Source organism: Maricaulis sp. CAU 1757 (genome assembly GCF_054482675.1).
The window spans coordinates 1,203,259-1,318,601 of record NZ_JBTLRI010000001.1 but is presented as its reverse complement, the minus strand read 5'-3'; the positions used below and the strand labels follow the sequence as shown (position 1 = coordinate 1,318,601).

The window sequence follows — 115,343 nt, the reverse complement described above, 5'->3', positions numbered from 1 at the left end:
CATCGAAATCATCAGGCGCCAGGCGGATGACGGCGTCGAACGCGTCCTCCGCGGCATCAAGCCCTCCCGTGGCGATCAGAGCGGTGGCGAGGCCGTAGTAATAGTCGGCGACATCCGGCTTGAGTGCCACGGCTGCCCTGGCCCACGACAGGGCGGAGTCATGATCGCCGACCTGGCCCGCCATCTCCGACAAGCGGGCCAGCCAGCTCGCATCGCCCTGCGCGTCCGGCACCATTTCGGACAAGGCCTGTCGCGCCAGACCTATGTGACCCAAATGGATGAGCGCCTCGCAGTCCATCAGTCGGGCCAGCGGCGAGCCGGGTGCCAGAGCCAGGGCTTCGGCGAGGCTCCGGCGCATGGCCAAGAGGTCATGCGATGCCTGTTCGGCACGGGCCCGGGCCAGCCACGCATCAACCATCTCGGGATGATCCTGGGTCAGTGTCCGGGCCGTCGCCAGCGCGCTCACGACCTGCCTCCGGCGCAGGGCCTGGTCGACAGTGAGTAAACGGTCAGCGGGCGCAATCGACAAGGTGGCAAGGCCTTCCAGATGAATGGCAGGCGGCCGGCACCGGGCCGGCCGCTCGCAACAGCGATTAGAAGCTGTACCGCAGGGTCGCGCCAAGGGTCCGGGGCAGAGCCAGCAACTGCTTGTTGCCGTTTCCGAAATAACCTTCGGATGGCGCCGTGCCCATATAGGCTTCGGTAAACACGCCGGTGACACCTTCCTCATTGGTGAGGTTCTTGACCCAGAAGGACACGGCCAGATCGTCCTGCGAGAAGGTCGTGGTCAGGTTCCAGATCGAGAACCCGTCCAACGGCACGTTGAAGCGCGGTGAATCCGTCACGGCGTTGCGCGTGTCCGACTGGTAGTAACCGTCCAGGCGCGTGAAGGAGGCCCAACCTCCCACCTGCGTCGTGTAATCGACTGACCAGTTGAGCTGATGCTCGGGCGTGCCGGGCAACATGGCGCCATCCAGGGCGATCGGAGCGCCCGGGGCCGGCCGGTCAGGGGCGTGGAAGTCCTCCGCGAGGCTCGCATTGATGTAGGCGTAGCCGAGCGAGTAGTGCCAGGCATTGCCAACATAGCCGTCCACCGTGGCCTCCAGGCCATAGCTGCGAGCGGCGCCGCCATTCTGGACCGCGAAGAAGCCCCAATTGGTGGTCGAGGTATTGAACTGGGGGTCTTCCCAGTCGACGTAGAACAGACTGACGTCATAGGTCAGCCCGCTGCTGCGGCTGCCCTTCAGGCCGACCTCGTAATTGACCACGCTGTCGGCGGTGTAGAACTGCCAGCGCGGGTCCTCTGCATAAAGCCCGGACAGCGGCACCGCATTGGAGCCACCGCGGCGATAGCCTTCCGAGATGGTGGCGTAGAACATGTCCTGGTCGGAGAAGCGCCAGGCCGCATTGAACTTGAACAGGACGTCGTCTTCCGATGACTGGAAGTCGGCATTCACGTCCGGGAACAGACCGGTCCAGAGCGGCAGCGCCATGAAAGTGTCGTTTTCCGACTCGTTGTCGAAATATCGGGCCCCGAACGTCAGATCGAGGTTGTCGGTCGCGTACCAGGTAAGCTCACCGAAGATGGCGGTCTCGGTGAAGTGCTCGGTCAGGCGGTAATCCCAGTCCTGGTCACCGGTGACCGCACCGGCCGCAACCGGGAGGTAGGCGTCCCACCAGTCCTTGAAGCCGACCAGGTAGCTCTGCTGGGTCGCCCCGCGCTGCTGCTGGCGATAGAAACCGCCGACGACATAGTCGAACTGACCGCCATCATCGGTGACCAGGCGGACTTCCTGGATCACCGCTTCGTCGGCATAGGTCCGGACCGCCTGCGCCATCGGCCGCGGATAGTTGTAGTACCAGCCCAGCCAGCCGGCCTGGGCGTAGAAGCCCGTGTTCTCCGAGACGCTGTCGCCTTCGTGGTCATAGTGCGAGGTCGACGAGGTCAGGGTGGCGAATCCGAGATCGAGTTCGGCTTCCAGCGACGTCATGTTGATGTCGCGGCTCGACGGTTCGCGCTGGACGGAGCCGTTCTCGTATTCCTCATAGGTGCGGCCGAAGCCGTCCTGCCCCACCGTCTGCTGGCGACGACCGCCGACATCGTCGGACTGGCGTGAATGCACGAGGCGCAGGCTGAGCGTGTCGGTCGGCTCAAACAGGAAAGTGGCCCGACCCATCCAGGTATCGACCGTGTCGGCGTCTTCCTCGACCGTGTAGGAGGCGGCCGGATCGAGAATTCCATTGGGTGCCACGGGCACGCCGCTGGCGTCGAGCTCGTACAGGTTCACATAATCGACCACGCCGGGATAATCGCCAAAACTGCCGACCAGACGCATGCCGGCCCGCTCTCCGAGCGGCACGTTGAGCACGGCGTCGCCGCCATAACCCAGGCTTTCCGAGCCGTTGACCGACGACACCGTCCCGCTCACCGAGCCGCCGAACTCACCGAAGACCGGGTCGCGGGTGATGTAGCGCACCGTGCCGCCGAGCGATCCGGAGCCGTACAGCGTGCCTTGCGGGCCTCGCAGGATTTCCACCCGCTCGACATCGCGCAGGGCGAAATTGGCGAAGATCGGCGTGTCGTTGACATAGGTCGAGACAGAGGCGACCGAGGACACGGCGTAGTCACCGATGGCATTGCTGTCGACGGCCAGACCCCGGATGCGGACGGCATTGACGGTGCCGGAATTGCGGGCACCCCGATCGATAATGGTGACGCCGGGCACCGAGCGTAGCAACTCGGCCTCGTCGAGGATGTTGGCGCGCTCGATCTCGGCGCCGGATACGGCCGAGATGTTGTAAGGCACGTCGGTGACGCTCTCGGCGCGGCGGGTTGCCGTCACCGTGATGGTGTCGCGCATGACCGGGTCGGCGGACGCCTCGGCATCCTGTGCCACGGCGATGCCGCCCCCCAGCCCGGTCAGCGCGGTTCCACCGAGCAATGCTGCGGCGATGGCGTGGCGCGTAAGACCATTCCTGATTTGCTTGCCCATAATTCTCTCCCCCTTGAACTTTGATATCTCGCCGGGTGACCGGCACATTGAATTGAAATCAGTGACCCGAACGGAATTTGGCGCGTGGGCGCCCGGTCTCCGCCGGCCGGCCGGCACGCGCCGGAAGTTCGAGCGGGCCGAGCGGTGCAAGCACGGCCCGGCGCTGTTTGGCATCGGCGTGCAGCGGATAGTCGACATCGGCGTCGCGGAAGCTCTTCATCACCTGGCCCAGACCCTGCCAGCCGCGCTCGCGGACACGCTGCACCTGGCCCAGATCGAGATCGAGGGCGATGATTTCGCGACCGGACCCGGCCTCGTGAATGAGCTCACCGCCGGGTCCGTAGACGACCGAGCGCCCGACGCCGAGACGGCCGCCGACATTGACGTCGACGAAGAAGCACTGGCTGACGGCGGCATTGGCTCGGGCAATGGCGAGCTCGACATCGCGGTCGACTGTATTGGTCAGGGTCGGCAGGAGGATCACCTCGGCGCCGTCCGCGGCGAGGGTGCGGACCAACTCCGGGAACCACATGTCGTAACAGATGGCGAGACCGATGCGGCCGCAGCCGGGGATGTCGAAAACCAACGGCTGACGACCGGCGGTGACGCCCTTCTCGTACGGCAGGAAGGGATAGATCTTGTCGTAGCGAGCCACTTCACTGCCGTCCGGTGCGTATACCGGGCTGGTATTGTAGACGGCGTCGCCCCGACGCTCGTAGAGCGATCCGGGCACCAACCAGAGGCCGGTTTCGCTGGCCAGGCTGGCCAGGCGCTGCTCGGTTTCACCGCCGGCCGGCTCGGCCCGATCGGTCGAGGCCCCGTGTACCGCCAGCTCCCCCAGCACCACCAGGTCGACCCAGGGGAAGCGCTGCGGGATGGCGCGGACTTCACGCTCGACAAGCTCAAGATTGCCTTGCGTTTCCGCGTCCAGCTGGATGGCGACTATCCCGATCGACGACATGCATTCTCCCCTCTTTGCCGCCTTTCCCGAAGTCGGGTGGCGGCATTTGCGGCGAGGATGGCAGCGCGTCGGCAGCGCCCTTAGTGCCAGTTGTTATCGCTCTATGGGGCCAGATCGTCGGCGCCGAGCAGGGCCGAATCCACGGACTGGCCGGCCTCGTCGAGCCAGTGGACCCGCCCCCCCTCGACGCCGACCCGGAAGTCGCGGATCTCGCCGAAGGCCCAGGTTCGCCATTGCCGGAACCAGCGATCGCCCTCGACCCACCAGCGCCCGGCATCACGGTCCTCACCGGCAAACCCGGCGCGTCCGAGCATGCGACCATCGGCATGCAGCTCGATGGTGCAGGGTTCGCCGTAAACGGTCTTGTAGAGCAGGCTGGCGCCGGACAGGTGTTGCCGGATAGCGTCGCCGTCGAGGGCGACCAGGCTGGGCCGTCCGGATGGCAGGGACAACTCGCGAACGAGGCGGGAGAGTTCCTCGATACCGTCACGGATGGCCTCGGCCGGCAGGCTGGTCACTCCGAGGCGGAACATGTTGCGCGGCCGGTCGGGCTGGGCGAACCAGCTGGTTGCCGGCTCGATCAGGATGCCGCGCCGCTCCGCCAGGGCGATCAGCCGGTCGGCATCCAGCCCGTCCGGGCCCCGCACCCAGTAGGACGTGCCGCCCTCGACCGGGGCCAGGGCCAGGAGCAGGGGGCGGTAGTGGTTGAGGGCGTCGCGCAGCAGCATGAGGCGCTGCTCGCAGACCCGGGTCAGGCGCCGCATCATGGCGTCGTAATGGCCAAGCGAGAGGAAAAGCGCCGCGGCACGCTGATTGTTGGGCGATGGCCGTCGCGTGGTCAGCTCGCGCAGCCTGCGGGCGCGCTCGATGATGTCCGGATTGGCGACCATGAAGCCGAGGCGCACGCCCGGTGCCAGCACCTTGGAGAGGCTGGCGACATAGACCACGCGCTCGCCGCCGGGCATGCCGCGCAGGGCCGGGACGGCGCTGGACAGGTAATTCATTTCGCACTCGAAATCATCCTCGATGACGAGGAAGTCGTCGCGCTCGGCGCGCTCGAGCAGGGCCCGGCGGCGCTCGGCCGAGAGGGTCACCCCGGTGGGTCGCTGGCGGCTTGGCGACACACACACAAGGTCGACCCCGGCCAGTCCGTCATCGATGACCATGCCCTCGTCATCGACGGGCTGGTAGGCCAAGCGCCCACCGCGCAGGGCGACCAGGTCGCGCAGTTCCGGCAGGCCGGGCTCCTCGACGACGACGCGGCGGTCGGCGCCGGCCAGGACGTGACTGGCCAGGAACAGGCCCTGCTGTTCGCCGACGGTGACCAGGAGTTCGCCCGGCCGCGCCCGGATACCCCGGCGCGGCAGCAGCTTGGTGCGGATTTCCTCGATCAGCATCGGGTCGTCGACCTCGCCATTATCGACCGACCATTCCTCGACATCCCTGACGGCCAGCGCCAGCCGGCTGGCCTCGCGCCATTCCGCGACCGGAAAGAGCGACTTGTCATACTGGCCCTCGACGAAGGGATAGCGGTATTTCTGCCAGTCCGGCGGACAGCGCCAGCGCGCCGCCGGGACCACATCGCTCTGCAGGAAGCGGGTCAGGTCGACCGCCGTTTCGCCGCTGCGGCGGCCGACCACCGGAGCGTCCGGCAGCACCTGGCGAACGGCTTGCTCGGCGACATAGATGCCGGAGCGCTCGCGCGCTTCCAGATGTCCCTCCGCAATCAGCTGCTGATAGGCGAGAAAGACGGTATTGCGCGACAGGCCCAGCGCGTCGGCCAGCTTGCGCGAGGATGGCAGCCGGCGCCCCGGTCGGAATACCGCATCGGCGATCGCCGCCATGACGCTGCGCCGGATCTGCTCCTGCAGGGACAGCGAGGCATTGCGGTCGATCTGGAACAGGGGCAGCAAACTGCTGTCGCGATCCGCCAAACAATCCTCCCCGATCAGTTCAGCCCCCTTTCGCCTACCCTGCCGCGCGGACAATCGCCAAGCCTTCTTGGCTGTGAGAGGGTGACGGCACGATTGATAGCGCCACGGCACCTCCGCCTGGCGGTATGATGAGGATGCGGGACGGTGCAGACGTCCTGCGAAACTAAACTGGACGTCGACACCGTCCCTCATGCGGAGATTTGACCGGGCCTCGAAGGACCCGAGTTGGCAAGGCAGGCTGGCCTGGAACGGTCCTCCAATAGTGCCGTTCCTCGCCGCCCGCAGCCCCGCCGGGGTCGCCGGCCGACATGACCGACCGACCCGGACGAGCTCCGCTCTCCCCGTCCCCCCGGTTGTCTAGGCCGGGCCTCGAGCTGGTGCGAGGACGGGGCAAGTGTCTCACGGGTGAAAGGGGGTGGGGATGAAACGGGGCGGAAAAGAGGGACGCCCGCTGATTTCATTGAGAAAACCGCCACGGACGGTCGCTGAGAGTGCGGAGAAAAAAATTCTATGACCGCGTGAGCCTCCCTCTCCCTGGGGAGAGGGATCGAGGGAGAGGGGGGAAGCAAGGTCTGTCCGGAGAGGTTTTTCTTGTGGCGGGGACTCTCCGGGAGGGGGCGGTGTCTCCCCCCTCATCCGCCCCTTCGGGGCACCTTCTCCCCGGGGAGAAGGGGGGTGTTGAGCCTGCCTCACGCAGGTCCTCCCCCTTGATGGGGGAGGTGGATCGCCGCGTCAGCGGCGAGACGAAGCGGGTGGGAGCCGGGTGTCAGACACGGCCAGCACCGGGATTCACCCCTTCCGCCCCTTCGGGGCACCTTCCCCATCAAGGGGAAGGACCTCGTCCGGTGCGTCCGCTCCCCCCGCGCGCGGGGGAGCTGGCGGTGCCAGCCCGCCTGAAGGGGGGAGTGTGCGGCGCTGACTCACCCCCTCCGCCGGCGTCGCACGCGGCCTTGCCGGGCCGCGACACGCCATGGTGCCAGCAAAGCTCTCCGCCAGCCCCGGCGAGTTCCTCCATCGTGTTGATGTTGCAGAACCGATCGACTTGCTCGTCCGTCCAGCAAACATCCACGCTTTGACACGCCGACAGTGCACCAGACAGGCTTGTGCGGCCGGTCCCGGCATAGGCGGCGACCGCGTGCGCCGAGACGACCGGCCAGACGGCGCAGACCGGGTGGCGTCGCCCTGCCGAGAACGCAACGGCAGGTGCGCCAGCCATGATGGACGCGCGCCGGAGCTTTGGCAGCACATTCTCCGGCAGGAAGGGGGTGTCGCATGGAAGGGTAAGAACATGGTCAAGCCCTGCACCCTGCGCCCATGAGAACGCCGACAGCAGGCCGGCCAGCGGCCCCTCCACGTCCTGCCGGTCGATGATCTGATCCAGCCCGGATCCGGCCACCTGGTCGCGTTCCCGGACACAGATCACGGCCGGAACAGACCATGCGGCGACGCGGTCTAGTACCGGATCGATCAGCCGTCGCCCGCGGAACGGCCGCTCCGGCTTGCCACCACCCATGCGACGCCCGCGACCGCCGGCGAGGATGACCACACCGGTCCCGGTCATGCCGTCGCCTCGAACGGGTCGGCCAGGCCGCGGCGGGCGGCGATATGCCGGCCGAGAGTGACTAGGTCACCTTCCGTCAGGCGGCGCCTGGCGATGGGCAGGACGACCGCATTCTCGACCGCGATGTGGCGGTGCTGCTGGCGGCAGAACGTGTCGATTCTGGCACCGGCGTCCGCGTAGCGCGCCAGCCCGCTCCTATCGGCAAGCGCCCGGACCAACAGTGCCTTCACGGCGTCGGCAGCCGACATGTCGTTGGCGTGCTCGGCCGACAGCATGTCGAGCACGCTCTCAATTCTGTCATCCGGCTTGCAACGCTCCAGCATCAGCGGGAACAGATCGTCCTCCTCGTCGAGCACGTGCAGGGGCAGGTCCCGGTCGAGGAAATCGTGCAGGTCCTGAAACACCGCATCGTCGAACAGGTCCGATTGCCGCAACTCCGTCAGCCGGAAGCAGGCGTCACGATGGCGATAGTGTTCGGCAAAGAACCAGACCAGGGGCTCCCGCAAGAGGTCGAGCGGAATGGGCTCGATCGGCTTGAACTCCGTCGCATTGCCCATGGCCTTGATCCTTTCCCTCAGGGGGTCGCTGGGGCCCCGGTCCTCGGTTGAATGAGCGTGTGCGTGGCGTGTACCGGAGGCAGCTGGTGTTTCACGATCAGTGCGAGACTGTCGGCCAGCGGGTTCTCGCTGTCCCGCAGGCAGGAGACGAGCTGGGTCCACGCCTCATCATCCGCCTTCGAGAGGAAGAGACGGATCGTCCTGGCGAGACATTCGGTTGGCGCGGCGTGTTCACTGGACGCGGCATGATCGAGGCGAGCCCTTGCCGCCGGAGCGAGTGCGTCATAGGCGAGGTTCACGTCAGACAGCGCCTGTCCCAACAAGCCGCCAGCCCGCACCACGGTGCCGCCCTCGCCGGTGAGGCGGCCATCCGGGCCCAGGCACAGACCCGGTTCGGCGGTCGAAGCTGCGAGCAATCGATCGACATACTTCGCTGCAGCCTTCGTCCACGCCCGTGCTTCGAGCTGCATGGCGATGTGCGGACGGACATAGTCGAAGGGGAGACGCTCGCCATCGGACCGGTGATCCAGACGCAGGACATGCCAGCCATGCTCGCTGGCCACCGGCTCCGGACGGATCGTGCCGGGCTCCATGTCGCTGAGCGCGGTCCAGATGTCCGGCAGTACGTCACCCGGGCGCAGCTGTCCCAGACTGCCGCCCTCGGCGGCGGACGGACAGGCGGACTGGTTGGCTGCCAGTTTGGCGAATCCTGCGGGCCGGGTCTGCAGATCGCTGATCAGGGCGACGGCCTTCAGACGTGCCTGTTCGAGTGCTGTCGCGCCCGGTTCGGCCGGCGCCACCAGAATGTGCGAGGCCTCCAGGAGCGGCGGTGACATGAAGCGGTCCGGACCGGAATCATAGACCGACCGGACAGCCTCTTCGGACACCGACGGAGCCTCGACTTCCTCGCTCAGCACGGTCCGGATGAGGGCCTCCTCCGGCGTCTCCTCCTGCCCCTGCGAATTGCGTTCCGGCGAGGCGTCGATGTCCAGTTCAGCGGCCCGGGCGAGCAGTACCGCCTTGGCGGCCAGCGCCCGTCCGGCCATGCTGCGAGCCTCGGCGAGCGTTGCCGCACGATGGTTCTGCAATTCGTCGGCGAGCAGGCTCTCGGGCACTTCCACGCCGTGGAAGATGGCGCTCGCGATTGTCATGACACACCCCGCTTGGCGGCAGTTGACGACTTCTTGTCTGCCGCCATGTCGCGGCGCGTGCGGACCAGCTGCCAGCCGCGGCGATTGAGGTACCAGACCGGTGCCGACAGCATGTGAACGAGGCGGGTGAAGGGGAAGACCAGGAAGATCGTCAGGCCGAGGACCAGGTGTGCCTTGAAGATCCAGTGCACATCGGCGACGTAGTCGGCAGCGCCGGGTCGGAAGGTGAAGATTCCCTGGGCCCAGCTCATGAACTTGACCATTTCCGAACCGTCGAGATGCTGCGCCGACAAGGCGATGGTGGACAGGCCGAGCGCCAGCTGCACGGTCAGAAGCGCCAGTATACCGGTATCGCCGAAACTCGAGGTGGCGCGGATGCGCGGATCGAACAGGCGGCGATGCAGCAGGATCAGCGCACCGAGGATGGCCAGCACGCCGGCCACTCCGCCGGCGACGATGGCGAGCACCTGTTTGGCACCGTGACTGATGCCCAGAGTGTCGAACACCACGATCGGGGTGAGCAGGCCGACCAGGTGGCCACCGAAAATGACCAGGACACCGACATGAAACAGGATCGAACCAAGGACCAGCTGCTTGCGCCGCAGGAGCTGCGACGACCCGGTCCGCCACGAATAGGGCTCGCGGTCGAAACGGAGCACCGAACCGATCACCAGCACCGCCAGGGCGATGTAGGGGTAGTAGCCGAACAGGGCTTGATCCAGCCAGCCGGCGCTGGCGAGTGTGACTGCGTGTTCCTGGGCCATGACTGGCATCCTTTCATCGAGGGCTAGAAGCTCGTTTCGAGCGCCAGCCAGAATTTCGTCCGGTCCGCCGGACCGTTCCGGTCACCATTGAAGAGCGCTGCCTTGGCCTCGACCGTGAGCCAGTCATTGACCGGCAGGCGGAACACCGCATCGAGCTCCGAGCCGTAAGACAGGCGGCCATTGTCGCTGTCGAAGTCGTGATAGATGACGGCCCAGCTGGCAGGTGCAGCGCCGTCGATCAGGTGAATGCCGCCGCCCTTGAGACCCAGGCTGGCGTCGCGAAGTCCGCTCGCCGGTGTGGACAGGAAAACGTCGGCCCAGCCCTGGAAGGCATGGAGGGTCGCAAGCGGTGTGGCAAAGCCGGTTCCGCCGGCGCCTTCGAGGATTTCCACGCCACCCACAAAGGTGAGATTGCCGCGCGCAAGACTGGCACCGAAAGCCTGGTAGCCCAGCTCCCGTGCGGGTCCGCGACCATTGTGTTCGCCCTGCAGGGCCAATCGGGCATTCAGGCGAAGCTCGCCGGCGTCCAACGCCCAGGTTTCAGACCAGCCCACGGCCAGGGTCCGACCCGAAAGAGCTGTCGACTCGGCGAAATCGAGGAACAGGCCGGTGGCCACGAAATCCCCGAACCCGGTGGCGAGGCCGAGCCGGACGATGTGGGAGTCGCTGTCGAACTCGCCGATCGCGCTGTCATCACCGAAAATGCGGTGCACCGTGTCGATATAGGCATAGTCGAGGGTGACATCGGAGAAGCCCGAATACCCGAACCGGACGGCATCATAGGTCTGCTCGTTCTGGCGGAAACCGACATTGCCGACAAAGCGGGCATCGTCGAGGATGATGCGCTGACGTCCCAGCGTGGCGTGCGCCGCCTCGCCCCGCCAGGACAGCTGCAGACGATTGAGCTCGAACACTTCCGGGTCGGCAATTACCGCCTTGCCGGGAATGGTCTCGACGGTATCGGAGAAGTCGTCATTGAGGTGTCCGACGGCCTCGGCCTCGACCAGGAAACTCCAGCTTGCGGCCAGCGCGACATCATAGCCGAAACGGCCCCGCACGGTCAGGGCGGTGGTATCGTCCAGCCCGTCCTGGGAGACCTGCTCGGCCCGGGCCCGCAGGTTGATTATGGGCGTTGCAGAAAGGCCCTGCCCGTCTGGCTCGCCGCCCGGCTGAGCCAGCACCGGGACGCTGCATGCAAGGCCGCCCAGAGCGGCCAGGATTGTCACACCGAGCCGGCTCATTGCGCCCCCCCCTGCATCGCATCGACCATGGACTGTGCCTTGGGGCATCCGTCCCGGGCGTCACCGGCGCCGAAGGTGACCGGTTCCTCGACCCACGCCTTGTCGAGCGCCTCGAGGTCGTTGGGGTCATCGTCCTCTATCGACAGCAGGCTCCTGACCGCATCGCGATCCGCCGGTGCATCCGACACCGCCAGAAGCGCCCCGAAGATCGACCGGTAGGGGCTCTGCCGCTTCTTCAGCCGTTCCGCGATGGCTTCGAACACATGCGCCGCCTCACCGATCAACGAGGCCGCTTCCTCGTCCTCAATGGTCGAGAGGAATTCGAGGAAGACCGGAAGGTAGTCCGGCAGGTCGCTGACCTCCATTTCCAGGCCGTGCGTACGATAGAGTTCGACCAGCCCGACCATCGCCGGTCCGCGTTCGCGGCTTTCGCCGTGCACGTGCTCGTAGAGGTGCAGCGAAACACTGCGCGTGCGATCGAAGAGATCGACATAGGCCGCCTGGGCGGCGAACAGGTCGCTGCCGGCGATGTGGTCGGCCAGCTTGCCGAGCGAGCCGACGATGCGCTCGGGCACGAGGCCCTCGCCGCGGATCACCTCGACGCAGAGGCCGGCTTCCGCCTGCAATTGCGCCTCGGGATAGGACAGCAGGCGCGAGAGTGCACGATAGGTCATGGCCATGGGTCAGCCCTCCGGAGGTGTCTGGGTCTTGGCACGCGGACGCTTGTCCTTGCCGAACAGGCCGAGCTCGGTGCGCCCGCCGGAACAGTCATTGCCGAAGGTGAAACCGCATCCGCCGCGCAGCCCGTAGGCGTCCTCGCTGGTCTCGCGGTGCGTGGTCGGAATGACGAACCGGTCCTCGTAATTGGCGATCGCCATGTAGCGGTACATTTCGTCGATCTGGGCCGCTGTGAGGCCGACACGCTCCGCCGTCGGATGGTCGATGACGCCTTCGACGGTCTTGGCGCGCATGTATTGGCGCATCGCCATCATCCGCTCCAGCGCCGCCACGACCGGCTCCTCCTTGCCCGCCGTCAGCAGGTTGGCGAGGTAGCGCACGGGAATGCGCATGGAGGAAACATCCGGCATTTCGGCGTCGGTCTCGAGGGCGCCGGCAGCGACGGCCGACTGGATCGGCGAGAGCGGCGGCACGTACCAGACCATGGGCAGGGTGCGGTATTCAGGGTGCAGCGGGAAGGCGACCTTCCACTCCATCGCCATCTTGTAGACCGGGCTGACCTGGGCCGCCTTCAGCCAGGCCTCGGGCACACCATCGGCACGGGCCTGCTCGATCACCTCCGGGTCGTTGGGGTCGAGGAAGACATCGAGCTGGGCCTGGTAGAGGTCCTGCTCGTCCGGCGTTCCCGCCGCTTCCTCGATCTTGTCTGCGTCATAGAGCAGGACGCCGAGATAGCGGATGCGGCCGACGCAGGTTTCCGAACACACCGTGGGCTGTCCGACTTCCATGCGCGGATAGCAGAAGGTGCACTTCTCCGACTTCCCGCTCTCCCAGTTGTAATAGACCTTCTTGTAGGGGCAGGCGGAGACGCACATGCGCCAGCCGCGGCACTTGTCCTGGTCGATGAGGACGATGCCGTCCTCTTCACGCTTGTAGATGGCGCCGGACGGGCAGGCCGCGACACAGGTCGGGTTGAGGCAGTGCTCGCACAGGCGCGGCAGGTACATCATGAAGGTTTCCTCGAAGGCGCCGTAGATCGCCTTCTCGACACCCTCGAAATTGTAGTCCTCGCTGCGTTTCTCGAACTCGCCGCCGAGGATTTCCTCCCAGTTCGGGCCCCACTCGATCTTCTCCATGCGCTCGCCGGTGATCTTCGATCGCGGACGGGCGGTCGGGAAGGCCTTCATCTCCGGGGCGGTCTGGAGATGGGCATAGTCGAAGTCGAACGGCTCGTAATAATCGTCGATCTCGGGCAGGTCGGGATTGGCGAAGATCTTCGACAGGATGCGCCACTTGGCACCCATCCGGGGCTCGATGCGGCCGTTTTTCCTGCGCCGCCAGCCGCCATTCCAGCGCTTCTGGTTCTCCCAGTCCTTGGGAAAGCCGATGCCCGGCTTGGTCTCGACATTGTTGAACCAGGCGTATTCAACGCCGTCGCGGCTGGTCCACACGTTCTTGCAAGTCACCGAGCAGGTGTGACACCCGATGCACTTGTCGAGGTTCAGAACCATGCCGATTTGAGCCCGGATTTTCATCGCGCACCCTCCATCTGGGACGCGGGCTCATCGAGCCAGTCGACCTTGTTCATCTTCCGCAGGATGATGAATTCGTCGCGGTTCGATCCGACCGTGCCGTAATAATTGAAGCCGTAGGACAGCTGCGCGTAACCGCCGATCATGTGCGTCGGCTTGAGGATCGCCCGCGTGACGGAATTGTGGATGCCGCCCCGCTTGCCGGTGATCTCGGATCCCGGCGTGTTCACGATCTTCTCCTGCGCGTGATACATGAAGACCGTGCCTTCACGGATCCGCTGGGACACCACCGCACGGGCCGTCAGCGCGCCATTGGCGTTGAACACTTCCACCCAGTCATTGTCGACGACCCCGGCCCTTTTGGCGTCGGCCTCCGAGACCCAGACCACGGGCCCGCCACGATTGAGCGTGAGCATCAGCAGGTTGTCCGAATAGGTCGAGTGGATGCCCCATTTCTGGTGCGGCGTGATGAAGTTGAGGGTGATCTCCGGATTGCCATTGGGCTTGTCGCCCATGACATGGAGGGTCTTGAGGTCGACCGGCGGCTTGTACACCACCAGGGTCTCGCCGAAGGCCCGCATCCAGTCATGATCCTGGTAGAGCTGCTGACGTCCGGTCAGGGTGCGCCACGGGATCAGCTCGTGCACATTGGTGTAGCCGGCATTGTAGCTGACATGCTCGCTCTCGATGCCCGACCAGATCGGCGAAGTGATGATCTTGCGCGGCTGGGCGACAATGTCGCGGAAGCGGATCTTCTCGTCTTCCTTGGGCCGGGCCAGGTGGGTGTGCTCGCGTCCGGTCTGTTTCTCCAGCGCTTCCCAGGCCTTGACCGCGACCTCTCCATTGGTCTCCGGCGCCAGCATGAGAATGGTCTCGCAGGCGTCGATGTCGCTGTCGATGCGGGGACGCCCCCGGGCCACCGTGTCCTCGAGGATCTCGCCATTCAGCGAGGCCAGCTTGTCGACTTCCGGCTGGGTATTCCAGCCGATGCCCTTGCCGCCATTGCCGAGCTTGTCCATGAGCGGGCCGAGCGCGGTGAACTTGGCGTAGATCTGCGAGTAGTCGCGTTCCACCGCGGCCACCGCCGGCATGGTCTTGCCGGGCACCGGGTCGCATTCGCCGAGATACCAGTCCTTGACGCCGCGCGCCTGGGCCATCTCGGCCGGACTGTCATGCTGGATCGGTGTCAGTACGACGTCGGTCTCGACACCGAGCACCTCGGGTGCCACCTCGGAAAACGTCCTGGCGATCCCCTTGAAAATGTCCCAGTCCGACCGGCTTTCCCAGGCCGGGTCCACCGCCGCTCCGAGCGGGTGGATAAAGGGGTGCATGTCGGACGTGTTGAGATCGTTCTTTTCGTACCAGGTCGCTGTCGGCAGCACGATGTCGGAATAGACCGCCGTGGTGGACATGCGGAAGTCGATGCAGACGAGCAGGTCGAGCTTTCCGCGCGGCGCCTCGTCATGCCATTTCACTTGGCGCGGCTTGTCATGCCCCATCTCGCCCAGGTCCTTGCCCTGGACTCCGTGATCGGTGCCGAGCAGGTGCTTGAGGAAGTATTCGTGCCCCTTGCCCGACGAACCGAGCAGGTTGGAGCGCCAGACGAACATGTTGCGCGGCCAGTTGTGCGGGTCGTCCGGGTCCATGCAGGACATTTCCAGTTCGCCGGACTTGAGCGCCTGCGCCACATACTCCCCGGGAGCCTGGCCGGCCGCCTTGGCCTTGGACGCGACCTCGATGGGGTTTGTTTTCAGCGCCGGGGCCGAGGGCAGCCAGCCCATGCGTTCCGCCTTGGCGTTGTAGTCGATGAAGCTGCCCGACCAGTCGCCCGCCTCGGCCGTCGGCGACAGGATCTCGCCCACCGGGACGGTCTCGTAGCGCCATTGGTCGGTATGGGCGTAGAAGAAGGATGTGGAGTTCTGCTGGCGCGGCGGACGCACCCAGTCGAGGCCGAAGGCTAGCGGTGCCCACCCGGTCTGCGGGCGCAGTTTCTCCTGGCCGACATAGTGGGACCAGCCGCCGCCGGACTGGCCGACACAGCCGCACAGGATGAGCATGTTCATCACCGCGCGGTAATTCATGTCCATGTGGTACCAGTGGTTCATGCCGGCACCGATGATCACCATCGACTTGCCATTGGTCTTTTCCGCATTGGTGGCGAAGCCGCGTGCCGTGGCGATGATGTTGGCCCGCGGGACCGAGGTGATCTTTTCGGCCCAGGCCGGGGTGTAGGGCTCCATGTCGTCATAGCTGCCGGCGAGATGCTCGCCGCCATAGCCCTGGTCGACGCCGTAATTGGCCATCAGCAGGTCGTAGACACAGGCGACCAGGGTCTCCGTACCATCGGCCAGCTTGATCTTCCTGACCGGAATGTTGCGGGTCAGGACATCGGGGTGATCGGTCGAAGCGAAACCGTTCGACGCCGTATTCGCGAAGTAGGGGAAGCGGACCTTGGCGACCTCGTCCTCGACGCCCTTGAGGCCGAGGCGAAGCCGGGTCTCTGCACCGCCGGTCTCGCGCTCCTCGAGATTCCACTTTCCGTCCTCGCCCCAGCGAAACCCGATCGAGCCATTGGGCACGACGACCTTCCCTGAGGTTTCGTCGAGGGCCACTGTCTTCCAGTCGGGATTGTTGCTCTCGCCGAGGGCGCCGTCGAAGTCTGCCGCCCGCAGGAGGCGCTCGGGCACGAAGCCGTCTTCCTGGGGAACGAGCCGGACCAAGAGGGGAAGATCGGTGTACTGGCGCACGTAGTCGCGGAAGTACGGCACTTCCCGGTCACGGTGATACTCGGTCAGGATGACATGGCCGAACGCCATGCCGAGGGCTGCATCGGTGCCCTGCTTGGCGGCGAGCCAGAGGTCGGAGAATTTCGAGGCTTCCGAATAGTCCGGACAGATGACCACCGACTTGATGCCCTTGTAGCGGGCCTCGGTGTAGAAATGAGCGTCCGGCGTGCGGGTCTGGGGAACGTTCGACCCCCACAGGATCAGGAAGTTGGAATTGTACCAGTCGGCGCTTTCGGCGACGTCGGTCTGCTCGCCCCAGGTCTGGGGGCTGGCTGGCGGCAGGTCGCAATACCAGTCGTAGAATGAGCCGGTTACGCCCCCGATCAGCTGGAGATAGCGCGCGCCAGCGGCATAGGAGACCATGGACATGGCCGGGATCGGAGAGAAGCCGAAGACCCGGTCGGGCCCCCATGTCTTCACGGTGTGCGCATTGGCTGCCGCGATGATCTCATTGACCTCGTCCCACTTGGCGCGGACGAAGCCGCCGAGCCCGCGACGGCTGGTGTAATCCTCGCGCTTGGCCGGATCGTCCTGGATCGATTTCCACGCCGCGACAGGCGGCATGGTCTTGCGGGCCTCGCGCCAGGCCTTGACCAGGCGCGCCCGGATCAAGGGGTATTTCACCCGGTTGGCCGAATAGAGATACCAGCTGTAGCTGGCGCCCCGGGCGCAGCCGCGCGGCTCGTGATTGGGCAGGTCGTCGCGGGTGCGCGGATAATCGGTCTGCTGGGTCTCCCAGGTCACGATCCCGCCCTTGACGTAGATCTTCCAGGAACACGAGCCGGTGCAGTTCACGCCATGGGTGGAGCGCACGATCTTGTCGTGGCGCCAGCGGTTCCGGTACGCCTCTTCCCAGGTGCGGTCCTCGTCGTTGAGAACCCCGTGCTTGCCGGAGAACAGCTCGGTCTGGCGCCGGAAGAAGGTCAGTCTGTCGAGTGTGTGGCTCATGGGAGCTTATCCTTTCTGGGCCGCGACCGCTGCTGAGCCGGGCGTTTCACGGCCGCGCTCGAGATCGAACAGCATCCCGCCGGGACGCGAATAGAGGAGGAAGGTCAGGGCCAGGCAGACGACGTAGAAACCGAGGAAGGTCCAGATCGCGCCGTGCGGCGCACCGGTCATGGCGATCGAGGTGCCGTAGGCCTTGGGGATGAAGAAGGCACCATAGGCCGCAATGGCGCTGGTGAAGGCGATGATCGCCGCGCTCTCCCGCTCCGACGCCCTGAGTTGCTCGGCGCTGGAAATGCCCGGCATCAGGCGTGCGGTTTCCTTGCGCATGATCGAGGGGATCATCTGGAAGGTCGAGGCGTTGCCGACCCCGGTCAGGAAAAACAGCGCCATGAAGCAGCCGAAGAAGCCCCAGAAACTGCCGGCATCATCGCCGGAGGGCAGGAATTGCAGGACCCCTAAGGCAGCGATGATCATCCCCAGGAAGGTCCAGAAGGTGACCCGTGCGCCGCCCCACCTGTCCGACACCCAGCCGGTACCGGCCCGTGACAGGGCGCCGACAAGTGGTCCCAGGAAAGCGAAGGACAGGGCGTTGATGTCGGGAAACTGGGTCTTGATCAGCAGCGGGAAGCCGGCGGCATAGCCGATGAAGCTGCCGAAGGTGCCAGTGTAGAGGACGCACATGATCCAGTTGTGGCTGCGCTTCAGGATCGACATCTGATCGCTGAGCGACGCCTTGGCCGCGGCGATGTCATTCATCCCGAACCATGCTGCCAGCGTGGCGGCGATGATGAAGGGGACCCAGACGAAGCCGGCATTCTGGAGCCAGAGCCGGGTGCCGTCGTCGAGGCTCTGCGGCTCGCCGCCGAGGGCCCCGAAAACGCCCAGGGTGATGACGATGGGAACCAGGAACTGCATTACGCTGACGCCGAGATTGCCGAGTCCGGCATTCAGGGCCAGCGCATTGCCCTTTTCCTTCTTCGGGAAGAAGTAGGCGATATTGGCCATCGAAGAGGCGAAATTGCCGCCGCCGAAACCGCACGCCAGGGCGAGCACGATGAACACGGTATAGGGCGTCTCCGGGTCCTGGACCGCCAGGCCTATGCCGATGGCCGGCACCAGTAGCGAAGCGGTGGACAGGGCGGTCCAGAGCCGGCCGCCGAATATCGGGATCATGAAACTGTAGACGATGCGGAATGTGGCACCGGACAGGCCGGGAAGCGCCGCCAGCCAGAAGCGCTGGTCGACGGTGAAATCGAAGCCTATGGCCGGCATCTTGGCGACCACCACCGACCACACCATCCAGACCGAGAAGGCCAAGAGCAGGGCCGGGATCGAGATCCACAGATTGCGACCGGCGATCTTCCGTCCATGCGTCTGCCAGAAGGCATCGTCCTCGGGGCGCCAGTCGGTCAGGACATGTCTCGGCGACGGGGTTTCCTGGGTCATTGTCTAGCTCTTTGGCCTTTGTGGTCAGGAGGTCGGAGCCGCCGCTGGGGGCCGCGCCGACGGGGCGGGATCAGGTGGCGGGACGCGGCATGGCGGCAGCGGGTTGCGGATCGGGATTCGGATCAGCTTGCGGGCGCGCCAAGGGGGCATCCGGGACGTCGGACAGCCATTTCTCGTCGCCCAGCGCCGGGTGCTTGCGGCGTTCCATGCGACGAATGGCGAGGTGCATCCACACCGTGGAGACGGCGACGAGCACGAACATCAGCATGAAGGGCGCCGTCCACACACCGGTGAAGTCCAGCAGAACACCGAAGGAGATGGGCAGGAAGAAGCCGCCCAGGCCGCCGATCATGCCGACCAGGCCGCCGACCGAACCGACATGGTGCGGGTAGTAGACCGGGATGTGCTTGAAGACCGCCGCCTTGCCGAGGCTCATGACAAAGCCGAGGATCACGGTCAGGGTGACAAAGACCCCGATGGACAGCCCGAAATCGAACTCGATCGGAGCCTCGATCCCCGAGACGATGTAGCGCGTCTGCGGATAGCTCATGAGGAAGAGCACGACGAGCGAGACGATGAAGGTCAGGTACATGACGGCGCGCGCGCCCCACTTGTCCGACATCCAGCCGCCGAAGGCTCGAAACACCGAACCGGGCAGCGAGTACAGTCCCGCAAGAACGCCGGCCGTGGTCAATTCGAGACCATAGGCGCCGACGTAGTAGCGCGGCAGGAAGCTGGCCAGGGCGATGAAGGCTCCGAATACGAAGAAATAGTAGGTAGCAAAGCGCCAGACCTGGATGTTCTTCAACGGCGCGAGCTGGGACCCGGCCGAAGCGCCTGTCCCGCCCGACTGCCGGCGTTCCGCCTGCACCGGGTCCGTACGCGCCAGAAGGTAGAACAGGACCGCCGTGACGGCGAGCACAACGGCATAGACGCGGGCGGTGCCTTCCCAGCCGATGGCCACGACCAGGAATGGCGCGGCAAAATTCGTCACCGCGGCCCCGACATTGCCGGCTCCGAAAATGCCCAGCGCCGTGCCCTGGTGGTCCTTGGCATACCAGCGCGAGACGTAGGACACGCCGATGATGAAGGAACCGCCGGCGAGGCCGAGACCCAGCGCCGCCACGAGGAACAGCGGATAGCTGTCCGCCGATGTCAGCAGCCAGACGCAGACCGCGGTGATCAGCATCTGGATCGGGAACAGCACCCGGCCGCCGATCTGTTCGGCCCACACGCCGAGGAAGATGCGGCTGATCGAACCGGTCAACACCGGCGTTGCGACCAGCAGGCCGAACTGGCTTTCGCTCAGGCCGAGCTCCTGCTTGATCTGCACGCCGATGATGGAAAAGATCGTCCACACGGCGAAGCAGACCGTGAAGGCAAATGTGCTCAGACCCAAGGCGGCCGTTGCACCGCTGGCATCTTGTGTCCGGTCCGTTGACATGGCTGCACCCCCAGGATCGATGAGACTTGTTGAGTGCAGGTGTGTCGGAGCTCCCGTCCGACGGCCTTGATTATTGTAAAGCACCAGCTTGCTGAATGTACTTTCGGCGGCGATTATTGAGATCGATCTTTCCCGGCATGACCGGGAGGTTCGGACGACATGATGTGCACACACCCGGCAACGGAAATAGAGGCGTCGACCGCTTGACATTCATCAAGTGAAGCTTGAGCCTTGCATTACTGGACGACCCGTCCCGGGTGAATTCGCATCCGAGAGGCGTTCGACTGCGCGGGGAGCAGGCATGCCCATTAGAGAAGGCGACGCCGAGCGCGTTCGAAACATTTCTTTCTTCCGGAGCGCCGACGAGGCCACGTTCGAAAAGGCGATGAACGGCGCTTTCCTGCAGCGGTTCCCGGCCAATACGACCTTGCTGATGGAGGGCGACCCGGTCGACTTCCTCTACATCCTGCTCGACGGCGCCGTGGAGCTGGGCGCCGGCTGGAAGTCCAAGGACACCACACTCGCCATTCTGCGGCCGGTCTCGACCTTCATACTGGCGGCATTGGTGCTGGAAGCCGACGCCCTGATGAGCGCGGTGACTCTGGAACGCTCGGAAATTCTCATGGTGCCCGGGGATTCCCTGCGCCGCTCCATGAAGGAGGATGCCGCTTTCGGATTTGCCGTGTCGGAGGAACTTGCCGGCTGTTATCGCGGCGTTGTCCGTTCGATGAAGAGCCACAAGCTGCGTGATTCAACGGAGCGCCTGGCCAATTATCTGCTGACCCAGAGGGCCCGACAGGGCGAAAGCGACGAGATCGTGCTGCCGCACGAAAAACGTGTGCTTGCGTCCCTGCTGGGCATGACCCCGGAGAACCTGTCGCGTGCGTTCTCGAAACTGTCTGCCCAGGGCGTCGGGGTCGAAGGCTCGCATGTGCGTTTCACCAAGGTGGGTGCGCTCGAGCGTCTCGCCCGCCCGACCCCGCTCATGGACAATCACTACAAGCAGAGCAATAGCGATCTCGGAAAGGCCTTCACCGAACGCCAGCGCGGCGTGCTGGACGAAGACCAGGCCTAGCCGCCTGTCTGGGCCAGGTTGCGGATGTCGCCCGGATTGGCGTTGTGGAGTCCGTGCGCGACCGGCTTGAAGGTCAAGGCGTCGACGATGCGGGCCGCCAGCGCTTCGGTGTCGCCATCGCGGGCCAGCAGGTCCCGCAAGTCGCACCCGCCCTGGCCGAACAGGCACAGGCGCAGCTGACCGCGAGCGGTTACGCGCAAGCGGTTGCAGCTGTCGCAGAAACCGGGAGCATAGGGCGCAATCACGCCGATCCGCCCGGCATGGTCCGGGTGGGAAAACTCAATGGCCGGACCGTCGTCGACGCCCCGTTCCATGGCTGTCCAGCCTCTGCCCTGCAGCCACGCGCGCAAGACTTCACCGCTCACATGCTGGTCGTCGAAGAACGCCTTGTTGTCCCCGGTGCGCATGAGCTCGATGAAGCGGACAGAAACCGGTCGCTCGCGGACGAAGTCGGTCCACTGCGAGAAATCATCGTCGAGGCCGTCTCGCAGCAGCACGGCGTTTACCTTCACCGCCTTTAGGGGCAGAACCAGCGCCCGCTCGACGCCGGCGAGCACGTCGTTCAGCCGGTCATGCCCGGTGATGCGCCTGAAGGCATCGCGATCGAGGGCGTCGATGCTGACATTGAGATGTGTCAGGCCGGCGGCGACCCAGTCATCGACATGACGGGCCAGGTTCCAGCCATTGGTGGTCAGGGCGAGTTTGTCGATGCCAGGCTGTCCGGAAATGCTGGCCATCACTTGCGTGAGGTCCTTGCGCACCGTCGGCTCGCCGCCGGTCAGACGCACCTTTCGGAAGCCGAGCCGGGCAAAGGCCCGGACCAGGCGGTCAATCTCATCGGCCGCGAGAAAGTCCATGGGGCCGGTCTTGCGAAAGCCGTCGGGCAGGCAGTAGGTGCAGCGGAAATTGCACACATCCGTCACCGACAGCCGCAAATAGCGGAACCGGCGCCCGAAGGCATCCGCCGCGATCGCGCCGGGGTAGTTCATACGCATGGCTCCTTTCCAAGCACGGGAGGCGACGCGGTTTCCCACCGTCACCCACGGCCGACCCACCCTGGCCTGTCGACGGTTCGGCAGACTTTAGGCAACACGGCTCGGAGCTGTCTGAGACGAAGATAGGGCGCCGTCTTCCCGCTGTCTTTGACCGTCTCGCCGGTTCGGATTGATTGCAATCAAGCAGCGGCTCAGAAGCACACATAACTCACCGCTGCCCCGGCCGCTTCCGCCCGGGCGCCGGGAGTGCGCCGAATGAGCGCATCGCTCGCCGCCAGCGACAACTGGCTGCTGGAATCCTGCGACCCCGCAAGCACCAGACCGACGTCCGTCCGGCGAGCGCGCAGGAAGGTCTCGCGATCACCGCAGGCCGGTAGCCCGTCGGCGCAGACACCGGTTTCGAACTTGACTGACCCGGCCGCATCGCCGCCGCCCAGTCCGGTGAGCAGAGGAGCCAGGAACATCCGCGCCGTAACCAGCGCCGATGTCGGATTGCCCGGCAGCCCCAAGACCAGCCGCTGTCCTGTCCGGGCCAGCCAGATCGGCTTGCCGGGCTTCATCGCGACCTTCGGGAACACGTAGTCCGGTTTCGACCCCAGCACCGACCGCGAGAAGTCCCGGTCGCCGACCGACGCTCCGCCGATCATGATCAGGATATCAGCGCCTTCGAGGGCTTGCGTCGCGGCTGTGGCATGGCGATCCGGATCGTCCGGCACCCGCTCGCAATGCGCGATAATCCCGCCATGAGCGGAAACCAAAGCCGCAATCCCCGGCGACACACTTTCCGGAATAGCGCCCGGCCGCAGGTGCGCCTCGCCGGGTGATGCAAGCTCATCGCCCGTGGCGATGATGGCGACCCTGGGCCGTCGATACACCACCAGCTCGGCGCGATCCGCCGCCGCAGCCGTGGTCAGGGCGCGCCAATCAAGTCGCACGCCGGCCTCGAGGAGACTGTCGCCTGCGGCAAAGTCCGACCCGGCGCGGCGAATATGCCGCCCCGCTCCGTGCGGTCGCACGAAACGTACGACATCACCGTGACGCTCGGCATTCTCCTGCACGATGACGCGATCAGCCCCCCCGGGCACGGGCGCCCCGGTGAAGATCCGGAACGCGGTGGCGGCTGGCAGGACCTGCCCCGGGACCGAGCCGGCCGCTGACTCTCCCGAGACCGGCAGTTCAAGCGGCAGATCACCGAGGTCGGCGTCACGCACCGCATACCCGTCCATGGCCGACACATCACTGCGCGGCATGGCAAAGCGGGCCGTAACCGGCGCCGCCAGCACCCGGCCGGCAGCCTCGGAGAAGGCAATCGTTTCCAGCCCCAGCGGCTTGGCCAGCGCGATCACGCGCGCCAGGGCGGTGTCGAAGTCGATCATGGAGCGTCGGCCCCGGCCGTCCAATCACCGGATGCCCCACCACTCTTGGCCTCCAGTCGCACGGCTTCGATGACCATGTCCCGATCGACCGCCTTGAGCATGTCATACAACGTCAGCGCCGCGACGCTGACCGCGGTCAGGGCTTCCATCTCGACCCCGGTCTGGCCGGTCAGACGCACATCCGCCTGCAGCCGGAACCCCGGCAGGGTGTCGTCGAGCCGGATCAAAACGGCGACCTTACTGAGCGCCAACGGATGACAGAGCGGGATCAGCTCATGCGTGCGCTTGGCGGCCATGATACCGGCCAGCTCCGCGGTCGTGATCACGGCCCCCTTGGGCGTCCGCCCCTCGCGCACCATGGCCAGCGTGTCGGGCAGACAACGGACCCGGCCACTGGCGACAGCCTGCCGCACGCTTGCCGGCTTGGTGCTGACATCGACCATGTGCACCCGCCCGTCGGCATCAAGATGGGTGAGCTCGCTCATGCGCACATCCCCCTGTAACGCTCGACCTGGCCGACCAGCGAACAGGGCCGGTACCGGCTGTCCAGCTCCAAGGCGAAAACATGGTCCCAGGCGTCACGGCAGGCACCCGTCGACCCCGGAACACAGAAGATGAACGTCTCGCCAGCCTGGCCGGCAAAAGCGCGGGACTGGAGGGTCGATACACCGACACTGGCCATGCTCGCCTGGTGGAAAACCACGGAAAACCCGTCCATCTCGCGGTCGAACAGCGGCCTGATGGCCTCTGGAGTGACGTCGCGTGGCGAAAACCCGGTACCGCCGGTGGTCAGGACAACGTCGATGCCGGGATCCGCCACCCACCGGCTGACGACAGTCCGGATCTCGGTAATCTCGTCGGTGACGATGACGCGCTCGACCACGGCATGGCCGGCCGCGCGGGCCCGTTCGATCAGCAGAGCCCCGGAGGTGTCGGTCGCCTCGTCCCGGGTGTCGGAGACCGTCAGGACCGCGAGGTTCAGCGGATAAAAGGGTAGGCTTTGGTCAATCCCCGGCATGAATTTCACTCCATCTTTCCCGGTCTTGCGTGTCGCGCGAGGTCGGCTCGATCCAACGTTCACCGAACGGTCCCTGTTCGCGTTTCCAGAACACGGCCTCGGTCTTGAGCCGGTCCATCACATAGTCGGCGCAGCGGAACGCCTCGCGGCGATGATCGCTGGTCACCGCGACCAGCACGATCAGCTCGCCGGGGGCCATGCTCCCGGCCCGATGCACGACCGAAACCGCGCTCACGTCGAAGCGCGCGGCGCCGTCCCCTGAAATCCGGGCCAAGGACGGCCCGGTCATGCGCGGATGATGGTCGAGCACCAGCCTGTGCAACGGCTCGCCCTGCTTGGTTTCGGGACGCACGACACCTTCGAACGATACCAGCGCTCCATGCCCGCCGTGCAACCGGCGGGTCCGCTCGCGCAACTCGTCCAGCCAGGCCGCAGCATCTATCGGCGCGAAGGCCAGTTCCGCGCGCACGGTTTCACAGCTGACCGATGCCGTCATTGCGCTTGCCCTCAACCGCCCGAGACCGGGCTGAGAAACTCCACCCGGTCACCCGGGAGAACCCGGTGGGCCTCAGGCACGATCTGGTCATTGACTGCAGCGCGTATGGTCGTCTCGAGGATGGCATTGGCGTCGCACTGCAGGGCCAGACGCCGCCGCAGGGCGGTGACAGTCTCGCCCTGTTCAGGCAGCGCGATCTCTGTCGGGCCGCCAAAGCAGCTTGCGATCTGCCCGTAGAATCCAATCTTCATCGCGCCCTCACACTAGCGGTTTGGCGGTTCATGCGTATTCGCCACGGTTCAGATCCCCATCGCCCAAGTCCATGGCGGCCTGCCTCCTCATGGTCTAGGACGCGCAGCCGTTGAAGGGCATGACATTCATCATGCTGACGGCAGTTATTTTCACCAGCCCAGTGCAATCAATGTGATGTGAGAGGCGGTCCAAGTGATCTAAGACTGGGTCCACCCGATCCCCGGAACCCCTGGCGTGTCCGATGCCCCTGCTGCTCATTGCCGCCTTTCTGATCACCGCCACCCTTTACGCCAGCGTCGGCTTCGGCGGCGGCTCGACCTACAATGCGCTGCTTGTCATGGGCGAGGCCGATTACCGGATCATCCCGGCGGTGGCGCTGCTCTGCAACCTGATTGTCGCGAGCGGCGGGGTGTGGCGTTTCGCTGGCACTGGCGACCTGTCCGTCAGGCGGCTCCTGCCGTTTCTGGTCGCATCGATACCGGCAGCCTGGATTGGCGGGCGCCTGCCGGTCAGTGAAACAGTGTTTGTCGGATTGCTGGGCTGCGCCCTGCTGGTTTCCGGAGTGCACCTCGCCGTGCAACGCGACACGGCGCAAACGGCGGCCGGTGAAACCCCGCGTCGCTCGCCACCACATCTCCTGGCGGCCGGAATCGGCGGGGCCATCGGCCTGCTTTCCGGCCTCGTGGGCATTGGTGGCGGTATTTTCCTGGCCCCGGTTCTCTATGTCCTGAAGTGGGGAACGCCACGCCAGATCGCGGCCGCCAGCAGCCTGTTCATCCTGATCAACTCGCTGTCCGGCCTCGCCGGGCAGCTGACCAAGCTGCAGGACATGGCCCTGCTCGCGCTTGCCGCCCCCTACTGGCCCCTGCCACTGGCCGTCCTGGTCGGCGGACAGGTCGGCTCCTGGCTGGCCGGCTATCGGCTCAGCCCGACCCTGATCCGGCGGCTGACCGCGATCCTGATCCTTTATGTCGCCGTGCGACTCATCTCTCGCTGGCTGGGAATGATCTAGGGCCAGACTGGAAAGCCCGCCTGCCCCAGCGACAAGCGTTTCGGACAGGCCGCGACCTGCCCGAACCATCACCCGGTCAGGCCACGAGATCGAAGCGGTCGGCGTTCATCACCTTTGTCCATGCGGCAACGAAGTCGCGCACGAACTTCGCCTCGTTGTCATCCTGTGCATAGACCTCGGCAAAGGCACGCAGGATCGAGTTCGACCCGAATACAAGGTCGACACGCGTCGCCGTGTACCGGACCTCACCGGTGGACCGGTCCTGCAGCTGGTATGCGCTGCCATCCCCGACCGCGACCCACTTGTAGTCCATGTCGGTGATCGCCTGAAAGAAGTCGGTGGTCAGCTGTCCTTCGCGCTCGGTAAAGACACCATGCCGCGAGCCACCATGGTTGGCACCAAGCACTCGAAGCCCGCCAACCAGCACGGTCATTTCTGCACCGGTCAGACCCAGAAGCTGTGCCCGGTCGAGCAGCATCTCTTCGGCCGGGACGCCGTAATCATCCTTCTGCCAGTTGCGGAAACCGTCAGCGACCGGCTCCAGGACCGAGAAGCTGTCACCATCGGTCATCTCGTCGGTGGCGTCGCCACGGCCCGGTGCGAAGGGAACGGCGATGTCATGACCGGCGGCCTTGATGGCCTGTTCCAGACCGACATTGCCCGCCAGCACGATGACGTCGGCCACAGACGCCCCCGCCTCGGCGGCAATCGGCTCGAGAATGCCAAGCACCTTGGCCAGGCGGGCCGGTTCATTGCCGTCCCAGTCCTTCTGCGGTGCCAGACGGATGCGTGCGCCATTGGCACCGCCCCGCATGTCCGAGCCGCGATAGGTTCGGGCGCTGTCCCAGGCGGTAGCGATCAGCTCGGCGACACTCAGCGCGCTGTCAGCGATCTTCGCCTTGACCGCGTCGACGTCATAGCCGGTGGTCCCCGCGGGCACAGGGTCCTGCCAGATCAGGTCTTCCTGAGGCACAAAGGGCCCATAATAATTGGCTTTCGGCCCCATATCGCGGTGGGTCAGCTTGAACCAAGCCCTGGCAAAGGTCTCCGACAGGTAATCCGGGTTGGCGTGGAACTTCTCGCAGATCGCGCGGTAGACCGGATCGACCTTCATCGCCATGTCGGCATCGGTCATGATCGGGTTGTGCTTGATTGAGGGGTCGGTCGCGTCCGGCACCTTGTCCTCCTCGGCAATGTCGATCGGCTCCCACTGCCATGCACCCGCTCGGGATTTGACCGGCTTCCACTCGTACTTGAAGAGCAGGTGGAGATAGCCATTGTCCCACTTGGTCGGATTTGACGTCCACGCGCCTTCCAGACCGGAGGTGTGCGCCGTATTGGCATTGCCGTCATAGCCGGGGTCGCTCCAGCCGAAGCCCGCATTGATGATGTCGGAGCCGGCCGGCGCCGGGCCCACATCCTCCGCTGCCAGCCCGCCATGACACTTGCCGACGGTATGGCCGCCGACGGTCAGGGCCGCGGTTTCCTCGTCATCCATGGCCATGCGACCGAAAGTCATGCGGACATACTTGGCCGTTTCAGCCGGATCCGGAGTGCCGTTCACGCCCTCGGGATTCACGTAGATGAGGCCCATGTGCGACGCGGCAAACGGGTTGTCCATCGAGGTCGCGTCCGAAATGTCCTCGACGCGCTCATTTGTAGGGGCGAGGATCTGGCTGTCATTGCCCCAGTTGATGTCGATCTCCGGGCCCCAGATATCCTTGCGGCCAAAGGCAAAGCCAAAGACCTTCAGGCCCATGTTCGAGTAGGCGACCGTCCCTGCCAGCACCAGAAGGTCGGCCCAGGACAGAGCGTTGCCGTACTTCTTCTTGACCGGCCATAGCAGGCGCCGCGCCTTGTCGAGGCTGGCATTGTCCGGCCAGGAGTTCAGCGGTTCGAAGCGGATATTGCCGGTGCCGGCCCCGCCACGACCGTCGCCGAGGCGATACGACCCGGCCGCGTGCCAGGACAGGCGAATGAACAGGCCGCCATAATGCCCCCAGTCCGCCGGCCACCAGACCTGGCTGTCTGTCAGGAGCTTTTCGACATCGTCCCAGACACCCTGAAAATCGAGCGCCTTCACAGCCTCCCGATGGTTGTAGTCAGGGTCCATGGGGTTGGAGCGGGCATCATGCTGATGCAGGATCTGAAGGTTGAGAGTCTTGGGCCACCAGCGCGTGGGACTGTTGCCAATATCGGTATTGCCGCCGTGCATGACGGGACAGCCGCCTTTCATCACGTTGTATCCGTCCATGGTCGGCTCCGTATCTGATGCGTTTTGGTGGTGTAACAAGGACCGCCCCTTACTACCCGGCCAGAGCCATAGAGCCCAATTGATTCTTCCAACCGGAGCGATCACTTGCCTTAATGGTGAGCCTCATGCCCAGGCAGCTTCGCTATTCCGGGACCCTCGCCGACCACAGCCAAGCCACCAGTTCAGATGTTGATGGCGGTTGGGGCCGTTGGGCACCAGGTCGCGGAAGGGGGCAGCATTCATGCCCGCCTCGGCCGCTCGCGCAACGCTTCCGGCAACCAGCCAGACAAATGTCGCAAGCTCCCCCTCGCGGCGTCCGGGGCGCTGCTTGCGGTCTTGAGCTTTCCTCGCGCCAACACTGCGCCAGGCCTCATAACCGGCCCGGGTCGATTGTCTGGTTCGGGGCCGGGAAAACCGCAGGGTGACAATGAAAAGCCACGGCCTGGATGGGCCGTGGCTTCGCTTTCAGAGGGGTGACGCAGGCTGCCTAGCGCAGGCTGGCCGCCACCCCGTTGAGCACATCGCGCAGGGCGGTTTCCCGCTCGGCAGTGGCGGAGCCGGCCTCGGCAGACGGCAGCTCGCGCGCCAGACGCTGCAGCTCGGATGCCAGCTCGCGATCGCGCGACCCGGCCTCGACAAGCTCCACCGCTCGACCGAGTGACCCGGACAAGGCCGCGGCCGTCTCGGGCGACAGGGCGTTCTGGCGCGCGAGCTGGTCGACATAGGCGAGGCCGACGACCGGGTGGTCGGGCCAGCTGACCGGGAATTGCTGCTGCGGGTTGAAGGCTTCGCCCTGGTCGGCGAGTGCGGCCGCGGCGATCTCGTTGGCCGACAGGTGCTCGCTCGGCACGAGTTCGAACACGTCGAGACCGCGGGCGATCTCGCTGCCGTAGATGCGGCCGTCATACCAGTAGGACGACCAGTAGCCGCCACTGATCATCTGCTCCTCGTCGATCGGACCGCGATCAAAGAAGGCGATCTCGAACGGGTTGGCGCTGTCGGTGAAATCGATCACCGAGATCCCGCCCTGGTACCAGGACTGGACGAATATGTCGCGCCCCGGGACCGGCACGACCGAGCCGTTGTGAGCGACACAATTTTCTTCTTCGGTCTGGGCCGAGGCGATCTTGAAATAGCCGGCGAACTCTAGCTGGCCGTTCTCGATGTCGAAGATCGCGTTGGCGCCCCAATCACTCGGGTCCTGAGCGCGGCAGCGCGGCCGGCCGCCGCCACCCCATTCGTCGGTGAACAGGACCTTGGTACCCGCATTGTTGAAGGTGGCCGAGTGCCAGTAGGCAAAGCCCTGGTCCACGACGGCATCGATCCGTCGCGGCGCGCGCGGATCTGTGATGTCGAGGATGATGCCATTGCCCGAACAGGCGCCCGCAGCCAGGTTGAGCGCCGGAAAGACGGTGATGTCATGGCACTGGTCGGTGCGCCGCGTCGACTGCGTCCCTTCGCCGTGGTCGCCGCCTTCCCAAAGCCCGGCGATGCGTCCGGTTTCGTCGTCGGCAAAGACCCGCGGGCTGTCGACGAGACGCGCTTGCGACGGATCGGCGACCGGGATCTCGATCACGTCGATACTGAACAGCGCGGTTTCTTCATCGCCGGGCAAACCCGCCACGCAGCCGGCGAGCTCTTCCTCGGACCGTATCGAACTGGTGCCGGAGTTGTAGACAATGATGAGCTCGTCATCGCTCGACACCACGGAGTGGGTGTGCGAGCCGCGGCAGGTTTGCACCTGCCCGACCTGTCGCGGCGCGACCGGATCGGAAATATCGAAGACGCGGATGCCGCGAAAGCGCTCCTCGCTGACCTCCTCGGTGACACCCTGGCGACCGCAATCGACTCGCCCGCGGGTGTCCTGGACCGACATGATCAGGAGGTCACCGATGATGGACACATCGCCCTGGCCCCCGGGGCACACGACCGAGCTGATGAGGCGCGGCTCGTCCGCGCCCAGGCGATAGAGGTTGAAGCCGTGGTAATTGCCGACGGCCATCAGGTCCCGGGCGAAGGCGATATCGGTGTTGGAGAAGCTCAGGAAAGGCGCACGATCACCGAAGCGGCGCTCGACCTCCTCGTCGGTGTCCTCGGGCTGGATCTCCGGTGGCTTGCCCGCCGGGTTCTCGGCGTCAAAGAATCCTGTGGGCTTCGGCAGGCTGGCGAGCAGGGCGAGATTGGAAATCGCCTCCTCGGCATCGCGAAACCCACCGGCCAGACCCGTGCGCGGATCCTGCGACAGGCCCGACAGGGTCGAGTTCATGCGGCGGATTTCGGCACGCTGCTCACCACGCACGTCATTGACGAAATCGAACAGGACGGGATCATAGGCCGAACCGCGCTGGTCGAGCAGGAAATCGACCATCTCCACCGCGCCTTCATGATGCGCGATCATCAATTCCAGGAAAAGTGCATCGAACTCGGTGCTGCTCGCTTCCGCGAGTGCCGCCATCTGCTCGGGCGTAGCCATACCGGCCATGTTATCGGGCCCGTCATGGTGCATGGCATGGGGATCATTCGCGGGATCCGGAACCTCCTCGCCGCGTTCGCGCAGCCAGCCTTGCATGAAGGCGATCTCGTCGGCCTGGGAGGCGTCGATCCGCCCGGCGATGTCGACCAGGTCCTGCGTGTTGGTGCGGTCGCCGACCAGCCCTGCCATCTGCACCGCCTGATAATGGTGCAGGATCATGCCCTGCATGAAGCGGACATCATCCTGCGAATAGCGGTTGGCGGCGATCTGAACGGCCTCCTCGGCGCTCAGCTGGCGCACCGCCTCGCCTGGCGCACCGGGCTGCACAATTGGTGCGTCCTGCGCGACGGCCGGGCCGGCGGAAGTCAGTCCCGTGCTGAGCGCGAGCACAGCCGTTCCGATGAAAAACTTAGCCTTCAAGGCCATGTGACTCCTCCCAAAATCAATTCGGAGAAAACTAAGGCCCGGTTCGGCAGGGGCAAGCGCTTGCAGCCGCTTTCGGCCGGAAAAAGACTCAATCGACCCGGTCGAGCTGCTGATTTCCGCCCGCAATTTCCGCCGGGGAGTTTCCGGCCCATCCTGTCGGGAGACGCCGCAGCTTGTGCCGGGGTGCAATTACGTCAGGGCGAACCCGGTCGGCGCCTCGCAACCCGGTGCAACGGAAGCGCACGCGAAACAGCTGGTTTGTCCTGCAACAAAAGGTCGGGTGAATGAGCGTGTGATAGCCCTGAGCCTGACCTGCGTTGAAGGGATGCTCCATGTCAGCACGCGACAGTGCCGTTGGCGCCAAAGCCTACTTCCCCGGGCCACAATCTGAGAATGAGGACTGGGTACGCGCCGGGTTTGAAGGCATTCTCGATGACTGGCTCGACTGGCGCAAAAGCGATCGCAGCGACGATCCTGCCGCCATCAGCCGGGAAGACCTGGCCTCGCCGGACTTCGTGGTCGAGCGCCAAGCGATGAGCCGCCAGCTTGATGCACTGAAAGCTCTGATGCGTGGCGAGACGGCGACCTATTCACCGCGGTACGCGGGCCACATGGTGTCCGAGCTGACCCTGCCGGCGCTGTTCGGCCACTTCACCGCACTACTGCACAATCCCAACAATACCTCCAAGGAAGTGTCACGCGTGGGCACGGTCATCGAGGCTGAAGCCATTTCCATGCTGGCCGAGATGGTCGGTTTCGCTCCAGACCAGGCGCGTGGTCATTTCACGTCCGGCGGCACGATTGCCAATTTCGAAGGCATCTGGCGCGCCCGCTACCGGCTCGATCACTGGCTCTCGCTGGCCCTCTGGATTGCCGAGACGGAAGGCAGCCCTCTCGACCTGTTCAGCGCGGCCCACATGGGCTGGGCGCACTATGGCAAACTGGTGAAACAACACGCGCCGGAAACGGAGGCGCTGCGCCGGTGCAGCGCCGTCGCCGGCAACCCGTCAGACGTCCACCGTCGTCTCTCGCTTGCCAGCGGCCGGGACTATCTGGGTCCGGTCGTTCTCGTGCCTGCCAGCAAGCATTATTCCTGGCGCAAGGCCGCGAATGTGTTCGGTCTCGGCGAAGAGGCGTTCTGGGAAATCGGCCTCGACGCGAACGGGCGCTTACATTTGGACGATCTGGAACGGCTGGTGGACCGTGCGAGAACGGATGGCCGGCCGGTTCTCGCTGTCGTCTCAGTGGCCGGGACGACCGAGACTGCCAAGATCGATCCCATCGACCGCATTGCCGACCGCCTCGACAATTGGCGACATGAACGGGGCTGGCGGATCTGGCACCATGTGGATGCGGCCTATGGCGGCTTCCTCTGCACCATTCCCGGCGGCCCGCACGAAACAGTTTTGCGTCCGGAGGCCGTCGCCGCCCTGAAGGCTGTTTCACGCGCCCATTCCGTCACCATCGATCCACACAAGCTGGGGTTTGTTCCCTATGCCTGCGGCGCTTTCCTCGCCCGCGACGCGGGTCATTACACGGTATCGGCCTTCGACGCGCCCTACCTGGAACGCAAGCAGATTTCCGACGATCCCTGGACCGCAACCCTGGAAGGCTCGCGCTCGGCGGCCGGGGCGACGGCGGTATGGCTGACCGGCCGGACCATCGGGTTCACGCCAACCCGGTTCGGCGCGATCCTGGCCGGCATGATCCGGTCAGGCGAAGCCTTCCGGACGTCTGCCTTGGCCAGCCAGCCGGAGCTTCACGTGCTGGAACCGGCGGATGCCAATATCGTCTGCTTCTCCGCCGGCAGACCCGGGGAAGCGCTCAGCTCGGCCAATCGCCGAACCGAGGCGCTTTACGCCGCCCTTTGCCAGGCCGGGGATTTTGTCGTCACGACCACCACCCTGGGCAGCGCCAGCCATCACAACCAGGTCGCCCGCCATGTGGCGCGCTTTGACGGAGAGGTGGACGAGTCGCGACTGGTACTGATCCGGTGCGTCTTCATGAACCCCTATTGGGCCAGCACATCCGTCCGCGATGCCCTGCTGCCACAATTTTCCGACACCATCCGGCATGCGCTTGCGGCGATCGACTGAACTGGAAGCTGGCGGAAGGGAGCGAGGGATCGAGCCGCCATTGCCCGGGCCCGCTGTCTCATCAAGCTAGTGAACAGCCCGGCCCACCACTCGACCGAGTTCGGCCACGAAAGCTTCCGTATCCAGCCCGTATTCGTGGGCCGCTTCGCGTACCGTAATGAACGGCGCCATGATACAGCCCGGGCAGGCCATGCGATGGCGAATGAAGACCGGTACCGTGTCCGGCCATCGGGTCATCAGTTCGCCGACAATCATGGCTTCAAGTCCCCCTGACATGGCGATCTCCTTCCAAGCCCGGCTGCAATATGGCCGACATGCCGCAAGACGACTTGTCCCACGGCAAACCAGGCTCACGCCTGCTCGGAAACCTGCACAAGGCGATGCGGTTGACAGATCACGAGACGGCTCGATCTCCGGCCCTCCAGGATGCCTTCATCGATCCAGCCAGACAGGGTGCGGCTGACGGTGTGCAGCGTCGTTCCCGTCATCTCCGCCAGGTCCTGGCGCGACAGAGAGAAGGGAATCTCCACACCGGTCTCGACCTTGCGACCCGACTGGTTGGCGATCCTCAGAATGGCCGCGGCGATGCGGCGTTCGACCTGCTGAGTGGCGACCTGTTGCAGGCGCTCCTGCAATTCCTCGATCCGCCCGCCAATCATGTTGATGGCGTTCATGGCGAGAGCCGCGTGAGCCTGCATCAATTCCAGCATGCGCGCCTCGCTCCAGACCAGGAGGCGGGTTTCGGTGACAGCCAGGGGCGTAGCCGGATAGGGAATTCTCCGCCACACCGCCACCGAGCCGACCAGATCACCCGGCCCCATGAAACGCAGCACGATATTCTTGCCGTCCGGCGTGGTCTGGTCGAGGCGCAGTCGGCCCCAGGCAACAATGTAGTGATGCGTGGCCTCATCGCCTTGGCGAAACACGACATCGCCCTTGTCGACCTGGCGCACCTGAGCGCCATCGGCAGCCGCCGCCACGGTCTCGTGAGGCAGTCCGGCAAACAGTTTGGCGCGTTCGATGACGGCAATCCTGGCACTCTTCTCCATCATGCAGTCCCATCGCGTTAAGACGGTTTGCGTTACCGCAAATCGCAGCCGGCGCCAAACGGCTATCCAGCGCGCATGAGAACCGCAACGATACTGAAATACGCCGACAGCCGGGTACCGCGCTATACCAGCTACCCGACGGCGCCCCATTTCACGCCTGACATCGATGCGACGATCCAGACCCGCTGGCTGGCCGAGCTGGACCCGGCCGAGCCGGTTTCGCTTTATCTGCATGTCCCGTTCTGCCGCAGCATGTGCTGGTATTGCGGTTGCCACACCAAGGCGACACGCCGGCTCGAACCGCTCGAGGCTTATGCCGAGGTGATGCTCGAGGAAATCGACCTGGTCGCCAACCTCACATCCGGGCGGCTCAAGGTCAGCCATGTCCACTGGGGCGGCGGCAGCCCGACCTATCTGCCGACGCAGAGTTTCGCGGCGTTGATGGAGCGGTTGCGCCACCGGTTCGAGGTGCTGGAGGCGGCCGAGATCGCGGTCGAGGTTGACCCACGCATCTTCTCACCGGACATGGCCGCGACCTTTGCCGACACCGGCGTCACTCGTGCCAGTGTGGGCGTCCAGACCTTTGACGAGACGGTCCAGCGTGCCGTCAACCGCGTTCAGGACCGCGATTGTGTGGCAATTTGCATCGACCTGCTGCGGGCCGCAGGCGTGGCCGGGATCAATTTCGATCTGCTCTACGGCCTGCCACTGCAGACGGTCGAGAATTGCGCCATGAGCGCGCAAACAGCGCTGGACTTCGCGCCAGACCGTTTATCCGTCTTCGGATACGCCCATGTCCCGCACATGAAGCCGCACCAGACGTTGATCCGGAACAGCGAGTTGCCCGACGCAGCGGAACGCCTCGCCCAGGCCGATGCGATGGCCGACGTCCTCACCCGGGGCGGGCACGTCCGGATCGGGCTCGATCATTTCGCCCTGCGCAATGATCCATTGGCCCTGGCCCTGGAAAGCGGCACGCTGCATCGCAATTTCCAGGGCTACACGACCGACGCGGCCGCTGCGATCATCGGACTGGGGACGTCGGCAATCAGCTGGATGCCGCAGGGTTACGTCCAGAACACACCTCACAATCACGACTGGGAAAGACGGGTCCAGGCCGGCCGTCTGCCCACGGCGCGTGGCTATCGCCTCACGCAGGATGACCGCGTGCGTCGCGATGTCATCGAGCAGTTGATGTGCCATCTGGCCGTTGATGCCCCGGCGCTTGCGGCCCGGTCCGGACATCATCTGGACCTGCCGGACCTGTCCGAGTTCGAGCGGGCCGGCATTCTGTCCCGGACCGGATCACGGGTGGCGATCAAGCCGGAGTTCCGGCCCCTTGTTCGCACCATCGCGGCCGCCTTCGACACCTATCTCCCCGACACCACGGCGCGCCACGCCGTCGCCGTCTGAGAGTGCGAGCCGCCGCGTTTGCGCTGACGCAAATCGGCGTGCCGCACACCGTGCTTGGTAGACCCATCCCCTCCCGGGCGGACAAGCCCGGTCGGGAAAAAGGCACTGACGAAGCCGCCGGCACGGTTGATCGCGGTGCCCCACTCCAAGGTTACGAGGACCGCCGTGCCCGCATTCGACACATCCCCCCACCGCCGCGTCGGAACCGAAGACCCGATCCGCAGCCGCCGCGGTCATGTCGGCTTGGCCCTGTTCAGCTTCGGCTTCCGGCCCTTCTTCCTGTTCGGCGCCATCTGGGGGGCATTGGCGACACCCTTATGGGTGTGGAGTTACCTGACCGGCCGGGCGATGATCGGCGGCGCACCGGCTCTCGACTGGCATGTCCACGAAATGCTGTTCGGATTCATCGGTGCCGTTATCGCCGGCTTCCTGCTGACCGCCGTGCCCAACTGGACGGGGCGCATGCCCGTGCGCGGGATGCCGCTCATGGGATTGTCCGGTCTCTGGCTGGCCGGCCGTGCGGCCATGCTGGCCTATACGACCCTGGGCCCGGCCGCTGCCGTGATCGACGCGGCCTTCCTGGTCGTTCTCGCCGCTGTGCTGATGCGCGAGGTGATCACGGGCAGGAACCTGCGCAACCTGCCTGTCTGCATCTTGTCGGGCCTGTTCGCCCTGGCCAATATCGGCTTCCATTTCGCCATGACGACGGGGGTGGGCTGGCGGCCGGCCCAGACCGGGGCCATCGCGGTGATCACTTTGCTGATAGCCCTGATCGGCGGCCGTATCGTGCCGAGTTTCACACGCAACTGGCTCGTTCAGAGCGGTCAGGGCGGGCCCCTCCCGGCCCCAATGGGCCGGTTCGACACGGCCACACTGGTTTGCGCAGGCAGCGCTCTGCTGGCCTGGGTGCTGGCGCCGCAGAGCTGGTCGTCCGGCATGCTGCTGATTGCCGCTGGCGGTCTGCAGATCATTCGGCTGGCCCGCTGGAAGGGCTGGAGAACCGGAGCCGAACCGCTCGTCCTCATCCTGCATGCCGGCTACGCCTGGCTAGCGCTCAGCCTTGTCCTGATGGGGCTGGCCGCCCTCGCACCCGGCCTTGTGCCTGCCACCGCCGCCCTGCATGCCCTGACGGCGGGCGCGATGGGCACGATGACGCTGGCGGTCATGACCCGCGCCAGTCTGGGCCACACCGGCCGTGAACGCACCGCCGACGTCTGGACACGGTTGATCTACGGCCTCGTCATTACCGGGGCCATCGGCCGTGTGCTCTCACCCCTGCTGGCCGGCGACTGGCAGTACCCGCTCGTCGGCGTCGCGGCTGTGCTGTGGAGCGGCGCATTCGGCCTGTTCGCCCTGCGCTACGGCCCGATGCTGGTCAGGGCCCGGCAATCAACTTGATGATCCCGGGCGAGACAGTGAAGCCCGACCGGTCGGCCCGGCTCGCGCCGGCGCCTCGACCGGTTTGGCACTGCCGGCCCCGGGCGCCCCCGTCTCCCTGACTTGTTCCAGTGCAAATCGGTGCACTGGCGACCGGTCAAGCTGGGTCTCCTGATTCGCACGTCGCGGTCCGCCTGTCCTCTGACGGCTGTCCGGACGCCTCACCGAACGGACCAAATGGGGGACATTCATGGTCGAGCTTCAGCCACTCTCATCCGACATCTGGGACAAGAAGTACCGCCTCAAGCACCCGGACGGCTCTCCGGTCGACGAAACACTGGAGGACACGTGGGACCGGGTGGCCCACACCCTGGCAAAAGTCGAACCAAAGAAGACGGCTTACTGGAAGAAGGAATTCCGGCGCGCGCTGGACGATTTCCGCTTTCTCCCCGCCGGGCGCATCCTGTCGGGCGCCGGCACCGGGCGCAACGTGACCCTGTTCAACTGCTTCGTCATGGGCACCATTCCCGACAGCCTCGAGGGCATTTTCGACATGGTCAAGGAAGCAGCCCTCACCATGCAGCAGGGCGGCGGGATCGGGTACGACTTCTCGACCATTCGGCCGAAGGGAACACCTGTCGCCGGCGTCGCCGCCGATGCCAGCGGCCCCCTGAGCTTCATGGATGTCTGGGACGCCATGTGCCGGACCATCATGAGTGCCGGAACCCGGCGCGGCGCCATGATGGGAGTGATGCGCGATGACCACCCGGACATCCTGTCCTTCATTGATGCCAAGAAGGATGGCAGCCGGCTGCGCATGTTCAACCTGTCAGTGCTGGTCAGCGACGCGTTGATCAAGGCCATCGACGCCGATGCCGAATGGCCGCTGCATTTCGCGGGCAAGGTGTACGACACCATTCAGGCGCGCGAGCTGTGGGACGCGATCATGCAAGCGACCTACCAGTACGCCGAGCCGGGCGTCATCTTCATCGACCGGGTCAACGAGACGAACAACCTGGCCTGGCTGGAGACCATCGCGGCGACCAATCCCTGCGGTGAACAGCCCCTGCCGCCCTACGGCGCCTGCCTGCTGGGCTCCATCAATCTGAGCCGTTTCGTGCAGAACCCTTTCAGTGACAGCGCGCGGCTCGACCTGGACGCGATGCGGGACTGCGTGGCGACCGCGGTCCGGATGATGGACAATGTCATCGATGCCAGCAACTTCCCCCTCGACAAGCAGAAGCAGGAGGCGTTGAGCAAGCGCCGACTGGGCCTGGGCATCACGGGTCTGGCTGATGCCCTCGTCATGTGTGGCCTGCGTTACGGGTCGGGGCCTGCGGTCGAGGAGACCGATCGCTGGCTCGCCGCGCTCACCAATTCCGCCTATCGCACCAGCGCCCTGCTGGCGAAGGAGAAAGGAGCCTTCCCGCTCTACGACGCCGGTCACTTCCTCCGCGCCCCGATGATCGAGGCCCTTGACCAGGATGTCCGTGAGCTGATCGCCGAGCACGGCATCCGCAACAGCCACCTGACGTCGATCGCGCCGACCGGCACGATCTCGCTCTTTGCCAACAATACCAGCGGCGGCGTCGAGCCGGTATTCGGCTATACGTTCGACCGCAAGGTCCTCCAGACCGACGGCTCGCATGTCGTGGAGGAGATCCACGACTATGCCTATCTCGTGTTTCGCTCCCTGCATGGCGAGGAGGCAGGGCTGCCGGAGTGTTTCGTCGAGGCCGACGGTCTCTCACCGCGCGAACACGTGGTCATGCAGGCGACCGCCCAGAAATGGGTGGACAGCTCCATAAGCAAGACGATCAACCTGTCTCGCGACATCTCCTTCGAGGCCTTCAAGGACGTCTACCGCATGGCCTACGACATGGGCTGCAAGGGGTGCACGACCTACCGCCCCAACGACACCACCGGGTCGGTCCTGTCCAAGAAGGACGGCGCGCAAGCCGCAAGCCCCGCCGCCGCCGACCCGGCCGAAATGGCCGTCGGGCATGAGCACGTACCACGGCCGGAGACCTTGCCGGGCCAGACCTACAAACTGCGCTGGCCGCACAGCGAGCACGCGATCTACGTCACCATCAACGACATCATCGAGGAGACACCGGAGGACGCGGGGGCCGGGGTCCACAGGCGGCGACCGTTCGAGATCTTCGTCAATTCCAAGAACATGGAGCATTACGCCTGGACGCTGGCCCTGACGCGGATGATCTCGGCCGTGTTCCGCCGCGGCGGCAATGTCATGTTCGTGGCCGAAGAACTCAAGGCGGTCTTCGATCCCCAGGGCGGCGCCTTCGTCGGCGGCAGCTACGCGCCCAGCCTCCTCGCGGTGATCGGCCGCGTCATCGAGCGGCACCTGACTACCCTCAAGTCCGGAGATGCTCCCGTCGACATCCTCGCGGACGATCAGCGCGACGCCGGCATGACAGCGAAGCTGGAACCGGTGCCCGCGCCCCCTCGCGGAGCAATGTGCCCGAAATGCCACCAGCCTTCGATCGTGCGTATGGAAAGCTGCAATACCTGCACCAGCTGCGGCTATTCGAAGTGCAGTTGAGCGGCGATAGCCTGCTCGCCGGTCAGCGCATCGCGCGCGGGCTGGCCGCCTTGCGGCGGGTCGACAGCAGGTCGGCGATCAGGATCCCGGACCAGCGTACAAAACCGCCCGGCCTGGCGGCACCGCGTCGACGGCGGGAGACAGGCGCTGGCATCCGGTGGAGGGAAAAGTGGCGGTGAGGGTGGGATTCGAACCCACGAGACGGTTACCCGCCTACACGCGTTCCAGGCGTGCGCCTTCGACCACTCGGCCACCTCACCGCAGGAGGCGCGGACTATACGCATCCGGACGGCTTGGACAAGTCTTCTATCAGCAGTGCGCCGGGCAGCTGCAGCGGCCTGCTGTCGCGGGCCTCCAGCGCGCTCTGGCATTCCGCCGTGGATCGCCTATCTAGGAAGTCCATGCCCAATAGCGGAGCCTCTCGCATGACGCCGACTCGCTTTTCCGACCTGCCCGACGCCCTGCCCGGCCGGTCCACTCCCATCGCCACCGCCGACCAACACTTTGTCACCGGACGCGACATCGATATTGCGGTGCCGGACGGGTTCGCGGAGATCCATTTCGGCATGGGCTGTTTCTGGGGCGCCGAGCGCCTGTTCTGGGAGACCGACGGCGTCTGGCACACGGCGGTTGGCTATGCCGGTGGCACCACGCCCAACCCGTCCTATGAGGAAGTGTGTTCCGGCCGCACCGGCCACGCCGAAGTGGTGCGGGTGGTCTACGACCCGCAGGCCCTGCCGGTAGAGGATTTGCTGAAGCGGTTCTGGGAAGGGCATGACCCGACCCAGGGCCTGCGCCAGGGCAATGATGTCGGCAGCCAGTACCGCTCGGTCGTGTACACCACCAGTGCCGAGCAGGCCGAGGCGGCCAAGGCCAGCCTGACCGCCTTCCAGAAGGCCCTCAGCGAAGCCGGGCGCGGCGCGATCACCACGGAAATCGCTGCGGCGGGTCCGTTCTATTATGCCGAGCCCTATCACCAGCAATACCTGGCCAAGAATCCGGACGGCTATTGCGGCATCGGCGGAACCGGGGTTGTCTGTCCGATTGGGATCGGGGTGAACGCCTGACAGGCCTGCGCGGCCGCGGTGTTTGGCCCTCCAGGTGACAGCAAGGCCGCGAGGGACAATGGCATATTATCCGAGCCTGGATGAGGGCGATCACCTGGAAGCGCTGTGGCGGCGTTTTCCGCGCGGCGTCGCCCCGTTGCTCGACCTGCACGATGCCCTGTTGCGGGCACCGGGCGATCTGGCCATCGCCGACCGTGAACTGATCGCGGCCTATGTCTCCGGTCTCAATGCCTGCCGCTTCTGCTACGGCGCCCACCGCACCATGGCCGAGGCCTTTGGCCATGCGCCGGACTTCGTCGAGACGCTGGTCAGTGACGGCCCGCAAGCCGCCGGCGTGGAGCCGCGCCTGGTGCCGCTTCTGGCCTATGTGCGCCAGCTCACCGAGGCACCGGCGCGGGTCACGGCCGCCGACACCGAGGCGGTGCTGGCGGCCGGATGGAGTGAGGACGCCCTGTACCTGGCCAGCCAGATTACCGCCCTCTACGCTTTCATGAACCGGATTCTTGATGGCGCCGGCATAGAGCCGAAGGCCCTGTTCGAGGCTCCGGACGCTGAGGAACTCGAGGCCCGGCGCAACGGCACCTATGTCGAATGGGGCCGGCAGGCGGGGCTGGTCCCGTGAGCCGGCTGATCGCACTGGACGTCGACTCCACCCTGCTGCGGGTGGAGAGCCTCGACGGGGCGATTGCCGCGGCGCTGGGCAACCGGCCGGACGCGGCACAGGTGCGAACACAACTCGAGGCGATCACCTCGGCCGGGATGTCAGGGCGCATGGCGCTGCGCGACAGCCTGGAGCAGCGTCTGCGCCTGGCGGCGCTGGACACCGACCTGGTGGCCGCCCAGGCGGAGCGGCTCAGGCACCAGGTGACGCCGGGCATGCGGCCCCTGCTGGCCAAGCTGCGGGCGCGTGGCGATCGGCTGATGGCGATCTCTGGCGGCTTCCATGACCTCATCGACCCGGCGCTGGCCGAACTGGGCTTCGATCGCGGCGATGTCCACGCCAATGATTTCACCTGGGCGGACGGGCGGGTGACCGGCCTGCTCACCGACAACCCGCTGTCGCGCAATGGCGGCAAGGCCGAGATCATGGACGCGGTCGCGACGGGCAGCGATGAAAGCATCCTGGTCGGCGATGGCATGACCGATTTCGAGGCCTTCGAGAACGGCGCAGTGGACCGTTTCATAGGCTTCGGCGCCATTGCCAAGCGCGAGATCCTGGTCGCCGCCTGCGAATATGCCGGCTGCGAATATGTGCGCAGCACCGCGGCCCTGGCCAAGGCGCTCGGCGTCTAGCTGGCGAGCCGGGCGCGGATCGAGCCTTCCAGGCTGCTGACCCGCTGGAGGAAGTCGTCCGGCAGCGCGCCTTCGAGATCGGAAATGACATAGCCGAGCTCGCCGCGTGTCTCGAGGTGCTGGGCGGCGATATTGGCCCCGCTGGCGCTGACCGCCTCGTTGAGCCGGCCGAGGAAGCCGGGGGCATTGGCGTGAAAGCTCATCAGGCGGTGACGGCCCGGTCGCACCGGGCCGGCATCGATCTCCGGCACGTTGACCGCGCCCTTGGTCGAGCCTTGCGACAGGAAGCGCACCAGCTTGCCGGCCACGTCCTCGCCGATGGCGGCCTGGGCCTCCAGGGTCGAGCCGCCGATATGCGGGGTCAGGATGACATTGGCGCATTGTTGCAGCGGCGAAACGAAGGCCTCGTCCTTCGAGGCGGGCTCCTTCGGGAACACGTCGACGGCGGCGCCCGACAGGTGGCCGCGCTGCAGCGCATCGGCCAGCGCGTCGACATCGACGAGGTCGCCGCGGGCCTGGTTGATCAGGATGGCGCCCGGCTTCATGCGGCCGAGGGCGGCGGCATCGATCATGCCGCGCGTCTGCTCGGTCGACGGCACGTGCAGGGTCACCGCGTCCGACAGGGCCAACAATTCGTCGAGGGAGCCGCAGGAGCGGGCATTGCCGTGCGCCAGCTTGGGTTCGGTGTCGTAGAAATAGACGTGCATGCCGAGGCCACTGGCCAGCACGGAAAGCTGGGAACCGATATTGCCGTAACCGACAATGCCGAGCTTCTTGCCGCGCACCTCATGGCTGCCGGTGGCCGATTTCTGCCACTCGCCGCGCATCGCCGCCATCGAGCGCATCGGGATGCCGCGCATCAGCATGATCACCGAGGCGAGGGTCAGCTCGGCGACGGAGCGGGTATTGCCGAACGGACCGTTGAACACCGGAATGCCGCGCCCGGCGGCATGGTCGAGATCGACCTGGTTGGTGCCGATGCAGAAACAGCCCAGCGCCGCCAGGTCCGGCGCCGCGTCGAAGGCAGCGGCGTCCATCCGGGTGCGCGAGCGGATGCCGGCAAGCCGGGCCGGGCCGAGGGCCCGGTGCAGGTCCGCGACCGGGAGCGCTGCGGCGTGACGCTCGATGTCCAGGCCCGCGGCGTCCAGGATCGGGTCCGCCAGGGCATGGATGTTCTCGAACAGGACAATCGTGTCGGTCATGCAGCGCGCCTCCCCTGAAACCAGCTCATGGTGCACCGCAGCACAAACCGCCGCACCCTGTCCAGCGCCAATCAGCGCTGTCGCATGGCGCCAGACGTCCTATTCCGCGTTCAGGCCCCGGACCGCAGCCAGCGTCTGGTCGACGTGCTCATAGGGGCTCATTTCCGACCACACGAACGCGATCTCGCTGTCCTGGTTAATCACGTAGGAGGTCCGGTTGGTCCATCCGGGACGCATCAGCAGGCGCACGTCGTAATCACCCGCCATGCCGTCGGCCACGGCGAAAACCGGGAAGGCGGAGGCGCAGTGCTGGGTCGAGAAGTCGGCCAAGCGGTCGGTATTGCCGGCGGTCACGCCGATAACCTGGGCGCCCTCGGCCTCGAAGCTGTCGATCGCTTCGGCGAAGCTGGCGGCCTGGGCCTCGCAGCCGGAAGTGAAGGCGCCGGGGAAGAAGAACATCACCACGGGCCCGGCGGCGAGCGCCTCGGACAGGGTGAAATCAACCGGCTCGCCGGCCTGGAAGCCGGACACGGTGAAGTCGGGCGCGGTGGCGCCGACTTCCAATTCGGCGATCGCCGGTGCAGTCAGGGCCGCGGCGGCGGCGAGAGAAACGAAGAACTGGCGCATGTCATCCCCTGGGCTGTGACGCTCTGGCCCTCAAGATGGGGCGAAACCCGCCGCAGGCAAGGGCCTAGTCGTCATCCATCTTGAGGGCGGCGATGAAGGCTTCCTGCGGGATCTCCACCTTGCCGAACTGGCGCATCTTCTTCTTGCCGGCCTTCTGCTTGTCCAGGAGCTTGCGTTTCCGGGAGGCGTCGCCGCCATAACACTTGGCGGTCACGTCCTTGCGCAGGGCGGACAGGGTCTCGCGGGCGATGATGCGGCCGCCCAGCGCGGCCTGGATCGGGATCTTGAACATGTGCCGCGGGATCAGGTCCTTGAGCTTCTCGCACATGGACCGGCCGCGCATGTCGGCGCGCGCCTTGTGGACGACCATGGACAGGGCATCGACCGGCTCGTCATTGACCAGGATCGACATCTTCACGAGGTCGCCCTCGCGGTCCTCGATCCACTGGTAGTCGAAGGAGGCATAGCCCTTGGTGACCGACTTGAGGCGGTCGTAGAAGTCGAACACGACCTCGTTGAGCGGCAGCTCGTAGACGACGAGGGCGCGATTGCCGGCATAGGTCAGTTCGACCTGCATGCCGCGCCGATCCTGGCACAGCTTGAGCACGCCACCGAGATACTCGTCGGGCACCAGGATGGTCGCCTTGATCCACGGCTCGGCGATCGACTCGATCTTGACCGGGTCGGGCATGTCGGCCGGATTGTGCAGGTCGATCTCGCTGCCGTCGGTCATCTTGATGCGGTAGACCACGGACGGTGCCGTGGTGATCAGCTCGATATTGTACTCGCGCTCGAGGCGCTCGCGGATCACTTCCAGGTGCAGCAGGCCGAGGAAGCCGCAGCGGAAGCCGAAGCCGAGCGCCGCCGAGGTCTCCATCTCGTAGGAGAAGGAGGCGTCATTGAGGGCCAGCTTCTCGATGGCATCGCGCAGATCCTCGAACTCGGCGCTGTCGACCGGGAAGAGGCCGCAGAACACCACCGGCTGGGCCGGCTTGTAGCCGGTCAGGGCCTTGTCGGCCGGGCGCTTGTCATCGGTCACGGTGTCGCCGACGCGGGCGTCGCGCACCTGCTTGATCGAGGCGTTGAGATAGCCGATCTCGCCCGGGCCGAGACTGTCGATGGCTTCCTTCTTGGGCCGGAACACGCCGACACCGTCGACCGGATAGGCCGCGCCGGTGCCCATCAGGCGCACTTTCATGCCCTTCTTCAGCGTGCCGTCGATGACCCGCACCAAACAGATCACGCCGAGATAGGGGTCATACCAGCTGTCCACCAGCATCGCCTTGAGCGGGGCGTCGGGATCCCCGGCGGCGGGCGGCGGCAGGCGCTTGACGATGGCTTCCAGCACATCCGGCACACCGAGGCCGGTCTTGGCGGAAATCTCCACCGCCTCGGAGGCGTCGATGCCGATCACGTCCTCGATCTGCTCGCGCACGCGGTCCGGCTCGGCGGCCGGCAGATCGACCTTGTTGAGCACCGGGACGATCTCGTGATTGACCTCGATGGCCTGGTAGACATTGGCCAGGGTCTGGGCCTCGACGCCCTGCGAGGCGTCGACGACGAGGAGCGAGCCCTCGCAGGCGGCCAGGGAGCGGTTGACCTCATAGGCGAAGTCAACGTGACCGGGCGTGTCGATCAGGTTGAGCACATAGGTCTCGCCATCGGCCGCCTTGTAGTCGAGACGCACGGTCTGGGCCTTGATGGTGATGCCGCGCTCGCGCTCCAGGTCCATGCTGTCGAGGACCTGCTCCTTCATCTCGCGCTGGGTCAGCCCGCCGGTGACCTGGATCAGGCGGTCGGCCAGGGTGGATTTGCCGTGGTCGATATGGGCCACGATGGAGAAATTGCGGATGCGGGACGGATCTGTGCTCATGGTGCGGGCACGTAGCATCGACACGGGTTTCGGCCAAGCGGGATCGGCTGTTGCTGCATGATGTATGCACGCTCTCCTGCGGGTCGCACGCCGAAGCTCGCCATGGCGGCCATCGCCTGGCGCTACGGGAGGGAACGGGGCGGCGGGACGAACCTGCCGAAATTTCTAAACAAAGGGTCCATCACGCCTCCCCGTTCGCGGAGATTTGGGCCAGGCCTCGCGGCACCGGATTCCAGACCGGTCGGTAGGGGCGATCCATGATTAGTGTCGCCGCGACTTCCCGGTAGCCCCGCCAGCGTTCCGGCCGGTCAGACCGGCACCCGGACGGGCTCCGCCCGCTCCACGACCACAGATGACCAGGCCTGTGCCTCCCGTGCCGTGAAGCCGGGGGTATTTTCCTACGCGCCAGAGGGGGTGGGGATGAAAACCGGCGGAAAAAAGAGATAACCTCTGATTTCATTGCGGAAACCGCCACGGACAGTCGCTGAGAGTGCGGAGAAAAAAATTTTATGACCGCGTGAGCCTCCCTCTCCCTGGGGAGAGGGATCGAGGGAGAGGGGGGCAGCGAGGTCTGTCCGGAGAGTGTTTTCGTGTGGCGGGGCTCTCCGGAGAGAGCGGTGTCTCCCCCCGCCTCCGCCCCTTCGGGGCACCTCCTCCCCGGGGAGGAGGGGTGACGGCGCTCGGCCCGGTGCAGGTCCTCCCCCTTGATGGGGGAGGTGGATCGCCGCGTCAGCGGCGAGACGGAGGGGGTGGGAGCCGGGTGTTCGACAGGTCCAGCACCGGGATTCACCCCTTCCGCCCCGCATGCGCGGGGCACCTTCCCCATCAAGGGGAAGGACCTCGTCCGGTGTGTCCGCTCCCCCGCGTGCGGGGGAGCTGGCGGCGCCAGCCCGCCTAAGGGGGGCGTGTATGACGCTGACTCACCCCCTCCCCCATCCCCCGGCGCAAGGCCGGGGTCGGGACCTTCCCCGCTTCGCAGGCGAGGGGAAGCGCGCGCGTTACTCGCCTGCCGCGAGGGTGGTGAGTTTGGGTTTGCCGAGCCAGTAGGCGGGCAGGCCGGCGGCGAGGAGGACGAGGCCCCAGGCCAGGACTTCGAGGCCGGATCCGAGAATGGCGAAGACCGAATAGGCGCCGGCGAGCAGGGCGATGGCGGCCCAGCCGCGGGCCGAGCGCCAGGAGTGGCGCAGTTCGGCCAGGGCGCTGACGAGGAGCGGCACCAGAAGGCAGACGGTCGACATCATCAGGAGGAAGGTGAAGGCGCCGACCAGCCCGCGCGAATAATTGGCGACCAGGAGGAGAGAGCCGAGGACCAGCGACAGAACGAGCGAGAACTGCGGTGCACCACCGGCATTGCGGCGGCCGAAAACGGGTGGGGCCAGCCGGTCGAGGGCCACGGCCATGGGCAATTGCCCGGACAGGAAGATGATGCCGTTGAGGGCGCCGGCGGTCGAGATCATGGCCCCGGCCGCGACCAGGCCCGGCCCCCAGCCGCCGAGCACGCGCGCGGCGTCGGAAAACGGCGAGGTGGACACGGCGAGGTCGGCGGCCGGCACCACCAGCATGACCGCCGCGGTCGCCGCGATATAGACGAAGGCGACGGTGATGGTGCCGATCACGGTGGCGCGCGGCACGGTGCGGGCGGCGTCGCGGACGTCGCCGGCCGGGATGGTCCCGGCCTCGAGGCCGGCAAAGGCCCACATGGTCAGCAGCGCCGTGGTGGCCAGCACGCCGAGCCAGCTGGCGCCGCCCGGATTGACCTCCGGCAGGTTGGCGATGTCGCCGGTGAACAGGCCGATGCCGATGATGATGAAGATCGGGATCAGCTTGAGAATGGTCATCACCAGCTGCACGAAGCTGGCGTCGCGCACGCCGTGGATGGAGACCAGGCCAAGCCCCCAGATCAGTGCCAGGCCGCACCCGGCCTGGGCCATGACCGACGCCTCCAGGGCGGGGATGAAGACGGTGAGATAGCCGACGAAGGCGATGGCGACGGCGGGAATGGCGACCCAGTAGGAGGCCCACATGCCCCAGGCCACGAGAAAGCCGACCAGGTCGCCGAAGGCATCGTGGGCGAAGGCGATGGGACCGCCGGTCCGGGTGGTGCGGTGGGCCAGGCGGCCGAGCACGAGGGCGAGGAGGACAGATCCGCCGGCGGTGACCAGCCAGCCGGAAAAGCCCATCAGGCCGTAGGGAGCGAGGATGGCGGGCAGCATGAAGATACCCGAGCCGATCATCACGCCGACGGTCAGCGACCAGCAGCCCCAAAAGCCGATCGCGCTGTGCGTCGGCGTGGTCTCGTCGGTCTTGCTCATGCTGTCCCCCCGGAGTGAAAGTCTAGGCGCCCTCGCCATAGGCGTCGCGCAACAGATTGTGCCAATGCCAGACCCCGGCCTCCTGGTGCGGCGACAGGCGCCCCGGCCGGTATGACCCTGATGCAAGGCCCTTCTGGACATGTTCGCAGATCAGGCGGTCTTCCTCCTGGACGCGGTCGGAAAAGGCATCGTCTGCCGCGGCCCGCCCGGCGGCGCCGTCGGCATAGTAGAAATCGAACTCCACGCGGCAGGCGTCCGGGCCGTTGGCCAGCACGCGGTTGGTCTGCATGCGGCCGGGCAGGATGTTGAGCATGGTGTTGGGGTAGATGAAGACATACAGAGCCTCACCGGCCGCATAGGCATCGCTTTCCGCCTCGATCGGCGAGCGCTGCAGCGACCAGAAGCGGTTCAGCTCGGTCTTGTACTCCGGATAGGACACCACCTGGGTGAGATCGGGATGCACGAAGGGCAGGTGATAGCCCTCCAGATAGTTGTCGACATAGACCTTCCAGTTGCACGCGACGTCATAGCTACGGCTGTGGTGATGGGCCAGGCCTGACAGGTGGGCGGGGTCGGCAATGGCGTCGAGGCCGTCCAGGGTCTCGGCCAGCGCCGGGCCGGGCCGCGTGCGGGCGAAGGCAAGGCCGCCCCACAGCTCCACCTCGATGCGCTCGAGGGCGATGTCGCGGTGATCAAAACCGTCGGCGTCCTGCATTTCCGGCGCCGTGCGCAATTGCCCGTCCAGGTCATAGGCCCAGCCATGATAGGCGCAGCGCAGGCGCTTCGCGCCGCGGCCGTCACACAGGGCCAGCGGGCCGGCGCGATGGCGGCAGATATTGAGGAAGCCGTTGATGCAGCCGGCATCATTGCGAACCAGCAGGACGGGCACGCCGCCGATCTCGCGCACCACATGGTCGCCCGGCTGTGCCAGCGCGCTGGCCGGGGCCACCACCTGCCAGCCGCGGGCGAGGATGTCACGCTGGTCGAATTCGAGCGCGCCGGCGCCGACATAGCGCGCCGGATCGAGGGCCCGCGCCTGTTTGAGCGGGCGTTTGGGGTCGGCAGATCCGGTGGCGGGCGCGCGGGCAAGATCGTCCATGCGGCGACGCTAGACCCGGCCGCCGGTCCTGCCAATGAAAAAGGCCGACGGGGTGCCCCGCCGGCCTTGATCGCTCGAGGGAACGGCCGGTCCTATTCGCCGCCCTCCTCCGTCTCGGTGTCGCTTTCGCCGGTGACCGGGAAGCCGCGATCCCGCATCAGGGCGGAGACGTCGGCGTCGCGACCGCGGAAATTCCGGTAGGCCTCGGCCGGGTCGATCGAGTTCATCGGCGCGAACAGGTTGAGCACCATGCGCTCGGCGACTTCGCTGTCATAGAAGCCGTCCGGCGCCTCGGCGAAGGCCTCGGCGGCGTCGGAGGTCAGCACGTCGGCCCACATGTAGCCGTAATAGCCGGCCGAATAGCCCTCGCCGGAGAAGATGTGGCCGAAATGCGGGGTGCGGTGACGCATCACGATCTCGTCCGGCATGCCCAGCGCGTCGAGCGTTTCGCGCTCGAAGGTGTCGGGGTCGCCGATCTCTTCCGGCGGCGTGGTGTGCAGCTTCATGTCGACCAGGGCCGAGGCCAGGTATTCGCCGGTGGCGAAGCCCTGGTTGAAGTTCTCGGCGGCGCGGATGCGCTCGACCAGCTCGGCCGGGATCGGCTCGCCGGTCTCGACGTGAACCAGGTAGTTCTCGATCATCGGCTCGGTCAGGACCCAGCGCTCCAGCAGCTGCGACTGGAATTCGGTGTAGTCGCGCACGCCACTGTTGAGGCTCGGATAGTCGACCTGCGAGGACAGGTAGTGCAGGGCGTGGCCGAACTCGTGGAAGAAGGTCGTGGCGTCGTCCCAGCTGACCAGGACAGGCTCGCCCGGAGCCCCCTCGATGAAGTTGGAATTATTGGTGGCCAGGACGTTTTCCTCGCCATTGATGGTGGTGTGCGAGCGGAAGGAATTGGCCCAGGCGCCCGAGCGCTTGCCCTGGCGGGCGAAGGGATCGAGATACCACAGGCCGACATTGTCGCCGCTGGTCCGGTCGGTGACTTCCCAGACCTTGACCGAGGGATGCCAGACCGAGACCTCGCCTTCCGGCAGCGGCCGGAAATCGAAGCCGAACAGCTCGCCGGCGACGTAGAACATGCCTTCGCGCAGGTTGTCGAGCTGCAGGTATTGCTTCACCTCGTCACTGTCGAGGTCATAGCGGTCCTGACGCACCTTCTCGGCGTAGTAACGGTAGTCCCAGGGCTCGATGGTGATGTCGTCGCCGCGCGCGTCGGCCAGGGCCTGCATGTCGGCGACTTCCTCGTCGATGCGGGCGATGGCGGCTTCCCACACGCCTTCCATCAGTTCCATGGCGCGTTCCGGCGTGCCGGCCATGCGGTTCTCCAGGCGCCACTGGGCGTAATTGTCATAGCCCAGCAGCTCGACCCGCTCGTCGCGGAGTTCGAGGATTTCCATGATGATGGCGTTGTTGTCGTAGTCGTCGCCATTGTCGCCGCGGTCGTAATAGGTGCGCCAGACCTGCTCGCGCAGATCGCGCTCGTCGGAGAAGGTCAGGAAGGGGTCCATCGAGGAGCGCGTATTGGTGATCGCGTACTCGCCGGCACGGTCGCGCGACGCGGCGGCGCTAGCAGCCGCCTCGACGAAGCTTTCCGGCAGGCCGGAGAGCTGGTCCTCGCTGATATAGGTGACGTAGTTCTCCTCGTCGTGCAGGACGTTGTTGGAGAATTGCGTGTGCAGCTCGGCGAGGCGCTGGTTGATCTCGGCATAGCGCTCGGCCGCCTCGCCTTCCAGCGTGGCGCCGTTGCGGGCGAAATTGTCGTAGGTCAGCTGGACAAGGCGCTGCTGCTCCGGGCTCAGGCTGGCCATCTCGTCGCCTTCGTAGACGGCGCGGACGCGGGCGAACAGCTCGGGATTCTGGGTGATCTCGGAGAAGAAGGCGGACAGGCGCGGCGCCATCTCGGACTCGATCTCGCGGAATTCCGGCGTCGACATGTTGGACGACCAGATGCCCCAGTAGGAGAACACGCGGCCAAGCGGCTCGCCGGCGCGTTCCATGGCGACGATGGTGTTCTCAAAGGTCGGCGCCTCCTCAGTGGCGACGATGGCGTCGATCTCGGCGAGATTGGCGGCCATGCCGGCTTCCAGGGCCGGGACGAGATCGTCGAGCGAGGCGGTGTCGAAATTCGGCACGCCGCCATAGGGGCCGGTCCATTCGGCGAGCAGCGGATTGCTCTCCATGGCCGCCTGGATGTCGGCTTCGGCCATGTAGAACTCGGAACGCTCTTCAGTGGCGGTGTCGGTCATCTCGACCTCCGTGGCGTCCGTGGCGGCGGCGTCGTCAGCCTCGTCGGACGGTGAACAGGCGGCCGCGAACAGCGCCGTGGCGCTGGCGGAAATCATCAGGAAATTGCGCATATGATAGCTCCCCATAGGCATTTGCGCCCAACCTATCGATTGTGCGCTCCCTTCCAAAATGAAGTTTTCACCATCTTGTTCCCCCTGCCGTGCAGTGGGTCCGGCGCGGGCCTGCTTGATCGGGCGTGCCGGCCACCCCAGAGTGGACGCGGGAGACCGGAGGGGCGGCATGAAAAGGTGGATCCTGGCAGTCCTTGCGGGCCTGGTAGCGGTGCTGGTCTGGCGCGCGGTGACCGGCGCGGGCGACGTCGCGGTGGACCCGCGACTGCGCCTGGCGGAGCCGGTGCGGGTGAGCGGAGACGGGCCTTTCCTGGTGGCCATCCAGCCATGGATGAGCGAGCGGCATTACCAGAGCCCGGCCCATCTGATGGGGCACCTGGACCGCTATATGGCAACGGCGCTGAACGCCGGAGCACTGGTGCCGGGATCGGTTGTGGTTTTTCCCGAGCATATCGGGACCTGGCTGGTGGCGACCGGCGCACCGCGGCGCAGTTTCACAGCCCGGACGAGCAGCGAAGCGATGGCCTGGCTGGCGGCGGCGTCGCCGGTCCGCTTCGCGACGGCCTGGCTGGCCTCGTCGGAGCGGGACCGCATGGCCGCGGCCCTGTTCCGCATGGAGGCAGACGTCATGGCCCGCGACTACCAGGCGGTGTTTTCCGCCCTGGCGGAGCGCTATCGCGTGACCGTGGTGGCGGGATCGATCGTGCTGCCGGAGCCGCGCGTGGAGAACGGCGTGCTGCAGGCCGGCGACGGGCCACTCTACAATGTCTCGGCGGTCTTCCACGCCGACGGGCGCATTGATGACCAGCTGGTTCGCAAGGTCCACCCCATCCCCAGCGAGGCCGGGTTCACGGCCGCTGCGACCGTCGCGGACCTGCCCGTGTTCGACACCCCGGCCGGGCGGCTCGGGGTATTGGTGTGCGCCGACAGCTGGCACCCGGATGTCTATCAACGCCTGGCGGCAGGTGGGGCCGAACTCGTGGCGGTACCGGCCTTCCTGCAGGCGGACGAGGTGTGGGACGCGCCCTGGGCGGGGTATGTCACGGGCTGGCCGCAGGACGTTTCGCCGGATGTGGCGGGACAGATCAGCGAAGGGGAAGCCTGGCGGCGCCATGCGCTGGGCGGGCGACTGGCGAGCAGCGGGGCGCGGCACGGGGCGACCGCCTTCCTGCGCGGGTCCTTGTGGGAGATGGGCTCTGACGGCGGCAATATACTGGTCGACCGGAAGCGGAGCTGGCAGGCGGGTCAGCCGTACGGGGCCGCCATCAGCGTGCTGGCGCTGTCGAACTCCTGATCATCCCAGGCGGCGACCAGCGCCTCGGCCTCCTCCGGCCGGCCGGCGGCGATCAGCGGCAGGATGTGCGCCTCGGCGGCGTCGATCTTGTTGCGCAGGTCGAAACGGGTCAGCGGATTGTTGGCCAGCACCCGGTCGCGCGCCGCGCCTTCGGACCAGAGATCCTCGCGCATCACGCTCCAGCCCGGGGACAGGTCGACCGGGCGCAGCAGGGAGACGCAGGGGGTCGGCGTGCCGGTGACGGCGATGCGCGGGGCCTGGCCGCGCTCGAGACGGACGATCAGCGTGTTGGTGGTGTGGCTGGGCCGCAGCCGGCGGGCGAGGCCTCGGCGACCGGCGTGCAGGCAGAGATCACGGTTTGACCCGCCGACGAAGCCGTCGCCGCGGGCATGCATGCGCAGCAGCTCGGCGATCGAGGCAAAGTCGGCGCCCTCGCGCTGCAGCGCTGCCAGGCCTGCGCGCGACCAGGCAAGGCGGTGGCGGGCGGCGCCGATCCACGGGTGAAGCCGGGTTTCCAAGTGAGCGAAACCGGCCTCCGGCGCGCCCTCCGAGGCCATATCGACCGGGCCGTCGAGCGTGTAGGTGTTGGACAGGGCGGCGCTGTCGCGCACTGAGCGGACCAGCCAGTCGCGGCCGCAGGTTTCCAGCACGAAGGCGGAGTCGGCGTCGGCCACGAGGTAGGAATTGTCGTAGCGGAAGGACTTGTTGCGGTGGCCCGCCGGACCGCCCTGCCCGTGCGTTTCGAGGAGTCCGGTGATGGTGGCGGTGGCGGCTTCGGCGCTGGCAGCGCGTTCCAGTGCAAGACGGACCAGGTCCATGCCCAGGAGGGCGGCGCCGCGGCGCAGGACTCGCTTTGAGAACACCGCCTCATTGCCGATCGCCACACCGGCATCGTTGACGCCCATCTCGGCGCCCCACATCCAGTCGGGACGACACAGCAGCACACCATGGCGGTCGGGCACCTGGTCGATCTCGACATGGGTGCAGGCGAGGCGCGAAGTGCTGTCGCCACTCACCGCCGGATGGAATTCGACGCGCTGGACCTCGCCGGGTTCGCGGTCGGAATTCTTGGCCAGCCACGCACCGCCAGGGTCGCGCAGGACGAGGGTGTCACACATCAGGCTGTCTCCAGGGCTTGTCGTATCTCGGCGACGGCGCGGTCGGCCGCTTCCAGGGCACCGTCAAAATAGCCGTAATACCGGCGCGCAGTCTCGGTGCCGGCCATGTGCACAGGCCCCATTGGCTGGCGCAGGACCGGTCCGAAGCGGGTCCACACGCCGGGCGGCATGAGGGCGGCATAGCAACCGCGCGACCAGTCCTCGGCAGTCCAGTCCTGGTCGACATAGTCGATCGGCTCCCGAGCCGCATCACCGAAATAGGCAGCCAGGGAGTCAAGCACGGCCGCGCGGCGCTCGGCCGGCGGGCGGGCCGACCAGGCCCGGGCATGATCCCCCTCGATGAAGGCCAGAAGCAGGCCGGCGTCCTTGCCGGCCTCGCTGTTGTCAAAGGTGACGCGAACCGGGAGGTCGGTGCCGACGGCCTGGCCGGCGAGCCCCTGCCGGCGCCAGAACGGGGTCTCGTACTGGACCACGCACTTGATGCAGGCGCCCGGCGCCATGCGCATCCACAGGCCGGCGCGGTCAGCCGGCAGTTCCGGGTCGAACCGGATGCGCAGGGCCTGGTTCGGCGGCAGGGCGAGAATGGCGCGGCGGGCGCTGACCACGCCGTGATCGGTGACCGCCTCGACCCGGCCCTCGCCCCAGCGCAGGGTGCGCACTGGCGCGCCGAGCGTGACGCGGTCGCCGAGCGCGCCCGCGAGGTGTTCGGCGAGTCCGGCCATATTGCCGTGCACGCGGTCCTGCTGGGCCCCGCCGGTGGTCGCCAGCAGATTGTCGAGCGAAGTTCCGGCGCGGGCGTAGAACAGGGCATGCAGCAAGGAGAGCTCATGCGGCTCGGCGGCGAAGACGGCGCCGATGCCAACGGCAAACATGGCCTCGGCCCGGCGTGACAGGGCGTGCTTGCGCATCCACTCGGCGAGAGTCTGGCGGTCCCACTCCGCCGCTCGGGAATGGGCCCAGGGCGCTGCCGGGTCGATCTGGGAGGCGAGGCTTTCAAAGCGCCGCATCATCCAGTGGAGATTGACCAGCACGTGTGGCGGCAAGGCCGGAATGGTGCCCCGATAGCGGCGCAGCCGGTTGCCGGAGCGGATCAGCCGGTCGCCATGATCCCACAGCGGATAGGTGGCAAAACCATTCTCGGCCAGCAGGGCATAAAGCCGGTCCTGGCCGGGGCCGACCCACTGGCCGCCGACGTCGACGCTGTCGCCATTGGCAAAGGTGTGGGCCATGGCGCGGCCGCCGACCCGGTCGCGGGCTTCCAGAACGCGCACATCATAATCCGCCGACAGGCGCTCTGCGGCGTGCAGCCCGGACAGGCCGGCTCCAATGACCACGACATCACACTGATCAATCCTGCTGGCTGTCACGCTACCCCCGCATCCACCGGTCTGCCGCTGTCTCGCCGCAATCGGTTGTGCTAATCCATCCCGACACTATCGAACACGAAGCCGAGGAGTGCGTCCATGCGTGTTGCCCTGCCCGCCCTGATCATCCTGTCGCTCGCCCTCGCCGGCTGCGCCTCCCGGGCCCAGCCCGAGTATGGCCAGCCGAGCCGGTATTCCAGCTCGGTCGACGGCTATACCCAGGAAGAAGTGGCCGACGCGGTGGCCGATTTCTTCGGAGTTACCGCGGAAGCCGCCGCCAGCGCCACGGAACGGGTCTTCGCCGACCTGGGACGTCCTGTGGGCTATATCGCCGGCGAGGAAGTGGCCGGGGCCGCCGGCGTCGGCCTGCGTTATGGTGAAGGCTGGCTGACCATGAAATCCGGTGAGCGCGAGAAGGTGTACTGGCGCGGGCCGTCCCTGGGGTTCGATGCCGGCGGCAATGCCAGCCGGGTCTTCGTGCTGGTCTATAACCTGCGTGACACGGACCGCCTCTTCCAGCGTTTCCCCGGCGTCGAGGGCAGCGCCTATTTCGTGGCCGGAATGGGCGTGAACTACCAGCGCGCCGATGACATCACCCTGGCCCCGATGCGCTCGGGCGTGGGCCTGCGGGCCGGGGCCAATATCGGCTATCTGGCCTATTCCCGCGAACGTTCCTGGATTCCGTTCTGATGCAGATCCGCGCCGCCGACGAGGACGACCATGACGGCATCGACCGGCTGCTGAAGGCGGCCTTCCCCGGGCCGACCGAAGCCCGGCTGGTGACCAGTTTGCGCGCCGCCGACGCAGACACGCTGGAACTGGTGGCGGACTCCGACGGGCAGATTGTCGGTGAGGTGATGATTTCGCCGGTGAGTGCCGTCTCGGCCTTCATCACCATCCGGCACGGGCTCGGCCTGGGGCCACTGGCCGTGCTCCCCGATTACCGCGGGCGCGGCATTGGCAGCGCTCTGGTCGAGGCGGCGCTGGACTATCTGCGACCGCTCGGGGCACCGTGGTGCGTCCTGGTCGGCGAGCCGGATTTCTACGCGCGCTTCGGCTTCGAGCCGGCCTCGGCGCACGAGTGGAGCTGGTCGGCCGATCCGGACGGCAAGGCGGGCGACGCCTTCCAGGTGGTCCGGCTGCAAGCAGCGGCCGACCTGACAGGGCCGGCACAGGTGCATTACCACCCCGCTTTCGAGGTCGCGGAAGACGAAGCCGCAGGCCACTGAACCGGCGCACCGGGCCGGAAATTGGTGTCAGGTTCGTCTGCGGGTATACTCACGGCATGACCCATCCAGCGATCACAGCCCTGGCCGTCGCCTCCACATGCGTTGCAGCGCCTGCGCCGGGCGCCCTGTCGATGCCGCAGGAAGCCGCAGAGCAGGCGCCCGTGACAAGCCTCGACGGGCTGGTGGTGCCGGGTCGCATCCGGGCCCAAGGAGTGGCCGGGCTGCTCAGTGTCGCCGGGACGCTGTCCTTCCGAGAGGGACATCTGGTCTGGACAGCACGAGGAGAGACGGAATCCGGCCCCTACCTGCTGTCCGAAAGCGGCGGCACGGTCGCCTTCGCCAGTGACTACCGGATCGCGAACAATGAACGGGTGCAGTGGGCCGGCACCTCGGACGGGCGCAGCGTCGCCGATGTCCGGGTGGTATGGACGCGCACACCGGGCGACTGGGTGCACGATCTCCTGCTGCCTGAACAGGTCACCCTGACCTTTACGCCGGACGGCTAGGGCAGCGCGCAGATCGTGCGCGTGACGGCTCAGTGATGGCCGTCATGGTAGGAGCTGTCATGCCCTTCATCGGTTGAGAACACGGAGCCCAGCAGGTCGTCCTCATTGCGGGCGCGACGATGGCCATGGCTGTCGCGGCGGTGGCGGTAGTCGGTATCGTAATAGCGATGCCCGGGGCCGTAGTGCGGGCGGGCATAGCCATGGGCCGGGCCGGCGCAATCGTCGCACACCAGGGCGATGCGTTCGCGGATCACGGCGAGATCGCCGGACAGGGCGTGGAAGCGGTCCTGGCCGTCGCGCCACATGGCCGCCGAGTCACGACAGGCCGCCTCGTTGAAACGGTTTTCCTCCAGGCAGCGATTCCACGTCCGGCAGGACGAGGTGGCAAACCGGTAGGAAGCGTCGAGATCGGTCTCGAAGGCCGCGATCAGCTCCTGGGTCTCGGTATCGGCGACACGCGAATACGGATCCGGGTGGGCGCCCAGGGCGACGCGGTAGCGATGGGCCTCGTCGAGCATGGCAAGGCGCTGTTCGGCCAGGGTGTCGACGGCACACATCCGGACCGCCGGTGACACGGTATCGAGCGGGGGCGGCGGCACGTAGGGCCCGTGGGCGACCGGCGGATAATGGGTAGTGGCGCAGGCCCCGAGCAGAAGGCTTGGTGCCAGGACGGCGAGCAGGCCGCCACGGGTCTTGGGATTGCGCTTCGTCATCACATCATTCCTCTCTGGCCGGCCGGCGGGCCGGGCGGAATCAGTCACTGCCGCCATAGGCGGGGTTGCGGGGGTCGAAAGCGGCCTGGTAGCAGCCGGGCTGCCCGGAGGTCTGGCCGTTCTGGGTGCGGATCTCCTCGACCCGGCGCTGCCAGGCGAGATAGAAGCGATCGCCGGTTTCCTCGGCCTGTTCGAGCAGGCGGTTGGACAAGTCGCCCCAATGGTCGCCGCGATCGCCGCGCGTGCCGATATAGCGGCGCAGCTGTTCGGCGCGGGCATGGCCGGTCTCGGCGGCCCGGCGCAGATAGGCGTCGGCGCGCTCAGGGCTTTCCACGATGCCGCACAGCCGGTAGCTGCCCTGCACCGTGCCGGTGCCGTAGATCAGGGCGAGATTGAAATTGGCGCCGCCGTGATCGCGATTGGCAGCGGTTTCCAGCCATTCCAGGGCAACATCGATATTCTGCTCCACACCCAGGCCGGTGGCGAACATGATGCCGAGGATGTTCTGGGAGTAGGCATCGCGCGCGGTCAGGGCGGCGTGGCAGATCAGGGTGACGGTCTGCTGGGCGGTCAGGGCGCCGGTCTGGTCGAAGCCCATATCGCCCTGGAAGTCGCGGACCGAGCGGCGCGTCATGGTGCCGTAGGAACCGTCGATCTCACCGGTGTAATAACCCAGCGCTGCCAGCGAACGCTGCCGGTCGGTCAGGGCGATGATGTCGCCGTCATCGGCATTCTGGCTGAACCCGTAGGCGATGCGGGCCAGGCTTTGCGGACTGGTCGGGCAGGAACGCTCGAGCACAGCGGCCTGCATGCGGTGGTGGGCGACGAGCGAGGCCTGTGTCCCGCCCGAGGACGAGCCGACGTAGAGCGCCTCGTCCCAGGCGTCGCGCGCCTCGTCGATGCGGTTGACGGCCTGGTAGGCGTCACCGACACGCAGCCAGCAGCGGGCCACGTCGACGCCCTCCGGATCGCTGGCGCTGGGCCGGCAGATACTGTCACCGGGGGTGACATTCCAGCCGGGCCGGGCGGGATAGCCGGCTGGCGGATACTGGTTGCCATAGCCGGGCTGGCCGTAGCCACCCTGCCCGTAACCGGGGGCGCCATAGGTGGGGGAATTGTACTGCGCGCCGTAGGGCTGTTCCTGGGTCGGGTAGCTGCCGGCCGGATCGGCCTGGCCATAGCCGGGCTGGGCGTAGGCAGTCTGACCGTAGGGATACTGGCCCTGGCCGGGTCCGGCAGTGACGCGGTTGAGGGCCGAGGGGCCGGTCGGGGGTGGCGGGTCGGGCTGGTAGGCGGTGCTGGCCTGGGCGCCGGTGCGGGCGGTGACGCCGCCGGCCACCAGCTGCGGGCCGGTATCGCCGCTGCCCGGCCACCAGGCCAGACGGTCATTGACATCGCAATCCGCGGTTGAGCACTGGCCGGCCTTGAAAGCCTGGGAATGGGTGAACCCCAGCAGCGCCACGAGACCGATCAGGACGAAGCCGATAGCGGCGGCCTGGGCGAGCACGGCTGCGAGCCGCTCGATCAATATCGGGACACGATGGGACATGGGCGACCTGGCGCGCGGTTAACCTTGATTAACCATGGTAGCGTCGCGGGCGCCCCGAGGCCATACGCCTGAGGGGGGATTCGGCCATTTTTCGCTCAATTCTTACGAGAATTTTACTGAGCGATCAAAATGTTGCGAGAATCGGCCGGAATTGGCCGCGCGGCGGGAACCGGCTGTCCCGCCGCGCGTTATTCTGGACTGTGTCAGGTCCTGAGCGTGCCTTTCGTGGCTTTCTCGACCTTGTCGACGAGCTTTTTCGACAGCGTTTCGATGTCCTCGTCGGTCAGGGTTTTCTCGCTCGGTTGCAGAACCACCTCGATGGCGATCGAGACCTGGCCCTTCGGAACACCCTTCCCGTCATACACGTCGAACACGCGGACATCGGCAACCAGCGCCTTGTCGGTCCCCTTGGCGGCACGCACGACCGCGTCGGAGGCGACTGATTTGTCGACCAGAAACGCGAAATCGCGCGATAGCGGGTTGAGCTCTGCGCGCTGCAGTTGCGGTTTCGCCTTGAGGCCGCCGGAGCGGCGCGGCTGGGGCACGGCGTCGAGCACCACCTCGAAGGCGACCACGCGACCGTCAATATCGAGCGCCTTGAGGATGCCGGGGTGGATCTCGCCGAACTCGGCCATGACATTCTTCGGGCCCAGGCGGACCACGCCGGAACGGCCCGGATGCCACCATTCGCGGGCCTCAGCGGCCACTTGCAGGCTGTCGACCGGCGCTCCGGCAGCGGCCAACACCGCCATGGCATCGGCCTTGGCGTCGAACAGGTCGGGCTGGCGGGTGCCGGCCCAGTGGCGCGGTGCGGTGACGCGGCGGACGCCGGTGGCGACCAGTTTCTGGCCCTCGGGACTGTCATCGAGGTAGACCGGGCCAACCTCGAACAGGCGGGCATCCTCGCGGCCGCGATCGGCGTTGGACTGCAGCGCCTTGAGCAGGTGGACCAGCGCCGTCGGGCGCATCACGTCGAGCTCGGAGGAGATCGGGTTCTCCAGCTCCAGGCCCGGCCCGGCGCCGCCGAACAGCTCGGCTTCGCTCTTGTTGCAGAACGACCAGGTCACCGCCTCGGCATAGCCGCGGCCGGCCAGGGCCCGGCGGGCATGGCGGGCGCGAAGCTGCATCAGCGTGGCCGGCGCCTCGCGGCGCACCGGCGGCCGTGACAGTGACACCGCGTCGAGCTTGTCGAAGCCATGGATGCGCGCGACCTCTTCGACCAGGTCGGCCTTCTGGGTACAGTCCATGCGCCAGGACGGCACGCCGACGGTGAGCACGTCGCCCTCGCCCTTCGGCGCGAAACCGAGGGTCTCCAGGATACGCACGATCTCGGCACGCGGCAGGTCGAGACCGGTCAGGCGCTTCACCTCGGCGAGCGGAAACTCGATATCGGCGGGCGGCGCGGGCGGCGCACCGGCAATGAGGATGTGGGACGGCTCGCCGCCGCAGATCTGCTCGATCAGGCGGGTGGCGTAGTGGATGCCTTCCTCGACCGATTGCGGGTCGACGCCCCGCTCGAAGCGGTATTTGGCATCGCTGTCTATGCCGGTCGCCTTGCCGGTGGCGCGGGTGATCGAGGGGTCGAACCAGGCGCTCTCGATGAACACGTTGCGGGTGGTCGAGGTGACGCCGGAATATGCGCCTCCCATGATGCCGCCGAGGCCCAGCGCACGGGCGTCGTCGGCGATCACGCACATGTCCCCGGTCGGCTCGTATTCCTTGCCGTCGAGCGCCTCGAAGCGGTCGGCCTCGCCGCGGCCGCGGCGGGCGCGGATGGTGCCTTCCAGCTTGTCGAGGTCGTACACGTGCAGCGGGCGGCAGCGATCGTAGGAGATCAGATTGGTGACATCGGCCAGCGCGTTCTTGGGCTTGAGGCCGATCGCGGTCAGGGCCTTCTTGAGCCAGTCCGGGCTCTCGACATTGTGGACATTGCGGATGACACGGCCGGCGAACACCGGGCAAGCCTCGTCCCAGTCCAGCTCGATGTCGACCGGACAGTCGAAGCGGCCGGGGATCGGCTCGTCGTGCAGCGGCTTCAAAGTACCGATGCCGGTGGCGGCGAGATCACGGGCGATGCCGCGAACGCCGAGCCAGTCGGGGCGGTTGGGGGTGACCTCGAAATCGATCACCGGGTCGTCCTGGCCGAGCGCCACCACGGCCGGGGTGCCGACCTCCCAGCTGCCGTGCAGGTCGATGATACCATCATGGTCGTCGCCGAGCTCAAGCTCCTTGGACGAGCACATCATGCCGTAACTCTCGACGCCGCGGATCTTGCGCGGCTTCTTGTCGAGGGCGAAGTCGAGGCCGGGAATCCAGGTACCCAGCGGGGCGTAGACGGCATACATGCCGGTGCGCGCATTGGGCGCGCCGCAGACAATCTGCTTCTCGCCGTCCTTCGTCGCCACCTTGCAGACCTTCAACTTGTCGGCGTCGGGGTGCTGGACCGCCTCGATGACGTGACAGACGGAGAACTCGGCAAACTTCTCGAGCGGGTTGTCGATATGCTCGATCTCCAGCCCGGCCATGGTCATGGCGTCAGCGATCTGGTCGAGCGAGGCGTCGGTCTCGAGATGGTATTTCAGCCAGGAAAGCGGGAATTTCATTGCGGGGTCTCCTCGCCCGGTTGGGGCGCGATGCCGAGATTTTCAAACAGGTCCTGCTCGGGGCGCTCACAGCGCCCGACCGGGCGCGGCCGCTCGGTCCAGGACGTGGCGTTGCGCCAGCAGCGATCGAATACCGAGCAGTAACAGAACTCAACGCTCCAGCGTCGCCACTCGGCCTGGAAGGCCTGGCGTTCAGCCGGCGTCAGGCTGGCCGGGTCAAGGTCGACCTCGATCGGGATGACCTCGTCGCCCGGCGCGATGATACGGCCATTCATCGACGACCAGGACTGGCTGTAGCCGTCCGGCAGCACCGCGAACAACTGGCTCAGATCGTCGGCCTCGGCGCCGTCGCGCAGCACCCGGACTTCCTCGACGATGGCCGGGCCGACGCCGCTATTGGCGACCCGCACGCCGAAACTGATCTCGCCCTCGCGCGTGGTGATGAAACCGTCGACCTGCAGCGCCGGATAGACCGCGCCGTGCTGCTGGGCCCGCATCACGCGGGCCTGGTCCCAGGCGACAAACAGCGCCGCCAGGCCGACCAGCATGGCGCCGACAGCGGTGATGACCTGGTGATGGCGGGCCAGCCATTTCATGGCAAGTCCCCGGCACCGGCCACGGGCGCGGCGGCGAACTGGAGCGGAAAGCCGGTCGGTGCCGGGCACTCGTTGACCGAGGCGGGGAAATCGTCGGCGCGGGTTTCCCAACAGCGCTCGTACACATCACAGAAGCACACGTCGAGACGGGCCGATCCGGCGGCGAGCTGAAGGAACAGGTCGGCCAGGGCAGCAGAGCTGTCCTCGTCGCGCGCCCAGGACAGCCGCAATGCCCGCATTGAACCGCCGGGCGGAAGGGGGGCCAGCTCGACCCGGTTCAGGGTCAGCGAGGCATCGACCAAGGCCAGCTCGGGACCGAAAAAGGCATCCAGGGCATCCCGGTCCGCCAAAACCGCGTCCCCGCGGACCAGCGCAGCACTGCGGATCAGCGCCGTGCCCTCGCCGGCATTGTTCAGATGAACCGTGACATGACCATGTTCATCATCGCCGCTGACGCCAATTCCGGTCTGGAGAATTGGCAGCGCATTGGCCAACCGGATGGCGCGCGAATTGCGGGCCTCTTCCCAGCCAATGACGAGCGCGGCGATGCCGACCACGATGGCGGCGATCGACCCGACCGTCTCGAAACGGGGCCGCCAGCCGCGCATCAGCTCAGCCCGGTCGCCAGATTGGCCTGCAAGAGCGGCGAGAAGCCGTAATGGGCCAGCCATCGGGTGTCGGAATTGAAGAAGTCGCGCAGGTCCGGCGCGCCATATTTCAGCATGGCGAGGCGATCGACGCCCATGCCGAAGGCGAAGCCCTGGTACTCGTCCGGGTCGAGACCGCAATTGCGGATCACGTTCGGGTGCACCATGCCGCAGCCGAGAATCTCCATCCAGCTGTCACCGGAGCCGACCTTGACGGCGTCGCCGACGCGCTCATAGCGCACGTCCATCTCGGCCGACGGTTCGGTGAAGGGGAAGTGGTGCGGGCGGAAGCGGGCTTCCACCTGGTCGGTCTCGAAGAAGGCGGCAATGAAGTCCAGGAGCACGCCCTTGAGGTGACCCATATGGGTCTCCTTGTCGATCACCAGGCCCTCGACCTGGTGGAACATCGGCGTGTGGGTCTGGTCCCAGTCGCAGCGATAGACCCGGCCCGGCGCGATGATGCGGATCGGGGTGTTGCCCTCGAGCATGGTGCGGATCTGCACCGGCGAGGTGTGGGTGCGCAGGACCTTGCGATTCCCCTCCGCGTCCGGCTGCATGAAGAAGGTGTCCTGGGTGTCGCGCGCCGGGTGGCCGGGCGGGAAGTTCAGGGCGGTGAAATTGTGGAAGTCGTCCTCGACGTCCGGGCCCTCGGCAACGGCGAAGCCCATGTCGGCGAAGATCACCGCCAGTTCTTCCATGACCTGGGTGATCGGGTGCAGCGAGCCGGTCGGCTCCGGGCGCACCGGCAGGGTGACGTCGACCGTCTCCGAGGCCAGCGCGGCCTCGAGCGCGGCGTTTTCCAGTTCGCTCTTACGCGCCTCGACGGCATCGTTGAGCCGGGTCTTCAGACCGTTGAGTGCCGGCCCCATGACCTGGCGCTCTTCCGGGCTCATCTTGCCCAGCCCGCGCATCATCAGCGACACCGAGCCTTTCTTGCCAAGCGCGGCCACGCGCACGGCATCCAGCGCGGCTTCGTCGGTCGCGGCGTCAATCTGCTGGCGGATCTCGGTCTCGAGGGCGTCGAGTTCGGATGTGTCGGTCATGTGGTGTCGTCCCTGTCGGTCGGGATTGCATTTAACGGCTGGGCTGGGGGCTGTCGACCGGGAGTGGCGGTGGCGGATCTTTTCCGGGTGACACCTCGCCTCACCCCTCTCCCTCGATCCCTCTCCGAGGGAGAGGGAGGTTTGGCGCGTATGGCACACCCCTTCTCCCTGGGGAGAAGGTGCCCCGAAGGGGCGGATGAGGGGGGAATTCCTGATGCCAGCAGAACTAGATGTCGGAGCGGTTCACCGGGTTCTCAGGGTGCACGCCCCAGTAGGTTGCTTCGGCAATGACCTCCATGACGGCATCCGTCTCACGAAGGATCATGTGGTTCCAGAAGCGCAAGACCGTATAACCGCGCGCTTCCAGAAACGCGGTGCGTGCCTCATCAGCCTCCTCTTGCTCACCGTGCTGTCCTCCATCTGCCTCCACGATCAAGCGCGCGCGACGCGAGCAGAAGTCGACGATGAACGGTCCGATGGGGACTTGTCGCCGGAATTTGACTCCCATGAGATGACCGTTGCGCAAGCGAGACCACAGACGCGCTTCGGCTGGCGTCTGGCGCCTTCGCATCGCGCGCGCACGTCCGAGATTTTTGTGACGGACCCTTTCCGGCGAGGACATTGCCTCCCCCCTCTCCCTCGATCCCTCTCCCAAGGGAGAGGGAGGTTTGGGGGCGAGAATAACCGGCGGTCCTGCGAGTTTTGTGTGAGCGGGCGCACACCCGTTCTCCCCCGGGAGAAGGTGACCACGACCCGATCCGGGCCGGATGAGGGGCGGCCGCGCCAGTGGCCAAGAAAAAGGCCCGCCGACTTGCGTCAGCGGGCCTCTTCAAACATCAGTGCAACCAGCCTTACGCCAGCGCGTCCTGGGCCTGGTCGACCAGTGCCTTGAAGGCTTCCGGCTCGCGGGCTGCGATGTCGGCCAGGACCTTGCGGTCGACCTCGATGCCGGCCTTGTTGAGGCCGTTCATGAAGGTGGCGTAGGTCATGCCGTGCATGCGGGCACCGGCATTGATGCGCTGGATCCACAGCGAGCGGAAATTGCGCTTCTTGGCGCGGCGGTCGCGATAAGCGTACTGGCCGGCCTTCTCCACGGCCTGGACGGCGGCGCGGAAGGTGTTCTTGCGACGGCCGTAATAGCCCTTCGCAGCTTTGATGACTTTCTTGTGGCGCTTCTGGGTCGCCGGTCCGGATGTAACTCGAGACATGGTGTGCTCCTAACTCGGTGCCAGCGGCCTAAAGGCCGTTCGGGAGGTATTTCTTGACGATCTTGGCATCTTGCGGCGTCAGCACCGTGGTGCCGCGCTTGTTGCGGATCTGCTTGTTGGTCCGCTTGATCATGCCGTGACGCTTGCCGGCCTGGCCGGCTTTTACCTTGCCCGAGGCGGTGAGCTTGAAGCGCTTCTTGGCGCCGCTCTTGGTCTTCATCTTCGACATTTTCATCTCCTGTGCGGGCCCGTGAGTAACGGGCCGGTGGATGGTGCAGCCGGCGGGCATGTCGAATTGGGCCCGGGCGACTGGTGTTTCAAAGAGCGGGCGTTATACGCGGCTGGGCGGGTATTGCAAGCGGCAAACGGAGTCGCGAATGCAGCCGGGTCAGGCGTCCGGCGCGTGCTCGCACAGGCCGCACTCGCGGGCGTGCACATGACCGGCCCGGTTGCGAGCACGCCAGTTTGCGACATGCGCCCCGGCCAGAATGGTGACGCCAACCAGGGTCAGAGCGGTTTCCGTGGCCGGTCCGACCACGTGGCTGGCACCGACCGCCATCAGGGCCAGGCCGAACAAGCCGATCGCGAAGACCGTCCAGCCGGCACGGGTGGCGCGCATGCCCCAGCCGAGGCCGATCAGCGAGACCGGCGCGGCAAAGGCCAGCAGCACCAGGTGCCAGTCATGGCTCAAGCCCAGACTCTCACCGAGGCCCGGCGCCAGCATGGGTGTCGCCGCGGCGGCAGCCGGCACGAACAGGCAATGGGCGACGCACAGCGCCGACAGGCCGATGCCGGCGGCATCGAGCCGGGTCGAATTGCGAGAAGCGGAACGGGGGGAAAACATCACGGGATCGCCTGCGGGTGAGCGGACGATATAGTATAACATTTCGCCCTTGCAAAGGGGCGCCGCAAATAAAGTTGGGCGCTGTCTGATCGCCTGCACGGGCCGGGTGGCGGACAGGCAGAAGGGGCGGACCCGGCCGGGCCCGCCCCCTCTTTTGAACAGCGATTTGCAGGCGCGTCCCTAGTGCCCCGAATGGTGGGGCCGGTCCGTGCCGATAATCAGCTCTGCCTCACCGGCATCGCCTTCCGAATAGGTGCCGACCCAGACCGCGTAACGACCCGATTGCGGACGCCCCATGAACAGGCCGGGATTGCGGTCACCGGCGCTGTCATCATCGCAGTGCCAGTGTCCGTCGGGGGCCTGGACGACGAGCGTCGTGTCGATGTTCGAGCGGGCCGACACGGCGAGCGGCTGGCTGGACGCGGTGTAGTCGATGATGAAGTCCGGCGCCTCGGTGACATAGCCGCGGCAGGACTGGTCGGCGGCTTCCTCGGCGGCCAGGGCACCGCCCGGGATGACGTCGAAGCGGGTCGGATCGGCGGAAATGCCCGCCTCGATCGCATGGGTGCCGAAATTCGGGTTGAGAGTGCCGTCGAGCTGGGCGCCATGCCCGAAATCACCGCCAAAGCCGAGCTCGGAGAAGTGCAGGGTGGCCGGCTCGGAATCGTTCTCCGAGTAGGTGCCGACCCAGATGTCGTAGCGGCCGGACATCGGGGCGTCGAAGCGCAGGCCCGGATTGAGGTCGCCGGCGCCGTCATCATCACACCACCAGGATCCGTCCGGAGCATTGACCACCAGCGTGCCGTCGCCATTGGAGCTGGACGAGATGTAGAGGTCGAAATCCCCGGCCTCATAGGTCAGGTCGAAGGACGGTTCGGTGGTGGCAAAGCCGCGGCAGTTCTCGCCGATGGCCTCGTAGACGTCGACACTGCCACCGCCGGTGAGGTCGACATTGTAGGGGTCCGGGGCGAAGCCGGCGGCCAGCTCGATCGAACCGAACCGCGAGGCGGCCGAATAGTCGAGCTCGGCCGGGATGTCGATCCCGCCGAGAAAGCCCTGATTGGACAGGAAGAGCGTGGCGTCGACCTCAGGTCCGGTGGAATAGCGACCGGCCCAGATGGCGTAGCGGCCCGATTGCGGCTCATCGATGCGGACGCCCGGCTGGAGATCGCCGGCCTCGTCGTCATCACAATGCCAGCTGCCGTCCGGCGCCTGCACCACGAGCGTGGTGTCGACGTCGCTCTGCAGGGACAGGTAAAGGCGCTCATCGCTGTCGGCGCGATAGTCGAGATGGACGTCCGGGGCTTCGCCGATCATGCCCCAGCACTGTCCGCCCGTGCCGCGCGATGCATCGAGGTCACCGCCGGCGCGCACCGCCATGCGGCGCGGGTCGTTGGCGAAGCCGGCGCGCAATTCGACACGGCCGGCCCGCGGCGTGGCGCCGGGGCGCGGCCCGCGCGAATAATCGTTGCGCGACACATAGCCGACCTCGGAAATGTGCAACATGGCCGGCTCGTAGCCGCTGCCGGAGCCCAGTGTGCCGACCCAGATATTGTAATCGCCGGAGGCCGGCCGGTCGAAGCGCAGGCCCGGGTTGAGCCCCATCATCTCGTCTTCGGCGTCGTCATTGCAATACCATTCACCGTCCGGTCCGTTGACCACGAGCACGCCGTCAGCGTCGGAGGCGGCCGACAGAAAAAGCGGCAGGCCGCCGGCCTGGTAGGTCAGGCGGTAGGACGGCTGGTGGGTGATGTAACCCATGCAGCGCTCTGAAACATTGCCGGCATAGATGGCGCCGCCGGCGCGCACCCCGATCGAGGTCGGGTCCTCGGCGAAACCGGCGGACAGGCGCACGGCGCCATAGGCCGGTGTGGCGTCCGGGCTCTGGGCCAGGGCCGGCATGGCCAGCGCCACGGCGCCCAGGCTGGCTGCGGATAGAAATTTGCTCAACATGGTCATTCCCCCGAAAAGCGCGCACCTGCGTAAGTCGCCGGTCACAGCGTCATCTGTTGTATTGCATCAGAAATCGGCACGCCTGAACAGCGCCTGAATAGGCCACGGGACCAGACGCCCGTCCGGAAACGCAAAACGGCACCCCGAAGGGTGCCGTTCGCAAACCTGCCGATGCGCCGTATCGCGCTAGCGCGGCGCCATCACCATGACCATGAGGCGACCTTCGAGCTTGGGCTCGAACTCCACCTTGGCCACTTCGGCGAAGTCTTCCTTGACGCGGTTCATGATGTCCATGCCGCGATCCTGGTGAGCCATTTCACGGCCCCGGAAGCGCAGCGTCACCTTGACCTTGTCGCCGGCTTCGAAGAAGCGGTGCATGGCCTTGGTCTTCACCTGGTAGTCATGCACATCGATGTTCGGACGCATCTTGATCTCCTTGATCTCGACGGTCTTCTGCTTCTTCTTGGCCTCGGCCTTCTTCTTCTGTTCCTGGTATTTCAGCTTGCCGTAATCGACGATCTTGCAGACGGGCGGATCGGCATTGGGGGAGACTTCGACCAGGTCGAGACCGGCCTCGGACGCCGCTTCCAGGGCTGCCTCGGTCGGCATAACACCCTGTTTTTCACCGTTTTCGTCGATCAGGAGGACCCGCGGCACGCGGATATCCCGGTTGGTGCGCGGCCCTTCCTTCTTGGGTGGCGCTGCATTGTGCGGTCTACGGGCTATGGCCTTGTCTCCCTTGTGGCCAATGAAATATCAGTCTTGGTATCTCCCCGGGACGCAGCCGGATCAAGCCTAAAATGGCTCGACGGCGCGCTTGGTTCCCGCGAGAGCGGCGCACTATGGTGAAATGAACACAATTGGCAAGCCCGAGACGCGGTTCATGCCGCCTCCGGAGCCGGTCGCGCCGTCATGCCGCCGGCAAAGCGCATCGCCCGAACCGCCTCGGCCGGATCGACATCGGCCAGGGTGGCGGCGTGCATCAGCACCACCGGAGTGTTCCCGCGCGGGGCATTGAGCGCCGGATCGCCGACATCGCCGTACAACGCGCAGGCCGGGGTGCCGGAGGCGACCAGCAGATGCAGGAGCGGCGTATCCTCGCCGAAGCAGAACCGGGCCCGGCGGGCCAAACCGGCGAGCTGGGCCAGCTTGGCCTTGCCGGTGATGTCGCGGGCGCCAGGCGTGACCTGGGACACGTAACGACCGACATCCCGGGTGTCCGGACCACCGACCAGGGCCGGCGTGATACCGAGCTCCAGCAGGTCGTGCGACAGCGCCGCCCAGTTCTCCTGTGGCCAGCGATCGGCCGGCTTGACCTCGGATCCGGCCGGCGCGAGCAGGGCGAACGGACCGTTGAGGCCGAAATATTCCGGGTCAAGCATGCGCGACTTGCGGGCCAGGTAATCGACCCAGGAGGCATCCGGCGGCGGCGCGGCCCCCAGCGGATAGCTGTGCGGCTGCCAGCCGAGCACCCGGTTGAGGCGGCCGGCCACCTCGTCGACCGGGTGAATGGTCTCATCGCCACTGGCCACCACTTCGTGCCAGGCGCAGCGCGAGAAACGGAAGGCCCGCTTGATACGGCGCGAATCCGCCGAGCCGACGAGGTCGAAGACCCGGGCCGGCTTGTTGAGCTTGATACGCTTGTCGCGCAGGCCCATGAGCGGCCGGGTGTCCGGCACGGCATCGGTCTCGATGGCGTTGAAGAAGGGACAGTGCTTGAGAAAGCCCTCATAGTCCGGCCGGGACAGCAGGATGATCCGGTCGCGCCGGAAGGCCTGCCGGATCGCCTCGGCAGAGGCCAGCATGCGGACCGTCGAGGTCAGGTCGCCCCAATGCAGGATATAGGTGATGTCGCGCTGTGGTTCGCTCATGGCTGCGAGTTTAGGACCTCGTGATAGACACGCAAAGTCGCCGCTTGCAGGGCGGCTGTCGAATAGTTTTCAACGATATGGGCGCGCGCGTGCCGTTGCATCTCGCGCCGGGCCTCGGCCGGCAGGGCAAGCGCCCCGGCCATGGCCGCCGCCAGCGCCTCGGCATCGCCCGGCGGCACACGCCAGCCGGTCTCTGCGTGGCGCACCACTTCACGGGCCCCGCCATGGTCGGCGGCAATGACCAGACGCTCCATGGCCCCGGCCTCCGCCGCGGTGCGACCAAACGCTTCCGGCTCGACGGACGGGGTCAGGACCAGGTCGGCGGCGGCCAGGGCAGCGGGAATGTCCGAGCAATGCCCGACCAGATGGACCCGGTCACTCACGCCGAGTTCGCGCGCCAGGTCCAGCAAGCTGTCGACATAGGCGTCGCGGCCCTGGGCATCGCCGGCGAGGACCAGGCAGGCCCGCCCCAGATCGGGCTGCTCGTGCAGCAGGGCGAGCGCCCGGATGGCCTCGCGCTGGCCTTTCCAGGCGGTCAGGCGTGCCGGCAGCAGGATCAGCGGGCCATCTGTAGCCGGCAGCGACCAGCTGTCGCGCAGGGCGCCGACGCGCTGCTCGCTGACCGTCTCGGGATCGAAGCGCGCGAGATCGACACCGCGCGGGATGACGCGCAGACGGTCGATGGCCTCGGGATAGCGCTCGCTGACATGGTCGCGGATGAATTCGGAATTGGCGATCACCCGCTCGCCGGCCGCCATAACCGAATTGTAGCGCTTCTTGAGCGCGCTGCGGGCGTTGTAGGTGCCGTGATAGGTGGTGACGAAATGGGCGCCGGTGCGGCCGCAGGCCCATTTGGCGCTCCACGCCGGCGCGCGCGAGCGGGCATGCACGATATCGATGTCGCGGGCCTCGATCAGGCGCGCCAGGGCATTGGTGTTGGACCAGGCGACGAACGGGTTCTTGCTGGCCAGGGGCAGGCGGATCAGCTCGCCCCCCAGGGCTTCCAGCTCGCCTTCCAGGCGGCCACCCTGGCTGGCCACCAGCGCGGTGCCGCCCTCGGCCCGGATCGCCTCGACCATTTCCAGAGTCGTCCGCTCGGCACCGCCCGCATCGAGCTGGGGAATGACTTGCAACACGATCATGTCCGCTTGTGCCCCCGAATGCCCCTGCCCGGCCCGCCCAAGGGCCCAGGACACGACTTCTTCCATATGTTCCCGGCGAAGACAAACCTCGACCGCGCCCTGCCCGCCACTCTGGACCTGCGGCGCGCCCGCGCCTAGCGTTTCGGTCTTGTGTCATCGTTATCCCGGTTGCCCGTCATGCGTCTGCCTGCTCTCTGCCTGTCCGGCCTGGCCCTGGCCCTCGCCGCCTCTCCTTCCGTCCTTGCGCAAACCGCCCGCGAGGCCGAGACGCGGCGCTACCAGGCCTGCCTGCTGCAGGTCGAGGACGCCCCGGCCGCCGCGCTGGAAGCGGCTCAGACCTGGCAACAGACCGGCGGTGGCTGGCCCCCGGACGTGTGCGCGGCGCTGGCCTATGTGGCGCTTGGCGAGGCGGCGGTCGGAGCGGCGGTCCTCGATGATCTGGTGGCGGAGCCGCGGCCGGGCCTGACCGAGGCGGACCGGGTCAGCCTGCAGGTCGAAGCCGGCGATGCCTGGCGTCAGGCCGGCAATGAGGAAGCGGCGCTGGCGGCCTATGAGCGCGCCCTCGAGCTGGACGCGGATTCCCTGGCGGCGCGCGCCGCGCGAGCACAGTTGCATCTCGATGCAGGCGAGGTGTCCGCGCTGGCCATCGACGCCAACCGGCTGATCAACCTGGCCCCAGGCGCTGTGGACGGCTGGCGGCTGCGCAGCGAATATCACCTGGCGCGCGACGATTTCGACGCCGCCCAAGCGGACCTCGAACAGGCCCGTCAGCTGGCCCCGGACGACATCGATTTGCTGGTGCTGCGCGGCCGCATCATCGAGGCCCGGCGCCTGACCGGGACGGCCAGCGCGGACGCCGAATAGCGATCAGGCGGTGGCTTTTTGCGCCGCGGGGGGCTCGGGTGCGAACTCGACCCGGTTGCGGCCGGTCTCCTTGGCCACGTAGAGCGCGTCGTCGGCCAGCTGGAGCAGGGTTTCCCCGGTTTCCAGGGAACCGTTTCCGAGCAACGGAGCCACGCCAAGGCTGGCGGTGACCGGGATGTCGGCCCCGGCCTCGCTTTTCAGGCGCAGAGCGGCGATGGCAGCGCGGATGCGCTCGGCGGCCCGGGCCGCGGCGCTGCGGCTTGCGCCCGGCAACACAACGGCAAACTCCTCGCCGCCCAGGCGCCCGAGCAGGTCGCGCTCGCGCAGGCAGCGCTGAACCGTTGTTACGGTCTCGATCAGCACGGCATCACCGGCGGCATGGCCGTGCGTGTCATTGATGGTCTTGAAGTGGTCCAGATCGACCATGATCACGGACAGGTCGCTGCCTTCCTTGCCGGCGCGGTCGACCTGGACTTCCAGGTACTGCATGAAGGCGCGGCGGTTTGCGGTGCCGGTCAGGCTGTCAGTCTCAGCCATGCGGCGGAACTGCTTCTGCATGCGCACCAGCCGCGAGGCGGCACGCAGGCGGGCCCGCAATTCGGTCATGTTGACCGGCTTGCGGATGAAGTCGTCGGCCCCGGCATCAAGCGATTCCTCGAGCCGGCGATCCTCGCCGGACGCGGTCAGCACGATGGTGTAGACGGATTTGGTCTCGCTGTCGGACTTCAGCGTCCAGCACGCCTCGAGCCCGTTCACGGCCCCGACCTCAATGCCCGTCAGGAATATGTCGATCGGCATGGCGCGAAGGGTTTCGAGGGCTTGCTCGGCGCTGGAAACGGTATGGACCTTGTAGCCGGCCTCTTCGAGAACCCGGCTCAGAATGCGCACCTGCACCTGGCTGCTTTCGCAGATCAGGACCGACAGCACCTCGTCGAAGGACATGCCTTCATCGATGAGCTTAGGCGGTGCCGGTCTGGCAGGCTGTCCTGCGTTTGACATTCCCGGTCGTCTCCTTGCCCCAGTATTCCTTTGCGTGCTTCCACGCAGCCCCGCCTCGCTTGTAGCGGTGAAAAGGATAACATCCAATCAACACGCCTGCCGGGCGTTGGCCTCCCGGGCGCTAGCCGGCCGCCAACCCCGCCCATTCGGCTTGCACATCGGGATCCGCCTCGTGCCCGGCCCGTTCCGCCGCCTCGGCTTTCGCCTGGTCGGGCGCCAATTCGCCGAGGGCCCAGACGGCGGCCCCGCGCACCAGGGCCGATGCGTCGTCAAGCCGCTCGAGCGCGCTCGGCACGAGCGATCGATCACGGGAATTGCCGATGGCAATCATGACATTGCGTACGAAACGATCCCGCCCGACACGCTTGATCGGCGAGGCGGTGAAGACCTGGCGGAAGGCCGCATCGTCGAGGGCGGCGAGGTCCGCCAGCAGCGGGCCGCGCAATTCCGGACGGGGATGGAAAGCCGCCTCTACCGAGGTGGTGGCGAACTTGTTCCACGGACACACGGCGAGGCAGTCGTCGCAGCCATAGATGCGATTGCCCATGGGGCGGCGGAACTCGATCGGGATCGGCCCCTTGTGCTCGATCGTCAGGTAGGAAATGCAGCGCCGGGCATCAAGCCGGTAGGGGGTCGGGAAGGCGTCGGTGGGGCACACGTCGAGACATTTGCGGCACGAGCCGCAATGGTCGCTCTCGGCCGCATCGGGTTCGAGCTCGGCGGCGGTCAGCATGACCCCGAGAAAGAGCCAGGATCCGTGCGCCCGGCTGACCAGATTGGTGTGCTTGCCCTGCCAGCCCAGACCGGCCTTTTCCGCCAGCGGCTTTTCCATCAGCGGTGCCGTGTCGACGAACACCTTGACCGCCTCGCCGGTGGCCTCGGCAAAGGCCCGGGCCAGGCGCTTGAGGCGCTTCTTCAGCAGGTCGTGATAATCGGCATTCTGGGCGTACACGCTGATCACGCCCTCGCTGCGCCGCTCGAGCAGAGGCATCGGGTCAAAATCCGGCCCGTAATTGAGCCCGACCACGACCGCCGAACGGGCGTCCGGCCACATCGCGGTGGGATGCTGGCGGCGCTCCAGTGTGTCCGCCATCCAGGCCATCTCGCCGTGCTGGCCCTCGGCGACGAATTGCGCCAGCCGCTGCCCGGCCAGCCAGGCCTCGTCGGCACGGCATATGCGGACATCGGTGAAGCCGATCTCGACAGCCAGGGATTTGACGGCGTCGGGTGTCATCGCGACGGCCCCTCGCTCTAGAAGTCCAGGTCCGCATAGTGCGCCGCCGGCGTGACCCCGGGCAGCTTGTCGGCCAGCAGGCCGCGGAAGGCGGGGCGGCATTTGACCCGCTGGTACCAGGATTTGACGGTTTCGAACTCGTCCCACGGCACGTCACCGAGATAGTCGGCGCAGGACAGGTGGGCGGCGGCGGCGATATCGGCCAGCGTGTAGCGCGGACCGGCCAGGCCGTCGCGGCTTTCCAGGAGCCAGGCCATGTGGTCGAGGTGCCAGCGCAGATGCTCCCGCCCGGCCCGCAGGGCGGCCGGGTCGGGCGAGCCCAGGCCCTGGGTGCGCTTTTCCAGCTTCTCGTGCAGCAGGTAGGCGTTGACCTCGCCGTCATACTTGCGGTCGAACCAGTCCAGCAGGCGGCGCGCCTCGGCGCGCTCGGCCGGGCCGCCGGGCAACAGGCAGGGACTGGGCGTGGTCTCCTCGAGATATTCGAGAATGGCCCGCGTCTCGACGATGACCCGGCGCCCGCCACCGCTCTCGTCTTCAAGCACCGGAGTCAGGCCGGCCGGGTTGAGCTTCAGGAGCTCTTCCGGGCGCTCCCAGGGTGCCGCCGTGCGGGCTTCGTGGCGCAGCGACTTCTCCTCCAGCACGAGGCGGACCTGGCGGGAGAACGGGTCGAGGGGCCAGTGATGCAGGATGCGCATGCTCAGCGCCTCCCCACAATTCCCAGGACGGACCGGTCAGCGCTCATCACCGGCCTCCTGGCGCTGGAAGAATTCGGCACCGTGCGGTTCGGCGGCACCGACCGGGTCGACATGGATGAGGATGTCGGCGGCCGGATAGGCCTCGAGGATGCGGCGTTCGCAATCGACCAGGATGGCGTGGGCCTCGGCCAGGGAGAGACCGGGATCAACGCCCATGTGGAACTGGATGTGGATCAGCGGGCCGGAGGCGCGAGTGCGCAATTCGTGCAGGTTGAGAATGCGCGGATCGCTCAGCGCGACGCGGCGGATGCGTTCGCGTTCGTCGTCGGGCAGTTCGCGGTCCATCAGCTGGTCGACGGCACCGCGCGCCACCTGCCAGGAGGTCCAGAACAGCCAGAGCGACACGGCCAGCGCCGCCAGCGCATCAAGCCGGCCCCAGCCCAGGAAAACCGAGCCGGCGATGCCGGCGATCACCACGACATTGCTGGCCAGGTCGGAGAAGTAGTGCGCCCGGTCTCCCTCGATGGCGACCGAGCCGGACTTGGCGATGGCACGGGTCTGGATGACCACCAGGCCGATGGTCAGCACGATCGACAGCACCATCACCCCCAGGGCCCATCCGGAAGCCTCGATGGCGACCGGATTGATGGCATGGCTGATGCCCTCGCGCAGCAGCAGGGCGGCGGACACGGCCACGAACAGGGCCTGGGCCACGCCGGCGAAAGCCTCGGCCTTGCCGTGGCCGAAGCGGTGCTCGGCATCGGCCGGCTCGGCGGCATAGCGCACGGCGAAATAGACGGTCACCGAGGCGGTCAGGTCGAGCAGGCTGTCGGCCATCGAGGCGAGCAGCGCCACCGAGCCTGACATCCACCAGACCACGGCCTTGGTCAGGGTCAGCACCAGGGCGACGGCCACCGAGGCCCGGGCGGCGCGACCGGAATGTTTCAGCGCCTCGGCCGGGCTCAGGCGGCCGGGGCCGCCGGAATGGGATGCGTGGTCGTGGGGCATGCAATATCCTTCAGGCCCTCCGGTTTAGGGCGCGCTGCAAAGCGGCGTCAATGATGGCGCGCGCCCGCGCAAGGGCGCATTGCAGGCTGGCCTTCCTCGGCCAAGTGGGAAAGTATGCCCGCTTCCCTCCGGCGCGGACTGTCCCCATGAGCCTGTTCTATCTCGTCCTGCTTGCCCTGGTTCAGGGCATCACCGAGTTTCTGCCGATCTCGTCTTCGGCGCACCTCATCCTGGCCCCGGATGTCCTGGGTGAAGCCGACCAGGGCCCATTGATCGACATCATGGCGCATGGCGGCTCGCTGCTGGCGGTGCTGGTCTATTTCCGCCGCGACGTGGCGGGCATCATCGCCGGCAAGATCAAGCTGGTCACGGGCCGGATCACGCCGGGCGGACGCATCACCCTGCTGATCTTCGCCTCGATGCCGCCGATCTTCATCGCCGCCGCCGGGCTCTACGCCTTCGACCTGGTGGACGCCCTGCGCTCGCCGCTGGTCATCGCCATCGCCACCCTGGTGTTCGCCCTGCCGCTGTGGCTGGCCGATCGCTATGGCAGGGAGGTCGACACGGTAGAGACGATGGGCTTCAAACAGGCGGCGCTGATCGGCGTGGCCCAGCTGTTCGCCCTGATCCCCGGCGCCTCGCGCTCCGGCGTCACCATGACCGCCGGCCGGGCGCTCGGCCTCAAGCGCGCCGACAGCGCCCGCTTTTCCATGCTGATGGCGATCCCGGTGATCGGCGCCTTCGCGCTGGTCTCGGGCATCGAGCTGGCCCTAGGCGACGGCGGTACAGCGAGCCTCGCCGACGGGCTGGTGGTCGCCAGCCTGTCCTTCATCGCCGCCCTCGCCGCAATCTCGGTGCTGATGCGGCTCGTGGACAGGGTCGGTTTCCTGCCTTTCGTGATCTACCGGGTGGCGCTGGGCCTGGCGCTGCTGGGCTGGCTGTGGCTGGGGTGAGGCCGGAAATTTCGCCGGCGGATTCAACCCGTCGAGCGCCCTCGCTCTTCACTGCCTGATCATTCCCCTATCGGCAGGGGTCAGCCTTGTTTCCTCGCCAAGCCAAGGGCCTCAAGGCGAAATCCCGGCATGGCAACAAGGCCGATCTGAGCGCAGGCGCGCTCAATGGTCACGGACGAGAGAAAGGGCGGGACCACCGCCCCGCCCTGCCAACAATCTGTCTTGTTCTGTCAGCCCTACCCGGTCCGGCCGAGCCAGTCCGCCACTCGCCGGTAACGCCGCGCATCGGGCTCATTGTCAGCTGCCACAGCCGCCTCGCGCAGCTCGACCGCCAGGGCCGGATCGCCAGCCTCTGCGTCTACCGCAGCGCGGGCCCGCTCCAGCAGACCCGCCCCGATGGCGTCGCCGCGCTCGAGCTGGTCGAGATAGGCGTGCGCGACGACTGGGTGGTCGGGCCATTCGAAACGGACCTGGACCTGCGGGTTGGTTTCCTCGAAGCGGATCAGTTCGGCCGCGGCAATCTCGTTGCGGCTGAGATGGACGCTCGGCTGCAGCGCCAGCACGTCGATGCCGCGCACGATCTCCGGCGCGTAGATGCGGCCATTGTGCCAGTAGGCCGCCCAGTGACCGCCCAGGTAGAGCTCCTCGCCGTCGAGCGGGCCGCGGTCGAAGAAGGCGATCTCGACCGGATTGGCCGGATCGGTGAAGTCGAACACGGTAAGGCCGCCGGAATACCAGCCCTGGACCATGATGTCGCGACCCGGCACCGGGATCAGGGCACCATTGTGGGCGACGCAGTTCTCCTGCTCCGACTGGGTGTTGGGGATCTTGAAGTAACTTTGCGCCTCGAGGCCGTCCTCGCCCAGCGTGGCAATGATGTTGGCACCCCACTCGTCCGGGTCCTGCGACCGGCAACGCGCCCCCAGACCGCCGCCCCACTCGTCGGTGAAGACGACGCTGGTGGCGTCATTGTTGAACAGGGCGGCATGCCAGTAGGCCATGTTGGAATCCGACATCTCGGCGATCCGGGTCGGGTTCACCGGGTCGGAAATGTCGAGGATGATGCCATTGCCCGAGCAGGCGCCGGCGGCCAGTCCCATGTCGGGATAGACGGTGATGTCGTGACACTGGTTGGTGACACTGGACTCCTGGCCGTCCTCCTCGATAGCGCCGCCGCGCCACAGGCCGGCGATCTCGCCGGTCTCGGCGTCGGCAAAGATGCGCGGACGGTTGACGATGGCCGCCTCGGCCGGATTGGCCAGCGGCACGGCGATGACGTCGATCGAGTACAGCGCGGTGTCCGGATTTTCCTCCGGCTCGCCATCCGAGCAGATGTCCAGCTCGTCGGTCGGGCGCACGCCGGCAGTGCCGGAATTGTAGATGTAGAGCGTGTCAGCATCCTCGCCGCCGGGCACCAGGGTATGGGTGTGCGAGCCGCGGCAGGTCTGCACCGCCGCGACCTGGCGCGGATTGGCCATGTCGGCGATGTCGAAGATCTGGACGCCGCGGAAGCGGTCGGCGCTGACCTCGTCCTCGACCGCCTCGGTGCCACAGTCCAAACGCGCGCGATTGTCCTCGACGGACCGGAAGACCAGGTCACCATGGATGCTGACATCACCCTGGCCGCCCGGACAGACCACGGACAGGACATGCTCGAGCGTGCCGTCCTCGCGGCTCTCGAACACATTGAAGCCGTGCCAATTGCCCATGACCACGCGATTGCCGGAAATCGCCATGTCCGAATTGGCAAAGGAGATCGGGCTTGGCGGACGCTCGGTCTCCTCGCCGGCCTGCTGGGCCTCGAACAGCGCCCCCTCGACGGCCGGCGACCACAGGGCATCGGTCTGGACGAAACCCTCAGGCGTGCGCTCGGAGTGGATCAGGGTCAGGTTCCAGACCGCCTCGCCGGCATCCCACAACCCCGGCGCCAGGCCTTCGCGGCTCGGCGGCGTGGCTGCATTGGCGGCATCGCGCGGCTCGGCGATGGCCGGGTCGTCCGGCAGGCCTTCCTCGCCGCTGTCGCGCGAACAGGCGCCCACGGCCAGGGCCAGGGCGATGGCTGCCAGTGATGCAGAACGTTTGAAATTGGTCATGGTCTCCCCCTCAGCCGATGTCGGCCAACATGTTACGCATTCTCAGGATTTCTGTGGACTGGTCGGCCACAACGGCCGACAGGAATTCGGACAGTTCGGGATCCTCGCCGGCGCCCGGCTGGGCCATCAGGGCGTCGACCATGTCGAGCGCACCCTGGTGGTGACGGATCATGCCGCGCAGGTAGAGCCGGTCGAACTCGACGCCCTGGCTGGCCGCCAGCCGCGCCATGTCGGCCGGTGACAGCATGCCGGGCATGAGCGGTGTTTCGGACGGCGCCGCCGGTTCCGGCATGTCGGCCATGGCGTGGCCGGAATGATGGCTGGGCATGGCGGTGGCTTCGTTGCGGCGCTCGAGCCAGGTGCGCATCATCGCCATCTCGGTTTCCTGAGAGCGGGCGATGCGGTCGGCCATGCGGAGCAGGCGTTCCGTGTCCGTGCGGGTCTCGGCCAGCTGACCCATCTCCACCGCCTGGGCGTGGTGGACGATCATGTGGCGCATGAAGTCGGCATCCGCCGCGACATACCGGCTCTGCCCCAGCGCCAGGGATTGCTCGGCACTGATCGCGCGCGACGCCTCGCCCGGCGCGCCGGGCTGGATGATGCGGGCAGACGCCCCGGCCTCACCGTCGCCCGGCCCAGTCGGCCGGGACGGGTCTTGGCCGCAGGCGACCATCAGCACCGCCATCGAAACGGCAGCGGCAGCGCCCCATGGCCTCGTGCGATCGGATCCGGTGGTGACCATCATTTCCCCCTGCCACGGAGAATTGGCCAAGGCCGGGGCAAAGGCAAGCCGCCTCCACCCTCTATCCGTTTGCCGCGCCCTGTTCTGCCGCCTCCAGCTTGCGCAGGGCCTTGTAGTCGGAGCTCAGGCTCTTCCACAGGCTGAAGCAGCAGACCAGGAGAATGAGGGTGAAGGGCAGGCCGGCGGAAATGGCACCCGCCTGCAGCGCCTGCAGGGCCTGAGCCCCGCCGCCATAAAGCAGCATGGCGGCCACCAGGCCTTCCACGGTCGCCCAGAACACGCGCTGCGGCACCGGGGCGTGCAGTTTGCCGCCGGCGGTGATGCTGTCGATGACCAGGGAGCCGCTGTCCGAAGAGGTGACGAAGAAGACCAGCACCAGGATCACGGCGAGGCCGGAGATGAGCTGGGTCATCGGCAGGTTTTCCAGCATCTGGAACAGCACCAGCGAGATGTCGCTGATGCCGTCGGGCAGCGCGCCGATACCGTTCTCGGCCTGGTACAGGGCCGTCTCGCCGAAGGTGGAGAACCACAGCACTGTGACCACCAGCGGCACGAAGATCACCGCGGCGAGGAATTCGCGCACCGTGCGGCCCTTGGAAATGCGGGCGATGAACATGCCGACGAAGGGCGACCAGGAAATCCACCAGGCCCAGTAGAAGATGGTCCAGCCGTGGAACCACTCCATGTCGTCGCGCCCGATCCAGTTGGACAGCGGGATGAAGTCGCGCAGATAGGCCAGCGTGTTGTCGAGTACACCGCTGGCGATCAGGGCTGTCGGGCCGGCGACCATGACGAACAGCATGAAGACGGCGGCCATCACCATGTTGACGTTGGACAGCACCTTCACCCCGCCATCGAGCCCGCGCACCACGGAGATGATGGCGATCAAGGTGATGAAGGCGATGATCAGGATCTGGACCATGATGCCGGCATCGATGCCGAACAGGAATTCCAGGCCACTGGCGACCTGCTGGGCACCGAGCCCCAGGCTCGTGGCCAGGCCGAACAGGGTGGCGACCACGGCCAGAAGGTCGATGATGTGACCCGGCCAGCCCCAGATCCGGTCCCCCAGGAGCGGATAGAAGGCCGAGCGCACGGTCAGCGGCAAGCCCTTTGAAAAGGTGAAATACGCCAGCGCCAGGCCCATGACCGCATAGATCGACCAGGCATTGAGACCCCAGTGGAACATGGTCGCGCTCAGAGAAAGCTGGTGCGCCGCCTCGGTGCGCGCCTCGACGCCGAGCGGAGTGCCAAACCAGCCGGTGTAGTAGGCCAGCGGTTCCGCGGCGCCCCAGAACATGAGGCCAATGCCGATCCCGGCCGAGAACAGCATGGCGAACCAGGACTTGGTGGAGAAATCCGGCCTGGCCTCACGGCCCCCAATGCGCAGCCGCCCCATCGGCGAGAGCATGACGACGAGGCAGAACAGGAAGACCAGGTTGACGCTCGAGACGAACAGCCAGTCGAAGGTGCGCAATACCCAGTCGCGGGTCGCCAGCAGCCATAGCGATGTCAGGTCGGGCATGGCCAAGGTGAAACCGATGAACACCGTCATGGCGAGCGCCGCCATGAAGAAGACCGGGTTGTGCACGTCGAGGCCGAGCAGCGAGACATTGTCCTGTCCGGTCTCGTAATCGGTCTTGTAGAAACGCTTGGGCATGATCAGGCCTTGTAAGTGCTGAGGGCCGGGCCGAGCGCCTCGCGCAGGGGCGCGAGATGGGCCTCGAAGGGGCGCCAGGATTCCAGACCCGCCGTATTGATCGGCTGACGAACCTGCTCGGAGCTGGCCGTGCGGACGGCGCGGTCGGTGGCATGGAAGTCGAGGCAGGAGGCCTCGAACGGCAAGCCGCAATGATCGAGGATGCGCCGGACCTGGGTCTCCAAATCGTCGACCACGTCCTCGTAGTGGACCCGCAGCACCTGGCCGGGAAGCACCCGGTCCCAATGCGCCATCAGGTCGACATAGCCCCGATAGTAGCGCCCGACCTCCTCAAGGCCATAGGTGAATTCCTGGCCCTCGGCGAAGAGCTGCTTGAAGCCGGAGAAACAGCAGGCCATCGGCTCGCGCCGGGCATCGATGATGCGGGCATTGGGCAGGATCAGTTTGATCAGGCCGATATGCCTGAAGTTGTTGGGCATCTTGTCAGTGAAGAAGGGCGCTCCGGCGCGGTGGATACGGGTCGAGGCGAGATACTCCCGGCCCATCTCGCGCAATTGGTCCGGCGACAGGTCATGCAGGATGCGCGGGTAGCGCGTCCGGTCTGTCATCATCCGGCGGCCGCGCAGGCGGTGCGCCATCGACAGGATGTTGGGCAGCTCCAGCGTGCCGTCGACCTGGCTGTGAGAGGCCAGGATCTGCTCCAGCAGGGTCGAGCCGGCGCGCGGCAGGCCGACGATGAAGATCGGATCGGGGGCCGGATCGCCCTGCCCGCCCTGGACCGCGAACAGGTCGCTGGTGCACCAGGTCTTCTGGGCCGCGAACTCCTCCTCCATCTGCTCGGACGTATAGCGCGCCTGCTGGCGCTTGAGCGAATTGCCGCGCTCATAGAAGGCGAAGGCACGATCGGCATCGCCGGCGTCCTCCCAGGCCTTTCCGAGGGCGAAACAGAGATGGATGCGGTCCTGGTGCGGCAGGCCGACACCGGCTTCCAGCGCTTCCATGCGGCGGCGTTCGGCGGCGTCGAAGCGGTAGGTCTTGAGATTGGCCAGGGCGTACCAGGCATCGCCGTGATCGGGGCGGATCTCGACGGCCCGGTGATAGGCCGCCACGGCGTCGTCGTGCCGCCCCATGGTCTTGAGCGCATGCCCCTTGGACGTCAGCACCAGCGGGTCGTCAGGACGCTGTGACAGCACCGCGTCGAACAGGGACAGGGCCCGCTCGTAATCGCCGGTCTGCATGCATTCAATGGCAAGATGGGAGTTGAACACGGGACTGTCCGGATCGCTGTCATGCAGCCGTCGGGCCTGCTCCAGAGCCGCCTCGAATTTCTGGCGTTTGCGCAGAACCTGAACGTAGTCGAGCCTGACCTGGATATTGTCGGGCTCGAATTCGAGGGCGCTTTCGAGCAGGAATTCGGCGTCGTCAAGGACGCCGAGGCGAACCCCGATCTCGGCCAGCAGGCGCATGGCCTCGACATGGCGCGGATGCTTGACCAGGAAGCCGCGGCACAGCTGTTCCGCCTTCAAAAGCTTGCCTTCAGCCAAGAGGTTGGTGACCGCAACCACCTCTTTCGGCAAGGCCAGCAGGCGCTCGGCCTGCTGCGTGGCGTGCGCCGCGGCCTCGTCGGCCCCGAGTTCGCGATGAAGCTCGGCCTGGGCCTGCCAGCTGGCCAGCAGGGCCGGGTTGAAACGGCAGGCCAGGGCATAGGCGTCGAGGGCCTCGCCGGTTCGTCCCTGCGCTTTCAGCAGGTGGCCCTCTTCCTGATAGGCGCGGCCATATTCCGGGGCTGCGCGTTTGAGCGCGGCGAGACGTTCGGCAGCCGCGGCATAGTCCTTCCGGTAGCGCTCGCAGACCGCTGCCGCATAAAGCGCCTCGACATGGTCCGGGACGGCTTTCAGGACCGGCTCCAGGGCCCGGGCCGCGCTTTCGAACTCACCCGCCATCAAGGCCTTGCGGGCGCGCTTCACGGTCTCGTCATGACTGTCGCTGTGGACGTCCTGCGGCGGCACGGTCAATCCGGGCTCCTTGTGACACACAGGCCAGCGCGCCTCGCGGCACGCTGACCTGTCAGCACTCTAGCGGTTGCAATGCTCGCCTAGAAGTCGACGCCCACGCGCACGCCCCAGGTCCGCGGCCGGGCCACGGTGACACGCTCGCGGTCATAGACGAAATTATTGCTCATCTGGGCGTGCTCATTGGTGAGGTTGTCAACGAACAGCTCGACCCGCCACTGGTCGGTGGTGACGCCGGTGGAGAAGTGAGCCAGCGTATAGCTGTCGAGCACCGCCTTGTTGATCTCGATGACGTCGCTGACACTGTCGTCGGAATGCACGATCTGCGGCTGCACATGGGCCAGCCAGCCATTGCCGATCGTCCACTCATAGCGAGCCCGCAGATTGGCCTGGAAGTTCGGTGCAAAAGCCAGCTCGGAGCCGGCCACCACATCATTGGTCGGCACCAGCACCTCTGTGATCTCGGTGTCGAGGATCGAGAAGGCACCGGCCACGGTCAGGCCCGGCATCTCGTTCGGCGCCCAGATGAAGTCACCCTCGATACCGCGGATCTCGGCATTGGCCGCATTGTCCGAGAAGAACAGGTTGGTGATGCTCGGATCGAAGATCGTGGTCTGCAGGCGCTCCACATCGACAAAGAAAGCCGAGCCGTTCAGGCGCAGCGTGTTGTCGAGCAGGTCGGTCTTCCAGCCGATCTCGTAATTGGTCACGTCATCGGTATCGAGCGCGAAGGGCACGGTATAGCCGTTCGGGCCTGCCGCGCCGCCCGGCCGGTTCAGGAGGCCCGGCCGGAAGCCTTCCGAATAGGTGGCGTAGAACAGGGTCGAGACGGTGGGCCGCCACGTGCCGGTCAGCTTGGTGATCACGCCGTCGGTCCGCGCCGCATCGGGCGCTGCCAGGGCGGCGGCGACGGAGGCCGGAATGCCCGGCGTGTTGGGGTCGGTGTAGGTGATATGGTCGGCCGTGTTGCACGAGCCGCGGAAAGTGACCGCCCCGTCACCGTTATAGAGGTCGGAAATGTCCGTACCGAAGGCATCGGCGTCCGACTGGAAGCCGTTGCAGAACGAGGCATTGGCGCTGCCGGCCAGGTCGACTTCGATATCATACCAGCGCGCCCCGACGGTGACCGAGAAGGTCTCCGTGAGGTCATAGGTGAACTCGCCGAACACGGCCTGCTGCTCATCGGTCCGCAGCACGTCATTGCGGAAGATGACGCCGGGCGGGAACGGGCCGGGGTCCGAGAAATAGCCTGTGGTGAAGGGGAAGTTCGGCGTGAAGCCCGGCCCCGGATTCCACAGCTGCGCGCTCAGCGAGCCGGGATAGGTGAAGTCATTGCGCTCGGCCAGTTCGAGGTCGGAATAGAACACCCCGGCCGTCACCCGCCAGCGCCGGTCCTGCGGCGTGGTGACCCGGAATTCATGGGTCTGGACCTTGGTTTCGGTCAGGCTGTCGACATAGAGGTTGGGCGCCTGGCAGGTGCCCGACGGGTTGGCCGCGCCGGGATAGCTCACCGAGCCGTCACAGATGTAGTAGGGCAGGTACTGGCCGACGAAGAGATAGTCGGTGTAGTCGACGCGCTGGGTGGTTTCGCGGTCGGTATAGGCGCCCGTGTAGACGATATCGAGCATGCCCAGCCGGCCCTCGAGGGTCCAGCTGGTATTGGAGAACTCGTCGTCGATCTGGTCGTCGGCGAAGCGCTGGATCTCGTAATCGTCGAGCTCGGGATCTTCGAAGAACACGCCCTCGGATTCCATCTGCTGGCGGGAATGGCTGACCAGCAGGCTCCACTCCGGGCTGAGATCCCACAGGCCGCTGACCCGGAAACCGTTATAGCTCGTGTCGTTGAAATCATCCTCGACCAGCGCCGTGTTGTCCGCTTCCAGGAAGGTGACGCCGGACAGGTCGGCGGTCGACTGGAAGCCGGCCCGCTGCGGGCTGACCGGAACGCCATTGTCCCGCATTGTGCCGGCCGGCCGGAAGCGGGCCGAAGCCGAGGCGTCGCGGGTCCCGGCGACATTGTCGATATAGCCGCCCTGATTGTCGGAATAGACCACGCCGCGCAGGGCAAAGGTGTCGGCCAGCGGCAGGTTGACCACCGCTTCCACCTTGTTGCTCATCTCGCCGCCCTCGGTGAAGGACGTGCCGAAACTGGCCGAAGCCTCGAACTCGCCCATCACCGGGCGGTTGGTGATCAGGCGCACCGTGCCGGCCTGGGAGCTGGACCCGTACAACGTGCCCTGCGGCCCGGGCAGCACCTCGATGCGCTGCAGGTCGGCGGCATAGATGTCGAGGTTCCTGCCCGGCTGGGCCAGCGGCTGCTCGTCGAGATAGAAGGCGACATTGGGGGCCAGGCCGGCCACGCCGGCGGTGGTCAGATTGGGTGTCGTCGAGGCCAGGCCACGGATGTAGATGGTGCTCTGGCCGGGACCGGAGCCGCCGGCGGTGACGCCGGGCAATTGCTGAAGGTAATCGGTGAACACGTCGACGCGCAGCTCCTCGAGCACGCTTTCCGGCATGGCGTTGACCGCCACCGGGATATCCTGGGTCGATTGCTCCGTCTTGGTCGCGGTCACGGTGATCACGTCGACCCCCTGGGCCAGGGTGGCGCCTCCGCCAAGCGCAAGCAGGGAGGCGGCGGACAGTACCGTGGAAGCTAGGGCGCGTTGTTTCAGCATCGGAGCTCAGGCCTTTCAATCAGCTAGACTGAATGGGGGTCTAAGCGATAGCGGCCGGTGTGCCTAGATTTTATTTGAACACGAAGAAGAAATGCCGGCCTGAATCGCGCCGGTGGCAGAAGGAAACCATCTCTCGGTGCTTACAGTCATGTAAAATCAGCAACCTATATGTGTTGCAGCAGAACAACAGCGACCAACTAAGTGGAATGTGCTCAATCTTTTTGGCCCGCCAGCGCACGACCGAAAAGCCGCTGGCGCGGGACCGGCCGCGCCTCGGAAGTCGCGGCATTCCATCACCCCGCCCCGATCCGAACTCGACCATCACTCTTGCCGGCCCCGCCGACATAGTGCCCATTGCCGAACAGGTGAGACGGCTTGGGGACCAGCAATCATGATGTTTCGGGCAATTCTCTGGGGCATGCTTGCCTCCGCGGTGACACTCTTCGCTCCGGCCCCGGCCCAGCCGGCCGAACCCGACGGGCCGGCCCTGTCGGACATCGGGATGCAGGACACCGAACAGCTCGCCCCGGCCCTGCCGGCCATCCTGCCCCTGCGCGAGCGGGCCGAGCTGATTGACGCCATCCTGGCCGACCGCCTGGACCGGGTCATGCCGCAGATCATGCGCGAGAACGGCGTGTCGATGTGGCTGTTGATGGCACGCGAGTATTTCGAGGAACCGGTGGTCGCCTCGCTGCTCGACGCCAACAGCATGCACGCCCGGCGCCGCACCATACTGATCTTCTTCGACCCCGGCGACGGACAGCCGGTCGAACGCCTGACGGTCAGCCGCTACGGCCTCGCCGGCCTGTTCGAACCGGCATGGGATCCGGACGTGCAACCCGATCAGTGGCAGGCCGTGGCCGACATCATCGCCGAGCGCGACCCGGCCACCATCGCCATCAATACCTCCGATCTGACCGCCTTCGGCGACGGCATGACGCTGAGCCAGTACCGCGCGCTGACCACGGCGCTGCCGCAGCCGTACCAGGAGCGCATCGTGTCCGGCGAAACCCTGGCCGTGCGCTGGCTGGAAACCCGCACGCCGATGGAGATGGAGCTCTATCCCGGCATCGTGCGCATCGCCCACGCGCTCATCGGGCAGGCCTTCTCGCGCGCCGTGATTACGCCGGGCGAGACCACGGCGGACGATGTCAGATGGTGGTATCGCGAGTCGCTTTCGCGGCTCGGCCTGGCTCCCTGGTTCCACCCCTCGGTGACGATCCAGCGCGCCGGCGAGGTCGACATGTTGCGCGGCGACACGGTGATCGAGCCCGGCGATCTGCTGTGGACCGATTTCGGCCTCACCCATCTGCGCCTCAACACCGACACCCAGCACCTCGCCTATGTTCTCAAGCCCGGCGAAAGCGAGGCTCCCGAGGGCCTGCGCCGCGGCCTCGCCGTGACCAACCGGGTGCAGGACATCCTGCTCGCCCAGTTCGAGACCGGGCTGAGCGGCAATGAGGTGCTGGCGCGGGCCCGGACCCAGGCGGAGGCGGAAGGTCTCGACGTCTCCATATACACCCACCCGATCGGCACGCACGGCCACGGCGCGGGCACCGCGATCGGTTTCTGGGACAATCAGGACGGCGACCCGCGAGGAGCCTATCCGATCCATGCCGACACGGCCTGGTCGATCGAGCTGACATCCTACAGCGCCGTGCCCGAGTGGGATGGCCAGCGGGTGGATTTCCGGTCGGAGGAGAATGCCTTTTTCGATGGCGAACGGGTGCGCTTCCTGGACGGACGCCAGACCGAGCTGACGCTGATTCCCTCGGGCGACTGACCGGGCCGGGCGGTCGCGCTCACGGCCCCATGCAGAACGCCCGCCCCGGTGCGGGGGCGGGCGTCGGGCATTGTCAGGCGTCCCGGTGGCGTCAGCGCGACTGGCGGCCGCTATTCCACAGGACCGAGCCATCCGGCCCGACGATGTGCAATTCACCCTGAGCGGTGAATTCGAGGCGACTGCCGGGCGGCGAGGCCACATGCCTGGCCGACCAGACATAGCGCCCGCGGCCGTCATAGGTCGCCAGATTGCCGTCGGACTGGAAGCTCGCCCGCGCATTCGGGCTGTAATTGACCAGCGAGTTGAGGGCCCAGATCGGCCGCCCCGAGCGGGTGTAGATGACCAGATTGCCGTCCGACTGGAAGCGCAGGTAATGCTCGCCGCACGGCGAATAATAATTCGTGTCGGGGCGGAAATCGAACGGCGTGGAGAGCGGGAAGATGCTGTCGCCGATGCAGTCGGCAGCACCGGATGTCCCGGCCAACATCTGCGGGGTGACCAGTCCCGTCGCCACCGGGTCCAGGTCCATGGCCGGCTCGGCGCGCCAGACATTCTCCATGGCCGGGGCGAAGCAGGTGCCGGACGCAGCCGTGAACCCGCTCGGGAAGCCGGCGTGGTCAAACTCGATCTCGATCATGCCGAACTGATCGGATGTGATGCCGTCCGCGCCGCTCAGGGTGGCGCCGCAGCGGTCCCAGCGGGTTTTCCGACCGGTTTCGTCGGCATCGATCCAGTAGCCGTAGAAAGTGGTGCCGGCCCGGTCCACCCCGTCGCGCGCGAGGCCCGGAAAGTACAGGTGCCGGGGGCCGGAGATCGGATCGCCCTGCCGGAAGATGGCCACATCCTCGCGGTCTTCCAGATAGATGATGTCGCCCGATTGCGACCGCCACGCCTCGTCGGCGCCAACCGCCCCCGTCGCGACCGTGCCGAGCACGGCCAGCGCTGCCAAATACTTCATGAATTCCCCCTGGAAATGGCTGACACCGGTTTCCGACCGCGTCCGCCTGGTTGCGTTGCAAGGCCGACCTGAGCACAACCCATGATGGGGCACAAGCCGGGACAACAAGCACGACACCCCTGCCCTGGGGCCGAAGCCTTCAAGCGGGTGGACGCCCTGTCACGGGGATTGCGGGGGATAGTGGCGGAGAGAGAGGGAAGGGAAGCTCAAGACCGATCTCCTTGTAACATATTGAAATTGTTGCAGAGGTATCAGAAGGGTCAAGGGAAATTGGAACAGTGGATAGGGACGATATTGGAACAGAAATTACGCCGGCACGCGAGGGTAAATATTACAGACAACGTTGGCCTTGAACTTAGCGACGAGTAGCTCTTTAGCCGCAATGAACTCCGCACCTGCTCGGTCCCATTCGACGCCATCGATGTTAGCAAGCTTGATCCCTGCATGCTCAGGGTGCCAGCCACCAGCTTCGTCTGTCTCACAATCGTCAGTGACGCAAAAAACTTGAGTATCGTAATTGGCCATCCTCAGCGCTCGAACCTCTTGAGCGAGCAAGCCAATCACTGCCTTTAGGGGTTTTTCGGCCGGACCACGCGCTACAAGCTCGTTCATCACTCCTTCTAGGCCGAAGTCCGCATCGCGATCTTGTCTCCAGATTGAAAGCTTCCCTAAGAACAAGTCCAACGGCCGCACAATTTGAGCGCTCAAATTGCCCGACTTTTCATTGTAGGCGATTGGCCAATACGCTCCACGGCAAACCGTTTCCCCGTCCGCGACCAGACCAGGTGAATGTTCATGCTGTTGTTCGGTTTCACAGTCGCAAGGAGACATGCAGCTCAGCGGGGGAGATTAAACTCTTGGATGGCCCGAAAAAGACCGCGCAATCCCTCAGGAGAAGCCTCAAAAGTGCGGGGGCTTTCGGCAACCCCAGCGTCAATGTCGACAGCTACCAGAATGACCGTTCCTGTGCCGCCCAAAAACATCGAAATCTGCTTGTCTCTATTTTCCGACGTCCAGCGCAACGTGACCGCCCCGGTGTCATCTTCGACCTCAACTTCGGGCAATGCACAGTCGTTGGGGATCGCTCCAACTGCTACAGTCTCCAGCTCGAGCAGGATCGCCTCTGAAGGAGCCAACGAACCTTCTCCTGCCCAGCCATCAACGAGACGCCCCAAATCCTTTAAGGTTCGCTCAAAACGAGCATGAAATCCGTTTGTGCCATCTTGCGGACGGGCTGGCACTCCAGGCGCATTCAGCCTGCTGCCCGCTTGGGGAAATTCAAATGACGTCGGCAAGAGAAAAAAGTTGCTGGAAAAACTGGTGGTTGCCGCACTTCCGCCGTGCTGGGTGGAAACGACCCACCCGTTTATCTTAATGCCGTCACTTAAAGGAGAGGCATGCGTGAGTGCACCTCGCGAGCCTAAAGACCCTAAAGCTTCAGTAGCGTGGACGCCTTCGTACTTTTGAAGCGCAGTCATTTCTTCCCCTGGAGCGCAATCGCTGTTTGAATTTCTTGCTGGAGGAAAACCTCCATCATCGCCTTGTTTTCGACGTGTAGGGCCTCAACTAGCCCAGTGACCCACTCAATGAATTCATCGCACTGAGCACCACCCTTAGTAGCATCCGGGAACGCAGTCAAAGAATGTAAGAACTTCACGCTGTCCGCAGGACCATTCGCACCGCTTCGGCTCACCGCGTCGATATTTATGTTTTGCAGCACTCTTTCGTCGCTGATCCTGTCGAACCAGCCAGTATATAGGTGCCAATCGGGTCCGACCGAAAACAAGTGCTCAGACAGGTATTTATTCGGAACGAACAATTCCTTTAGATCGTAGTCGCTATCGAAATTGAGAAAGGCATCAAGAACCTTCAAGGATAGCTTTTTGGGGGTATTCAGTTTCGGGCTTTCGATATCGATAGAACACGCTGCCCGAAGCAATTCCAAGGCTTGGTCACGAACCTTCGCCCAGCGGCTGTAGCGACGACACTCAATAACAAGTTCTCGTCCGACGAACCGCAGTGCCCATATTGGTTGGCCATCTGGCATGAGATAGGCGAATTCTACCCCAGGAAGCGTCACTGCGCGCACTGTCTCATCTTCCACGCTCACGGCGAAACCTTTAGGGCGCCGAACGGCAGGCAGGCGGTTTCGCCAAAGTTCGTGTTGATTTTGTAGCTGGGCTATCGCTTCGCTTGAAAACTCTGCGTCATATTCCAGCACCCAGCTCACGCTTTCGATGGCATGGTCGCTATTAATGGGCTGAAATTTCGTCGTCATCACATCCAAACTAGGTCCGGTTGCTAAATTTGTCATCTAATAGACGGATATTGGTGCACCAGTCGGCTTAATGGTTCCTCAATCAAACCGCTGGGTGTCAAACCCAAGGTCCTTGGCGTTGTCGCGGACGATCTCTTCGACATCCTCCGGGAAGCCGCTCCTCGACGTGGCGGTGATTTCGAGCGTGATCTTGAGATCGACGCCGTCGGCGCTGTCGAGCTCTCCGATCACATCGTTGAAGATCAGCCCCGCCTTTGACGCACCGCGCAGGGCGTCCAGGGAGATGGTGCCGGTGAACCGGGTCGGGCGCGCTTTCTCGGGCTCTGTGGCACCCCCAGGAGCGCTGGGGCGGTCTGGCTGGGCTCCACCCACGTCTCCGGCTTCACTCGCTGGCTGAGCGGTCTGCAATTGCGCCTCAGCCACTTCCCGCCGGACCAGCAATTGACCAGACCCAAAGCGGACGACCGCCGACTGGTTGAACTTGAGGTCGGAATATTTCCCGTCTTGTTCCGCGCTGGCGATACCGAAGGCCACGTTCCGCTCATCGAGATCGACGAGGGCGTCCGCAAGCGCATCGGCGAGGACCTGATCGTCCCGCAGGCGTTCCATGTAGGGAAACTCGAAGAACCAGTCCTTTACCTGATCGACCGAGAGGTGCGGCTGTTCGTCCGGCCAGAGATCCCGCAGGCGGTCGGTGAGGCTGGCTTTGCCAAGGCGGGAAATGACGAAATCGGCTTCCTGGGCCTTGTCCCAGGCGGCCTCCGCTGGGGAGCGTTGCCCGGTCGGGCGGAGGCCGGTCCTGTCGAGCATCAACGCCGCGCCGCCATCGGGAGAGGGTTCCGGCGAGAGGAGATGGCTCCAGGCCTTCCGGATCGCCTGGCGCGCGCCCTTCATGGCCTCTGCGGCGCGTGAGGCCGCGTCCTGTTTCTGGCTTTCGGTGAGATCGAGCGCGCGGTCTTCGGAAATGCCCTTCCAGGCGAGGGCGCGACGCATCGTCTTGCGCACCTCTTCCAACTGGCGCTCATCAGCGGCCAGGAAGACCAGAGCGTTGCGGAAGCGTCTTTGTCCCCCGGCCCGGCGAGAAACCGCGTCCAGGGCCGCCAGATAGGCCGCAGAGGCGTCTCCCTGGCTGTAGGGCGTGTCAGGCCCCAGAATGACCAGACGCGTCGCTGGACGGTCCTCTACGTCCTGCGGCGGATAGGGTGCGGTATGCACCCCGGACCACTGTCCGCGCGCCCGTTCGTCCTCCTGGAGCGCCTTGACGATCTCGGCGTCGATCTGGTCCGCATCGACATCACCGGCCCGATTGGCGGCCAGCTTGTTCAGCGTTGGTTTCGAGCCAAACCAATAGCGGCCCTCCGCCTCATAGAGGTAGGAGGATTGTTCTGACAGTTCGCGAAGCGCGTCGCCAAAGATTGAAACCTGATCGCCGGGCTGCACGCAGGCGAGGCGTAGCTCCGGCCCCGTAAGACCGCCACGAGCATCGCCTTGCGGGGCGGTGCAGACGAAGACGGCGCGAGAGGCCCGGCTGGCGATACGCTTTTCGCGATAGCGCGTGCGGGACATCTCGATCCGGACCGGGAGCGAGCGGTCGCCGTCCACTTCGGCGTCAACGATGGAGCCCCAAGCTGGACCATCGAGCGGCTCGATCAGGGCGCCCCGGACTTCCGGGTCATCGATCTGCAAGGAGCTCGGCAGGATCAGCGGATCGTCCCGGCCCTCGCGATAGCTGGCGTAGATGGTACGAGCCAGGAGAGACAGAACGCCGCGTGTGCGCTGGAACTTGTCCAGACCGCCCCATTCCGAGGAAAGCTTGTCGAACAGCATCGGGTGGACGGGATAGGCTTCGAAAAGCTTCTCCTCATAGTCCTTCTCCGCCGTGCCCGCCGGGAAGTCGCCTTTGTTGTCACGATAGATTTTCCGGAAGGCCTCGACCGTCCGCTTACGGGCCCTCTCACCGTTGTCGTCCAGCTCCTGGAAGAGTCGGCGGCGGATGACAGCGTAGGTCTCAGACCCTTGCGCCGGCTGCCAGGAGGATTGGGTCCGACCAAACAGTTTTTCAAGACGCCGCAGCGTATCCAGGCCCTTCTCGCCGCCACCGGCCTCGATATCGCTTTCCGGTAGCGAGCCGACGATCAGGGCATTGTCAGACTGAGCCGCGGCCTCGGTCATCGACTGGATGAAGGAGAGGTGCGCCTCATAGCGTTCGTTGTCGAGCTGGCGGACATAGGCGACCAGTTCGTCCAACAGGATGAGGGAAGGGCCACCTGCCGCGTCCAGGACGCGCTTGAAGGCTTCACCGCCCGGATTGGTCCCGGCGGCCTCTGCGGCTTCTACGATCGAAAGACCTTCGCGGCCAGCCAGAGAATGGGCCAAGTAACCCCAGAGGGTCCGGACGGGACGGCTATCAACCGTGTCCAGGGGAACGTCAGGCCCTTTATCGGTGCCAACGAAGACGGCGGTCTTCACGTTGCGGAGGGAAAGCCCGTCGAACTGCGTCTTCATCGGGGCCAAGGCCTCGACGCTCGCCGGATCGCCCAAGCGCGCCATATGGAGCAGGGAGAGCAGGGTGTGCGTCTTGCCGCCGCCGAAATTGGTCTGCAGGCCTATCGTAGATGGACCGCCGGCGCCGCCCAGCCGTTTAGCCGCGTTGCCCAGCGTCAGTTCCAGACCATGGGTCAGGTGCGTGGCGTTGAAGAAGGATTGGCTGTCCTTGTAGGTCTCAGAGCCTTCGCCTCGGGCGGCAGCGGCGAGATTGGCCGCAAAAGCGTCTTTGTTGAGCCGTCCTGCCAGCACGTCATCACGCGGCGGACAGGCGATCCGCCAAGGCGTCAGGCCTTCGACGCGACCCCCGCCCAAAAAGTCGGGCTGCTTTTCTTCCACCGCCGCCCGGGGCACCGCCGGAGCGGCGGGCTTGGCGGCGGCAGAGGCGGGCGCCTTGAGCTTGCCGTTTGCTTCCAAGCGGCGGCGCACCATGTCGGTCTGAAGGCTGTCGAACAGCACCTTGGCCGCCTCGGCCTGCGGCTTTGCAAACATGCCATCCAGAAGCTCATGCGCGCCAGAGAGGGCCCTCAGCGTGATGCTGTCATCGATTGCGCCGGAGGAGTGGGAATACTTGTTGCGGCCAGCGAGAGCGGCGGACGCGGCGTCGCGCATCTCCGGCTTCAAATGGTTCTGGAAGACGTCGCGCCAGTTATTGATGATGATGTAGAGCAGGGCATAGGCATCAAGATCGGCCTTCGGCGCCAGGCTGTTGGGCACTCGCGCCTGCATGCGCCAATGCGTGCCGTATTGCTTCTTCATGTACTCGTTGACGAAGGGCAGCGCGCCCTTCTCAACCAGCTCAAGCATCGTCCCGATCCGGTCCCTGTTTGTCGTCATGCCATCCCTCCGGCGAACTGCGCCGCCTCAATCCTCAAAGTAAGTCTGCTTGTTCCGGTTCGGGCGCGAAGCCCTGCTCGCACGCCTCGTCCGCCGCGGTCTCGATGCCCGGCCAGCTGGTCTGCAGCTGGTTCCAGACCAGCGCTTCGTCATTCTCACCGCGGGCGGTCGCCATTTCGAACATGCGTTCGGCGATCAGAAGCACGTCGGCCGCAGCCGTCGGCTTCTCGGCCAGGAGCTGGCCGCACTTCGCCAGTCCCCCATCTTCCGCTGTCAAAGCCCGCGCCAAATGCTGCGCCATCTCCCAAAGCGTGAAGGTGGCGTCTTTAGACGGCGTCCAGCCGTCTTCCATCTCCCCGCGGGACAAGAGCTTGGCGTCGCCATGCTGCGCACGAAACAGCCCGGAGGCGTTGAGCGAGTTGATATCCAGATTGAAGCCCTGGAGCTGCTGGATCGCATCGCCTGCCTTACTTTTCTGAAGCCCGTATCCGAACTGTTGGTACCATTCGAGGGCAAAGCGGGTTTCCGCATCCAAATCCTCAGTACCCTCTGTCAGAATAGCGTCGATCTCACGATTGATCAGCGCCAAGGCCGTTGCCACGCTCATTGGGCTGTCATCGCTCTCACGGACCATGGCATATTTCGAGAATACGCCGATGCCTGGCCCGATAGCAGCCTGGCGGCGGTCGGGGAGCGGCACGCCAGCCTTCTGGTGATCCAGGATCGCCTGCTGCATCGCCGGACGGAGTTCGCGGAGGAAGTCCCGGCGGTTGATGGCTCCAGCGGTATTCGCCCGAGGGCGGCAAACGAGAACAACGGACGCAGCCAGCGCATTCGTTCCCGACGCAATCATCCGGTTTGAGAGCTCGGTGCGGATCGGCCAAGTGCCGTCGACTTGCAGCCCAGAGTTCACAACTGCCTGAAGAAACGCCGCCCAGCCGGGAGAAAGGAGACCATCCGATGCAATTTCTGACTGTTTAAAGGCATAGTATATCGCTAGTGGAGCGTTGGATGACAAACGGGCAGTCTTCTGAAGCGCCTTGCCCATACCTGCCATAAAGTGTTGGTCGGCAGAAGACTTAGACCCATGCCTGTAAGGTGTCGCTACCAACTCTACGTCCTTCGGAGTGGTAGATCGACGGAACAGTTGAGGAAACTGTTCCCTAACAGCTCTCCGAAGCCAGACGTAGAAGAAGTCTGACAAATCAGCGTACCCGATATTGTCATAATAGGGGGGGTCGGTGGAAATGAGTCCTTCGACTATCGGGGCTTCGTCGGAAGAGGCATTAATCTGCGAGGCAAAACCAGGGGAAAGCTGCGCCTGCTGCTCCAAAGGCTTAGCCAGACTATCTACAGTCCCATAAATATCCCCACCAGCACCAGCGAATGGATTGGTTTCGACATAATCCCAGACCATTGGAATGGCTTGGCGGCTGAATAGGTTCTTCATCCTCCCCATGCCACTTTCCCAAATACACAAAGCGTTGTTCCGGTCCGTAGCTTTATCAATCGCGAACCCCAAATACGTCGCCACCGCATCGGCGTAGGCGACCGGTCCGTCCCCGCCTTCAGCGAGGGGCATGTCCGGGTTTGCGCGGCCTGAAAGTTCGGGGTTTGCCTGAGCGGCCTCAAGAGCGTTTTCGCGGGCTTTCTGGATCAGGTCAGAAAAGGTCGTCAGCGCTGCCAGCTGGCGCGGCGTGAAGAGGTCGATGAAACGGGTGAGGCCGTACTGGACCGTCCAGAAATTACGCGGATCGTTGGGCAGCTCCTGTTCGATCTCTGGCACGTCTGGTTGGGCAACTTGCGCAGCCTCCTCGTGGTCTTCGTTCGGCGCAAGATAGGCCCGGTCCTTCGCCCCCTCAGCCACCACCGCCATCAGTCGTTCGCCGAGCTCACCCGCCTTGCCAGCGGCTTTCACGTAGTCGCCATCAATAGCTGACCCCGACAGCACACACACGAAATTCGCCCCGCGAGCCGTCTTGGTGCCGTTCTTGGCATCCGCCAATTCCTGCTTGCTGATCCCTTTGGTTTTGACATCGAAGCGCCAGCCGCCTGGAGCGGCAGGATCAATGACCGGCACAACAATCGCCTCCTTGCCCTTCTTCGAGGACAGGACAAAAGACGACACCAGCGGCACATGCGCGCCCTTTTGGGCCGGGTCCGGCGACGCGACCGTCCGCGCCCAAAGCCAGGCGATCACTGGCCGCTCAGACCCATCGGGCAGCGTTGCCTTGGGATAAAGGTGCCCGATCTTCTTTTCGGCTTCATCGCGCATCCACTGCCCGTAAAAACGCACGTCTTCAGCGAGGCCCCGCGCACCGGACCACTGCTCTGCCAGAAGGGAAGTCTTGCCGGGCTCGGCCGGGTGAACCGGCGATAGTCCGGCGAATTTCGGCGGGAACTCGATCAGCGCCTTGGTGATCAGAACCGGGATCGGATTGAGGTCAGACCCGTAGGCCCGCAACCCCAGGCGTTGGGCCTCCAGCGGGATGGACCCACCACCGCAAAACGGGTCATAGACCGGCGGCGCATACTCCTGGAGGTAGGCGAGAACGGCCTTGGCATCGGATCGCGCTGGCGGCTCCTCACCACGCCCCCAGGCCGCCGAGCGCGCAATCTCCGAGCGGGCCGCCTCAATCGCCGCCTTGAAACGCGTCTGATCCTTGGCGTCGGATTTCGGCCATTCGACCATGTTCTCGATCACGCCATGCAAACGGCGGCGCTCGCGATCCTGATCCTCTTCCGTCTTGAACTTTTCCGGCCAGGCGGACGGGTCATCGACCAGCTGCGCAAAGATCACCGCCCGGCAAGCCGCCAGAGGCCGCCGCGCCCACCACAAGTGGAGGGTAGAAGGGTGGCCGTGCCGGATCGACTTTTCCCGGCTCGATGCCGCATTGATCGCGTCCAGGGGCAGGGAGTGCTCGATGATTTTCTTGCGGATGGTGGCAGGCATTCAATCTAATCCGTTTCGTGCGCAACATTTCCGTCTTGATCGACGAAAAAGGCTGTGATGTTCGTGCGCTGCTTGGCGAAAGCGGGAATTCGAGCCCAGAGGCCTCGAAACATTGGATCATCAGGCATTGCAATGGACACATTGGTGGTCTCGCTTTCGAGTTGGAAAAGCAACCCACCTAAGCCAGCGTAGACCTCCCCCAGCGTCAGTGCATCCTGGTAGTGTGCGACGCGGCATTGGACGATCCATTCGCCACCATCCTTCTCTGCAACGACATCCCCCCGCCCCTGTCCGGGGAAAAACTGTCGGATCATCGAGTAGCCTTGGTTTTTCTCGCTCGTCTTCACGGCCCAATGCTGTGCTTCGAGCCACCGGGTCACAGCGGTCACCACACGTTCCTGGTCCGTCCGCCTTCGCTCACGATCAACCCGTACTCCTACTCGCATAGAGGACTGATTGGTCATGACGGCAACTTCGGTTCGGCCGCGCCTTGGGCGACCAGGTCACGAACAAGAAAGGCGCGCTTGGTGTCCTTGAAGTCGCCCTGGTCCCAGAAGCGGCTGGCCGGGTCCGTGATGTAAACCGGCTGCTGTGCGAAGCCGTCTTCGACCGGCACGACGACCAGGTGATATTGCTCCCCGGCATTGCGCGCCTGGAGCATCTCGTTCTTCGTGACGAAGATTTCCTTGCCGCCGACGACGCGGGCCTTCACCTCCAGCATCAGCATGCGGTTGTCGCTGGTGAAGCTTTCAATGTCCCAGCCGCGGTTGAGGTGGGATACATCGACCGGCGTGCGCCCGGCGGCGCGCTCGGCGTCCATCACCGCATCCATGCCGATCTTCTCGCTGATCGAGGTATCCTCGGCCATGCCTTCCGGCCCGCCATCTTCGCCCTTGAGGCGCGCCAGGAGGCCGCTGGGCACGACCAGCGCCCCGCCGCATACTTCCGGCGCCCGCGCGGACAGGGCGCGCTCCTTCTCGATCTCGGCAAGGCGCTGATCGAGGCGATTGGTGAGGCGGTCGACCCGCTCTTGCGCCTTGCGCTTGGGCAGGGTCTCGTCCTTGCCCGCCCGGATCGCCGTGTCGTGCTTGGCGATGCGGTTGTCCCAGAAACGGATCTCCTTGCCGAGCCGGTAGCGAACCTCCCGCTCGACCTTCTCCAGATGCTCCAGCCGCCGCGCCTTGATCTGTTCCAGGTGCTTGGCGACCAGATGCTCGGCCACGAAGGCGCGCGCCCGTTCCGCCAGATCGCCCGTGAGCCAGCCAGCCTCCAGCAGCGAGGCAACTAGCGCTTCCTCACCGTCTTCCAGAGGTCGCAGGTCGAGATAGGGCGCAGCGCCCGCCGACTTCGCCTTGCCGCGCTCATTCATCAGGACGAAGTCCATGCGCCGAGACACTGACCGCGCCGCGCCATTGGGAGCCAATCGCCCGTCAGTGACCTCATGCTCCGCCATGACGAGCAGCTGCGGCTCGATGCCCGGATCAATCTCGTTGACCAGGACAGTGCCCTGTTGAAGGGCCAGGCCGTAATTCTGAAGCGTCAAATCGAGCACCGCTTCCAGGAGCGGATGGCCCGGAGCAATCAGAGCCGCCTGAGGCTCCTTCCCGCGGTGGGCCTTGTCGAAACAGACCCGCTCATAGCGCTCGAGCACCGGATCGCCGGACCCGGTATGCTGATCGTGCGCCCGCACAGAAGCCGGGACGCGCAGGATTTCGTACCGACCCGTCTCGCGCTCTTCCATCACTCCGCCCAATCGGCGGAAAGCCTCCTGGAAGAATTGCCGGACATAGTGCGGCTGCAGACGCTCCGCCGATGCACGCTCCATCTCCAGGCGCAGTTTCTCGACATCGCCGACCGACAGGCTCTCCATCGAGAGCTGGGCGCGTCGCGATAGCTCCTCAATGTGCTCGCGATTGACCGCCCCATCGACCGCGATCTGGAGCCGTTCACGCACCGCCGGGTCATCGCCATAGCGGACAGCCTCGAACAGGAGGTCGTTGAGCGACTTCTGTTCGAACAGCTCGCCCAGCACGTCGTACACCTTGCCCTTGAGGGCCTTGCGCGCCTCCTCCAGCTTTTCCAGCAGGCGCTCATAGACCTGACCTTCGCGGGTTTCGCCTGCGACGAGGTTGAAGAGGTGGCAAACCTCCGTCTGGCCGATCCGGTGGATACGTCCAAAGCGCTGTTCCAGCCGGTTCGGGTTCCAAGGCAGATCATAGTTGATCATAAGGTGCGAACCGCGTTGCAAGTTCACGCCTTCACCCGCCGCGTCATTAGCGATCAGGACCCGCACCTCCGGGTCGTCATTGAAGGCCGCCACCGCCGCCCGGCGATGCTGGCGCGGCACGCCACCATGAATGACCCGCACCGCATTAGGATCGCCGATCCGCGCCGTGATCTTCTCCTGGAGATATTCCAGCGTGTCCTTGGGTTCGGTGAAGATCAGGACCTTTTTCTGCTTGCCCTCAACCGGGTCATAAACCGGCGGTTGGTCCAGGATGGAGGCCAGCTGGCTCCATTTCGTGTCTTCGCCTGACTGGCAGACCGCATAGGCCTGTTCTTCCAGGATTTTCAGGCTGGAGATTTCCGCTTCCAGCTCGGCCAAGGTCCGAGCGCTCGACGCCTGATCAATGGCGTCCTCCTCCATCGCCTCGCGTTCTTCCTCGGACATATCCTCCAGATCATCGAGATCGTCCGGAATGCGGGTCGATGGGTTCAGATTGAGGGAGCCACCGCCCTGGCTGCGGATGCGCTCTTCATCGAGGCGTGTTTCCAGCCGCTCCTTGCGCCGCTTCAGCGACCGCCAAATGGCCCGCGGAGAGGAGGCCAGACGACGCTGGAGTGTTTGCAGGGCGAAGCCGACATTATTGCGCCGGCGGCCTCCGCCCTCCTCGATATTGTCCGCCCGGTTCATCTCTTCACGGACATAGTCAGTTACCGCCGTATAAAGCGCGGCTTCCGCTGGAGAGAGCTTGTAGCTAACCGTCTTGGCCACGCGCTCCGGGAAGAGCGGCCGCCCGTCAAACCAGTAAAGCTCCTCCTTCACCAGTCGGCGCATGAGATCGCTGGGGTCGGCCCCGCGCATACCCTCACGGAATTTGCCTTCGAAGCGGTCTGCATCGAGCAGGGACAGGAAGAGCTGAAAGTCCTCCTCCTTGCCGTTGTGCGGCGTAGCCGTCATCAGCAGGAGGTTGCGGGTCTGTTCGCCCAGGAATTTGCCCAGGCGGAAGCGCTTGGTGAACTTCGCCTCATTGCCGAAATAGCTCGCCGACATGCGGTGCGCTTCATCACAGATGATCAGATCGAAGTCAGCGGCCGCCCTGATCTTTTCCTGAAGCTCCTCAGACCGCGCTGCCATATCGAGGCGCATGATCAAGCGGTCATGGGATGTGAACGGATTGCCGCCATAGGAGGCATCGATCATTTCGCGCGTGACAATCTCGAAGCCGAGATCAAACTTCTCCTGTAGCTCGTCCTGCCACTGCTCGACCAACGATCCCGGCGCCACGATCATGCAGCGCTGGAGATCCCCGCGCAGGGCAAGCTCCTTGATTAGAAGGCCCGCCATAATCGTTTTCCCCGCTCCAGGGTCGTCGGCCAGCAGGAAGCGGAGCGGTTGGCGGGGTAGCATCTCTCCGTAGACCGCCGTGATCTGGTGCGGTAGCGGTTCGATAGCCGCCGAGGTGAGTGCGAGGTAGGGATCGAAGAGGTGAGCTAGCCGGATACGGCGCGCCTCAGCGGCAAGCCGAAAATCTTCTGCATCTCCGTTTAGGGCAAAGGGCCGGGTTGCCGAACCAGAAGAGAGAAGGCCTTCCTCGTCTCGCGTGATAATACGCTCGTCGAGGCGCTTGTTGTCTTTGTAGACCACCTCGACCCGGTCCGAACCCAACCATTTCACGCTCTTTACGAGCGCGACGCCATGCGGGCTCAGCCCCTCAACGGATATTCCTTCGACGATCTCCTCGAGCTTCAGCATTGCTCCCCCATCCCGGCTGCGCGTCGCAGCAACTAAATCGTTAATATCGTTATCCGCTGCTCCGCTCGCGGTCTAGTTGCCGAATGACTTCAGTCCGACCGGTGGCAGAGCAAATCAGATCAGGATGGCGGGACACGGCGACAAAACTAGTCGCCCACCCGCTGGCGGCGAATTTCCTGGAACTGCGCCCAATCCGCTCTGAGCGCCTCGTAGAGCGCAGCGGCGTTTTCAGGTAGCCGATGAGGCCCGAGGGACTGAACGCGCCTCCACAGGACTGTATGAGCTGGAATTTGCGCTCTCCGGGCGAGGTTAGCGCTTTCGAACTCGAAATGAGCGTCCGCCAGGGCGCAGAAGCGCTGTTCGGCGGTGGCCGCCCGTCCTTCGAGGTCGGCGGCGATTGACGGGCATTCGGTACGGGCTCGGCGGAGGGCGGACTTACCGGGCCAGGTGTATTGATCCAACGTCCAGCTCGGCAGGCCGCCGATCAACTCTTCCGGAGGCATAGGATCAGCAGCAGCTGTGGCGTCACGCCTTTCGTGGCTCCTTGCCCCCTCGAGTACAGAGATCAGCGGCAGAACGTGACCCGTCAACCGAAGCCCTTCGCGGGCGATGATTTCAAGGACGGGATCGCCAGCCAGACCGGAAAGGAGGGACAGGACACGCTCCCGGTCGGCCTCCGGATGCTGTACCACCTGACCTGAGCACCCGATCCCGCTGAGCTGCCAAACTGCCTTGGCCCGCTGAACCGCCGTCGCCGTGTCACCCATGATCCAGCACTCAGCCTCCGCGACCGGCAGCAGGTCGAAATCGACCATCGGTTTCGCCTCACTCAAATCATACAGGCCCAGATGGAGCAGGTTGTTCGTGACCTGGGTTTTCGTCGCTTCACAGAGACGACCGATGAGATGGGCGGCAACACTCCAGCAAACCGGAAATGCGCCACGTCGAGGCGCACAGGCGAGCACGTCCAGCGCAAGCTGCCTGTCGAGCAGGCCGACATCCTCAAAGAGCGTTACGGTCACCCGCCTCCAAAAGCGTGCCGGCTGAACATCGAACAGTCGTTGGCCCGCCTTTAGCGCCCAACCTGTTTCGCTGCGCCGGATCGCCTTCTGCATGAGCGACGCGGCGATGTGGGTGTCGATGCGCAGGTAGGGCGTATCAAGCACCGGGCTTGCTATCACCTCGGTCACGACCTGCTGTCGGACGCCGGAAAGGAATGCATTGATCATCTGAACCTCCTGATGTCGGGAGGTCCGCGACCATTCGCGCCCACTTCTATCGTGACTTGGGGAGCGGCGAGGTCAATTGTCCCAGGACGGATTGCAATTGATTGCAATCGCCCCTCAGAGAGCGAACTTTGATTGACCGATTATCTCGGATGGATGCACCGAGGCCAGCTCAATGAGCAAAGCTAGAGCCGGAACGCCTACAGCATCTGGCCAGTGTTGCCAGACACTCTTGTCGAACAAATCTCTGAACTGAGAGGCTGGGTTCGAGTGCGCGAGATCAAGCGCGGCTTTCTCATCTTCATCGAGTAATGCCTCCGCCGCCGAATAGCCGCGAAAGCGCGCACTATCCAGAAACGTTTTCCACCTGTCTGCCTTCAATGGTGGCTCATCCAAGACTGTTCGACAGAAGACCCAGTCTTTCGCAGGGTACTGGGTGTTCGCCAGGTTTTTGAAATAGGCCGTCTTGTTCAGGTGGAACTCGATACGCGTGTGGGCCAGGGAACCGAACTCGGGCGCCTCGCCCATCGCCAACCGCTCTTCGCGTTTGTCATAGACAACCACGTTCGCCCGCTTTTTCGGGTCTACAAACGGCGATTGGTTCTTGGCGCCTTTGTAGAAATTGATTGTCTGAACACCATCGGTCATCGAAGAACACATCCACACCTTCCAAACCGCTGGGCAGTGCACAAATAGATCAGCAAGCCTGAGGTTCAGGACATCGAGCGCCACATCGCAACGGGACACTCGGGCGGAAGAAAGGTGGGCGGCCAGAGGAATGTTCTTGCCCTCGATGCTGTTCCAGGCCGCAAAGAGGCTGTTCAACCCTTCGAGTGAGAGGCGGGACGGATTGAACTCCAGTCGCACAGCCGCATTCTTAGCGTTTCGAGGTTTGAAGCCAAACGTAGCGACGGCCCCTCCTTCGAGCTCGACACGCAAACCGGTCCAGTAACCCTCCACTGAACAGGGCGTGATGGAGGGTTCGTCGGCAGCCTGTGCAACGTAACTGGCGAGTTGATGCACGCCGCTCCAGTATGTCTCCGCCTGCAGGCCTTCAACGTGCTGAATCACCCCTAGCCCAGAGAAAGTTAGACGAAGCTTATCTATTATGGGCTTTAGAACGACAATCTTGTGCGCTGCTGTAGCTTCTATCACCTTGCATACGCGCTCTACCTCCACCCCAACCTCTGGGCTGTTAGAGGGAAAACTATAGGCATCGGGAATTTTGATGGTGCTGGTCGTCAAGCTCAGCTCTCACGGTGATGGGACACCGGAGACTAACGGCCAATTCTCTCACTGGAAGAAGTTATCAAAATTTGATGCACAGAGCAATGTTCTGAGTCGGTCATATATAAGAATTTAACACCGGCTATCGCCGCTGACGATTGATCGGATGCGGACAGCGCTCATCAAACAACTGCATCGCACCAGCAAACCCCTCAAGTGGTACGAAGCGCGGAGCATTGCTCCCGATCTGGAAAACAAGCTCGTCTCCCTCACGCATTTCATCCACTACGCGCTCCGCAATAAACGGATTGGCGACAAGATAGCGATCCGAAGAGGCTCTGACAGACGATCCGGAAAAGGCCTCAGAACGGTCAATCCGAAACTGTATCCGCGGCGTCCGTGGTATCGGAACCTCGCCGTCGTCGAACACAAGGCCGACCGGACCGCTTTGATGGCAGATCAGCGCAATCTGGGCCGGAGAAACAGCGTTTGTCTCAACGTTGCTGACTGACCATGAGGCTTCATCGGAGAACGCGTTGGAGGTCTGACCGAACTCCCACCCAGACCACTCCTGCGACTCCGCTGGGGTAATCGTCATGATTGTCGCGAAGGCCGCCAAGCCGAGTTTTAATCGTACAGACAACAGCTCACTCCGTTCTTAGTTGGATGAACTTAAGAACGATATTCTTATAGCCCTGGATGTCCAGAATTTAGTTACCTGTTCGCGCGCCGCCCTGAATATTAATCTGGGTTAATGGTCGAACGTATTTCAAAGAGCGAGTTACGGGCTCTGTTCTGCTCCCGCCTAAAACTGGCGCGGGCGAAGAACCAGATGACACAGATCGCGCTTGCGGAAGCTTGTGACCTGACCGTCGACATGATCAGTCGGATCGAACGCGGCAAGAGCTTCCCTTCCTTCAATGCCCTCGCACGAATGATCGAAGTCTTGGGGGTCCATCCCTCTTACCTATTCGGTGGGCCAGACCAATCCATGGAATTGGGAATGACACCGATCCGGCGAGCCCTCCATCGACGCGTGGACACGCTATCACCGGCGGACCTTGAACGGGTCAGCTCGGCAATTGACCTAATCGTCAGATAGCCCCCTAGCGTGTCACGTTGGACGTAACTGGTTCAGCGTTCGCCTACGGCAGAGAAACAGCGCTAACTAAGACCGGGGAGGTCATTTGCCACAAAAGGTGTCACGGCTTGGCCTTCGCGTTCCTGATCAAGAGCGTTTTTACATCTTCGCTCAGCCCGAAGTTAACCCCGTTCATGAGCTTGCCGAGGGCCTGCAAGTTCGCCCCCTGTCCATAACCACCAGTCACGGTCTTATCCTTGTGGCCGACAAACTCGTGTAGGCGCTGTTCAGGGACATTCGCGCTCCGCATCGCGTCTACGAACGCATGCCGGAAACTGTGGAAGGTGAGGTCAGGACCAGTCTTCACGCCGATCTGTACCAGGTATTTGTTCAGCCTCTTGGAGGCGATTGCGGTCAGATTTCCTGGCGGGCCCAGCTTGATCTCAAAGAAGAGGCGCTTCTCGGCTTTTTTGGCCCGTGCCGCCAGCCACTCTCTCAGTCCGAAGTCGAATAGGTCGGGGTGTATCGGCACCCGCCGCACAGAGGCTTCAGTTTTGAGGTCGAGCTCGCCCCGGATATCGAAGAAAGGCACGTCGTCATCCACATGCAGGTCGGATCGCGTCAGCTGGATCAGCTCGCCTTCTCGCATCCCGGTATAGAGCCCGATCAAGTAGACCCAATAAAGGCCGTCCTGGGCCTTGTGCTTGCCGGGGAGATACCGCCTGTGCCGCGAACTGAACCCGCTATAGAGCGGTGAGGAGAAAATCTCGTTCAGCTCATCCTGTGTGAACGGCCGGCGCGGCCTCTTCAGGCTCAACTTTGGAGTGGCGATCTTTACGGATGCGCCCGGCACGCCGTCGATATAGCCTTCCGCGTCCAGCCAGATCAGGAAGGATTTCACGTAGCTAAAATACTTGCCCGAGGTCTTTGGGTTCAGGCGCTTCTCGCCTTCTTTCGCGGTCAGCCGTTTGGGATATTTCGGATCAGCCTCGGCCCGCGGCTTCAGCGCCTCAATCACGTCTCTCACATCGCGAACATGGGCGCTCGTTAGTTGATCGACAGTGATTACCTCGCCCCACGTTTTCAACGCGATCTGAAGGATGCGGATTTTCTCGTCGCGGGTTCTAGGCTTCCACTCTCGGGGACCTGTAGAGTGCGCTTTGAGATAGAGATCGACGGCCTCTTGGACCGGCAGCCCCGCCTCAGTTGCAATTGATTGCAATCCCGGAACGCTGGGGGGCGCGGCCGGCATTTCTACCGGCACGAAGAGTTCGTCTTGCGGGCTGTATTTGCCCAGGATGTTGCTCTGGCGGAAAAGGGTGAACCGGGCATGCTCGATCTGCGCTCGCGCAATCCCCTCACACAGCGCCCGGAATTCATCGCTTCCAGGTGGCGGCATCTGGAAGCCGTGTTCCTCAGCAACCGTCATCGCTTGGGTTCGGATACCAGACTTGAACGTGCGCGACTGTACCTGGCTTTGCAGGCCATTGATGAACTCTTCCGCCATCACCTCCTGGTGTCCGGCATCATAGTCCAGCTCGCCCTCCGCAATCGGTGCTGGGGAGCGATAGCTTTGAGCCAGGTCGTGATAAAACGCCTGCGCGATTTCACGCGCATCGTCGATGCTTAAGTCCTTCATACGCCGCAGCTTATCGCAGAGCCCGTGAAAGGCGAGCGTGGCGTTTAGCACGCGCCGCGCCGCCAGCTTAGGATCGCGTGTTCTGACCGACCATCTGAGCTCTTTTCGCCGGAGCAGGCATTGGACGTCCGCTGGGACAGGCAAGCGCACCTGGAAGCCCCGGCCACGCGCTACGAGATGCTGAACCCTGCGCCCACTCACGACGCCGCCCTCAGGAGGGAGGATTGGAACAGGGAATTGGAACGATTTGCTGGGGCCGAAATCCCCGGAAACCGTAGCCTATTGGGATAATAGGGGTTTCCAGAATAGTGGCGGAGAGAGAGGGATTCGAACCCTCGGAACGCTTGCGCGCTCAACGGTTTTCGAGACCGCCCCGTTCGACCACTCCGGCACCTCTCCGCGGGGAGCCGCTTTCTGGCGGAGGCGGGCGGGAAAATCAAGGGCGATAAGCGGCTCAATGCCAGTGCCAATGCCAGTGATGACAGTCAGAGACGAATTGACTCCGCTGCGCGCTTGCGTATAACGCCCGCTCCTGCCCGCCTGGACACGTCCCGACGGGCCAATGACATATGAACAACGCTCCGAAAGACGACAGTCAACAAACGGGGCGAAGAAAAAGGACCCGCCGGTCGCACAATCCCAGTCGGGACAGGGCCGGACGGATCGAAAAAAGGATAGAGCGACCATGTTCGCAGTGATCAAGACCGGCGGCAAGCAATACCGCGTCGCAGCCGGCGACGAAATTCGCGTCGAAAAGCTCGAAGGCCAGGCCGGCGATACGCTGGCCCTCGGCGAGGTGCTCATGATGGGCGGCGAAGACGGCGTCAAAGTCGGAGCCCCGGTGCTCGACGGCGCCCAGGTGATCGGCGAGCTGATCGACACCAATCGCGCCCGCAAGGTCATCGTCTTCAAGAAGCGCCGGCGCCAGAACTACCGCCGCACCAAGGGTCACCGCCAGTGGGGCTCGCTGGTGCGCATCGCCGAGATCGTGGCTCCGGGCCAGAAGGCCAAGACGGCCCTGAAGACCTCGACCGCCGCACCGAAGACCGAGGACGCCAAGCCGGCGGCCAAGGCCAAGGCTGCGCCGAAGAAGGCCGCCGCTCCGAAGGCCGAGGCCAAGACGGCAGCGCCGAAGAAGACGGGCGCCGCCAAGCCGGCCGCGTCGAATGACGACCTGACCGAGCTGACCGGTGTGGGCCCTGCCTACGCCAAGAAGCTCAACGAGGCCGGCGTCACCTCCTTCGCCCAGATTGCGGCGTGGACGGAAGCCGATCTCGACCGTCTCGACGAGACGATCTCCGGGCTCAAGGCGAAAGCCGAGAGCAATGACTGGATCAAAGACGCCAAATCGCGCGCGTAAGATACGGAGGGCTAAGGCATGGCTCACAAAAAAGCAGGCGGTTCATCCCGTAACGGTCGCGACTCCGCTGGTCGGCGTCTCGGCGTCAAGAAATATGGCGGCCAGGAAGTCATTCCGGGCAACATCATCGTGCGTCAGCGCGGCACCAAGGTGAATCCGGGCGAGAATGTCGGCATGGGCAAGGATCACACCCTGTTCGCCCTCGTCGAAGGTCGCGTCAAGTTCGCCAAGAAGGCCGGCAACAAGTCGTTCGTCTCGGTCGAGCCGACCGCCGACGCCGCGGAATAGCGGTCCGACCATAACGGACCGATCGCCATCAGGCGGGGTCCGGTCGCGACAAGCGAACAAGGGGAGACGGGCCACCGTCTCCCCTTTTTCATGCCCCAAGCCCCGCAAGGGGCCGAGGAGTGACCCATGGGACCGGTGCTGGAAACCGAACGACTGACACTGAGGCTGCCCGAGCTGGACGATGCCGCCGAACTGGCGCGGCATCTCGGCGATTACGACATCGCCAGGATGACCGCACGCGTGCCGCATCCCTATCCGGCCCTGGCCGCCGAGCTCTGGGTGCTGGCCAACCGCGCCGCCTGGCGGGCCGACGGCAACCAGTCCCTGCTCGTCTTCGACGCCGAGGGCCTGGCCGGCGGCGGCGGCGTGTTCCGGCGCACGCCGCAGAGCGAGTGGGAGATCGGCTACTGGGTCGCCAAGCGCTGCTGGGGCCGCGGCTATGCAACGGAGCTGGGGCAGGCCCTGATCGGCCTGGCCCGTGAACAGCTCGGCGCGAACCGGATCATCGCCGGTCACAATGAAGACAATCCGGCGTCCGGCCGGGTGCTGGAGAAACTCGGCTTCCGGTATACCGGCGAAAGCCGCTCCTGGTGCATGGCCCGGCTGGCGCAGGTGCGCACGCTCGACATGACGCTCGCGCCGGATCTTGTGTAAATGCGCTGAATTTTGCCGGAACAGCCTGTATAGGTGATCGTTCCTGCCCTGACGCCAGTGATGAAACGAAAACCGACATGAAATTTCTCGACCAGGCCAAAGTCTATGTTCGATCCGGCAATGGCGGGGGCGGCAGCGTGTCGTTCCGGCGCGAGGCCTTCGTCGAGTTCGGCGGTCCCGATGGCGGCGATGGCGGCAAGGGCGGTGATGTCTGGGTGGAAGCCGTGGAGGGCCTCAACACCCTCATCGACTACCGCTACAAGCAGCACTTCAAGGCGGCCACGGGGACCCATGGCATGGGCCGCAACCGCACCGGGGCCGGCGGCGATGACGTGGTGCTGAAAGTGCCGGTCGGCACCCAGATCCTCGACGAGGACCGCGAGGAAATCCTCGCCGACCTGACCGAGGTCGGACAGCGCGTCATGCTGGCGCGCGGCGGCGATGGCGGCAAGGGCAATGCCCGCTTCAAGACCTCGACCAACCAGGCGCCGCGCAAGTCGACGCCGGGCTGGCCCGGCGAGGAGCGCTGGATCTGGCTGCGCCTGAAACTGATCGCCGATGTCGGCCTGGTCGGCCTGCCCAATGCCGGCAAGTCGACCTTCCTGTCCGTGGTCAGCCGGGCCAACCCGAAGATCGCCGCCTATCCGTTCACCACCCTCTATCCCAATCTCGGCGTGGTCGATCTGGGGCCCGGTGCGCGTTTCATCGTGGCCGACATTCCCGGTCTCATCGAAGGCGCGCACGAGGGCGCCGGGATCGGCGACCGCTTCCTCGGCCATATCGAGCGCTGCGCCTCGCTCATCCACCTCGTCGACGGCACCCAGGACGACCCGGCGGAGGCCTACCGCACGGTTCGCGGTGAGCTGGAAGCCTATGGCGGCGGGCTGGAGGACAAGCCGGAAATCGTCGCGCTCAACAAGACCGATGCCATGAGCCCGGACGACATCGAGGCCAAGGCCGCAGAGCTGGAAGCCGCCTGCGGCCAGAGCGTGATGCGTCTGAGCGGTGTATCCGGAGATGGCGTGAAGACCCTGTGCGGCAAAGCATGGGACATTGTCGTCAAGGGCCGCGAGGCGGACAAGGCCGCCGCGGCGGCCGCGGAAGCCGACGACGACGGGTGGATGCCTGAATGACCGGCCCGACGGCGCCCTGATGGCTGCGGGGGGAGGACGTCTGCGCAGTGAGGGGCTGGCGCCCGGGCTCAAGATCGGCCTGTTTGGCGGCAGCTTCGATCCGCCACATGCCGGACACCGCCACGTGGCCGACACGGCGTTGCGCCGGCTCGGCCTGGACCAGGTGTGGTGGCTGGTATCGCCGCAAAACCCGCTCAAGCAGCACCAGCCGGACGATCTCGGCCGGCGCCTCGCGGCCGTGCGCCGCGTCGCCCGCTCGCCGCGCATGCGCGTCAGCGACATCGAGGCCCGCTGGGACACGAGGCGGACCATCGACCTGGTGGTTCGCCTGCAGGCGCGCTTCCCGGACGTTCATTTCGTCTGGATCATGGGGGCGGACAACCTCGCCAGCATCCACCACTGGGCGCGCTGGCGCGAGATTTTCGACCGTCTTCCGGTGGCCGTCGTGTCGCGTCCGGGGGATGCCATCCGGGCCCGCCTGTCGAGGGCGGCGGAACTTTACCGGCACTCGCGCCTTCTTGAACATGAGGCGCGCAGCCTGGCGCTGGCACCGGCACCGGCATGGACCTATCTGACAGAGCGGTTACATTCCCAGTCCTCCTCCGCGCTGCGCGCGCGCGCCTGATCCATCGCCGACGTCACGGGACAGAATTCCATGCATCAGAGACTAAAAGGTCGTCCTAGCCCCGTGGCTGCGCTGGATTACTTTGATGACCGGCATCCACCTGCCGGCGATTTCCGGGACGACGTGCTGACCGGCCTGGCCTCGGATCCCAAGCGGATCGCCCCGGTCTATTTCTATGATGCCACGGGCTCGGCCCTGTTCGACCAGATCACCGAGCTGCCGGAATATTATGTCACGCGGACCGAGCTCTCCATTCTCGACCGGATCGGTCCGGAGCTGGCCGAAATGGCCGGGCCCGGCGCCGTGGTGATCGAGCCGGGCTCGGGGTCGAGCGTGAAGATCCGGCGCCTGCTGGACAGTCTGGACGCGCCGGCCGGATATCTCGGCCTCGACATTTCCCGCGACCATCTGATCACCGCCTGCCAGACCATCGCTGCGGCCTATCCGGGCCTGCAGGTCGGCGCTGTCTGTGCCGATTTCACCCAGGGTCTGGACATCGACGACCTGCCGGTCAGCGACGGGCCGCGCCTGCTGTTCTTCCCGGGCTCGACGATCGGCAATTTCGAGCCGGACGCGGCCCGCGACGTGCTGGCCGGCTTCCGGCGCGGCATGCGCCGCGGCGACGCGCTGCTGATCGGCGCCGACCGGGTCAAGAACCCGGCCCTCCTGGTGGCCGCCTATGACGACGCCCAGGGCGTTACAGCTGCCTTCAATCTCAACCTGATCGACCGCATCAATCGCGAGCTCGACGGCACCATCGACAAGTCCAAGCTGCGCCACCTGGCGCTGTGGAACGCCGACATGTCGCGCATCGAAATGCATCTGGAAGCCACCGAAGCGCAGGACTTCACGGTCTGCGGCAAGACCTTCCATTTCGACGAGGGCGAGCGGATGCACACTGAAAACTCACACAAATTCACGCCGGACTCGTTCGACGCCCTGGCCAAATCGGCAGGATTCAATGTGCGCAAATCATGGTCCGACGACGCTGAGTTGTTCTCCATGCACTGGCTCGAATGCGGCGACGAAGCGTGATATAAGGCCACCCATCATACTGCATGCCAAAGAGGACATTTCCCCTGTCTACGGAATTATCACGGCGTACCAAACAAGAAACGGCTGCCGCCGTTCGCGTCACGGGCGATGAAGCCCCGGTTGATGAGCTGGAAAGCCTCATCATTGACTCCCTCGAAGACGACAAGGCCGAAGACATCGTCGCCATCGATCTGCGCGGGAAGTCCTCGGTTACCGACATCATGGTGATTGCCTCGGGCCGCTCGGCCCGGCACGTCAATGCTCTGGCTGACCACCTTGTGCGCAAGCTCAAGGAGACCGGGCACGGCAAGGCGCGGATCGAAGGCCTGCAGACCTGTGACTGGGTGCTGATCGATGTCGGTGACGTCATCGTCCACCTGTTCCGTCCGGAAGTCCGCAGCTTCTATAATCTGGAAAAGATGTGGTCGGTGGAGCCGGACAACAGTGCCGATACGGGCACCGGCAACGACACTCCGGCCAACTAGGTGAAACTGCGCATCGCCGCCCTCGGCCGGATCAAGTCCGGACCGGAGCGCGACCTGGTGGACCTGTACAGGGAGCGCGCCACCGCGACCGGGCGGCCGATCGGCTTCGGCCCCCTCGACGAAAGCGAAATCGACAACCGCGCGCTCAAGAGCTCGGGTGAGGAAAGCCGGGCGCTGGCCGCCGCCTTGCCGGCAGACTGCCGCCTGGTCCTGCTCGACGAGCGCGGCAAGTCGCTGAGCTCACGCCAGCTCGCCACCAAACTGGTCGATTGGCGTGACAGCGGCAGCCGCGAGGCGGTGTTCTGCATTGGCGGGGCTGACGGCCATGACCGCACGGCCCTGCCGCAGCCGGACCTGCTGCTCGCCTTCGGGCCGGCCGTGTGGCCGCACAAGCTGGTGCGCGTCATGCTGGCCGAGCAGCTCTACCGCGCCGTGTCGATCGCGGCCGGGTCACCGTATCACCGAGATTGAGCATTAACCCCCTCCGGCCTAGCGTGCCTGCATGATACCCCTCGCCCTGTCACTTCTTCTGCTGCAGACCGAGCCGGCCGCACCGCCGGACCGCGAGGAGGCGGCACGGCTGGAAGAGGAGGAGGCCCGGGCCGCGGCGCGGGCCGAAGCCGCCCGGGAGCAGGCCGAGGAGCTGGCCCAGGAGATCGAGCTGATGCAGGCCCAGCTGGTCGAACTGGGCCGGCGCGTCGGCGACAGCGAGGCGGCAGCCCTCGAGGCTTCGAGCGAATTGCAGCGCCTGGCGGCCGAGGAAGCCGCGATGCTGGACCAGCTGACACGCGACCGGGAAGCCCTGATTGACATCCTCGCGGCGCTGCAGCGCATCGAGAGCCAGACGCCTCCCGCACTGCTGACAGCACCGGAAGACGCCGCCGAGGCGGCCCGGGCGGCAGCCCTGATGAGCGAGGTGGCGCCCGCGCTGCGTGAGCGCGCCGAGGAACTCTCAGGGCGGTTGCAGGCTCTGCGCACGCTGCGCGACGAGATTGCCGGCCAGCAGAGCACCCTGTCGGGGGCGGAAGAGGAGCTTGCGGCGCAGCGTCTCGAGCTGCAGGTCCTGATCGCGGAACGGCGCGCCCTCGAGGCCCGGCGCCGCAACGAGGCCCAGGCATTCGAACAGGCGTCCTCTTCGGCAGGACAGCGCGCGCGCTCCATCCGCTCCCTCATCAACGAACTCGCCCGCATGGCCGAAGTCACTCCCAGTCTGAACCCGAGACGACTGGACGCTGCGAACGCCGCCATCCCCGAGCCGCGCCTGCGCCCCGACCGCGATCTGGTCTCGGCACGGCCGCCATCGGCCCCGATCGAGACCCTGCGCTTTTCGGATGCGCGCGGCCGCCTGCGCCCCCCCGCGCAGGGGGAGATGTACCGTGCCTTTGGCGATCCGGCGGAGGATGGCAGCGCATCTGAAGGATTATTTATTCGAACCCGGCCCCAGGCTCAGGTAGTCTCGCCGTTCGATGCCCGGGTCGAGTTCGCCGGACCGTTCAACACGTATGGCGGTGTCTTGATACTCGATGTCGGGGATGACTACTATATCGTGTTGGCCGGGATGGCGGTAACCTATGCCCGTGCCGGACAAACCGTCCTGGCCGGCGAGCCGGTCGGGGCGATGCCCGCCGGCGACGGAGTGGCACCAGATTTGTATCTGGAGCTGAGACGCAATGGCGACGCCATCGACCCGGGCCCCTGGATCCGGGACGCAGGCTGACCCGCCCAGACGACCTGACATGTCGGCCTGGTTGGAAGTTGGAGTTCGCGCTCAAAGGACGCGGTTTATGATGCGTATCAACGTCTTCGCTGCAATGGTCGCGTTTGCGGTCGGTGCCGTCGCGATTGCCGTATCTGCCGAGGGCAGCCAGGAGGACCGGTCGGAAACCTTCCGCCAGCTCGAATTGTTCGGTGACGTCCTGAGCCGCATTGAATCCGACTATGTCAGCGAGACCGACAAGGCGGAAATGATCGAAGCGGCCATTGAGGGCATGCTGACCGCACTCGACCCGCACTCCGCCTATCACAATCCGGATGCCTATGAAGACCTGCGCGTGACCACGCGCGGCGAGTATGGCGGTCTGGGCATGGAAGTGACCAAGCGCGACGAGTTCATCACCATCGTGTCGCCGATCAGCGACACGCCGGCCGAGCGCGCCGGGCTGCGCACCAATGACCGCATCATTGCCGTCGATGGCGAGACCATTATCGGCATTACCGTCAACGAGGCGGTCGAGATGATGCGCGGTGCCGTCGGTGACCCGGTGACCATCACCATCGCCCGCGGCGACGAGGACCCGTTCGACGTCACCCTGGTGCGGGACACCATCCCGCTGCGCACCGTGGCGTGGCGCCTCGAGGACGGCGTGCCCTTCATGCGCATTGCCGGGTTCAACGAGCGCACCACGGAGATGGTGCACCAGGGCATCAGCGAGCTGGAAGACGAGTATGGCGCACCGCTGCCCGGTCTGATCCTCGACATGCGCTACAATCCGGGCGGCCTGCTGGACCAGGCCATCGGCGTGACCGACGCCTTCCTCGACGGCGGCGAGGTCGTGTCGACCCGCAACCGCGACCCGCGTGACACCCAGCGCTACAACGCCCGCCCCGGCGACCGCCTGAACGGTGCCCCGATCGTGGTGCTGATCAATGAGGGCTCGGCCAGCGCGGCCGAAATCGTCGCCGGTGCCCTGCAGGACCGCGAGCGCGCCGAGCTCGTCGGCATGACCAGTTTCGGCAAGGGCTCGGTGCAGACCATCATCCCGCTGCGCGGCGGTCGTGACGGCGCCCTGCGCCTGACCACCGGTCGCTACTACACGCCGGCTGGCCGCTCCATCCAGGCGACCGGGATCGAGCCGGACATCTTCATTTCCGCCTTCCCGCTGGACGCCGAGGAAGAGGTCCCTGCCGGCGCCGTGGAATCGGAAGCCGACCTGCCCGGCGCCCTG

The 115,343-nt window shown here is 65.4% G+C and carries 94 protein-coding genes, 2 tRNA genes and 1 riboswitch (2 of these 97 only partly in view); of the genes, 27 read left to right on the top strand and 69 right to left on the bottom strand.

Annotation, left to right across the window (positions count from 1 at the left end):
- The 14 genes from ACXYMR_RS06155 to ACXYMR_RS06090 form a co-directional block, all read right to left on the bottom strand.
- A protein-coding gene (locus ACXYMR_RS06155; RefSeq protein WP_458941885.1) for a sulfotransferase family protein crosses the window boundary here: on the bottom strand, positions 1 to 466 show its start. The gene continues 1,037 nt to the left of window position 1, outside the view; 466 of the gene's 1,503 nt are visible here — the first part of the coding sequence; the start codon lies at positions 464 to 466; its stop codon lies off the left edge, out of view.
- 127 nt (positions 467 to 593) lie between these two features.
- Positions 594 to 2,993 carry a TonB-dependent receptor gene (locus ACXYMR_RS06150; RefSeq protein ID WP_458941884.1) on the bottom strand — a complete coding sequence of 800 codons (2,400 nt, stop codon included), beginning with the start codon at positions 2,991 to 2,993 and terminating at the stop codon, positions 594 to 596.
- A 58-nt stretch (positions 2,994 to 3,051) separates the two neighbouring features.
- Positions 3,052 to 3,954, bottom strand: coding sequence for a carbon-nitrogen hydrolase family protein (locus ACXYMR_RS06145; protein ID WP_458941883.1), 903 nt, complete (start codon positions 3,952 to 3,954; stop codon positions 3,052 to 3,054).
- 101 nt (positions 3,955 to 4,055) lie between these two features.
- Entirely contained in the window at positions 4,056 to 5,888 is a 1,833-nt protein-coding gene (locus ACXYMR_RS06140; protein ID WP_458941881.1) for an aminotransferase-like domain-containing protein, read from the bottom strand.
- Between the two features lie 823 nt (positions 5,889 to 6,711).
- Entirely contained in the window at positions 6,712 to 7,449 is a 738-nt protein-coding gene (gene mobA, locus ACXYMR_RS06135; protein ID WP_458941880.1) for a molybdenum cofactor guanylyltransferase, read from the bottom strand.
- Entirely contained in the window at positions 7,446 to 8,006 is a 561-nt protein-coding gene (locus ACXYMR_RS06130; protein ID WP_458941879.1) for a hemerythrin domain-containing protein, read from the bottom strand. The genes mobA and ACXYMR_RS06130 overlap by 4 nt, the downstream gene beginning before the upstream one ends.
- A gap of 17 nt (positions 8,007 to 8,023) precedes the next feature.
- On the bottom strand, positions 8,024 to 9,157 hold the full coding sequence (locus ACXYMR_RS06125) for a peptidylprolyl isomerase (protein WP_458941878.1): 1,134 nt from the start codon (positions 9,155 to 9,157) through the stop codon (positions 8,024 to 8,026).
- A complete protein-coding gene (gene narI / locus ACXYMR_RS06120; protein WP_458941877.1) occupies positions 9,154 to 9,921 on the bottom strand; it encodes a respiratory nitrate reductase subunit gamma in 768 nt (255 codons plus the stop codon). Before narI ends, ACXYMR_RS06125 begins: the two co-directional genes overlap by 4 nt.
- Before the next feature lie 23 nt (positions 9,922 to 9,944).
- Complete coding sequence (locus ACXYMR_RS06115; RefSeq protein ID WP_458941876.1) at positions 9,945 to 11,162, bottom strand: hypothetical protein; 1,218 nt, start codon at positions 11,160 to 11,162, stop codon at positions 9,945 to 9,947.
- Positions 11,159 to 11,842 (bottom strand): nitrate reductase molybdenum cofactor assembly chaperone, encoded by a 684-nt coding sequence (narJ, locus tag ACXYMR_RS06110; RefSeq protein ID WP_458941875.1) that lies wholly within the window; start codon positions 11,840 to 11,842, stop codon positions 11,159 to 11,161. The genes ACXYMR_RS06115 and narJ overlap by 4 nt, the downstream gene beginning before the upstream one ends.
- A gap of 3 nt (positions 11,843 to 11,845) precedes the next feature.
- Positions 11,846 to 13,375 carry a nitrate reductase subunit beta gene (gene narH / locus ACXYMR_RS06105; RefSeq protein ID WP_458941873.1) on the bottom strand — a complete coding sequence of 510 codons (1,530 nt, stop codon included), beginning with the start codon at positions 13,373 to 13,375 and terminating at the stop codon, positions 11,846 to 11,848.
- The gene (locus ACXYMR_RS06100; RefSeq protein WP_458941872.1) at positions 13,372 to 17,106 is read right to left on the bottom strand and encodes a nitrate reductase subunit alpha; all 3,735 of its coding nucleotides are present in this window, start codon (positions 17,104 to 17,106) and stop codon (positions 13,372 to 13,374) included. Before ACXYMR_RS06100 ends, narH begins: the two co-directional genes overlap by 4 nt.
- 6 nt (positions 17,107 to 17,112) lie before the next feature.
- On the bottom strand, positions 17,113 to 18,552 hold the full coding sequence (locus ACXYMR_RS06095) for a NarK family nitrate/nitrite MFS transporter (RefSeq protein WP_458941871.1): 1,440 nt from the start codon (positions 18,550 to 18,552) through the stop codon (positions 17,113 to 17,115).
- A 70-nt stretch (positions 18,553 to 18,622) separates the two neighbouring features.
- Entirely contained in the window at positions 18,623 to 19,996 is a 1,374-nt protein-coding gene (locus ACXYMR_RS06090) for an MFS transporter (RefSeq protein WP_458941870.1), read from the bottom strand.
- A gap of 301 nt (positions 19,997 to 20,297) precedes the next feature.
- Here ACXYMR_RS06090 and ACXYMR_RS06085 point away from each other — a divergent pair, with 301 nt between their 5' ends.
- Positions 20,298 to 21,071, top strand: a complete 774-nt coding sequence (locus ACXYMR_RS06085; protein WP_458941869.1) for a cyclic nucleotide-binding domain-containing protein — start codon at positions 20,298 to 20,300, stop codon at positions 21,069 to 21,071.
- On the opposite strand, the gene moaA is transcribed toward ACXYMR_RS06085, so the two are convergent.
- The 6 genes from moaA to ACXYMR_RS06055 form a co-directional block, all read right to left on the bottom strand.
- Positions 21,068 to 22,060: a GTP 3',8-cyclase MoaA gene (gene moaA, locus ACXYMR_RS06080; protein WP_458941932.1), complete on the bottom strand. Its 993-nt coding sequence runs from the start codon at positions 22,058 to 22,060 to the stop codon at positions 21,068 to 21,070. The two genes, ACXYMR_RS06085 and moaA, sit on opposite strands and share 4 nt — an antisense overlap.
- Positions 22,053 to 22,185, bottom strand: a riboswitch (molybdenum cofactor riboswitch). It overlaps the preceding gene by 8 nt.
- Positions 22,186 to 22,257: 72 nt before the next feature.
- A complete protein-coding gene (locus tag ACXYMR_RS06075; protein WP_458941868.1) occupies positions 22,258 to 23,442 on the bottom strand; it encodes a molybdopterin molybdotransferase MoeA in 1,185 nt (394 codons plus the stop codon).
- A complete protein-coding gene (gene moaC, locus ACXYMR_RS06070) occupies positions 23,439 to 23,927 on the bottom strand; it encodes a cyclic pyranopterin monophosphate synthase MoaC (RefSeq protein WP_458941867.1) in 489 nt (162 codons plus the stop codon). Before moaC ends, ACXYMR_RS06075 begins: the two co-directional genes overlap by 4 nt.
- Positions 23,924 to 24,460, bottom strand: a complete 537-nt coding sequence (moaB, locus tag ACXYMR_RS06065; RefSeq protein WP_458941866.1) for a molybdenum cofactor biosynthesis protein B — start codon at positions 24,458 to 24,460, stop codon at positions 23,924 to 23,926. The genes moaC and moaB overlap by 4 nt, the downstream gene beginning before the upstream one ends.
- On the bottom strand, positions 24,447 to 24,956 hold the full coding sequence (locus ACXYMR_RS06060) for a molybdenum cofactor biosynthesis protein MoaE (RefSeq protein ID WP_458941865.1): 510 nt from the start codon (positions 24,954 to 24,956) through the stop codon (positions 24,447 to 24,449). The genes moaB and ACXYMR_RS06060 overlap by 14 nt, the downstream gene beginning before the upstream one ends.
- A gap of 11 nt (positions 24,957 to 24,967) precedes the next feature.
- Positions 24,968 to 25,207, bottom strand: a complete 240-nt coding sequence (locus ACXYMR_RS06055; protein WP_458941864.1) for a MoaD/ThiS family protein — start codon at positions 25,205 to 25,207, stop codon at positions 24,968 to 24,970.
- A 242-nt stretch (positions 25,208 to 25,449) separates the two neighbouring features.
- On the opposite strand from ACXYMR_RS06055, the gene ACXYMR_RS06050 reads away from it, so the two are divergent.
- On the top strand, positions 25,450 to 26,220 hold the full coding sequence (locus ACXYMR_RS06050; RefSeq protein WP_458941863.1) for a sulfite exporter TauE/SafE family protein: 771 nt from the start codon (positions 25,450 to 25,452) through the stop codon (positions 26,218 to 26,220).
- A 76-nt stretch (positions 26,221 to 26,296) separates the two neighbouring features.
- Here ACXYMR_RS06050 and katG read toward each other — a convergent pair whose 3' ends face one another.
- Together katG and ACXYMR_RS06040 are read right to left on the bottom strand one after the other, a co-directional pair.
- Positions 26,297 to 28,474, bottom strand: coding sequence for a catalase/peroxidase HPI (katG, locus tag ACXYMR_RS06045; protein WP_458941862.1), 2,178 nt, complete (start codon positions 28,472 to 28,474; stop codon positions 26,297 to 26,299).
- Between the two features lie 487 nt (positions 28,475 to 28,961).
- On the bottom strand, positions 28,962 to 31,373 hold the full coding sequence (locus ACXYMR_RS06040) for a DUF305 domain-containing protein (protein ID WP_458941861.1): 2,412 nt from the start codon (positions 31,371 to 31,373) through the stop codon (positions 28,962 to 28,964).
- A gap of 332 nt (positions 31,374 to 31,705) precedes the next feature.
- Between ACXYMR_RS06040 and ACXYMR_RS06035 the strand changes: the two genes are divergently transcribed.
- The gene (locus tag ACXYMR_RS06035; RefSeq protein WP_458941860.1) at positions 31,706 to 33,469 is read left to right on the top strand and encodes a pyridoxal phosphate-dependent decarboxylase family protein; all 1,764 of its coding nucleotides are present in this window, start codon (positions 31,706 to 31,708) and stop codon (positions 33,467 to 33,469) included.
- Between the two features lie 66 nt (positions 33,470 to 33,535).
- On the opposite strand, the gene ACXYMR_RS06030 is transcribed toward ACXYMR_RS06035, so the two are convergent.
- Both ACXYMR_RS06030 and ACXYMR_RS06025 read right to left on the bottom strand, forming a co-directional pair.
- Positions 33,536 to 33,745, bottom strand: coding sequence for a DUF1858 domain-containing protein (locus ACXYMR_RS06030; RefSeq protein WP_458941859.1), 210 nt, complete (start codon positions 33,743 to 33,745; stop codon positions 33,536 to 33,538).
- A 74-nt stretch (positions 33,746 to 33,819) separates the two neighbouring features.
- On the bottom strand, positions 33,820 to 34,521 hold the full coding sequence (locus ACXYMR_RS06025; protein WP_458941858.1) for a Crp/Fnr family transcriptional regulator: 702 nt from the start codon (positions 34,519 to 34,521) through the stop codon (positions 33,820 to 33,822).
- A 72-nt stretch (positions 34,522 to 34,593) separates the two neighbouring features.
- Between ACXYMR_RS06025 and hemN the strand changes: the two genes are divergently transcribed.
- The 3 genes from hemN (at position 34,594) to ACXYMR_RS06010 (ending at position 39,871) form a co-directional block, all read left to right on the top strand.
- A complete protein-coding gene (hemN, locus tag ACXYMR_RS06020) occupies positions 34,594 to 35,931 on the top strand; it encodes an oxygen-independent coproporphyrinogen III oxidase (RefSeq protein ID WP_458941857.1) in 1,338 nt (445 codons plus the stop codon).
- Positions 35,932 to 36,096: 165 nt separating this feature from the next.
- Positions 36,097 to 37,329: an NnrS family protein gene (locus ACXYMR_RS06015; protein WP_458941856.1), complete on the top strand. Its 1,233-nt coding sequence runs from the start codon at positions 36,097 to 36,099 to the stop codon at positions 37,327 to 37,329.
- Positions 37,330 to 37,558: 229 nt separating this feature from the next.
- On the top strand, positions 37,559 to 39,871 hold the full coding sequence (locus tag ACXYMR_RS06010; RefSeq protein WP_458941855.1) for an adenosylcobalamin-dependent ribonucleoside-diphosphate reductase: 2,313 nt from the start codon (positions 37,559 to 37,561) through the stop codon (positions 39,869 to 39,871).
- Positions 39,872 to 40,041: 170 nt separating this feature from the next.
- On the opposite strand, the gene ACXYMR_RS06005 is transcribed toward ACXYMR_RS06010, so the two are convergent.
- A tRNA-Ser gene (locus tag ACXYMR_RS06005) sits at positions 40,042 to 40,131 on the bottom strand.
- 165 nt (positions 40,132 to 40,296) lie between these two features.
- Between ACXYMR_RS06005 and msrA the strand changes: the two genes are divergently transcribed.
- Genes msrA through ACXYMR_RS05990 form a run of 3 tightly spaced genes read left to right on the top strand, consistent with a single transcriptional unit; the run spans position 40,297 to position 42,231 of the window.
- Positions 40,297 to 40,938, top strand: coding sequence for a peptide-methionine (S)-S-oxide reductase MsrA (gene msrA, locus ACXYMR_RS06000; protein ID WP_458941854.1), 642 nt, complete (start codon positions 40,297 to 40,299; stop codon positions 40,936 to 40,938).
- A gap of 58 nt (positions 40,939 to 40,996) precedes the next feature.
- A complete protein-coding gene (locus ACXYMR_RS05995) occupies positions 40,997 to 41,560 on the top strand; it encodes a carboxymuconolactone decarboxylase family protein (RefSeq protein WP_458941853.1) in 564 nt (187 codons plus the stop codon).
- Positions 41,557 to 42,231: an HAD family hydrolase gene (locus ACXYMR_RS05990; protein ID WP_458941852.1), complete on the top strand. Its 675-nt coding sequence runs from the start codon at positions 41,557 to 41,559 to the stop codon at positions 42,229 to 42,231. The genes ACXYMR_RS05995 and ACXYMR_RS05990 overlap by 4 nt, the downstream gene beginning before the upstream one ends.
- On the opposite strand, the gene serA is transcribed toward ACXYMR_RS05990, so the two are convergent.
- From serA to ACXYMR_RS05960, 6 genes are all read right to left on the bottom strand, one after another.
- Complete coding sequence (serA, locus tag ACXYMR_RS05985) at positions 42,228 to 43,433, bottom strand: phosphoglycerate dehydrogenase (RefSeq protein WP_458941851.1); 1,206 nt, start codon at positions 43,431 to 43,433, stop codon at positions 42,228 to 42,230. The genes ACXYMR_RS05990 and serA overlap by 4 nt on opposite strands.
- Before the next feature lie 99 nt (positions 43,434 to 43,532).
- Positions 43,533 to 44,060 carry a peroxiredoxin gene (locus ACXYMR_RS05980; protein WP_458941850.1) on the bottom strand — a complete coding sequence of 176 codons (528 nt, stop codon included), beginning with the start codon at positions 44,058 to 44,060 and terminating at the stop codon, positions 43,533 to 43,535.
- A 64-nt stretch (positions 44,061 to 44,124) separates the two neighbouring features.
- Complete coding sequence (gene lepA, locus ACXYMR_RS05975) at positions 44,125 to 45,933, bottom strand: translation elongation factor 4 (protein WP_458941849.1); 1,809 nt, start codon at positions 45,931 to 45,933, stop codon at positions 44,125 to 44,127.
- A 998-nt stretch (positions 45,934 to 46,931) separates the two neighbouring features.
- Entirely contained in the window at positions 46,932 to 48,245 is a 1,314-nt protein-coding gene (locus ACXYMR_RS05970) for an APC family permease (protein WP_458941848.1), read from the bottom strand.
- A gap of 22 nt (positions 48,246 to 48,267) precedes the next feature.
- Positions 48,268 to 49,344: an aromatic ring-hydroxylating oxygenase subunit alpha gene (locus ACXYMR_RS05965; protein ID WP_458941847.1), complete on the bottom strand. Its 1,077-nt coding sequence runs from the start codon at positions 49,342 to 49,344 to the stop codon at positions 48,268 to 48,270.
- Between the two features lie 92 nt (positions 49,345 to 49,436).
- The gene (locus ACXYMR_RS05960; RefSeq protein WP_458941931.1) at positions 49,437 to 51,551 is read right to left on the bottom strand and encodes a M3 family metallopeptidase; all 2,115 of its coding nucleotides are present in this window, start codon (positions 51,549 to 51,551) and stop codon (positions 49,437 to 49,439) included.
- Positions 51,552 to 51,870: 319 nt separating this feature from the next.
- Here ACXYMR_RS05960 and ACXYMR_RS05955 point away from each other — a divergent pair, with 319 nt between their 5' ends.
- Positions 51,871 to 52,995 carry a nitrilase-related carbon-nitrogen hydrolase gene (locus tag ACXYMR_RS05955; protein WP_458941846.1) on the top strand — a complete coding sequence of 375 codons (1,125 nt, stop codon included), beginning with the start codon at positions 51,871 to 51,873 and terminating at the stop codon, positions 52,993 to 52,995.
- Here the strand turns inward: ACXYMR_RS05955 and ACXYMR_RS05950 are convergent.
- Together ACXYMR_RS05950 and ACXYMR_RS05945 are read right to left on the bottom strand one after the other, a co-directional pair.
- Positions 52,947 to 54,113, bottom strand: a complete 1,167-nt coding sequence (locus ACXYMR_RS05950) for a C69 family dipeptidase (protein WP_458941845.1) — start codon at positions 54,111 to 54,113, stop codon at positions 52,947 to 52,949. The genes ACXYMR_RS05955 and ACXYMR_RS05950 overlap by 49 nt on opposite strands.
- On the bottom strand, positions 54,113 to 55,480 hold the full coding sequence (locus ACXYMR_RS05945) for a flavin monoamine oxidase family protein (protein ID WP_458941844.1): 1,368 nt from the start codon (positions 55,478 to 55,480) through the stop codon (positions 54,113 to 54,115). The genes ACXYMR_RS05950 and ACXYMR_RS05945 overlap by 1 nt, the downstream gene beginning before the upstream one ends.
- 96 nt (positions 55,481 to 55,576) lie before the next feature.
- Here ACXYMR_RS05945 and ACXYMR_RS05940 point away from each other — a divergent pair, with 96 nt between their 5' ends.
- Genes ACXYMR_RS05940 through ACXYMR_RS05930 form a run of 3 tightly spaced genes read left to right on the top strand, consistent with a single transcriptional unit; the run spans position 55,577 to position 57,212 of the window.
- The gene (locus ACXYMR_RS05940; protein WP_458941843.1) at positions 55,577 to 56,167 is read left to right on the top strand and encodes a DUF1134 domain-containing protein; all 591 of its coding nucleotides are present in this window, start codon (positions 55,577 to 55,579) and stop codon (positions 56,165 to 56,167) included.
- The gene (locus tag ACXYMR_RS05935; protein WP_458941842.1) at positions 56,167 to 56,706 is read left to right on the top strand and encodes a GNAT family N-acetyltransferase; all 540 of its coding nucleotides are present in this window, start codon (positions 56,167 to 56,169) and stop codon (positions 56,704 to 56,706) included. Before ACXYMR_RS05940 ends, ACXYMR_RS05935 begins: the two co-directional genes overlap by 1 nt.
- A gap of 56 nt (positions 56,707 to 56,762) precedes the next feature.
- A complete protein-coding gene (locus ACXYMR_RS05930) occupies positions 56,763 to 57,212 on the top strand; it encodes a hypothetical protein (protein WP_458941841.1) in 450 nt (149 codons plus the stop codon).
- 29 nt (positions 57,213 to 57,241) lie between these two features.
- Here the strand turns inward: ACXYMR_RS05930 and ACXYMR_RS05925 are convergent, their stop codons facing one another.
- The 14 genes from ACXYMR_RS05925 to ACXYMR_RS05860 form a co-directional block, all read right to left on the bottom strand.
- On the bottom strand, positions 57,242 to 57,925 hold the full coding sequence (locus ACXYMR_RS05925; RefSeq protein WP_458941840.1) for a hypothetical protein: 684 nt from the start codon (positions 57,923 to 57,925) through the stop codon (positions 57,242 to 57,244).
- A gap of 40 nt (positions 57,926 to 57,965) precedes the next feature.
- Complete coding sequence (locus ACXYMR_RS05920) at positions 57,966 to 59,474, bottom strand: peptidoglycan-binding protein (protein ID WP_458941839.1); 1,509 nt, start codon at positions 59,472 to 59,474, stop codon at positions 57,966 to 57,968.
- Positions 59,475 to 59,677: 203 nt separating this feature from the next.
- A complete protein-coding gene (gene pheT / locus ACXYMR_RS05915) occupies positions 59,678 to 62,077 on the bottom strand; it encodes a phenylalanine--tRNA ligase subunit beta (protein ID WP_458941838.1) in 2,400 nt (799 codons plus the stop codon).
- The gene (locus tag ACXYMR_RS05910) at positions 62,074 to 62,673 is read right to left on the bottom strand and encodes a hypothetical protein (protein WP_458941836.1); all 600 of its coding nucleotides are present in this window, start codon (positions 62,671 to 62,673) and stop codon (positions 62,074 to 62,076) included. Before ACXYMR_RS05910 ends, pheT begins: the two co-directional genes overlap by 4 nt.
- Complete coding sequence (locus ACXYMR_RS05905; RefSeq protein ID WP_458941835.1) at positions 62,670 to 63,281, bottom strand: hypothetical protein; 612 nt, start codon at positions 63,279 to 63,281, stop codon at positions 62,670 to 62,672. Before ACXYMR_RS05905 ends, ACXYMR_RS05910 begins: the two co-directional genes overlap by 4 nt.
- Positions 63,281 to 64,363 carry a phenylalanine--tRNA ligase subunit alpha gene (gene pheS / locus ACXYMR_RS05900; protein ID WP_458941834.1) on the bottom strand — a complete coding sequence of 361 codons (1,083 nt, stop codon included), beginning with the start codon at positions 64,361 to 64,363 and terminating at the stop codon, positions 63,281 to 63,283. The genes ACXYMR_RS05905 and pheS overlap by 1 nt, the downstream gene beginning before the upstream one ends.
- Before the next feature lie 226 nt (positions 64,364 to 64,589).
- Positions 64,590 to 64,985: an endonuclease domain-containing protein gene (locus tag ACXYMR_RS05895; protein ID WP_458941833.1), complete on the bottom strand. Its 396-nt coding sequence runs from the start codon at positions 64,983 to 64,985 to the stop codon at positions 64,590 to 64,592.
- Between the two features lie 229 nt (positions 64,986 to 65,214).
- Complete coding sequence (gene rplT / locus ACXYMR_RS05890; RefSeq protein WP_458941832.1) at positions 65,215 to 65,571, bottom strand: 50S ribosomal protein L20; 357 nt, start codon at positions 65,569 to 65,571, stop codon at positions 65,215 to 65,217.
- 28 nt (positions 65,572 to 65,599) lie between these two features.
- Entirely contained in the window at positions 65,600 to 65,800 is a 201-nt protein-coding gene (gene rpmI, locus ACXYMR_RS05885; RefSeq protein WP_458941830.1) for a 50S ribosomal protein L35, read from the bottom strand.
- 159 nt (positions 65,801 to 65,959) lie between these two features.
- Positions 65,960 to 66,415: a MerC domain-containing protein gene (locus ACXYMR_RS05880; protein WP_458941829.1), complete on the bottom strand. Its 456-nt coding sequence runs from the start codon at positions 66,413 to 66,415 to the stop codon at positions 65,960 to 65,962.
- Between the two features lie 180 nt (positions 66,416 to 66,595).
- Entirely contained in the window at positions 66,596 to 68,368 is a 1,773-nt protein-coding gene (locus tag ACXYMR_RS05875; protein ID WP_458941828.1) for a hypothetical protein, read from the bottom strand.
- 186 nt (positions 68,369 to 68,554) lie between these two features.
- Positions 68,555 to 69,094: a translation initiation factor IF-3 gene (infC, locus tag ACXYMR_RS05870; RefSeq protein WP_458941930.1), complete on the bottom strand. Its 540-nt coding sequence runs from the start codon at positions 69,092 to 69,094 to the stop codon at positions 68,555 to 68,557.
- A 155-nt stretch (positions 69,095 to 69,249) separates the two neighbouring features.
- Entirely contained in the window at positions 69,250 to 70,239 is a 990-nt protein-coding gene (locus ACXYMR_RS05865; RefSeq protein WP_458941827.1) for a glycosyltransferase family 9 protein, read from the bottom strand.
- Entirely contained in the window at positions 70,236 to 71,381 is a 1,146-nt protein-coding gene (locus ACXYMR_RS05860; protein ID WP_458941826.1) for a glycosyltransferase family 4 protein, read from the bottom strand. Before ACXYMR_RS05860 ends, ACXYMR_RS05865 begins: the two co-directional genes overlap by 4 nt.
- A gap of 177 nt (positions 71,382 to 71,558) precedes the next feature.
- On the opposite strand from ACXYMR_RS05860, the gene ACXYMR_RS05855 reads away from it, so the two are divergent.
- On the top strand, positions 71,559 to 72,245 hold the full coding sequence (locus ACXYMR_RS05855) for a hypothetical protein (protein ID WP_458941825.1): 687 nt from the start codon (positions 71,559 to 71,561) through the stop codon (positions 72,243 to 72,245).
- A gap of 3 nt (positions 72,246 to 72,248) precedes the next feature.
- Here the strand turns inward: ACXYMR_RS05855 and ACXYMR_RS05850 are convergent, their stop codons facing one another.
- From ACXYMR_RS05850 to ACXYMR_RS05835, 4 genes are all read right to left on the bottom strand, one after another.
- Entirely contained in the window at positions 72,249 to 73,244 is a 996-nt protein-coding gene (locus tag ACXYMR_RS05850) for a GGDEF domain-containing response regulator (RefSeq protein WP_458941824.1), read from the bottom strand.
- Between the two features lie 121 nt (positions 73,245 to 73,365).
- On the bottom strand, positions 73,366 to 74,478 hold the full coding sequence (gene queG / locus ACXYMR_RS05845; RefSeq protein WP_458941823.1) for a tRNA epoxyqueuosine(34) reductase QueG: 1,113 nt from the start codon (positions 74,476 to 74,478) through the stop codon (positions 73,366 to 73,368).
- 17 nt (positions 74,479 to 74,495) lie between these two features.
- Positions 74,496 to 75,173 (bottom strand): FtsZ-binding protein FzlA, encoded by a 678-nt coding sequence (gene fzlA / locus ACXYMR_RS05840; protein ID WP_458941822.1) that lies wholly within the window; start codon positions 75,171 to 75,173, stop codon positions 74,496 to 74,498.
- A gap of 36 nt (positions 75,174 to 75,209) precedes the next feature.
- Complete coding sequence (locus ACXYMR_RS05835) at positions 75,210 to 76,181, bottom strand: cation diffusion facilitator family transporter (protein WP_458941821.1); 972 nt, start codon at positions 76,179 to 76,181, stop codon at positions 75,210 to 75,212.
- Between the two features lie 146 nt (positions 76,182 to 76,327).
- Here ACXYMR_RS05835 and ACXYMR_RS05830 point away from each other — a divergent pair, with 146 nt between their 5' ends.
- Positions 76,328 to 77,134 carry an undecaprenyl-diphosphate phosphatase gene (locus tag ACXYMR_RS05830; RefSeq protein WP_458941820.1) on the top strand — a complete coding sequence of 269 codons (807 nt, stop codon included), beginning with the start codon at positions 76,328 to 76,330 and terminating at the stop codon, positions 77,132 to 77,134.
- Positions 77,135 to 77,370: 236 nt separating this feature from the next.
- On the opposite strand, the gene ACXYMR_RS05825 is transcribed toward ACXYMR_RS05830, so the two are convergent.
- The 5 genes from ACXYMR_RS05825 to ACXYMR_RS05805 all read right to left on the bottom strand — a co-directional run bounded on the left by ACXYMR_RS05825 (position 77,371) and on the right by ACXYMR_RS05805 (position 86,316).
- Entirely contained in the window at positions 77,371 to 79,227 is a 1,857-nt protein-coding gene (locus ACXYMR_RS05825) for an LVIVD repeat-containing protein (protein WP_458941819.1), read from the bottom strand.
- Positions 79,228 to 79,237: 10 nt separating this feature from the next.
- The gene (locus ACXYMR_RS05820) at positions 79,238 to 79,972 is read right to left on the bottom strand and encodes a DUF305 domain-containing protein (RefSeq protein WP_458941818.1); all 735 of its coding nucleotides are present in this window, start codon (positions 79,970 to 79,972) and stop codon (positions 79,238 to 79,240) included.
- A 58-nt stretch (positions 79,973 to 80,030) separates the two neighbouring features.
- Positions 80,031 to 81,629, bottom strand: a complete 1,599-nt coding sequence (locus ACXYMR_RS05815; protein ID WP_458941817.1) for a BCCT family transporter — start codon at positions 81,627 to 81,629, stop codon at positions 80,031 to 80,033.
- A 2-nt stretch (positions 81,630 to 81,631) separates the two neighbouring features.
- Positions 81,632 to 83,638, bottom strand: a complete 2,007-nt coding sequence (locus ACXYMR_RS05810) for a tetratricopeptide repeat-containing sulfotransferase family protein (RefSeq protein WP_458941929.1) — start codon at positions 83,636 to 83,638, stop codon at positions 81,632 to 81,634.
- 86 nt (positions 83,639 to 83,724) lie between these two features.
- Positions 83,725 to 86,316, bottom strand: a complete 2,592-nt coding sequence (locus tag ACXYMR_RS05805; RefSeq protein ID WP_458941816.1) for a TonB-dependent receptor — start codon at positions 86,314 to 86,316, stop codon at positions 83,725 to 83,727.
- A gap of 391 nt (positions 86,317 to 86,707) precedes the next feature.
- On the opposite strand from ACXYMR_RS05805, the gene ACXYMR_RS05800 reads away from it, so the two are divergent.
- Positions 86,708 to 88,099, top strand: a complete 1,392-nt coding sequence (locus tag ACXYMR_RS05800; protein WP_458941815.1) for a M24 family metallopeptidase — start codon at positions 86,708 to 86,710, stop codon at positions 88,097 to 88,099.
- 91 nt (positions 88,100 to 88,190) lie between these two features.
- Here ACXYMR_RS05800 and ACXYMR_RS05795 read toward each other — a convergent pair whose 3' ends face one another.
- The 11 genes from ACXYMR_RS05795 to ACXYMR_RS05745 form a co-directional block, all read right to left on the bottom strand.
- Positions 88,191 to 89,057, bottom strand: a complete 867-nt coding sequence (locus ACXYMR_RS05795; RefSeq protein ID WP_458941814.1) for a hypothetical protein — start codon at positions 89,055 to 89,057, stop codon at positions 88,191 to 88,193.
- Between the two features lie 306 nt (positions 89,058 to 89,363).
- A complete protein-coding gene (locus tag ACXYMR_RS05790; RefSeq protein WP_458941813.1) occupies positions 89,364 to 89,669 on the bottom strand; it encodes a hypothetical protein in 306 nt (101 codons plus the stop codon).
- A 224-nt stretch (positions 89,670 to 89,893) separates the two neighbouring features.
- Positions 89,894 to 90,535 carry a hypothetical protein gene (locus tag ACXYMR_RS05785; RefSeq protein ID WP_458941812.1) on the bottom strand — a complete coding sequence of 214 codons (642 nt, stop codon included), beginning with the start codon at positions 90,533 to 90,535 and terminating at the stop codon, positions 89,894 to 89,896.
- Complete coding sequence (locus tag ACXYMR_RS05780; protein WP_458941811.1) at positions 90,532 to 91,335, bottom strand: hypothetical protein; 804 nt, start codon at positions 91,333 to 91,335, stop codon at positions 90,532 to 90,534. The genes ACXYMR_RS05785 and ACXYMR_RS05780 overlap by 4 nt, the downstream gene beginning before the upstream one ends.
- A gap of 78 nt (positions 91,336 to 91,413) precedes the next feature.
- Entirely contained in the window at positions 91,414 to 94,716 is a 3,303-nt protein-coding gene (locus ACXYMR_RS05775; RefSeq protein ID WP_458941810.1) for a DUF499 domain-containing protein, read from the bottom strand.
- Between the two features lie 34 nt (positions 94,717 to 94,750).
- Positions 94,751 to 97,669, bottom strand: a complete 2,919-nt coding sequence (locus tag ACXYMR_RS05770; protein WP_458941809.1) for a DUF1156 domain-containing protein — start codon at positions 97,667 to 97,669, stop codon at positions 94,751 to 94,753.
- Positions 97,670 to 97,674: 5 nt separating this feature from the next.
- The gene (locus ACXYMR_RS05765; protein WP_458941808.1) at positions 97,675 to 98,058 is read right to left on the bottom strand and encodes a hypothetical protein; all 384 of its coding nucleotides are present in this window, start codon (positions 98,056 to 98,058) and stop codon (positions 97,675 to 97,677) included.
- A 71-nt stretch (positions 98,059 to 98,129) separates the two neighbouring features.
- Complete coding sequence (locus ACXYMR_RS05760; RefSeq protein ID WP_458941807.1) at positions 98,130 to 101,645, bottom strand: helicase-related protein; 3,516 nt, start codon at positions 101,643 to 101,645, stop codon at positions 98,130 to 98,132.
- Between the two features lie 146 nt (positions 101,646 to 101,791).
- Complete coding sequence (locus ACXYMR_RS05755) at positions 101,792 to 102,874, bottom strand: hypothetical protein (RefSeq protein WP_458941806.1); 1,083 nt, start codon at positions 102,872 to 102,874, stop codon at positions 101,792 to 101,794.
- 114 nt (positions 102,875 to 102,988) lie between these two features.
- Positions 102,989 to 104,116: a hypothetical protein gene (locus ACXYMR_RS05750; RefSeq protein WP_458941805.1), complete on the bottom strand. Its 1,128-nt coding sequence runs from the start codon at positions 104,114 to 104,116 to the stop codon at positions 102,989 to 102,991.
- 124 nt (positions 104,117 to 104,240) lie between these two features.
- Positions 104,241 to 104,741 (bottom strand): hypothetical protein, encoded by a 501-nt coding sequence (locus ACXYMR_RS05745; protein ID WP_458941804.1) that lies wholly within the window; start codon positions 104,739 to 104,741, stop codon positions 104,241 to 104,243.
- Between the two features lie 111 nt (positions 104,742 to 104,852).
- On the opposite strand from ACXYMR_RS05745, the gene ACXYMR_RS05740 reads away from it, so the two are divergent.
- A complete protein-coding gene (locus ACXYMR_RS05740; protein ID WP_458941803.1) occupies positions 104,853 to 105,200 on the top strand; it encodes a helix-turn-helix domain-containing protein in 348 nt (115 codons plus the stop codon).
- A gap of 100 nt (positions 105,201 to 105,300) precedes the next feature.
- On the opposite strand, the gene ACXYMR_RS05735 is transcribed toward ACXYMR_RS05740, so the two are convergent.
- Both ACXYMR_RS05735 and ACXYMR_RS05730 read right to left on the bottom strand, forming a co-directional pair.
- Positions 105,301 to 107,019, bottom strand: coding sequence for a tyrosine-type recombinase/integrase (locus tag ACXYMR_RS05735; protein WP_458941802.1), 1,719 nt, complete (start codon positions 107,017 to 107,019; stop codon positions 105,301 to 105,303).
- A gap of 108 nt (positions 107,020 to 107,127) precedes the next feature.
- Positions 107,128 to 107,217, bottom strand: a tRNA-Ser gene (locus ACXYMR_RS05730).
- A gap of 286 nt (positions 107,218 to 107,503) precedes the next feature.
- Between ACXYMR_RS05730 and ACXYMR_RS05725 the strand changes: the two genes are divergently transcribed.
- The 10 genes from ACXYMR_RS05725 to ACXYMR_RS05680 all read left to right on the top strand — a co-directional run.
- A complete protein-coding gene (locus ACXYMR_RS05725) occupies positions 107,504 to 108,178 on the top strand; it encodes a 50S ribosomal protein L21 (RefSeq protein WP_458941801.1) in 675 nt (224 codons plus the stop codon).
- A gap of 18 nt (positions 108,179 to 108,196) precedes the next feature.
- Positions 108,197 to 108,466, top strand: coding sequence for a 50S ribosomal protein L27 (gene rpmA / locus ACXYMR_RS05720; protein ID WP_458941800.1), 270 nt, complete (start codon positions 108,197 to 108,199; stop codon positions 108,464 to 108,466).
- Positions 108,467 to 108,592: 126 nt separating this feature from the next.
- Positions 108,593 to 109,120, top strand: a complete 528-nt coding sequence (locus tag ACXYMR_RS05715; protein WP_458941799.1) for a GNAT family N-acetyltransferase — start codon at positions 108,593 to 108,595, stop codon at positions 109,118 to 109,120.
- A 77-nt stretch (positions 109,121 to 109,197) separates the two neighbouring features.
- The gene (gene obgE / locus ACXYMR_RS05710) at positions 109,198 to 110,253 is read left to right on the top strand and encodes a GTPase ObgE (protein WP_458941798.1); all 1,056 of its coding nucleotides are present in this window, start codon (positions 109,198 to 109,200) and stop codon (positions 110,251 to 110,253) included.
- A 19-nt stretch (positions 110,254 to 110,272) separates the two neighbouring features.
- A complete protein-coding gene (locus tag ACXYMR_RS05705) occupies positions 110,273 to 110,878 on the top strand; it encodes a nicotinate-nucleotide adenylyltransferase (protein ID WP_458941797.1) in 606 nt (201 codons plus the stop codon).
- 63 nt (positions 110,879 to 110,941) lie between these two features.
- On the top strand, positions 110,942 to 111,913 hold the full coding sequence (gene egtD / locus ACXYMR_RS05700) for an L-histidine N(alpha)-methyltransferase (RefSeq protein ID WP_458941796.1): 972 nt from the start codon (positions 110,942 to 110,944) through the stop codon (positions 111,911 to 111,913).
- A gap of 23 nt (positions 111,914 to 111,936) precedes the next feature.
- On the top strand, positions 111,937 to 112,398 hold the full coding sequence (gene rsfS, locus ACXYMR_RS05695; protein WP_458941795.1) for a ribosome silencing factor: 462 nt from the start codon (positions 111,937 to 111,939) through the stop codon (positions 112,396 to 112,398).
- Complete coding sequence (gene rlmH, locus ACXYMR_RS05690; protein ID WP_458941794.1) at positions 112,399 to 112,869, top strand: 23S rRNA (pseudouridine(1915)-N(3))-methyltransferase RlmH; 471 nt, start codon at positions 112,399 to 112,401, stop codon at positions 112,867 to 112,869. It abuts the gene before it with no gap.
- A gap of 31 nt (positions 112,870 to 112,900) precedes the next feature.
- Positions 112,901 to 114,115, top strand: a complete 1,215-nt coding sequence (locus ACXYMR_RS05685) for a murein hydrolase activator EnvC family protein (protein ID WP_458941793.1) — start codon at positions 112,901 to 112,903, stop codon at positions 114,113 to 114,115.
- A gap of 67 nt (positions 114,116 to 114,182) precedes the next feature.
- On the top strand, positions 114,183 to 115,343 hold the 5' portion of the coding sequence (locus ACXYMR_RS05680) for a S41 family peptidase (RefSeq protein ID WP_458941792.1). Its footprint extends 153 nt past the window's final position; the window shows 1,161 of its 1,314 coding nt (coding positions 1-1,161); its start codon is at positions 114,183 to 114,185; its stop codon lies beyond the right edge, outside the window.

Excerpts from the sequence above, each read along its gene's own strand:
- ACXYMR_RS06150 (WP_458941884.1), bottom strand. The coding sequence starts at position 2,993 with ATGGGCAAGCAAATCAGGAATGGTCTTACGCGCCACGCCATCGCCGCA.
- ACXYMR_RS06145 (WP_458941883.1), bottom strand. The coding sequence starts at position 3,954 with ATGTCGTCGATCGGGATAGTCGCCATCCAGCTGGACGCGGAAACGCAA.
- mobA (WP_458941880.1), bottom strand. The coding sequence starts at position 7,449 with ATGACCGGGACCGGTGTGGTCATCCTCGCCGGCGGTCGCGGGCGTCGC.
- ACXYMR_RS06130 (WP_458941879.1), bottom strand. The coding sequence starts at position 8,006 with ATGGGCAATGCGACGGAGTTCAAGCCGATCGAGCCCATTCCGCTCGAC.
- ACXYMR_RS06125 (WP_458941878.1), bottom strand. The coding sequence starts at position 9,157 with ATGACAATCGCGAGCGCCATCTTCCACGGCGTGGAAGTGCCCGAGAGC.
- narI (WP_458941877.1), bottom strand. The coding sequence starts at position 9,921 with ATGGCCCAGGAACACGCAGTCACACTCGCCAGCGCCGGCTGGCTGGAT.
- ACXYMR_RS06115 (WP_458941876.1), bottom strand. The coding sequence starts at position 11,162 with ATGAGCCGGCTCGGTGTGACAATCCTGGCCGCTCTGGGCGGCCTTGCA.
- narJ (WP_458941875.1), bottom strand. The coding sequence starts at position 11,842 with ATGGCCATGACCTATCGTGCACTCTCGCGCCTGCTGTCCTATCCCGAG.
- narH (WP_458941873.1), bottom strand. The coding sequence starts at position 13,375 with ATGAAAATCCGGGCTCAAATCGGCATGGTTCTGAACCTCGACAAGTGC.
- ACXYMR_RS06100 (WP_458941872.1), bottom strand. The coding sequence starts at position 17,106 with ATGAGCCACACACTCGACAGACTGACCTTCTTCCGGCGCCAGACCGAG.
- ACXYMR_RS06095 (WP_458941871.1), bottom strand. The coding sequence starts at position 18,552 with ATGACCCAGGAAACCCCGTCGCCGAGACATGTCCTGACCGACTGGCGC.
- ACXYMR_RS06090 (WP_458941870.1), bottom strand. The coding sequence starts at position 19,996 with ATGTCAACGGACCGGACACAAGATGCCAGCGGTGCAACGGCCGCCTTG.
- ACXYMR_RS06085 (WP_458941869.1), top strand. The coding sequence starts at position 20,298 with ATGCCCATTAGAGAAGGCGACGCCGAGCGCGTTCGAAACATTTCTTTC.
- moaA (WP_458941932.1), bottom strand. The coding sequence starts at position 22,060 with ATGAACTACCCCGGCGCGATCGCGGCGGATGCCTTCGGGCGCCGGTTC.
- ACXYMR_RS06075 (WP_458941868.1), bottom strand. The coding sequence starts at position 23,442 with ATGATCGACTTCGACACCGCCCTGGCGCGCGTGATCGCGCTGGCCAAG.
- moaC (WP_458941867.1), bottom strand. The coding sequence starts at position 23,927 with ATGAGCGAGCTCACCCATCTTGATGCCGACGGGCGGGTGCACATGGTC.
- moaB (WP_458941866.1), bottom strand. The coding sequence starts at position 24,460 with ATGCCGGGGATTGACCAAAGCCTACCCTTTTATCCGCTGAACCTCGCG.
- ACXYMR_RS06060 (WP_458941865.1), bottom strand. The coding sequence starts at position 24,956 with ATGACGGCATCGGTCAGCTGTGAAACCGTGCGCGCGGAACTGGCCTTC.
- ACXYMR_RS06055 (WP_458941864.1), bottom strand. The coding sequence starts at position 25,207 with ATGAAGATTGGATTCTACGGGCAGATCGCAAGCTGCTTTGGCGGCCCG.
- ACXYMR_RS06050 (WP_458941863.1), top strand. The coding sequence starts at position 25,450 with ATGCCCCTGCTGCTCATTGCCGCCTTTCTGATCACCGCCACCCTTTAC.
- katG (WP_458941862.1), bottom strand. The coding sequence starts at position 28,474 with ATGGACGGATACAACGTGATGAAAGGCGGCTGTCCCGTCATGCACGGC.
- ACXYMR_RS06040 (WP_458941861.1), bottom strand. The coding sequence starts at position 31,373 with ATGGCCTTGAAGGCTAAGTTTTTCATCGGAACGGCTGTGCTCGCGCTC.
- ACXYMR_RS06035 (WP_458941860.1), top strand. The coding sequence starts at position 31,706 with ATGTCAGCACGCGACAGTGCCGTTGGCGCCAAAGCCTACTTCCCCGGG.
- ACXYMR_RS06030 (WP_458941859.1), bottom strand. The coding sequence starts at position 33,745 with ATGTCAGGGGGACTTGAAGCCATGATTGTCGGCGAACTGATGACCCGA.
- ACXYMR_RS06025 (WP_458941858.1), bottom strand. The coding sequence starts at position 34,521 with ATGATGGAGAAGAGTGCCAGGATTGCCGTCATCGAACGCGCCAAACTG.
- hemN (WP_458941857.1), top strand. The coding sequence starts at position 34,594 with ATGAGAACCGCAACGATACTGAAATACGCCGACAGCCGGGTACCGCGC.
- ACXYMR_RS06010 (WP_458941855.1), top strand. The coding sequence starts at position 37,559 with ATGGTCGAGCTTCAGCCACTCTCATCCGACATCTGGGACAAGAAGTAC.
- msrA (WP_458941854.1), top strand. The coding sequence starts at position 40,297 with ATGACGCCGACTCGCTTTTCCGACCTGCCCGACGCCCTGCCCGGCCGG.
- ACXYMR_RS05995 (WP_458941853.1), top strand. The coding sequence starts at position 40,997 with ATGGCATATTATCCGAGCCTGGATGAGGGCGATCACCTGGAAGCGCTG.
- serA (WP_458941851.1), bottom strand. The coding sequence starts at position 43,433 with ATGACCGACACGATTGTCCTGTTCGAGAACATCCATGCCCTGGCGGAC.
- ACXYMR_RS05980 (WP_458941850.1), bottom strand. The coding sequence starts at position 44,060 with ATGCGCCAGTTCTTCGTTTCTCTCGCCGCCGCCGCGGCCCTGACTGCA.
- lepA (WP_458941849.1), bottom strand. The coding sequence starts at position 45,933 with ATGAGCACAGATCCGTCCCGCATCCGCAATTTCTCCATCGTGGCCCAT.
- ACXYMR_RS05970 (WP_458941848.1), bottom strand. The coding sequence starts at position 48,245 with ATGAGCAAGACCGACGAGACCACGCCGACGCACAGCGCGATCGGCTTT.
- ACXYMR_RS05965 (WP_458941847.1), bottom strand. The coding sequence starts at position 49,344 with ATGGACGATCTTGCCCGCGCGCCCGCCACCGGATCTGCCGACCCCAAA.
- ACXYMR_RS05960 (WP_458941931.1), bottom strand. The coding sequence starts at position 51,551 with ATGGCCGAAGCCGACATCCAGGCGGCCATGGAGAGCAATCCGCTGCTC.
- ACXYMR_RS05955 (WP_458941846.1), top strand. The coding sequence starts at position 51,871 with ATGAAAAGGTGGATCCTGGCAGTCCTTGCGGGCCTGGTAGCGGTGCTG.
- ACXYMR_RS05950 (WP_458941845.1), bottom strand. The coding sequence starts at position 54,113 with ATGTGTGACACCCTCGTCCTGCGCGACCCTGGCGGTGCGTGGCTGGCC.
- ACXYMR_RS05940 (WP_458941843.1), top strand. The coding sequence starts at position 55,577 with ATGCGTGTTGCCCTGCCCGCCCTGATCATCCTGTCGCTCGCCCTCGCC.
- ACXYMR_RS05935 (WP_458941842.1), top strand. The coding sequence starts at position 56,167 with ATGCAGATCCGCGCCGCCGACGAGGACGACCATGACGGCATCGACCGG.
- ACXYMR_RS05930 (WP_458941841.1), top strand. The coding sequence starts at position 56,763 with ATGACCCATCCAGCGATCACAGCCCTGGCCGTCGCCTCCACATGCGTT.
- ACXYMR_RS05925 (WP_458941840.1), bottom strand. The coding sequence starts at position 57,925 with ATGACGAAGCGCAATCCCAAGACCCGTGGCGGCCTGCTCGCCGTCCTG.
- ACXYMR_RS05920 (WP_458941839.1), bottom strand. The coding sequence starts at position 59,474 with ATGTCCCATCGTGTCCCGATATTGATCGAGCGGCTCGCAGCCGTGCTC.
- pheT (WP_458941838.1), bottom strand. The coding sequence starts at position 62,077 with ATGAAATTCCCGCTTTCCTGGCTGAAATACCATCTCGAGACCGACGCC.
- ACXYMR_RS05910 (WP_458941836.1), bottom strand. The coding sequence starts at position 62,673 with ATGAAATGGCTGGCCCGCCATCACCAGGTCATCACCGCTGTCGGCGCC.
- ACXYMR_RS05905 (WP_458941835.1), bottom strand. The coding sequence starts at position 63,281 with ATGCGCGGCTGGCGGCCCCGTTTCGAGACGGTCGGGTCGATCGCCGCC.
- pheS (WP_458941834.1), bottom strand. The coding sequence starts at position 64,363 with ATGACCGACACATCCGAACTCGACGCCCTCGAGACCGAGATCCGCCAG.
- ACXYMR_RS05895 (WP_458941833.1), bottom strand. The coding sequence starts at position 64,985 with ATGTCCTCGCCGGAAAGGGTCCGTCACAAAAATCTCGGACGTGCGCGC.
- rplT (WP_458941832.1), bottom strand. The coding sequence starts at position 65,571 with ATGTCTCGAGTTACATCCGGACCGGCGACCCAGAAGCGCCACAAGAAA.
- rpmI (WP_458941830.1), bottom strand. The coding sequence starts at position 65,800 with ATGTCGAAGATGAAGACCAAGAGCGGCGCCAAGAAGCGCTTCAAGCTC.
- ACXYMR_RS05880 (WP_458941829.1), bottom strand. The coding sequence starts at position 66,415 with ATGTTTTCCCCCCGTTCCGCTTCTCGCAATTCGACCCGGCTCGATGCC.
- ACXYMR_RS05875 (WP_458941828.1), bottom strand. The coding sequence starts at position 68,368 with ATGTTGAGCAAATTTCTATCCGCAGCCAGCCTGGGCGCCGTGGCGCTG.
- ACXYMR_RS05865 (WP_458941827.1), bottom strand. The coding sequence starts at position 70,239 with ATGAGCGAACCACAGCGCGACATCACCTATATCCTGCATTGGGGCGAC.
- ACXYMR_RS05860 (WP_458941826.1), bottom strand. The coding sequence starts at position 71,381 with ATGATCGTGTTGCAAGTCATTCCCCAGCTCGATGCGGGCGGTGCCGAG.
- ACXYMR_RS05855 (WP_458941825.1), top strand. The coding sequence starts at position 71,559 with ATGCGTCTGCCTGCTCTCTGCCTGTCCGGCCTGGCCCTGGCCCTCGCC.
- ACXYMR_RS05850 (WP_458941824.1), bottom strand. The coding sequence starts at position 73,244 with ATGTCAAACGCAGGACAGCCTGCCAGACCGGCACCGCCTAAGCTCATC.
- queG (WP_458941823.1), bottom strand. The coding sequence starts at position 74,478 with ATGACACCCGACGCCGTCAAATCCCTGGCTGTCGAGATCGGCTTCACC.
- fzlA (WP_458941822.1), bottom strand. The coding sequence starts at position 75,173 with ATGCGCATCCTGCATCACTGGCCCCTCGACCCGTTCTCCCGCCAGGTC.
- ACXYMR_RS05835 (WP_458941821.1), bottom strand. The coding sequence starts at position 76,181 with ATGCCCCACGACCACGCATCCCATTCCGGCGGCCCCGGCCGCCTGAGC.
- ACXYMR_RS05830 (WP_458941820.1), top strand. The coding sequence starts at position 76,328 with ATGAGCCTGTTCTATCTCGTCCTGCTTGCCCTGGTTCAGGGCATCACC.
- ACXYMR_RS05825 (WP_458941819.1), bottom strand. The coding sequence starts at position 79,227 with ATGACCAATTTCAAACGTTCTGCATCACTGGCAGCCATCGCCCTGGCC.
- ACXYMR_RS05820 (WP_458941818.1), bottom strand. The coding sequence starts at position 79,972 with ATGATGGTCACCACCGGATCCGATCGCACGAGGCCATGGGGCGCTGCC.
- ACXYMR_RS05815 (WP_458941817.1), bottom strand. The coding sequence starts at position 81,629 with ATGCCCAAGCGTTTCTACAAGACCGATTACGAGACCGGACAGGACAAT.
- ACXYMR_RS05805 (WP_458941816.1), bottom strand. The coding sequence starts at position 86,316 with ATGCTGAAACAACGCGCCCTAGCTTCCACGGTACTGTCCGCCGCCTCC.
- ACXYMR_RS05800 (WP_458941815.1), top strand. The coding sequence starts at position 86,708 with ATGATGTTTCGGGCAATTCTCTGGGGCATGCTTGCCTCCGCGGTGACA.
- ACXYMR_RS05795 (WP_458941814.1), bottom strand. The coding sequence starts at position 89,057 with ATGAAGTATTTGGCAGCGCTGGCCGTGCTCGGCACGGTCGCGACGGGG.
- ACXYMR_RS05790 (WP_458941813.1), bottom strand. The coding sequence starts at position 89,669 with ATGAACGAGCTTGTAGCGCGTGGTCCGGCCGAAAAACCCCTAAAGGCA.
- ACXYMR_RS05785 (WP_458941812.1), bottom strand. The coding sequence starts at position 90,535 with ATGACTGCGCTTCAAAAGTACGAAGGCGTCCACGCTACTGAAGCTTTA.
- ACXYMR_RS05780 (WP_458941811.1), bottom strand. The coding sequence starts at position 91,335 with ATGACGACGAAATTTCAGCCCATTAATAGCGACCATGCCATCGAAAGC.
- ACXYMR_RS05775 (WP_458941810.1), bottom strand. The coding sequence starts at position 94,716 with ATGACGACAAACAGGGACCGGATCGGGACGATGCTTGAGCTGGTTGAG.
- ACXYMR_RS05770 (WP_458941809.1), bottom strand. The coding sequence starts at position 97,669 with ATGCCTGCCACCATCCGCAAGAAAATCATCGAGCACTCCCTGCCCCTG.
- ACXYMR_RS05760 (WP_458941807.1), bottom strand. The coding sequence starts at position 101,645 with ATGCTGAAGCTCGAGGAGATCGTCGAAGGAATATCCGTTGAGGGGCTG.
- ACXYMR_RS05755 (WP_458941806.1), bottom strand. The coding sequence starts at position 102,874 with ATGATCAATGCATTCCTTTCCGGCGTCCGACAGCAGGTCGTGACCGAG.
- ACXYMR_RS05740 (WP_458941803.1), top strand. The coding sequence starts at position 104,853 with ATGGTCGAACGTATTTCAAAGAGCGAGTTACGGGCTCTGTTCTGCTCC.
- ACXYMR_RS05725 (WP_458941801.1), top strand. The coding sequence starts at position 107,504 with ATGTTCGCAGTGATCAAGACCGGCGGCAAGCAATACCGCGTCGCAGCC.
- rpmA (WP_458941800.1), top strand. The coding sequence starts at position 108,197 with ATGGCTCACAAAAAAGCAGGCGGTTCATCCCGTAACGGTCGCGACTCC.
- ACXYMR_RS05715 (WP_458941799.1), top strand. The coding sequence starts at position 108,593 with ATGGGACCGGTGCTGGAAACCGAACGACTGACACTGAGGCTGCCCGAG.
- obgE (WP_458941798.1), top strand. The coding sequence starts at position 109,198 with ATGAAATTTCTCGACCAGGCCAAAGTCTATGTTCGATCCGGCAATGGC.
- ACXYMR_RS05705 (WP_458941797.1), top strand. The coding sequence starts at position 110,273 with ATGGCTGCGGGGGGAGGACGTCTGCGCAGTGAGGGGCTGGCGCCCGGG.
- rsfS (WP_458941795.1), top strand. The coding sequence starts at position 111,937 with ATGCCAAAGAGGACATTTCCCCTGTCTACGGAATTATCACGGCGTACC.
- ACXYMR_RS05685 (WP_458941793.1), top strand. The coding sequence starts at position 112,901 with ATGATACCCCTCGCCCTGTCACTTCTTCTGCTGCAGACCGAGCCGGCC.